Raw genomic sequence first — 115095 nt, 5'->3', positions numbered from 1 at the left:
AGCCCGTCGAGCCGATGCGTCCCCTGTGGAGCCGGGAGCCGCGCGACCGACGGGTAACGCTCCCAGACCTCGTCGATCGGTGAGCCGGCCGTGATGCCCTCCGGTGTTCGCATCGGATCACCGACCCACAACAGCACCAGTCTGTCCTCGACGAAGACCGGGCTGACCGTGTCGTGGCCGGTGAGCACCGGGCCGCAGGCGTCCTGGTCGGTGCGCAGGACGCCTCGGCGGGTCAGTTCGGCCTCGGTGTCGCCGAACTCGATGTTCCGCAGGCCGTTCAGGTCGATGACCTCGACGGTGCCGGCGGGCCGGTTCGGCGGCATCCGGCCGGGTGGCGTCGTACCGCTGCCCGCGATCGAGGCAGCAGTCAGCAGCATGGCAATAAACGCGAATTGTCGCAATTTCATGGAGTCCCCCAGTCCCCAACGGACCGGGGCCGCTCAGGTTGCTGCCCGTCGCCGGATTACTGGTTTTCCCACTGTTCGACTAGCTCGTCCCAATAGTCGGCGCTGAGTCGCCGCCGACCGTGCGTCAGCCACCCGTCGGTGTTGCGCTCCAGATGCAGGCCCACCTCGGCGAACGGATCGATCCACGTGCCGCGTTCGACGCCGAGCTGGACCAGTGCCGCGTTTATCGGCCACTCCTCCCGCGGCCCGTCGAGGACGTCGTCGAAGCGCGGACCCCAGGACAGGGCGCCGCCCAGCCACACCACCGCCGACTGGTGGCCGACGCCACCGCCGAACTCGGCCTCCACGTACGCCACCGGCCCCGACCGCGACCAGCGTGCCAGCGGCTCGACCAGCGCGGGCGACAGCACCAGGTCGAACGGACGGGCGGCGCTCCGGTCGTCCGTCGCGTAGTCCGGCAGCGAGCCGGTCAGCTCGACCACCAACTGTGGGGTGATCGGCAGCAGGGCGAAGTCCTGCCGCAGCTCGCCGAGGACCGCGTGATCCAGCCCGGCGGTCTGCTCGCGGAGCAGTTCGGCGTCCGCGACCACCGCGCTGAGCTGGTAACCCATCGAACCCTCCGCCGTCCACAGCCTGTGGATAGAACATGTGTACGACGGCTCCGGTGTCCGCCGGTCCCTGGCACGCTACCGGTGCCGCCGCCGGTGTCGCCGTCGCCGTTACGGCTGATGCGGTCTCGGGGCCACGTCGCGCAGGGCCGCGGCGAGCAGATGTGGGTGCGAGAGCATCGGGTGATGGCCGGTGGGCAGTTCGACCACGCGGGTGGCGCGAGCGGCCTGAGCACGTTGCAGCGCGGGTGGGGTGGCGCGGTCCTCGGCGCACACGATCGCCGTCGACGGTCGGTGACGCCACCCGGCGTGCTGGACCGGGGCGGTGAGCACCGCGGCCGCCTGGCGGGTCAGCCGGGCGACGGCGCCCTCGACCGCCTGCTCGTCACAGTCCTGGAGGAACAGCTCGCGCACCGAATCACGCCGTACACCGAACGTGCCGTCCGGCGAGAAGTCCAGGTAGGGGGCCGGCTCACCCGGGCCGAGATCGGCCAGGGACTGGCCGACGTCCGGCAGGAACGAGCTGACGTACACCAGGTGGCGCACGTCTCCGACGGCCTCGCTGCGGCCGACGGTCTCGGCGGGCTCGCCGGTCTTGGGGGCGCCGGCGGCCTCGGTCGCGACCACGCCGCCGTAGGAGTGCCCGACAAGCACCGCCGGCCCGACCTCGCGCAGCACCCGGCGGGTCTCCGCGACGTCCGCCGCGAAGTCGGCAGCCGCTCCCGGCACCTCGCCGCAGCTCGGTAGCCGGACCGCGACGCTGTCCATGCCGTCGGCACGCAGCGCGGCAGCGACCCGCGACCACCACCACTCCCCGTCGCGGACGCAGGCGCCGTGCACGAAGACAACAGTCATCACCGTCTCCCGTCCGGCGAACCTTCAGTGGGTCGCCCCGCCATCGACGTTAGGCGGTGATGAGCCGTCAGGCGCGGCGGGGGAGGTGGGTGAGGAAGGCTCGCCAGGTTGTCGGCGCGAAGGTGAGGGCCGGCCCGCTCGGGTCCTTGGAATCCCGTACGCCGATCACGCCGGGCAGGTTGTCGGCGACCTCGACACACGCGCCGCCGTTGCCGCTGCTGCGGCTGCTCTTGCGCCACCGGGCGCCGTTCAACTCCATGTCTCCGCCACTTCCGTCATCAAATCGACCGACTGCCGATGCGACAGCGCCTCGCCGCGCACGTTCTCCCATGCGGCCATCATGGCCGCGATGTCGTCCGGGTCGCTAGCCACTTGTCCCTGGAGCTGGTTGTCGAGGTAACCGGCGACCCGGTGGTCGTGACTGTGTGCGATCACGAACGGCCCGTTGAGCCCGGCGTACGCCCCGACCGCGCTGGGCACGACGTGCACCCGGATGTGCGGCTCCGCGCACGCCGCGACGACTGCCAGCAGTTGCTCGCGCATGGTCGCCCGGCCGCCCACCGGTCGGTGCAGGATCGCCTCGTCGATGACGGCCGTGAACTGCGGCGGGTCGTCCCGCTTGAGCACGCCCTGGCGGTTGAGCCGCACGCTGAGGTGCCGCTCGATCTCACCGCGGGGGATCAGGCCCGCGCCGCCGAGCACCGCGCGGGCGTACGCCTCGGTCTGGAGCAACCCCGGCAGGACCGTGGACTCGAACCAGCGCAGCGACACCGCCTCGCGCTCGATTTCCTGCCACGGACGAAACCAGATGGGGTCACGACGTCTTGAAGTGTCCGGCCAGATGTCCGACACGTCCTTGTGGAGGGCTTCCGCTGCCGCGAACCGGTGCCGAGGATGCGGAATGCGCCCCTCGGTCAACCAACGCGCCACGGTCTTCGGGTCGACACCGACGGTCTCGGCGAGGGACTCGGTGGTGTGCCCGGTGTCGTTGAGCGCCACCCGCAGCGCGTCGTTCATGGCTCCTCCACCGGATGTCTCGAATATCTGGAGACCATATAGCTACGGGGTGTACTTGTCCGGTTACGCGCCACAGGGTGGTCCACAGAAGACGGCGAGGCCGGTGGAGGCGCGAGAGCCCGGCGGCCGACGTCAGTCAGAGGGCCGCCCCGGCGGGGAGGGCGGGGCGGCCCCCTTCCACAGCGAAGGAGGCCCGAATTGCGCCGCCGCCACCGGAACCACCTGCCCACCCGTCCCACCTGGCGCTGCGCGGCGTGCGGCATCGCCTGGCCCTGCTCGGCGGCGAAGTTGCGGCTGCTCGGGGAGTACCGGCACGACCGGCTGGCGTTGACCGTCTACCTGGCGACGCTCCAGGCCGAAGCCGGTGAACACCTCCGGGACGTCGACCCGGCCCGGCTCACCGAACGCTTCCTCTCCTGGGCCCGCGCCCGAGGGTGAGGGCCTGGCCGGGGGCGTTCGCTGCGACGAGCGCGCGGGCGTCGCTCGCCCTCTCGTCAGGGGCGCCAGATGACGAGGCCCACGTCCTGTCGGCGCTCGGCGAAGCGGCCGTCCCGCGCCGCCGCCGTCAACAGTTCACGCAGGTCGGCCTCGAAGGCGGCGAGCCGGTCGGCGAACAGGTGCGGTGCCGAACTGGACAGCGAGAACACCGCCGAGACGATCTCGTCCACCGAGCGTTCCACGACCATGCCCTGCTCGACGGTGACCCGGGTGGGGCCTGTGAAGCCCGCCGCCAGCATGATCTCCCCCTCGCCGCTGGGAGTGCCCGAGGGCAGCGATCCCTGACCGGCCCGGCGGACCGGCCCCAGGTAGCGCGCGACCAGTTCGTTGATGCGCGGCCACGGCGGATGAGGGTATGGCAGCGGGTCGTCCCCGGTCACGCCCTGATGCGTGGTGGCGCTGACGTGGACCCAGGCCCCGTCCGGCGCGAGCATGTCGCGGACCCGCCGGGCCACGAGTGGCCGATCCATCCAGTGGAACGACTGCGCGAACGTGGCCACCCGGAACGTACCCAGATCTGCCGGCAGCGCCTCGGCGCGCAGGCACCGCCACTCGACGGTGGTCCCGGCCGCCTCGGCTCGGCGCTGCGCCTCGGCGAGCATGCCCCGGTCCGGGTCGACGCCCACCGCCGCTTCGAACAGCGGCGCGAGCAGCAGCGTCAACGAGCCGGGGCCACAACCGACGTCCAGGAGGCGACCGGTGCCGTCGAGGTCGAGCGCCGTACGGATCGCGTCGGCCAGCTCAGGTGGATAGGGCAGCCGGCCCACGCTGTAGTGACGCGCGCTGCCCGCGAACAACGTCTCGTCCCACTCCCACGCCATGCCGTCGATGAGACCACAGGGGTGGACAGGGGCCGACCGATATTCGGTCGAGGTCTTCCGCAGACGACTCAGGGCCGGTCCCCGTGGGGGCCGGCCCTGTCGTTCTGCCTGCTCAAGCGAGCGGAGGATACGAGATTCGAACTCGTGAGGGTGTAAACCCAACACGCTTTCCAAGCGTGCGCCCTAGGCCTCTAGGCGAATCCTCCGCGAGCCAGGATACAGGCCCCCGCCGGCCGGGCCACCCCACCACCCCCTGAAGATCGACGGGCGGTCGGGTAGGGTTGGCGTCACCTCCCGTGCGGCGGTATCTCGTGAACCTCCCCAGGGCCGGAAGGCAGCAAGGATAAGCGAGCTCTGCCGGGTGCACGGGAGGCCTTTTCGTCTGTAGGCCGGTTGATCCACTCGACATCCTTGATGTTGGGCCATCCCAGGCACGCGGACACCCCGATTTCCAGGAAGCCGAGTCGATCAAGCGCGGCAACCCGGGGTAACCCAAGCTGCCCGGCGGGGTGGGTGGTCACCCGCGCCCGACCGGCGCAGAATGGCTCGGTCGAGAGGAGGCGGGACGAGTGACGCTGGCGCTCTACCGCAAGTACCGGCCGCGTACCTTCGCCGAGGTCATCGGGCAGGAGCACGTCACCGAGCCGCTGTCGCAGGCGCTGCGCAGCGGGCGGCTCAACCACGCCTACCTCTTCTCCGGCCCTCGGGGCTGCGGTAAGACGACAAGCGCCCGGATCATGGCCCGCTCGCTCAACTGTGAGCAGGGCCCCACCCCCGAGCCGTGCGGCAAGTGTGACTCCTGCCGCTCGCTGGCCACCGACGGTGCCGGCTCGATCGACGTGATCGAGATCGACGCGGCCAGCCACGGCGGTGTCGACGATGCCCGCGAGCTGCGCGAGCGCGCCTTCTTCGCGCCGGCCAGCAGCCGCTTCAAGATCTACATCATCGACGAGGCGCACATGGTCTCGACCCAGGGCTTCAACGCCCTGCTCAAGCTCGTCGAGGAGCCCCCGGAGTACGTCAAGTTCATCTTCGCCACCACCGAGCCGGAGAAGGTCCTCGGCACGATCCGGTCGCGGACCCACCACTACCCGTTCCGACTGTTTCCGCCGAAGGTGGTGCGCCCCTATCTGGAGCAGCTCTGCGAGGCGGAGGGAGTCACCGTCGAACCAGCGGTCTTTCCGCTTGTGGTACGCGCCGGTGGCGGCAGCATGCGGGACAGCCTCTCCGTACTCGACCAGCTCATCGCCGGCGCCGGCCCGGAGGGGGTCGGCTACGCCCGGGCCGTCGCGCTGCTCGGGGTCACCGACTCGGCGCTGATCGACGAGATGTGCGACGCGCTGGCCGCCGGTGACGGCGCGGCCGCGTACGCCACCGTGGACCGGGTCGCCGAGGCCGGGCACGACATGCGCCGGTTCGCCTCCGACCTGCTGGAGCGGTTCCGCGACCTGATCGTCCTGCAGCAGGTGCCGGACGCCGCCGCGAAGGGCCTGATCGACGGCCCCGCCGACCAGCTCGAGCGGATGGCGGCCCAGGCCTCGCAGCTCGGCTCGGCCACGCTGTCCCGCTGCGCCGACATCGTGCACAACGGGCTGGTCGAGATGCGCGGCACCACCGCACCCCGGTTGCTGCTGGAGCTGATCTGCGCCCGGATGCTGCTGCCCGGCGCGGACGACTCCACAGGCGGCCTGCTCCAACGCCTCGAACGGATGGAACGCCGGCTCACCCTGAGCGGCACCGACGCGCCGTCGGCCGCCGCCGGCTCCGCGGCAGCGACCCACCAAGGGGTACGCCCACAGCACGCCCCTCCGGTCCCGGCTGCCGCCACCCCGGCACCCGCCAACGCCCCGACCTCCGCACCGCCGTGGGATGTCGACCCGTCCGCGTCCCCGACACCGGGCACGCGGATCGCAGCCGCTGCGGGTTCGGGTGCTGCCGTCCCGGGTGCTGCCGGACCGGGCGTTGTGGGCTCGGGTGCTGCGGGTTCGGGCGTCGTGGGCTCGGACGTTCGCGCACCCGCCGCACCGACGTCGTACGCACCCTCGGGGGCCGACTCACCGATTCCGGCATCGCCCGGAGCTTCGGCCGTCGCGGCGTCGACCTCCGCTGACCCGGCCGCGCCCGTCTCGCCCGCCGGAGCGGGCACCGGCTCCCCGGCCCCGCGTCGCGTGGTGCCGCCGTCGGCCGTACTGCCCGACCCGGCGACACCCGTGCCACCGCGCCCCGGCGCGCCGGCCGCCGCACTGGACGCGGTCGCGGTCCGCCGTGCCTGGCCCGACGTGGTCGGCAAGGTCAACCGGACCAACAAGCGGATCGCCGCCCTCATGCGTGACGCGGTGGTGCGGGAACTCGACGGCGACATGCTGGTGCTGACGGTCAAGTCCACCGTGCTGGCAAAGATGATGGCCGATCACGCGGCGGTGCTCACCGACGCGCTCTACGAGGAGTTGGGCGGGCGCTGGCAGATCCGCTGCGAGGTGGCCGGCGAGCGGGGTGGCGTGTCGCTGTCCGGCCCGCCGCGCTCCCAGCCAGCCGCGCCACCCCGCCCGGCCGCCCCGCCGAACGCACCCGCTGCCGCTCCGACGAGCGCTCCGCCCGCGGCGAACGGGCACGCCGCCGCCCCGAGTGCTGGCCCGGCGAACGGGCACGCCGCCACCCCGAGTGCCGGCCCGGCGAACGGGCACGCCGCCACCCCGAGCGCCGGCCCGAACGCCGCGTCGACCGCGCATGCCGCTGCCCCGAGCGCTGGCCCAGCGAGCGCCGCGCCGAGTGCCGGTTCGGCGAGTGGCGCGTCGAACGGGCACGCCGCCGCGCCGAGCGCCGGTCCGGCGAGTAGTGCATCGAACGCGCACGCCGCGCCCGCGACGAACACGTACGTCTCGACCAACGCGACCACTGCCGCCGGCCCGAACGCACCGTTCACCGCCGGGAATTCCACGGGTACTGCCGGCCCGGGTTCGCGGGGCGGTGTCGGTGCGGGCGGGTCCACCGGTCACGGTGGGGGTAGCCAGCCCGCCGAGGCGGCCGCCGATGACGAGGACTGGCCGGAGGCGGCCCGTCCCGGCGGCAACGCCCCGGCCCCGGCCACGGATGACGAGGACTGGCCGGAGGCCGCCCGACCTGGCGGCGCAGCCACGGCCGACGGTGTCCCGGACGATTCCGGCTCGGCACCGACGTCGGTCAGCACGAACGGTGCCGGCGGCCCTGCCGGCCCGGGTGCGGCGAACGGCTCCAACGGCGGCAATCCAGGTGGCACAGGTTCGACGACAGGTAGGCCGGGCGCGGGGGCGGCCAACCCGACGGCGGTGGTCCGGCAGCCGGCGGCAGCCGGTGGCGCCCCGGTGAGCAGCGCCATCGCCGCGGCCCGCGCGGCGGCGGCGGGGCGCGGTCCGCGTACCGCATCGGCGGCCCGACCCGTCGCGGACGCCGAATGGGCCGGCGAGCCTCCCTACGACCCGGACTTCGACGGCCCGCAGCGCGGTAGGCGGCCGGGGGGCGCGGCGCCGGCGACGGCACCGACCTACGAGGGGTTCGATCCGGGTGACGAACCGTTGGACGAGGTCATCGACGAGAAGACCGCCCGGGAGTCGAGCGAGGAGCAGGCGGTACGGCTGCTCCGGGAAACCTTCGGCGCCGAGAAGATCGACGAGGTCGACGCCCGCTAGATCCGCGTTCCCTTGATCGTTGGCAGCTGAGCGACTCGACACGCCGAGTGCCGCCCCGCTGAGCTGCCAACGATCGCCGTGCCCGTGCCGCTCAGCCACGTCAGGTCGCCGCGGCCGATTGGTTGGGTGTCGGCCGGTCGGCGGGGGTTTCGGCGAGCAGGGCGCCCAGGCAGCAGGCCCACACCGGAAAGGGCAGCACCGCTACGCGTTCCATGCCGCCGACGCCGATCCCGAAGCCCTCCTGGGCGAAGAACAGTACGGTTCCCGCCAGCGCGGTCAGCCCGGCGGCGAGCGTGAGCGCTCTCCAGCGGCCGAGCACCGTGGTGTTCGGCGCGAAGCCGGCGAGGAGCAGCCCGACGTTGCCCAATCCCATGATCAGGAATGCGCCGAGGACGTGCAGGTTCTCGTCGACGTCGGCCGGGTAGCGGGCCGCCAGGGCATACCCGCCGGCCGCCAGCAGCAGCAGCGTCTGCGCGGAGCGCACCAGCCCGCCGCGACCGAGTGACCGCCAGGTCAGCAGGAGCCCGGCGGCGAGCAGGACGGCGGTGGTCAGCATCGCGGCGTTCATCAACGGGTGCCAGGGCGAGCAGACGTATCGGGGTCTGGTGGTGTCCCAGATGCCGCAGTGGACGTTGCCGAGGTCGCTGATGTTGTGGGTGGCCCAGCTGTAGGCCGGCTGGCGCCAGCGCAGGCCGGTGACCAGGCTGGCGACGAGGAAGATCGGTGCGGCGACCACCCAGCACAGTGCGCCGGCCCGGCCCGTGCGGTTGAGGTTCATGCCGTCGAGCAGACCAGTGCGGCAGCACCCGGCGCACTACCCGCAGATGGCCGGTTCGGGGTAGTGGTAGCCGTACCGTCACGGGGGCAGTGGTCGTCAGCTCGTCGGACACCGTGCCCGTCGCCGAGTCGCTGGTACGCGAGCAGTACGACCGGCTGTGAGCCGCGTCATTCCCGGCCCGCGCACGGCGCCGGCAAGGCTCGGCGGGGCGGACGCACCGGGCGGGAAGGGGTCGGTCCCAGCGGTTAGGCTGGTCGGCGGCCGAGCAGACGAGTGCGAGAAGGAGCCATCCGTGCGCCCAGGTGGACAGCCGAACATGCAGCAGATGCTGAAGCAGGCGCAGAAGATGCAGCAGCAGATCGCCGCCGCCCAGGCCGAGCTGGCCGAGGCCGAGCTGACCGGCACCGCCGGCGGAGGGCTGGTCACCGCGACCGTCTCCGGCTCCGGCGAGCTGAAGACCATCAAGATCGACCCGAAGGCCGTCGACCCGGACGACGTGGAGACGCTGGAGGACCTGGTGGTCGCGGCCGTGCACAACGCCGCCGAGGCCGCGCGCGAGTTGACCGAGCGCAAGATGGGTCCGGTCGCCGGCGGCATGGGCGGCCTCGGCCTGCCCGGTTTCTGAGCCGGCAGATGTACGAGGGCGCCATCCAGGACCTGATCGACGAGTTGGGACGACTGCCGGGCGTGGGCCCGAAGAGCGCCCAGCGGATCGCGTTCCACGTCCTGTCGGCCGATCCGGCCGACGTCACCCGGCTGGCCGGCGCGCTGCGCAAGGTCAAGGAGCTGGTGCGCTTCTGCACGACCTGTTACAACGTGGCCGAGTCCGAGCAGTGCCGGATCTGCCGCGACCAGCGCCGCACCGACGAGGTGCTGTGCGTGGTGGAGGAGCCCAAGGACGTGGTGGCCATCGAGCGGACCGGTGAGTTCCGCGGTCGCTACCACGTGCTCGGCGGCGCGATCAATCCGCTGGAGGGGATCGGCCCCGACAACCTGCGCATCAGGGAGCTGATGACCCGGTTGAGCGGCGGCGCGGTCCGGGAGTTGATCCTGGCCACCGATCCGAACACCGAGGGCGAGGCGACCGCCACCTATCTGGCGCTGATGGTGAAGCCGATGGGGATCGCGGTGACCCGGCTGGCCAGTGGGCTGCCGGTCGGCGGCGATCTGGAGTACGCCGACGAGATCACGCTGGGCCGGGCCTTCGAGGGGCGTCGCGCCGTCTGAGCCCCGCAGCGTACGGCCGATGGCTGGCACCCGACCGGGGTGCCAGCCATCGCTGCGTCACTGCCCGGAAATGATCTGACACCAGGTCCCTCATTGGGGCGGTTCGACGTAACAGTTTGGCATCGTGGGTGCGGAATATACGGTCGCGGGGCCGTTTCACCTTCGAATCGTTTGTCAAGCAGCGATTGAGGCACGATCCGATACCAACAGTCCACTCAGCGGTTTCCGGGTGGACACAACGAGAGCTATGGTCACGGCCATCGGTGACCCCTGTCACCACGTTGTCCGTACCCCCAAGGACGAGGTGAAGCACACATGCGTGCACCCAGGCCGAAGGTCGCCATCGCGGCCGTCGCGGTCGCGGCCCTCGCGGTAGCAGGCTGCGCCGAGAGCAACCGCGACGACAAATCCGGCGGTAGCAAGAAGGACACCCTCGTCTTCGGCGTCGCCGGAGACCCGAAGGTGCTCGACCCGAGCTTCGCCAGCGACGGTGAGTCGCTGCGCGTGGCGCGCCAGGTCTTCGAGACCCTGGTCCGACCGGAGGAGGGTGGCACGAAGGTCACCCCCGGTCTGGCCGAATCCTGGACCCCGGACGCCGCCGGCACCACCTGGACGTTCAAGCTCCGCTCCGGCGTGAAGTTCCACGACGGCACCGACTTCAACGCCGAGGCGGTCTGCGCCAACTTCGACCGCTGGTACAACGCCAAGGGCCTCATGCAGAGCCCGGACGTCACCGCGTACTGGCAGGACGTCATGGGCGGCTTCGCGAAGAACGAGAACGCGGACCTGCCGCCGAGCCTCTTCAAGTCCTGCTCCGCAAAGGACGCGACCACTGTCGACCTGGCGTTCACCCGGGTCTCCAGCAAGATCCCGGCCGCGCTGATGCTCCCCTCGTTCTCCATCCACAGCCCCAAGGCGCTGCAGGAGTTCGACGCCAGCAACGTCGGCGGCACCGCGCAGGACATCAAGTACCCGGCGTACGCCACGGCGCACCCGACCGGCACCGGCCCGTTCAAGTTCAAGTCCTGGGACGTCGCGAACAAGACGCTGACCCTGGAGCGCAACGACGACTACGCCGGCAACAAGGCCAAGCTGAAGACCCTGATCTTCAAGACGATCTCCGACGAGAACGCCCGCAAGCAGGCGCTGCGCTCCGGTGACATCCAGGGCTACGACCTGGTCGGCCCGGCGGACGTCGAGCCGCTGAAGAGCGAGGGCTTCAACGTCCTCACCCGCCCGGCGTTCAACGTGCTCTACCTGGCGCTCAACCAGAAGGGCAACCCGAAGCTCGCCGACATCCGCGTCCGGCAGGCCATCGCGTACGCGCTGAACCGTCAGCAGCTCGTCGACTCGAAGATGCCTCCGGGTGCGAAGGTCGCCGACAACTTCATGCCGGACACGGTCGACGGCTGGAACGGTGACGTCACCAAGTACACCTACGACCCGGCGAAGGCGAAGGCTCTGCTGGCCGAGGCCGGCGCGTCGAACCTGACCCTGAAGTTCCACTACCCGACCGAGGTCACCCGGCCGTACATGCCGAACCCGAAGGACATCTTCGAGCTGCTGTCGGCGGACCTGAAGGCCGTTGGCATCACCGTCCAGGCGATCCCGCTGAAGTGGAGCCCGGACTACCTGAACGCCACCACGTCCGGCAGCAAGCACGACATCCACTTCCTGGGCTGGACCGGCGACTACGGCGACGCCTACAACTTCATCGGCACCTTCTTCGACCGGCCGAAGGACGAGTGGGGCTTCAACAACAAGGCCCTGTTCGAGCAGTTCAAGGACGCGGACACCACCGCGGACATCGCGGCCCGGACCGAGAAGTACAAGGCCCTGAACAAGTCCATCATGGACTTCCTGCCGGGTGTGCCGATCTCGCACTCCCCGCCGGCGATCGTGTTCGGCAAGGACGTGACCGGGGTCAAGGCGAGCCCGCTCACCGACGAGCGGTACGCCACCGCCGAGTTCAAGTAGGTCCTGCACCAACGCAAGGAACGCGGGCGGGCGCTGTCACACAGCGCCCGCCCGTAACCCTCCGCAACCCTTCGAGGCCGCCGTGTTCCGGTTCATCGTCAGACGCCTGCTGCAGCTGATACCCACGCTGTTCGGGCTCTCCCTCCTGCTCTTCATCTGGCTCCGGCGACTGCCCGGCGGCCCCGAGACCGCCATCCTCGGCGAGCGCGGCACGCCCGAGATGCGCGCCGCGATCCGGCACAACATGGGCCTCGACGAGCCCATCCTCGTGCAGTACGGCCGCTTCGTCCGACGGATGGTGCAGCTCGACCTGGGCACCTCGACCTCCACCAAGAGGCCGGTCACCACCGAGTTCATCGAGCGCTTCCCCGGCACCGTCGAACTGACCATCACCGCGATGGTGATCGCGATCGGTGTGGGTATTCCGCTGGGCTACCTGGCCGCCCGCCGTCGGGGCCGGTTCTTCGACCACGCCTCCGTGGGCGGCTCGCTCATCGGCATCTGCATCCCGGTCTTCTTCCTGGGCTACGTCCTCAAGGCGATCTTCTCGGAGAACCTGCACTGGTTCCCGTCCAGCGGCCGTCAGGACCCGACCCTCGGAGCGACCCGGATCACCAACTTCTTCGTCCTCGACGGGTTGATGACCCGCGAGTGGGACGCCGCCGCCGACGCGCTATGGCATCTGGTGCTGCCCAGCATCGCGTTGGCAAGCATCCCGCTGGCGATCATCGTCCGGATCACCCGGGCGAGCGTGCTGGAGGTGCTCAACGAGGACTTCGTGCGTACCGCCGAGGCCAAGGGCCTGACCGAGCAGACGGTCCGGCGCCGGCACGTGCTGCGTAACGCGATGCTGCCGGTGGCCACCTCGATCGGCCTGCTCGCCGGCGGCCTGCTCTCCGGCGCCGTGCTGACCGAGACCGTCTTCGCCTTCAGCGGCATCGGAGCGTTCGTCGCCGAGGCGATCGGCCAGCGCGACTATCCGGTGCTGATGGGCTTCATTCTGATCATCGCGGTGGTGTACGTGCTGGTGAACCTCCTGGTCGACCTCTCCTACAGCTTCATCGATCCGAGGGTGAGGGTGCGATGACGCTCAGCCCAGGCAAGAAGCGCGAGAAGATCGACCGGCTCTCCGAGTTGGCGGCCCGCGATGACGAGCGGGGGGTGAGTCTCTGGCAGGAGGCGTTTCGCCGGCTGCGCGGCAATCCGGCCGCGATCGTCGGCGCGGTCATCCTGGCCCTCTTCGTGCTGGTCGCGGTGATCGGCCCGTTCCTCGTGCCGTACGCGCCGACCGACACGATCGGCATCCGGGAAGGGCTGATCAAGCCCGGTGTCATCCCCGGAGTCGACGGCGACCACTGGTTCGGGTACGACCACCAGGGCCGCGACGAGTTCAGCAGAATGATCGTGGGCGCCCGGCAGACCCTGCTCGTCGGTGTGGTCTCCACGCTCATCGGTCTCGCCATCGGTGCCCTGATCGGTGGCGTCTCCGGTGCCGCGGCCGGCCTCGGCGGGCGGTGGGGCCGGTGGATCGACACCACCCTGATGCGGTTCGTCGACATGCTGCTGGCGATGCCGAGCCTGCTGCTGGCGGTGAGCATCGCCGCCCTGCTCGGGGCCAGCCTGACCACTGTGATGATCGCGGTCGGCGTGGTTTCGGTGCCGGTCTTCGCCCGGCTGCTGCGCGGCTCGATGATCTCCCAGGCCAACAGCGACTACGTGCTGGCGGCCACCTCGCTCGGTGTGAAGAAGTCGAAGATCGCGTTGACCCACGTCGTACCCAACTCGCTCGCCCCGGTGATCGTGCAGGCCACCCTGACCCTGGCTACCGCGATCATCGAGGCCGCGGCGCTCTCCTTCCTCGGCCTGGGCAACCCGGACACGGCCGTACCGGAATGGGGTGTGATGCTCGCCGACGCGCAGCAGTACCTGGGTATCCGGCCGTCGTTGGCGATCTACCCGGCAATCGCGATCATCATCACCGCGCTCGGGTTCACCCTGCTCGGTGAGGCGATGCGTGAGGCCCTCGACCCGAAGCTGCGGAAGTAGGCCCGGTCATGGCACTGCTCGAAGTTGACGATCTGTCCGTCACGTTCGCCCGGCGTGGCCAGCGTGCCGTGCACGCGGTCGACGGTGTGTCCTTCTCGGTCGACGCCGGTGAGGTGGTCGGCCTGGTCGGCGAGTCCGGCTGCGGCAAGAGCGTCACGTCACTGGCGATCATGGGCCTGCTGCCGAAGCAGCCCGGGTTGCGGGTTGGTGGGAAGGCCGTCTTCGACGGCACCGACCTGCTCCAACTCGACGATCGGTCGCGGCGCGACATCCGCGGCCGGGACATCGCCATGATCTTCCAGGACCCGCTGTCCTCGCTGAACCCCGTGATCCCGATCGGGTTGCAGGTGACCGAGGTGCTCGCCCGGCACCGGGGGATGAAGGGCGAGGCCGCCACCAAGGAGGCGGCCGAGCTGCTCGACCGGGTCGGCATCCCCGACCCGAGGCGCCGGCTGAAGGAGTACCCGCACCAGCTCTCCGGCGGGATGCGGCAGCGCGCGCTCATCGCCATGGCGGTGGCCTGCCAGCCTCGGCTGCTGATCGCCGACGAGCCCACCACCGCTCTGGACGTCACCATCCAGGCCCAGATCCTGGAACTGCTCAAGGCTCTGGTCCGTGACTCGGGCACCGCGTTGCTGATGATCACCCACGACCTCGGGGTGGTGGCCGGCATGTGCGACACCGTCAACGTGCTCTACGGCGGCCGGGTGGTCGAGACCGCCCGACGTCGGCCGCTGTTCCGCGCGCCGCGCCACCCGTACACCGTGGGTCTGCTCGGCTCGGTGCCGCGCCTGGACGCCGGGCGGGGCGAGAAGCTCAACCCGATTCCCGGCTCGGTCCGCGACCTGCTGCCGTGGCCGGACGGCTGCGCCTTCGCGCCGCGCTGCGCTCGGCGGACGGACGAGTGCGTCGGTGAACCGCCGCAGCTGGTGCTCGCCCACGACGGTCGTAGCTACCGGTGCGTCAATCCGGAGCCGGTGCCCGGCACCGTGCCCGCCCCGCGCGAGGAGGAGCCAGCGTGAGCGAGCGTAGCGAGCGAACCATCAGGCACAGCAGCGTGGCGTCTCACGCCGGCGCGGAGCGAAGCGGAGTGTTGGCGTGAGCGACAACGACGCGCTCGTCGAGGTTCGCGATCTGAAGGTGCACTTCCCGATCAAGCGGGGAGTGCTGTTCGACCGGGTGGTCGGCCATGTGCAGGCCGTCGACGGTGTCGACCTGACCATCGCGCGTGGCAAGACGTACGGCCTGGTGGGCGAGTCCGGCTGTGGCAAGTCCACGCTCGGGCGGGCGCTGCTCCAGCTCACCCCGCCGACGTCCGGGGAGGTCAGCTTCGACGGCGTCGAGCTGACCACGCTGGCGCCGGGCAAGCTGCGCGCGATGCGCCGCCGGATGCAGATGATCTTCCAGGATCCGATGTCCAGTCTCGACCCGCGGCAGAACGTCGAGTCGATCCTCACCGAGGGGATGCAGACCCACGGGATCGGCGCCGACCGCACCGACCGGCGGCGGATCATCGGCGAGACGCTTGACGCGGTGGGGCTGCCGCGCTGGGCGCTGTCCCGCTATCCGCACGAGTTCTCCGGCGGACAGCGGCAGCGCATCGGCATTGCCCGCGCGCTCGTGCTCGGGCCCGAGCTGATCGTCGCGGACGAACCGGTCTCCGCGCTGGACGTCTCGATCCAGGCCCAGGTGGTCAACCTGCTCGACGAGCTGCAGGACAGCCTGGGGCTGACCTACCTGGTGATCGCGCACGATCTCGCGGTGGTACGGCACATCTCGGACACGGTCGGTGTCATGTACCTGGGCGCGCTTGTCGAGGAGGCGCCGAGCGACCGGCTCTACACGGAGCCGCTGCACCCGTACACGAGGGCGCTGATGTCGGCGGTGCCGGTGCCGGACCCGGACGTGGAGGACCGGCGGGAGCGGATCCTGCTCGCCGGCGACCTACCCTCGCCCGCCAACCCGCCGTCCGGCTGCCGCTTCCACACCCGCTGCCCGTGGGCGCAGCCCACCCGCTGCTCCGACGAACGACCGGTGCTGCGGGAGATCGGCGCCAGCCGGGTGGCCTGCCACTTCGCCGAGCAGATCGCCAGCGGTGAGCTGCGCCCGCACCAGGTCAGCGCGCAGATCACCCGGCCCGCCGACGAGGGCGACGCGCCGGGCGTGGTGTCGGCGCCCAGCGAGCCCGGCTCGTACGTCTGAGGCGCACCTGGTCCGCGTGAGCGTGGCCGGCCCGCTCGATCCGATCATCGACCGGGACCGGCCGCGCACCGCCTCCACGGGCGCTCGGTCAGCCCTCGGGGCGGTGCAGCAGGGCCACCGCCACGGCGTGCACCGCGTCCAGCCCGGCCGGGTCGCCGAGCGGGACCGAGCCGCCGGTCACCGCGTACCACTCGTCCGCGTCCTTGTACTGCACCCGCAGCGTGATCTTGCCGTCGGCGTACTCGGTGCGCAGGGTCAGCTCACCGGTGACCACCCCGACCTCGTCGGTCATCACCCCACCCGGGCCGGGCACGATGTCGGCGGTGCGGCTCTGCGCGCCACCGGCGCCGTCGGAGTCCGCGACCATGCCGGCCCCCGGCACCGCGGCCGAGGGTTCGGCGCTGCCATCGGCGGTCATGCCGGCCGCGGCCGGGCCTGTGTCACCTTTCGGCTCGGCGCCTGTCGCAGCTCCCTCACTCATCAACAGCCCTCCAGCATGTCGGTCAGGGCGGCCTTCTCGGCACTGGTCACCGTCAGCCGCCAGTGGTGCTTGACCGTCACCCAGTCTCTGGCGTACTGGCACCAGTACGACCGGTTCGCCGGCTTCCACTGGGACGGGTCCTGGTCACCCTTTGCCCGATTGGAGGACGCGGAAACCGCGAGGAGCTGGGGCCGGGTCGTGTCGTTGGCGAAGTCGCCGCGCTTCGCGTCGTCCCACTCGTCGGCGCCCGAGCGCCACGCGTTGGCCAGCGGCACCGTGTGGTCGATGTCCACGTCGGAGGGGTCGGTGGCGTTGCGGCCGTCGTACGCGCTCTCCCACCGACCGCCGACGACGTTGCAGCCGGACAGCTTCACGTCCTTGCCGTCGCGTTGCAGGATGCTGTCCCGCACGTCGCAGTTCTTCCCGGTGTTCCGCCAGTGCGGGAAGTGGTCCCGGCTGTAGCCCTTCATCGAGCCGGCAGTGGCGACGGTCAGCTGGCCCAACTGCTGAGCGGCGTTGCCGCCGTCGCCCGGGGGTGGCGGCTTGCCCGCCTCGTCCGGAGGGACGCAACCGGCTACGCCGAGCGCCAGCGCCGCGACGAGCGCGGTCACCGCCGCGCGCGGTCCTGATCTGGTACGCACAGACGACACCTCTCCAGCTTGCGGGCTTCTGGCGATTGCGCACAGTACCCGGGGACGGTTTCGGCGTTTCGTGGCGTCTCCCACATCGTGCAAGGCAGATTGGTGAGATGACCACAGCCGTACCGTCGCCCGCTCTTAGAATGGGCACCGCCGCCGGCCGGGGGACGCTGCTCGCCGCGGTGCTCGCCTCCGGCATGGTCTTCCTCGACAGCACCGTCGTCAACGTGGCGCTGCCGAAACTCGGCCAGGACCTCGGGGCCGACGTGGCCGATCTCCAGTGGACCGTGAACGGTTACCTGCTGATGTTGGCGGCGTTCGTTCTGCTCGGCGGGGCGCTCGGGGACCGCTTCGGCCGACGACGGCTCTTCCTGATCGGGGTGGTGTGGTTCACCCTGGCGTCGGTGCTGTGCGGGCTGTCCCAGGGCACCGGCTGGTTGATCGGAGCCCGGTTCCTCCAGGGCGCGGGTGGGGCGCTGCTCACGCCCGGCTCCCTGTCGGTGCTCCAGGCCAGCTTCCACCCGGACGACCGGGGGAAGGCGATCGGCGCCTGGGCCGGGCTGTCCGGCGTGTCCACCGCGCTGGGCCCGTTCCTCGGCGGCTGGCTGATCGACGCGCTGTCCTGGCGGTGGATCTTCTTCCTGAACGTGCCGATAGCCGTGCTGGTGGTGCTGGCCACCGCCCGCTGGGTGCCGGAGAGCCGGGACGAGAACGCCTCCCGGACGCAGGGGCCGGGCCGGACGCGACGCCGCTTCGACGTGGCCGGGGCGCTGCTCGGCGCGCTCGCGCTCGCCGGTGTCACGTACGCCCTGATCGACGCGCCCACGCGGGGCTTCGCCTCGGCGTCGGTGCTGGTCGCCGCGCTGGTCGGGGTGCTGGCCGCGGTGGCCTTCGTGCTGCTGGAACGGCGGCGTGGCGACACGGCGATGCTGCCCACCGAGCTGTTCGGCAGTCGGCTCTTCTCCGTCCTGAACATCTTCACCGTCGTGGTCTACGCGGCGCTCAACGGGTTCACCTTCTTCTTCGCCGTCTACCTGCAGAACGTGGTCGAGTGGTCGGCCTTCCGCACCGGGATCGCGCTGCTGCCGATGACGCTGCTGCTGCTCGTCGGGTCGGCCCGGGCAGGTGCCCTGTCGGCACGGATCGGCCCCCGGCTGCCGCTGGCCGTCGGGCCGGTGGTGGCTGCCGTCGGTCTGCTGCTGCTGCGCGGCGTCGATCCGGGCGCGTCGTACTGGACCGACGTGCTGCCCGGGGTGCTGCTCTTCGGCCTCGGGCTGACGCTTGTGGTGGCGCCGCTGACCGCGTCGGTGCTCGCCGCGGTCGAGGACCGGTTCTCCGGGGTGGCCAGCGGCTTCAACAACGCCGCGTCCCGGGCCGGCGGTCTGCTCGCGGTGGCCGCGCTGCCGCTGCTTGTCGGCCTCTCCGGCGGCGGGTACGAGCAGAAGACCGAGCTGACCGACGCGTTCCGGGGCGCGCTGGCCTGGTGCGCGGGGCTGTTGCTGGCCGGCGCGGTGCTGGCCCTCGTGCTGGTGCACCGGCCGCCTCGGGCGACGTCGCGGTCGTAGCCCGGCGGTGTCGCCGAGGCCTCCCGGCCGGGCTGCGGGCGAGCGCACAGGCGACCCGCCCCGCTAGATTCAACCCTGACCGAACGCAGCGCATGCGAGGGGTCACGCGACGGCAGCCCGAAATCGGGATCGCCAATGCAGGCGGGGGAGCAATGCTCGGAGGAATTGGGCCGCGCCTGTCCGGGCGGCAGTTGAGCAGGCGCGGGGGAGTCACCCTGCTGATCCTGGCCACCGCGGTGCCCATGTTCCTGGTATCGCTGAACAACCTGGTGGTCACGAACGCCCTGCCGGTCCTGGCTCGCGAGTTGGAGAGCGGGCCGGACCGGCTGCAATGGATCATTCACGCCTACTCGTTGTCCTTCGCCGGACTGCTGCTCACCGGTGCCGCGCTCGGCGACCGCTTCGGACGCCGGCGGCTCTTCACCGTCGGAATCGCAATCTTCACCGTCGGATCGGCGGTGTGCGCGGTGTCCGCAACACTCGGCATGCTGGTCGCCGGACGGGTCGTGCAGGGCACCGGCGCGGCGGTGGTGTTCCCCCTCTCGCTCACCCTGCTGGCAAACGGGGTGGCCGACAACAGGAGGGCGATGGCCATCGGCCTGTGGAGCGCGGTCAACGGTCTCGGCGTGGCACTGGGACCGCTGATCGGTGGCGCGGTCACGGAATCTTTCGGCTGGCCGGGCATCTTCTGGATCCTGGTGCCGGTCGGTCTCGTCCTCATCCCGATCGCCCGCCTGCTCCTGCCGGAGAGCGCCGGCCCGGACCGCGACATCGACCTGCTCGGTGTACTACTCGCCTCGGCGGCGGTGATGGCACTGGTGTGGGGCATCGTGCAGGCCGGTCAGGAGGGCTGGGGCAGCACCACTGCGGTGAGCGGGTTCGCGGCGGCCACGGTGCTGGTGTCGCTCTTTGTCGGCTGGGAGCGGCGGGCGGCCGAACCGTTGCTGCCGCTCTACTTCTACCGCACCCGGGCTTTCGTGCTGAGCAATCTGGTCGCTCTGCTGATGTTCTTCGGCGTCTTCGGCGCCCTGTACTGGCTGATGCAATATCTCCAGGTCGTCCTGGGCTACTCACCGCTCGACGCCGGGATCCGGACCCTGCCCTGGACCGCCATGCCGATGCGGTGCTGGCCGGCCTGGTCACCGGCCGGGTGGGCGCCGGCCGGCTGATGGCGGCGGGGCTCGTGCTCGAGGCGGTGGCGCTGGGCTGGAGTGCCTCCATCATGGACGCCTCCGTGCCGTACGGCCGAATCGTTCCGGCTCTGCTGCTCGGCGGGATCGGCATGGGACTGATCTTCGCGCCGATGACGGAGGCGGTGCTGGCCTCGGTGCAGCGCGACGACCGGGGCAGGGCGTCCGGCGCCAACGCGACAGTCCGTGAGCTGGGTTTCGCGCTGGGGGTGGCTGTCCTGACCAGCGTGGTGACCCGGACCGCCGGCCCGCTGACGGGTGGCACGGGGTTCGTCGACGCGGTGCGCCCCGCCATCTGGCTCGGCGCGGCCGTGGTGGCCGTCGGAGCGTTCGCCGCCCTGGCGTTGCCCCGCCACGCCCCGTCGGCCACTGCCCACCACGGTCGGAGCGGGAGCCAAGCCCTGACCGACGCCGGCCCGCCCGACGCGCCCGCCGACGCTGGGTCGGGCACCCGCACCGGCAGCCAGCCGACCCGGTAGGAGGCGGCCCGCAGTGCGGACCGCCTCCGTCCGGTCAGCGCCGGGCGCGGTTGACGGCGCTGGTGACCGCCTTGATCGAGGCCGTGACGATGTTGGCGTCGGTGCCGACACCCCAGACCGTCCGACCGTCCACCTCGCACTCCACATAGGCGGCGGCCTGCGCGTCCCCACCGGAGGACAGCGCGTGCTCGTGGTAGTCGAGCACCCGGACGGCCACACCTACCGACTGGAGCGCGTTGACGTACGCGTCGATCGGGCCGTTGCCGACCGCGGACAGAGCGCGCTGCTCGCCGCCCACGCCTACCTGCGCCTCGATCTCGACCTTGCCGTCGGTGGTGCCGATCGTGTAGCCGCCGAACCGGACCGCCGGGTTCGGCTGGTGGTCGAGCAGGTAGTGCGTCGCGAAGATCTCCCACATGGCGCGCGGGTCGACCTCGCCGCCGTCGTGGTCGGTGACCTGCTGCACGACACCGGAGAACTCGATCTGGAGCCGGCGGGGCAGGTCCAGCTGGTGCTCGCTCTTCATGATGTACGCGACGCCGCCCTTGCCGGACTGCGAGTTGACCCGGATGACGGCCTCGTAGGTGCGGCCCAGGTCCTTCGGGTCGATCGGCAGGTACGGAACTGCCCAGGTGCGCTCGTCCATCGGCACACCGGCGGCCTGCGCGTCGGCGGCGAGGGCGTCGAAGCCCTTCTTGATGGCGTCCTGATGGGAGCCGGAGAAGGCGGTGTAGACCAGGTCGCCCGCGTACGGGTGGCGCTCGTGCACCGGCAGTTGGTTGCAGTATTCGACCGCGCGCCGGATCTCGTCGATGTTCGAGAAGTCGATCATCGGGTCGATGCCCTGGGAGAAGATGTTGAGGCCCAGCGTCACCAGGTCGACGTTGCCGGTGCGCTCGCCGTTGCCGAACAGGCAGCCCTCGATCCGGTCCGCGCCGGCCAGCAGGCCCAGCTCGGCGGCGGCCACCCCGGTGCCCCGGTCGTTGTGCGGGTGCAGGCTCAGCACCACGCTGTCCCGGCGCGGCAGGTGCCTGTGCATCCACTCGATCGAGTCGGCGTACACGTTGGGGGTGGCCATCTCGACGGTGGCCGGCAGGTTGATGATCAGCGGCCGGTCGGGCGTCGGGTCGATCACGTCGATCACCCGGGAGCAGACCTCCAGCGCGTACTCCAGCTCGGTGCCCGTGTACGACTCCGGCGAGTACTCGTAGAAGATCTCCGTGTCCGGGGTGTGGATCTCGGCGTACTTCTGGCAGAGCCGCGCGCCGGTGGTGGCGATGTCGGCGATGCCGTCGCGGTCCAGGCCGAAGACCACCCGCCGCTGCAGCGTGGAGGTCGAGTTGTAGAAGTGCACGATGGCCCGCTTCGCGCCGCGCAGCGACTCGAACGTCCGGTCGATCAGGTGCTCCCGGCACTGGGTGAGCACCTGGATGGTCACGTCGTCCGGGATCATGTCCTGCTCGATGAGCTGCCGGACGAAGTCGAAGTCGGTCTGGCTGGCCGACGGGAAGCCGACCTCGATCTCCTTGTAACCCATCTGCACGAGCAGCTGGAACATCCGGCGCTTGCGTTCGGGCGACATCGGGTCGATCAGGGCCTGGTTGCCGTCGCGCAGGTCGACGGCGCACCAGCGCGGCGCGGCGTCGACCGTGCGGGTGGGCCAGGTACGGTCCGGCAGGTCGACCCGGAACTGCTCCCGGTACGGCTGGTAGCGGTGGTACGGCATCTGGCTGGGGCGCTGCCGGGCGATCGGATCGGTCTCGGCGTCGGTGACAGGTTGAGCCATGTCGGAGTGCTCCCTGGAACATGTGGCGTCAGCAGATCGGAAGGTGTCGGCGCGCTGCCGGGCGACGATGCGCGGCGGCGCCGAGATAAGAGCTCAGATGTGCTGGACGGCGCGATGCGACTCCGCGACGAGGTGCCGGCCGGTCAGGCCTCGTCGCGGCGGCTAAGGAGGAGAAGCGCCCGCCACATGACCAGGTCACCCTACGTGATGTAGGGGAGGGTGGAAAGGCTGGTCCGGACTATGGGACCGGTGTCATGTCCGACTCCGGGGCCTCGGCGCCCAGCCTCGGCGTCCGTTGCGCCCAGGCCACCGCGGGCACGATCGCCACCGCGATCAGCACGAAGATCGCTGCCGTCGGTAACCAACCCCACCCGCCGGTGGACACCCCGAGCGCGGTCAGTCCGGCCGGGGCGATCAGGTACTGGAGCTGCACGCCGAGCCCGAGCGCCCCCACGTACGCGCCGCGCTCACCGGCCGGCGGCAGGGTGGCGGTGAGCCCCCAGGTGCCCGCCGACTCGATCAACTCGGCCAGGATCAGCAGTAACGCGGCGGCCACCAGCACCACGACTGTGAGCGCTCCCCGGGTCATCCCGGAGATCGGCAGGACCAGGCAGGCCAGGGCGACCAGCAGCCCACCCCGGCGGGAGGCCCGCGCCGCGCCCGCCGCGGTGTCGGCGCCCCGGCTGACCCGCACCTGGAGCAGCACGATCAGGATCGTGTTGAGCAGCACCAGAGCGGCGATCACCGTCTTGGGGGCGTCGGTGTGGGTGAGGATCCACAGCGGCATGACCGTCAGGTAGAGCACCCCGTGCGCGGTGAGCAGCCCGGACAGCAGGGACACCACCATGAACGGGCGGTCCCGGAGCACGGCGAGCCGATTCATCGGCTCCGCCCGTCGGGTCACCTGCGGCAGTCGGGGCAGTCGCCGCACGAAGATCGATGTCACGAGGAAGACGGTCGCGATGAACCAGACCATTCCCCGGTACGCCGTGATCGTGTCCACCGCCAGCACCACGCCGCTGATCACCGCGCCGAGCCCGAAGCCGACGTTCAGCGACGAGCGCTGGTACGCCATCGCGGTGACCCGTTCGGCCGGTGGGAGCGCGTTGATCGAGTAGACCTGCCGGGCCACTCCGACGGCGGCGTCGACGCCGGCCAGCGCCACGACCACGGCGAGGAAGCCGGCGAAGCCGCCCACGAAGGGGTACGTCGCGAACAGTGCCGCGTTCAGCACCGACCCCACCACCCAGACGCGCTGCGGTCCGTACCTGTCGGTGAGCCCGCCCAGCGGCACCGTGCCCAGCAGCGACACCCCCGCCGCGATCGACAGCCCCAGCCCGACCTGGGCGGCGCTGAGCCCCAGCGCCCGGGTGAAGAAGACGGCGCTGCCGGCGTGGAACAGGCCGCTGCCGACGGCGGCGACCATGGCCTGCACCGCCAGGGCGCGGGTCAGCCCGGCCGGCGGTACGACGTCTCGAACTGCGGTACGAATGGTGTCTCTGGTCCCCATGGCGGGGAGTGAACCGTGCCCCCACGGGGTCGGTCGAGCCTTTTAGGCTGGACCGAATCCTGCGTGCGGGGGTGCGTGTGTCCGAATTGCGGTTCAGCCTGGCCGACGTGGCGGGAGTGCGGCTCGCCGTGTCACCTGTCAACGAGACGGTCATGAGCATGTGGGCGCTGGCCAAACCGCTCCGCTACGCGGTGCACCTGCCCTGGATCGACCGGGCCCGGGTGACGTTGCGTCGCCCCGAGGTGGCCGACCGGGTCCGACCTCTGGTGGGGTTGGTCGTGCCGGGTCGCTGGCTGCCCGACTTCCTCACTCCGGCTGCCCGACCGAACGTGGAGCTGGCCGAGCAGCTCGACCAGATCGCCGCGACGCCGCCGGCCGTGGTGGTCCAGGACCTGCTGTCGACCACCTGGCAACGCCCGCTGAGCCCGTTCGGGCAGGCGCTGCTCGCCGACCCGGTTGGGTTGCTGCCGCAGGTCGTCGACGCGGTGCGGGTCTGGCACGACGAGGCGATCGCCCCGGACTGGCCGCGGATGCGGGCGCTGCTCGACGCCGACGTGGCGTACCGGGCCGCCCAGCTCGCCGAGAGCGGCGCCGGTCGGTTCTTCGAGCAGCTCCACCCGAGCCTGCGGTGGCACGGCGACCGGGTGATCAGCGACGACACGTTCGAGCGGGACTTCGACCTCCGCGGCCGTGGGCTGGCGCTGAACCCGACGGTGTTCACCGAGCGGCATGTGCTGTGGAACCTGCTGGAGGATTCGCTGCCGGCCGGCGCGTATCCGGTCCGTGCCCTCGGGACGCTCTGGGAGGCGACCGCGCCACCGCCCGGCGACCCACTGGCACGGGTGGTCGGCGCGGGGCGGGCCGCGCTGCTGCACCTGCTCGACACGGCGACCACCACCACCGACCTGGCCCGACTCACTGGCATGTCCGCCGGAGGCGTCTCCCAGCACCTGACCGCCCTGCACGCCGCCGGTCTGGTGGGCCGTTCCCGACAGGGTCGGCATGTGCTCTACCGCAACACCGACGCCGCCATGGTCCTGCTCCGGGCCAGCCGGGGAGGGTGACCCGATCAGGCGAGCAGCAGGTCGGCGACCGGCCGGCGGTGCCGCAGGCCGGTTTCCCGGGCGCGCAGCTCGGCCGGGAGGGCGAAGGGGTCTCCGAGCCGACCGACGGCGGCCACCACCAGCGGTCGGACGCCGCCGGGCAGGTCGAGTTCGGTGGCGAGGCCGGCCCGGTCGAAGCGGACGAGCTGGCGGACGTGCAGGCCGAGCGCTGTGGCCTGCAGGGTCAGGTGGGCCATCGCCTGACCGAGGTCGTACGCGGCCCGCTCGGCGTCGCCACCTGTGTGCGCGCCGACCACGAGAGTGGCGGCGTGCCGGGCCCAGCCCTGGTCGTCGGCGGGAAGGCTGATCAGTATCCGTTTCCAGTTCTGGTCGTCGCGGTGGCCGAACGCGAACCGCCAGGGCTGCCCGTTGTCCGCCGACGGCGCCCACCGCGCGGCCTCCAGCAGCGAGGCCGCCTCGTCCGAGGTCAGGGTGGCGCTCGGGTCGAAGGCCCGGGGGCTCCAGCGGAAGGCGAGCAGCGGAGTCAGATCAGCCATGCGGAAATCGTCCCGTATGGGCGATTAGCGACCTGATGCGGCCGTGGAAGATGTGGGCAAACGCACCCGTAACGGGATGAAGATCAGGGCGTTCCCGCGCTCGGACTGAGGGACGGGTCGGGCGTCGGAGGGGCCGCGGTGTCGAGGGGTTCCGCGTCCGCCACCACCGGTCCGGCCAGCTGCACGGTGGCAGGCGCCGGGCCGGGCGGGGCCGCCAGCCGCAACGTGCCGGCCTCGGTCCGGACGCCGGTCGGAGTGCCGTCGGTGTCGTAGCAGTAGATGCCGACGTCCACCGGCGCGTTCAGCGAGGCGGAGGTGGAGTCGACCGAGTAGCACGTCCCGCTCAGGCCCTTGGGCGTGGCGGCCAGGGCCACCGCGAGCGGCGCGCGCCTGTCGGTCAACACGTCCAGCCAGTCGGTGAGCGGATGCTGGATCCGGGGATCCAGCCGGCGCGGGAGCGCGTCGTCGCGCTCGCCGAGGCGTACGCAGCGCGCCGGCTCCGGGTGGCCGGTCGAGGGCAGGGCGCACTGGAACAGCCCGTCGCCGGTGGCGGCCAGCGAGACGTCGGCGGTGCCACCCAGCGCCCCGCCCGGCACGTCGACCCGCCAGCTGCCGTCGTTCGCGCTGGTGAACACGATGTCGCGGTCCGGTTGGCCGGGCCGGCTGAACACGTATCGCGCCACCAGGTGGCGATCCTGCGCGGCGGCGGCCAGGGCGGCCAGCTCGTCCCGGGTGGCGTCCACCTCGACCGGCCCCGGATCGGCCGGCGGCGGAGGCGGAGGCCGCTCGGTGGTGCAGGAGACGAGGACTGCCGGCAGGGCGAGCACGAGCGGCCCGAGCACGCGGCCGGCCGAGCGGGAGAGGACGGGCACCGGCCCATTCTGGTGGGTACGGGCCAGCCGCGGGCAGCGGCACACAGCCGTCCGCCCCGGCGTGTCGTGCGCGGACTTTCGGCGTACCGCCGACCTCGCGGACCTGGCCACGCGCGTTGCCGGGACGGCCGCGCGGGCCGGATGGTGGGATCACCCGACCCGCCGCCGTGACCCGCCGGATACCCTCATGGGGTCTGACACGCGCCGCCGGCCCCGGTTCCGGCGGCGTCGGCACGCTCAGGGTCGCTGGGAGGGAGTGCACAGTCGTGGCACTCGTGGTGCAGAAGTACGGCGGGTCCTCCGTCGCCAACGCCGAGCGGATCAAGCGGGTGGCCGAGCGCATCGTCGCCGCCCGCAAGGCCGGCGACGACGTGGTGGTGGTGGTCTCCGCGATGGGGGACACCACCGACGAGCTGCTCGACCTGGCCAACCAGGTCAGTCCGCTGCCGCCGGGCCGCGAGCTGGACATGCTGCTCACCGCCGGGGAGCGGATCTCCATGGCCCTGCTGGCCATGGCCATCCACAACCTGGGGTACGAGGCCCGCTCGTTCACCGGCTCGCAGGCCGGTGTGATCACCACCTCCGTGCACGGCCGGGCGCGGATCATCGACGTCACGCCGGGGCGGCTCAAGGGCGCGCTCGACGAGGGCTCGGTGGTCATCGTGGCCGGCTTCCAGGGCGTCTCGCAGGACACCAAGGACGTCACCACGCTGGGTCGCGGCGGTTCGGACACCACTGCCGTGGCGCTCGCCGCCGCGCTGCACGCCGACGTCTGCGAGATCTACACCGACGTGGACGGCGTCTTCACCGCCGATCCGCGGATCGTCCCCAACGCTCGGCACATCCGGGACATCACCTACGAGGAGATGCTGGAGCTTGCCGCGTGCGGCGCGAAGGTGCTGCACCTGCGTAGCGTGGAATACGCCCGACGGGCGGGGTTGCCGATCCACGTCCGTTCGTCATACTCGACCAACACCGGCACGATGGTCACCGGATCGATGGAGGACCTTTCCGTGGAGCAGGCACTGATCACCGGGGTCGCGCACGACCGCAGCGAGGCCAAGATCACCATCGTCGGGGTGCCCGACGAGCCGGGTGCCGCCGCGGCGATCTTCGACACCGTCGCCGGCGCCGAGATCAACATCGACATGATCGTGCAGAACGTCTCCACCGAGGGCACCGGCCGCACGGACATCTCGTTCACCCTGCCCAAGGCCGACGGCCCGACCGCGATGGCCGCGCTCAGCAAGATCCAGGAACCGGTCAAGTTCAAGGGCCTGCTGTACGACGACCACGTCGGCAAGGTCTCCCTCATCGGCGCGGGCATGCGCTCGCACCCCGGTGTGGCAGCCGGCTTCTTCGCGGCGCTCGGCGCTGCCGGGGTCAACATCGAGATGATCTCCACCTCCGAGATCCGCGTCTCCGTGGTCTGCCGGGACACCGACCTCGACGCCGCGGTCCGCGCCATCCACGACGCGTTCGAGCTGGGCGGCGACACCGAAGCCGTGGTCTACGCCGGGACGGGTAGGTAGCGCCGATGACGGCGCTGCCCACCCTCGCCGTGGTCGGAGCGACAGGTGCCGTCGGCACCGTGATGTGTGAGCTGCTCAGCGGGCGTCGCAACGTCTGGGGTGAGATCCGGCTCCTCGCCTCCGAGCGGTCGGTGGGACGGCGGGTGCGCTGCCGGGGCGAGGACATGGTCGTCCAGGCGCTGACCCCGGAGGCGTTCGACGGGGTCCACGTGGCGATGTTCGACGTGCCCGACGAGGTCTCCGCCGAGTGGGCGCCCATCGCCGTCACCCGTGGCGCGATCGCGGTGGACAACTCAGGCGCGTTCCGGATGGACCGGGACGTCCCGCTGGTCGTCCCGGAGATCAATCCCGAGCAGGTCCGCAACCGGCCCCGGGGCATCATCGCGAACGCCAACTGCACCACCCTCGCGATGATCGTCGCGGTCGCGCCCCTGCACCGCGAGTACGGCCTGCGGGAGCTGGTGCTCGCCTCCTACCAGGCGGCCTCCGGCGCCGGTCAGGCCGGCGTGGACATGCTGCACGACCAGCTCACCAAGGTCGCCGGGGATCGCGTGCTCGGCTCGCGTACCGGCGACGTCCGGCAGGCGGTCGGCGACGACCTCGGCCCGTTCCCGGCACCGCTGGCGCTCAACGTGGTGCCCTGGGCGGGCTCGCCGGCCGACGGCGGCTGGTCATCGGAGGAGATGAAGATCCGCAACGAGTCGCGGAAGATCCTCGGCCTGCCCGACCTCAAGGTCAGCGCCACCTGCGTACGTGTGCCCGTGGTGACCGGCCACTCGGTGGCCGTGCACGCGGTCTTCGCCACCGAGGTCGACGCCGAGGGCGCCCGCGAGGCGCTGCGCAACGCCCCCGGCGTGATCCTGGTCGACGACCCCGCCGCCGGTGAGTTCCCGATGCCGATCGACGCGGTCGGCACCGACCCGTCGTGGGTCGGCCGGATCCGTCGCGCCCTGGACGACCCGCGCGCCCTCGACTTCTTCGTCACCGGCGACAACCTCCGCAAGGGCGCAGCCCTCAACACGGCCCAGATCGCCGAACTCCTCGCCAAGGAACTCCGCACCGCCTGACCGCTCCCGAGTCACGCCGGTGGGGGTCAGGCGGCGGCTAGGTGGACTCCGTCTCGGCCCTGGCGTTTCACCTTGTAAAGGGCCTGGTCGGCTCTTCGTAGAGTGCGGTCGGGGGACTCGCCGGGGCGGGGTAGCGCGACGCCCACACTTATCGTGCGGCCCGTCCGTCGGGCCGCCTCGGCCAGTCGCTCGGCGATCCGGACCGCCTCCTCCGGACGGCTCACCTCGATCACCGCGACGAACTCGTCGCCACCGATCCGGTACAGCTCGTCGCCGTGGCGCAACGCACCCTCCAACGCCCGGGCCAGCCCGACCAGCACCTGGTCACCGGCCTGATGGCCGTACGTGTCGTTCACCGTCTTGAAGCCGTCCACGTCGATCGCCAGCAGAGCCGTACGCCCCGGCGTGGCCGCCGCGATCCGCTGCCCGAACGGACCGGTGTGCCGCAGGCCCGTCAGCGGGTCCGAGCTCGCCTGCTCCCGCAGCCGGGCGAGCGTCCGCAGCCGGTCCAGGCTGGTCCACGCCTGCCCGGCGAGCAGCTCCATGAGGCTGACAGTGGTCGGGTCCGGCAGCAGCGCCCGATCGTCGGCGACGAGCAGCGCCCCACCGGCGTCCGGCGGCCCGATCGGAACGGCGATCAGGGTGCGTACCCCGGCCCGGGTCAGCGGCCGGTAGTCCTCGGTCGGCGGGTGCCCCGCCTCGCCCAGCGTGTAGCCGGCGCCGTACCGGTGTGCCCGGTCGACGATCCGGCCGAGCGCCTCCGGCCCCGCCTCGGCCAACTCCGCCCGGATGCGCGCCTCCAACTCGCAGTCGGCCGGCGACGGCGGCCCGACCTGGGCGCTCTGCGGGCCGCCGATCAGCAGAACGGCTGTGGAGAGGGTGGACACCTCCCGGGCGGCACAGGTCGCCGCACCGATCACGGCCTCCTCGGTCGACGCGGCGGAGAGCGCGGCGGCGTGCCGAAGCAGCTTCTCGCTGCGGCTCTCCGACGGAGGGCCACCCAGCGCGGTGATCCGCGCGCCGAGCCGGGCCGCCAGCCGTTGCGCGGTCGCCCGCCACGGCTCCAGGTCGACCGGCCCACTCCACTGCAGGTCCAGTACGCCGATCACCCGGCCAGCCGGGTCGCGCACGGGCACGCACAGCTCGGCCGTCACGTCCGGGCGTACCGGGAGGTAGTCGGGGTCGACGGTGACGTCCGGGATCACCGCCGCCACGCCTGTCGCGTACACCCGGCCGACGATTCCGGTGCGCGCCGGGACTGTCGCGAAGACCTGCCACGCGCCGGTCGCCGCCACACAGCGCAGCCGGTCGTGGGCCTCGAGCAGCACCGAGATGGTGGCCGGGGTGTGGCGGGACAGCGCGGTGACCGTCCACCGGCAGGCCTCCGGCGCGCTCGACGCCATCGACAGGCGGACGGTGACGTCACGGCTGACTCGCTGATGATCCACTCGCACGTCGTTCCAGGTAGGGGAGGGGTCGGCGCGATCAAGCGTACCCACGCCGACGAGGGCCGCCCGAGCTTCGTACACATGTGCTATCCACAGGCTGTGGACGCAGGCTGTGGAAAGAGGCGGCGGACGATAGCGTGGAGTTCCCGCGCCCAGGAGGCGAGCCCTGATGCTCATCGCCCAGCTCAGTGACCCGCACGTGACCACCGGTCTGCTCGCCGCCGAGCCCGCCGCCGGCCTGCACCGGGCGCTCGGCCGGGTGCTGGCCCTCCGCCCGCGCCCCGACTGCGTGGTCATCACCGGCGACCTGGTCGACCACGGCCGGCCCGACGAGTACGCGGCGCTGCGCGACCTGATCGGCCGGTTCCCGCTTCCGGTGTACCTGGCCGCCGGCAACCACGACGACCGGGAGTCCCTGCTCGACGCGTTCGGCGGCACGCCCTGGCTCGGCGGCGGATTCTCCGCCTACTACCACGTCGACCACGAGGCGGCGACAGTCGTCGTGCTCGACTCGCTCACCCCCGGCAGCGGCGGCGGCAACCTGGGCGACGAGCAGCTCGGCTGGCTCGACGGCGTCCTCTCCGGTCGACCCGACGTGCCCGCCGCGATCTTCCTGCACCACCCGCCGGTAGCGGTCGGCATCCCGGTGGCGGACACCATCCGGCTCGCCGACGGGCCCGCGCTGGCCGAGGTGATCGGCCGGCACCGGCACGTCGTGCGGGTCGCCGCCGGGCACCTGCACCGCACGGTCGCCACGGGGTACGCGGGCACGGTGCTCACCGTGGCACCCAGCACCTGGAAACAGAGCACCCTCACGATGGCCGCCGACGACCTGATCGGTTGGGTCGCCGAGCCGACCGCCTTCCTGCTGCACGGCATCGAGCCCGGCGGCTGCGTGACCCACGTCGTGCAGGTCAGCCACTCGGCCGGCCAGACCTGTGGCTTCTGACCGCACCTCATGATCGACACGGTCTGGTACGTCGCGTACGGCTCGAACATGCACGCCGCCCGGCTGGCGTGGTACATCGGCGGCGGCTGCCCGCCCGGCGGCCGGCGGACGTACCCGGGTTGCCGCGACCCCCGCCCACCGAGCCGGTCGGCATCGGTGTGGCTGCCGGGCGGGATCTACTTCGCCGGCGAGTCCGGCGCCTGGACCGGTGGGATGGCGTTCTACGACCCGCAGTTGCCGGGCGAGGCTGCCGCGCGGGCCTACCTGGTCAGCATCGAGCAGTTCACCGACATCGCCGCCCAGGAGATGTACCGCCCGACCGACGACACCGCCGACCTCGTCCCGGCTACCGGCGCGGCAATCGACGCGGCGGTGGCCCACGGGCGGGCGACGCTCGGCCCGGGGCGCTACGAGACCCTGATCTGCCCCGGCCGGCGTGCCGGCGTCCCGCTGCTCACCTTCACCGCCCCCGAGTCGGCGTCGGCCGTGCGATGCCGCCCACCGGCGCCGGCCTACCTGGGCATGATCGCCCGAGGGCTGCGTGAGTCACACGGCTGGCCGGCCGAGCGGATCGCCGACTACCTGGCGCAGCGCCCCGGAGTCGCGGGAGGCTGGCCGCCCGACGCGGTCACGACCCTGGTCGCCGACGCGCTCGCCGCAGCCGCGCCGGTCACCGCCGACGTGCTCAGCTCAGCCGAGCAGGAACTCGCGTAGCGCGGGGGCGAGCGTGGCGGGCGGCACGTCGTGGTGGCCGCCGTCGAGACTGATGGATCGGCCACCGGGAATCGCCTCGGCGGTGGCCGAGCTCGCGTCCCGCAGCCACCGTGGACTGCCGGTGCTGTCCACAGTGAGCGTCGGGGTGGTGATCGTCCCCAGCCGGTCGGCAGGGAATGAACCTCCGGCGCTCACCAGCGCGTCGTACGGCAGAGTGTGCGCGATCGCGGCCAGTGAAGCCCACATCGGCTGCGCCCGCATCCCGGCGACCGCCTCGGCCGGCAGACCCACCGAGTCCACGAGGAACGTCTCCACCGCGCCGTCCCGGTCACCGGCCGCGATCAGCTCGCCGAGTCGCGCCGAGATGTCCTCCCGGATGCCCACGTGCGGGCCCACCTGGAAGGGCGGCTCGAACAGGATCAGCCCGGTCAGCGGCAGGCCCTGCGCGGCCGCGAGGGCGGCCAGGATCGCGCCGGACGAGATCCCGTAGAGGGCGGCGCTGCCACCTACCGCGTCGACCACGGCCGCCAGATCCTCGATCTCCCGATCGACCGCGTACGGCGCCGTGTCGCCGCTGTGGCCCCGCCCCCGGCGGTCGTAGCCGACGGCGGTGAAATCCGGTGCCAGCGCATCGCCCAACGCCCGGGTCGTGCCGCGGTCGTTGAACGCGCCGCCCACCAGGATGATCGCCGGCCCGGCCCCGGACCGCTCGTACGCGATCGGCGTGCCGTCCGCCGATCGCACCTGCTCCACAGTCGGAGCTGTTCCGCTCACGATGCCGCCTCCATCCTCGCCGCCGGCCGTCTCGTCCTTTCTAGACCATAGGCCGGACGATCTCCGGCAGGTCGACATCGACCAGCCGCTCTGCCGGGGGTTTCCGGGCAGGCGGCATATCCGCAGCTCTGGCGGGGTCGCCCGCCCCGTCCGCTCGGATTCGCCGCCCGGCTCGACCGACAGGCGTCCGGATGAGAGGCTGTCGAGGCGGGCGGCGATTCCCCACCGCCGCCATTCGCGACCGACCCTTCCGACGGCGTCGGTCGGCGGCCCGGTCGACCCACAGGCCGGGCACCGCACGCGCCGATTCTCACGAGGAGTTCCATGTCCATACCCGGGATGCGTCGGGCCGCTGTCGGCCTGACCGCGCTCGCGGTGGCAGCGCTCGGCGCGGTCGCCACCACCCCCGAGCAGGCCGACGCGCGACCGAAGCCTGTCGACGTCACCCTGCTGGCGCTCAACGACTTTCACGGCAACCTCGAACCGCCGAGCGGGAGCAGCGGCACCATCGCCGGGCAGACCGCGGGCGGTGTCGAATACCTCGCGACCCACCTGGCCGAGCTGCGCGCCGCCGCCAAGAAGAAGAACACCATCACTGTCGCCGCCGGTGACCTGATCGGCGCGTCTCCGCTGCTCTCCGCGGCGTTCCACGACGAGCCGACAATCGAGGCGCTGAGCATGGCCGGGCTGGACTACGCCAGCGTCGGCAACCACGAGTTCGACGAGGGCGCCGCCGAGCTGCTGCGGATCCAGAACGGTGGCTGCCACCCGGTGGACGGCTGCGCCGACGGCACCCCGTACGGGGGCGCCGGCTTCCAGTACCTGTCCGCGAACGCCTTCAAGACCGCGACCGGCAGGCCGCTGATGGCGCCGTACGCGATCCACAAGGTGCAGGGCGTCAAGGTCGGTTTCATCGGGATGACCCTGGAGGGGACCCCGCAGATCGTCAGCCAGCAGGGCGTCGCGGGCCTCACCTTCACCGACGAGGCGGAGACCGCCAACCGGTACGCCCGCGAGCTGCGCCGCAAGGGCGTGCAGACGATTGTCGTGCTGCTGCACGAGGGCGGCGCCCAGGCGGCGACCGGCGGCATCAACGACTGCGTCGGCATGACCGGGCCCATCGTGGACATCGCCAACCGGATGGACCCGTCGATCGACGTGGTGGTCAGCGGCCACACCCACCAGGCGTACAACTGCAACATCAACGGCAAGCTGGTCACCAGCGCCAGCTCGTTCGGCCGCCTCGTCACCGACATCGACCTGAAGATCGACCGTCGGACCGGCGACGTGATCTCCGCTGCCGCCAACAACGTCGTCGTCACCAGGGACGTGGCGAAGGACCCGAAGCAGACCGCGCTCATCGACCGCTACAAGACGGTGCTCGGCCCGGTCGCCGACCGGCAGGTCGGCGTGACAAGCCAGGCGCTCACCAAGACCCAGGAAACCCTCTTCGGTACGACGCTGGGCGAGTCCCCGCTGGGCAACGTGATCGCTGACGCGCAGCTCGCCGCCACCGACGCCGAGCAGGGCGCTGTCGCCGCCTTCATGAACCCGGGCGGGGTCCGGGCCGACCTGGACGCCGGCCCGGTCACCTACGAGGAGGCGTTCACGGTGCAGCCGTTCGCCAACAACCTGGTGACGTTGGACCTCACCGGCGCGCAGCTCTACTGCGTCCTGGAGCAGCAGTTCGTCACCGGCCGGACGCTGTATCCGTCCTCCACGGTGGGCTACGTCGTCGACCCGGCCGGCACCACCGGCACCGCGGCCGACCCGTGCGCCGGCACGCGCGTTGTGCGGGGCAGCCTCACCATCGGTGGCACCGTCGTCGACACCGCCGCCACCTACCGGGTGACTGTGAACAACTTCCTCTCCGGGGGCGGCGACGGCTTCAGCGCCCTCACCGCAGGAACCAACCAGGTCACCGGCCAGATCGACCTGGACGCGTTCGTGGCGTACCTGACCGCGCAGTCGCCGATCTCCGCCCCGGCGCTCGACCGCATCCGTACCACCGCCGAGGTCCCCGCCGCCTGACGGCGTACCCCGCGACGATCGGGCCCCGGAGCACCCGCTCCGGGGCCCGACCCGTCCCCGGCGCACTGCCCGTCCCCGGCGCCGTTCCCCGCGTTGGGGTGGGCGGTGAGGTCGGTGAGGAATGTCCGCCCCGGCATCCTGGTGTCGCTTTCCCCGCGGTTGGATACGGCGCCGGCCAGGACGGTGCGTGGTCGAGTCAGGCGGGGGTGGGCGTCTGGGCGGGGTGATCGTCGGACGACCGTCCTGGTCGACGGTGAGCAGCCGGCGCAGGGACAGCGCGATGAGCGAGGCCACCAGGCAGCCACCGACCACCACCGCGACCCAGACCATGCCGTTGGCCGCGCCGAGGAGCGGGCCGGCGGTCACCGGGCCGATGACACCGCTGATTCCGAAGATCATCGAACTCATGGCGTTGTACCGGCCACGCAGCTCATCGGTGGCCAGAGCGTTGGTCAGCGCCGGCATCACCGGCGACAGCAGCGTCTCGCCGAGGCCGAAGATCGCCGAGCAGGCCACCACGCACAGGGCGGCCACCAGGGCGTTTTCGGTGCTGATCACGCCGGCGACGCCGAGGACGAGCCAGGCGACGGCGAACACCGCCCCGACCACGGCGAGCGCGCCGGTGCGGCTGCGCCCCTCGATGCGGCGGATCACCAGCAGTTGGGCGAGCACGATCATCACCGTGTTGGCCGCGAGCGCCCAGGCCACCACCTGAGGGTTCACCTCGGCCACGCGCACGGCGTACGCGGCGAAGCCAACCTCGACCTGGGCGTACCCACAGGTGGTGAGGACCAGGCCGAAGATCACGAGCCGGCGGAACGGACGGTCCCGGAGCACGGTCAGGTAGCCGCCGCTCGACGGGCCGTCGCCGGCAGAGCGGTGGCCGAGTCGGTTGCCGACGCCCGGCAGGGTCAACAGGATCAGGGCCGGCATCAGGTAGCTGACCGCATCCAGCAGGTAGATCGTCTGGAAGGTGCCGGGTCGTGCCGTGTCGACGATCGCGCCAGAGGCCATGCCGCCGATGCCGATGCCGAGGTTGAGCAGCGCGAAGTTCAGCCCGAAGATCCGTTGCCGCTCACCGTCGTCGGTCAGCGAGGCGAGGATGGTGTTCTGCCCGGACCAGATCGCAGAGCTGCCGACGGCCACCACAGTCATCACGAGCAGCGCCGAGTTGGTCGAGTGGACAAGCGCCAGCGAGCCGGTGCCCACCGCCTCGATCAACAGGCACGGCAACACCACCCGGCGTGCGCCAAACCGGTCGATAAGCGTCCCACCCAGCGGCGACAGCGCCAGGGTGACGACGCCGTACCAGCCGATCACCAGACCGGCGCGTGTGTCGGTGAGCCCTCGCACGTCGGTCAGGTAGATGAACAGGAACGGCAGGGTCAGGCCCCGCCCGATCGCCGACAGCAGGGTGCCGAGGAGGATCCAACGGGCTTCCCGACGACGGGGCAGGGCTCGACGCAGCATGTCCAGCATTCTGTTCGGTGGGTGTGACCAGACGCGAACCAGTTAGCGGCCCCGGTGAGCGAGGCCACGGCAGTCAGCACCGCTGCCGGCGCCGGGGCGTGCGGCGGCTGTCGGTGTGCTCTGCCATGCTGGCCCGGTGAGCGTGACCTGGCGGCACCTGCCCGCATCGGCCCGTGAGATCGCCAACGCGGCCGGCGAGGCCGTCGCCGCCGCCCAGGGGCGCGACCCCACGGCGTACGAGGCGGCGGTCGACCGGCTCACCGGCGCCGACCGCTCCGGCCTGGTGCTCGGCGTCGTGGTTCGGTTGCTGCTCGAGGAGACCCATCCGGACGGGCTGGACGGTGACGACGTCCGCCAGGTGTTGGAACGCTGCGTACGCTCGGCCGCCGCCTGGCGACCGGAGGTCGACCCGCACGTGATGCTGGTGCTTCTCGCCGGGGCGCTCGGCGTGTACGACCCGGGCGACGACGACAACCCTCCCGGGCCGGCGGCGGTTGCGCGACATGCGCCGCTGCTCGTCGCCGACCTGGTGTCGTCCGCCGGCCGGTCGCTCGACGGCTACCTGGCCGCCGCGTTCGTCGAGATCGAGCGCACCGAGCGGCAGGACTGAGTCCAGCACCGGCCCATCGAGGGCACGTTCGCCCGCCCGCTCTGATCCATAGCTTCGGCGAGGCGGTCCGGGCTCGTGCGTTGCAATGTCGGCACCGGCCTCTCCTCGTCTAGGGCTGGACGTCGTTGGAAAGGTTGATCCGGATCCCCGTGTTGCGGTATCCGTTGCGACGGAAAGCGGCCGCCATCGGCGCGTTGCCCATGTCGGTTGTGGCGGTGATGCGCGACTCCCCGTTGGTCGCGTGAAGACGGGTGATCTCGGCGAGCACCTCGTCCACGTAGCCGCGCCCGCGGAACTCCGGCACCACCCCGAGATAGCCGACGTTCACGTTGTACGGGGTCGCGGAGGGAATCGCCATGCCCGCCACCTCGCCCTCGCGCGTGTAGGCGATCCGCCACCACTCCCGCTTGCCCGGCGCCCCGAGATAGAAGTCCATCTCCTCGCGCACGGTCGCGTCCACGCCCTTGGCGGCCAGGTTCGCACGGGTCTGGGCATCCAGGCTGCCGTCGGCGATTCTCCTGAACACCGCGAGAAACTCCTCGTCGGAGGCCTCGGTGAACCGCAGCCTGCCGGTTGCGGGGGGCACCCCGTCGGCGGGCGCCCACTCGAACTGCAGCCGCTCCACCTCGCGGGTGAGGCCCGCCGCATGCGCCGCCGCCCGCCGCCACTCCACGGCCGCGAAGGTGGCCGGATCGTCACGCCAGCCACCGGTGACGTTGATCATGTACTCCACCGGCTCCGGGAACCCGGCCAACGCGGCCCTGATCAGCTCGGCGGCGACGGCGGCACGGTCGCCCACGGCCGGATCCACGTCGAGGCAGTCGAGCGCGACCGGATGCGGGCTGCCCTTCGGCCCCCACCACAATGCCCGTCCCACGACCTGGCCGTCATGCTCGGCGATCCATGTCCATTCCGGCCGGTACATGTCCTCGGCCAGTTCGGCCAGGTAACGGTCGGCCGGGATCCACCCAACGGGCTCGGTCACGATCCACCGGGTCAGGTGGTCGAGGTCCGCAGGGGCGGTAGCGCGGTAGGAGATCACGTGCAGAGGCTAGCGAAGCTCAGCACCATGATTCGCGCGGGCCGAGGGGCTCGTCTCGCTCGGCTACAGCAAGGCTCCAGTGCCTGCGGCTCAAGTCCCTGGGGACCAACGAGGTGGCGCGGGTCATGCCACGCTGAACCGGTACACGCACGCCTTCGAGGTCGGCGCGCAGAAGATCCGGGACTCGTTCGCTGACTTTCGAGGCTGACGAGGACGAGGAGCGCCGATTAGGTGGCGGCGGTCTGAGGTGATGGGGAAGAGCGCCAGGGGAATGACAGAAGGCCAGGTGAGAGACGATCTCACCTGGCCTTCTGGCCTCTGGTCGGGGTGGCCGGATTCGAACCGACGACCTCTTCGTCCCGAACGAAGCGCGCTACCAAGCTGCGCCACACCCCGAGGCGTGCCGACAAATAGTAGCCCACCCGCCCCGATGGTCAAACTCGGTACCCCGCCGCTTGGCGCGGCCGCGCCGCGCGCGGACCCGCGCCGCGCGCGGACCCGCGCCGCGCCCGGACCCGCGCCGCGCCCGGACCCGCGCCGCGCCCGGACCCGCCCCGCGCGCTGCGCCCAAGATCCGCACAACTTCCGCGATGTTGCTGCCTCACGGTGCCGCGAGGCAGCAACATCCCCGATGTTGCGCGGATCTTGGGCCGGGCGCCGGGCGCCGGGCGCGGGGCGCGGGGCGCCGGGCGCGGGGCCGGGCGCGGGGCCGGGCGCGGGGCCGGCACCGGCGCGACGAGCAGGGGTCAGCGGGGGATGAGGGTCAGGATGCTGGCCTCCGGGGGGCAGGCGAAGCGGATCGGGGCGGTCGGGTGGGTGCCGAGGCCGGCGGAGACGTGCAGCCAGGAGTCCGACCCCGGCCACCGGTGCAGTCCGCGCGCCATCGAGCGGGGCAGGCCGCAGTTGGTCACCAGCGCCCCGTACCCGGGGACGCAGACCTGCCCGCCGTGGGTGTGCCCGGCCAGCAGGAGGCCGAAGCCGTCGGCGGCCATCTGGTCGAGCACCCGTGGCTCGGGGGAGTGCGTCAGCGCGATGGACAGGTCGGCCGAGGACGAGACCCCGCCGGCCACCGCCGGGTAGTCGTCCCGGTCGATGTGGGGGTCGTCCACGCCGACCAGGTCGAGTTGCCGGCCGCCCGCCTTGAGGGTGGTCCGGGCGTTGTTGAGGTCCGCCCAGCCGGCGCCTGTGAACACCTGGCGCAGCTCCTCGTAGGGCAGGTCGACGCCCTCGGTGTACTCCCGGTCGGGCAGGAAGTAGGTGAACGGGTTCTTCAACACCGGCCCGGTGTAGTCGTTGGAGCCGAACACGAACGCGCCGGGGTAGTCCAGCAGCGGTTGCAGCGCCCGCAGCACGCCCGGCACCGCGCCCGGGTGCGCCATGTTGTCGCCGGTCACCACGACCAGGTCCGGGTCGAGGGCGGCCAGCGACGCCACCCAGCGCTGCTTGCGCGCCTGGTCGGGCATCATGTGCAGGTCCGACAGGTGCAGCACGCGCAGCGGCTCCGCGTCGGCCGGCAGCATCGGCACGTCGTACCGCCGGAGGGTGAACATGTTGCGCTCGACGAGCGACGCGTACGCGAGCGTGGTCGCGCCGACCGCGGCGGTTCCGGCGGCGAGGCGGAATAGTGTGCGCTTTCGCATGGCGTTCAGGGTAGTTTGACCGTCCATGAGCACGCTGAAGGACCGCCTCACCACCGACATGCGTTCCGCCCTCAAGGCGCGCGACGAGTTGACCACCTCCACGCTGCGGATGGCCCTGGCTGCCGTCGGCACCGCCGAGGTGGCCGGCAAGGCCAAGCGCGAGCTCACCGACGACGAGGTGCTCGCGGTGTTGACCAAGGAGGCCAAGAAGCGCCGGGAGGCGGCCACCGCCTTCGCCGACGCGGGCCGCGCCGAGCAGGCCGCGAAGGAGACCGCCGAGGGTGAGGTGCTGGACCGTTACCTGCCCAGGCAGCTCTCCGACGCCGAGCTGACCGAGCTGGTCGCGGGGGCGCTCGCCGCGGGCGGCTTCACCGGCAAGGCCCAGATGGGCCCGGCCATGAAGGCGGCCCAGGCCGCGGTGGCCGGCCAGGCCGAGGGTGGTCGGGTGGCCGCCGAGGTACGCCGACAGCTCGGCCTCTGACACGCCGGCCCCGCCGCAGCGGTTCACCTGCGGACAAGTCAGCAGCGCCGTTCCGGCCCGACGAAACGGGCGGGCACCCGCAGTGGGTGCCCGCCCGTTTCGTGTGTCCTGCGTGTCGGCTCAGCCGTTGGGCCGGCCGGGCGGTTTCGGCTTGTTGGTGCCCGGCGGAGCGCCGCCGCCGGTGCTGATCTGGATGGTGACGATACCGCCCTTGATCGTGCGCCCGTCCGGGCTGGTGCCGGCGGCGGTGCCCGCCGGGCAGGTGGACGGCACCTTCGTCTCGGAGACGATCGGCTCGAAGCCGGCACCCTTGATCCGGGACTTCGCGGTGTCCACCGGCTGGCACTTCACGTCGGGGATGCTGCGCTGGTCACCCTCGGAGATCTTCTGGCCCGGCGGCTCGAACTTGATCCGCGGCTTGCCCTTCATGGCGTCCCGCAGCGTCTCGTACACCGGCGGGTTGATGCCGTCCTTCTGCTCGTGCTTCATCTTGACGTTTGTCTGCGGCCAGTCCGGGTCGGCCATGATGCCGGCCACCGCGTACTGCTTGGTCATCGCGACCAGGGCGGCGGTCTTCTCCGAGTCGGTGGTGCCGGACTTGCCGGCCACCGGCGCGTCGACGATGCCCTTCACCACACCGGCGGTACGGCTGCTGCCGCACTTGCTGGTCGTGGAGTTGTCGCCGACCGGGCAGCGGGCGGCGTCCACGGCGGCGCGGGCCACGTCGGTGCTGAACCGCTTCTCGCAGCGCGGGTTGGCGATGTCCAGCTTCTTGCCGTCCGGGTCGCGGATCTCCTGCACCGGGATCGGTTCGCAGTACTTGCCGTCGGCCGCGAGCGTCGCGTATGCGTTTGCCAGGTCCAGCGGAGTGGTGGAGGAGACGCCCAGGGTGAAGGCGCCCCACTGGTGGGCGGCGTCCTTGGTGGCGGCGAACTTGGCGTCGTTGCTGGCCCGGAACTGGATGCCGGCCCGCTTGGCGACGTCGACCACGTTCTCGGCGCCGACCTGCTGCTGCAGCGGCACGAAGTAGGTGTTGATCGACTGGGCGAAGGCGGTCCACATGTTCTGCACACCGCCGGCCTTCTGGCCGGAGTTGGTCGGGCAGTAGAAGTGGGTGCCGGGGCAGGCGGCCTCGCTGCTGCTGTCGATGATGTATTCCGACTTGAACTGCTGCGGCGCGTTGAACGAGTAGCTGAGCGGGATGCCCTTCTCCAGCGCGGCGACGATGGTGAAGATCTTGAAGGTCGAGCCGGCCTGGTAGCCGGCGATGCCGTCGCCGCCGCTGAGCAGCGGGTTGACAGTCGCCGGGTAGTTGCCCTTGATGCCCCGCCGGCTCTTCGCCGGGTCGCTGGAGATCTTGTTCTTCGGGTTCTTCGGGTCGTCCAGCTTGAACTGCCTGTTGACCGCGAGTGCCCGCACCCGGCCGGTCCCCGGCTCCACCACGGCGACCATGGCGGCTTCCTTGCTGGTCTCCTTCTTGGCCTTGCGGACCGCCTTGTCCGCGCCCTTCTGTGCCTGGATGTCGATGGAGGTCACGACGGTGTAGCCGCCGCTCTTCAGCCGGCGCTCCCGGTCGTACCTGGTCGAGCCGAACGTCTCCTGATCCATCCACCAGCGGTAGAAGTAGTCGCAGAAGAAGCCCCAGCTGTTGATGTTGGTGGAGACGCAGCCGTTCGGGGTGCGCTTGTCCTGCACCTTCAGCTTGACGGCCTTGGCGGCGTCGGCCTCCTGCTGGGTGATGGCCTTGGTGTCGACCATGTTCTGGATGACGTAGTTACGCCGGTCCAGCGCGAGCGGATAGCCGCTCTTGGTGGTCGGGTCGTTCGTCGTCGGGGCCTTCACCATGCCGGCCAGCAGCGCGGCTTCCTCGATCTTCAGCTTGCTCGGCGGCTTGCCGAAGTAGACCTGGCTGGCGGCGTAGATGCCGTACGCGCCGTTGCCGAACGAGGCGAGGTTGAGGTAGCGGGTCAGGATCTCGTCCTTGGAGAACTCCTTGTCGACCTGCAGGGCCAGCCGCATCTCGCGGAGCTTGCGGGCGCTGGTGTCCTCGGTCGCCGCTACCACGTCGGCCGGGTGCGTGGCCGAGTAGGCGATGGCCAGCCGCACGTACTGCATGGTCAGCGTCGAGGCGCCCTGCCGGCCGGAGCCCTCGCTCTGGTTGTTGACGAACGCACGGGCGACACCGTTGATGTCGACGCCGTTGTGTTTGTAGAAGTCGTGATCCTCGGCCGCGATGATGGCCTTGATCATGTACGGCGAGATGTCCGGGAGCTTCACGTCGCGGCGGTTCTCGTCGTACATCGTCGCCAGTGGCGTCTTGCCGTCCGACGCCAGCAGGTAGCTGATCTGTGGCGCGCGTGCCACCGTCAGCTCCGTCGGCAGGTTGCCAAATGTCTCTGCGCCGGCCTTCGCGGCCAAGCCGGACATCGCCACCGCGGGGAAGGCCGCCGCAGCTACCACTACGCCAGCCAACAGGCCACATATGAGCAGCGATGCGGCGTTGGTCAGCACATTGTGGTCACGTTTCCGCATCCAGGTCACCTCGGCATGGTACGCGAGTAGGGAACGAGGGGCGCCTGGGAGTTCTTTCCCCATTTCCTGCGCGCGCTGCCCTCGTTGTGCTAAACGCATGACCCCCGGTATGAGGTTGCGTGTGACCTGGCGTGAGTCTTCACCGTTCGGCGGAGGCCCCGCAGCGTTTTCGCCGACCTCGGCGGGGTAACCGGCGGTCGAGAGCCCGGGAAGCCGGGAGTGTCCGGAATGATGGATTTCGCCGACAACGTTGCGTAATCAGTCGACTACAGAGCATGATGATGGCGGCGACAGCGCCACATGTCGTCCGCACCGCCTTGGGGAAGGCGGGCCGGGCGATCGGGGGGAAATTGCCGGCTGCCGTGCAACGAGGTCGGTAGGTACTGCAAGGGGGGACGAGTACACATGGGCATGATCACTGACTGGCCGTCGCTGGCGGCGTGTCAGAACGGGGACCCGGACGCGTTGTTCGTACAGGGCGCCGAACAGAACGTGGCGAAGCGGATCTGCCGGAGCTGCCCAGTTCGGTACGAGTGCCTGGCCGACGCGCTGGACAACCGGATCGAGTTCGGTGTGTGGGGCGGTATGACCGAACGCGAACGCCGGGCGTTGCTGCGTCGTCACCCCCAGGTGACGAGCTGGCGCAAGATGTTCGAGGCAGCGATGAAGAAGAACAGCAAGGACAAGGCTGGCAAGGACAAGATCCTCGTCAGCGCGGCAACCTGACGCCGGTCACGACCGGCTGATCGCCGCGCCGATCGTCCGCAGCCCGTCGACGTCGTGCACGTCGGCGGGCTGCGCCGTCACCGACACCGCAGGCACCGCCGGGAACGCCTCGGTGAACCGCGCGGCGACCTCCTGCTCGCGTACCGCCTGACGGGCCAGAGCGGCGTGCGCCCGCAGCAGGTCGGCGGTGGCCTCGTGCCCACCCAGCTCGGCCAGCCGCTCCGCGGCGGCCCCACTCTGCTCGGCGTCCAGCTGCGGGACCACGGGTCGGTGCACCCGGTTGAGCACCAGGCCGGCCAGCGGCATCTTCTCCTCCCGCAGCCGGCTCGCGAAGTAGGCGGCCTCCCGGACCGCATCCGGCTCCGGCGCCGCGACCAGCACGAAGGCCGTCTCCCGCGCCTGCAGGATGCGGTACGTCTGCTCGGCCCGCTGCCGGAAACCCCCGAACATCGAGTCGAGCGCGGCCACGAAGCCGGACAGGTCGGTGAGCAACTGTGCGCCGAGCACCTTCTGCACGACCTTCGAGAACATCCCGAACGAGGCCGTGACCAGGTTGAACATGCTCCGCCCGCCGCTGCGTGCCGGCGCCAGCAGCAGGCGCAGCATCCGGCCGTCGAGGAAGCGGGACAGCCGGGCCGGCGCGTCCAGGAAATCCAGCGCGGAGCGGGACGGCGGAGTGTCCACCACGATCAGGTCCCACTCGCCCCGGGCGTGCAGCTGGCCCAGTTTCTCCATCGCCATGTATTCCTGCGTGCCGGCGAAGGTCGAACTCATCGCCTGGTAGAACGGGTTCGCGAAGATCTCCGCGGCCTTCGTCGGGTCGGTGTGCTGGAGCACCACGTCGTCGAAGGTGCGCTTCATGTCCAGCATCATGGCGTGCAGCTCACCGCCGCTGGCCTCGACGTCGATCCCCTTGACCTGCCGGGGTGTGTTGTCCAGCTCGGTCAGGCCCAGTGACTGGGCCAGCCGGCGGGCCGGGTCGATGGTGAGCACCACCGTGCGCCGGCCGTGCTGCTCGGCGGCCCGCAGCGCCAGGGCCGCGGCAGTGGTCGTCTTACCCACCCCGCCGGCACCGCAGCACACGACGATCCGCACGCCAGGGTCGGCGAGGATCTGGTCGACGTCCAGCTGCGGCGCCGCGTCTTCGGAAGGCACCAATCGAGCGTATCGGGCCGCGTCGGTCCATGCGCCCGTGCTGAGCTCAGGTGTGAGTCAATCGGCGCTGACGAGGGCCCGGGCAAGTGTCGAGAGGCCCGTCCGGTCCACCCCGTCGGGCAGCAACGGCAGCTCGATCATCGGCAGCCCCAACTCCACCAGGTCGGCGCGGAGCGAATCCTCCAGTTCGCGCCGGATGAGCTGGTCCCGCGCCTCGTCGTGCAATCCGGCCACGATGTCCCGATCGGCCGGCAGCCCGGCGGCGACCAGGCCGCGCTCGAGTTCCGCGGCGGTGACCGCCGGACCGGCCGGCAGCGCGGGTCGGGCGCCGTTGACGATCACCTTTCCGATGCCGAAGCCGAGTGAGGTCAGATCGGCGATGGCGTCCACCGTCTCCTGCACCGGCATCTCCTCCAGCAGCGTGACCACGTGGACCGCGGTCATCGGGGAGCGCAGCAGCGCGGAGACACCCTCGCTCTGGGTCTTGATCGGGCCGACCTTGGCGAGCCGCGCCGTCTCGGCAGTGACGTTGAGGAAGCGGCCGATCCGACCGGTGGGCGGCGCATCCAGGACCACCGCGTCGTACGCGCGACGCTGCCCCGAGGTGCGGGTGGTGGCCTCCTTCACCTTGCCGGTGAGCAGCACGTCACGCAGACCCGGGGCGATGGTCGTGGCGAAGTCGATGGCACCGAGCTTGCGCAGGGCCCGGCCCGCCGCACCCAGCTTGTAGAACATGTCCAGGTACTCGAGCAACGCCTCCTCGGCGTCCACCGCGAGCGCGCGCACCGTACCGCCGTCCGGCGCGTCGGCGAGGTGCCTCTCCTCGTACGGCAGGGGGTCGATGCCGAAGAGTTGGGCGATGCCCTGCCGACCCTCGACCTCCACCAGCAGGGTGCGCCGACCACCGGCAGCCAACGCCAGGGCCAGCGCCGCCGCCACACTCGTCTTGCCGGTGCCGCCCTTCCCCGTCACGACGTGGAGACGGGCCGACCATCCGGTACCGGCCGGGTCGGACGGCCGCTCAGCTGCACGCACCCGTCGAGCCTATCCAGGCTCGCCGGTCACGCGACCTCGCAGACCCACCAACCCGTCTTCTGCACCACGGTGAAGCGCAGGTCCTGGTCGGCGACCTTCTCGTCGGCCGTGGTCATGGTGATGTGGGTGGAGACGGTGGCCCGGTCGCCGGTCTGGTTGTCGACCTTCGGGGTGGTCCACTTGAATCGGGGGTTCTGGTACTCGGAGGCGTACTTCTTCACCTCGGCCACCTTCGCCGCGATCTTCTTGTCGTCCCGCGAGGCGGCGCAGACGTGCTTGCCGGCCTTGGTCGCGTCCTGATCCTTGTAGACGGCGGTGAGGAACTCGTCGACGGCGACGGCCGGCTCCTTCGCGCCCTCGCCGGACTCGGCGTTGCGCAGGGTCAGGAACGCCACGACGCCGCCGCCCACGCAGAGCACCATGATCACGACCAGCGCGATGGCCGCGATCAACAGACCGCGCTTCTTCTTCGGCTCGACGGTGCCCTGGTACGGCGGGTAGCCGGGCGGCGGTGGCGGGATCGCGCCCGGAGGTGCCGGCGAGCCGGGCGGGCCTTCGGTCTGCGGGACACCAGAGGGCGGGGCGGGCTGGGTCGGTACGCCCGGCTGCGCGGGGAACGCCCCCGGCGCGGGCTGCCCGGGGAGGCCGGACTGCCCCGACTGGATGGGCTGGCCGGCAGGAGAGGGTGGGCCGGCAGGGGCGGGCTGGCTGGGCGCCCCGGGAAGGGCGGGCTGGGCGGACGGGCCGGGCGGTGTGGCGCTGGCCGGCTGACCGGGTGTGGCCGACGCTCCGGGTTGCTCCTGGCCGGTCGCCGCGTCGGACTCCCCCGAGGGGGCCGTCGGATTGGGCTGGACGGGGATCGACTGGCCGGAGGGCGTCGGGGGCTGGCCGGCGACCGTCGGGCCGGGCTGTCCGGGGATGGCCGACGTCTCGGGCTGACCGGCGGACTCCGGGTGTGCCGACGGAAGGGCGCGCGGGCCGGCCTGGTCGCCGCTGGGCGGTTGGGTCATCTCGTCCCCCGGGGGTGCGGCGCCCGGCCGCCACCCCTGGCGCCGAGCGAGATCGAGCGGGCGGCCGGGCGCTGTGCGACCGTCCGACCGGAAGGGTAGCGGCCAACCGTCGCGCCGGTGTCGCCCCTACCGCGCGCCGCACGGCATCGAGCGCATCACCCGGACGATGACAACCCTCGCAGTCGGGATTCCTACCGGCCATCTGTCATATATGTGACTCTCGGTGACTGATCGTGCGCGTCCTGTTGTCGGAGTCGCCGTTCTGGACCTACCTTCGTCCGGGCGGGGGGCCGGAACGGATGGATGGTCCGGACCGGAAGCGTGATCCGAGAGGTACGACCGGAGGCAGTTCATGCGCGACGCGGACAACATCCCTCGCACCCAGTTCCCGACAAACGACCGGCAGCGCCGGCCCGGGTCCGTGGGAGAGGTGGCCGGCGGGCCGTTCGGCAGCCTGCCCATCAACGAGCGGTCGTACCGCCGGGTTCCGGAGCCCCCGGAGGTGATCCGGTTGTCGAACCGGCCCGTCGAGCGGCCGCGGGACGACGACGAGGCCGGGTTCGTGATCCACCTGCCGATCCGGGTGCCCGACCTGGCCTCGGCGACCGCGCTGGCCGGTCGGGTCGCGGAGTCACTGGGCTTCCTGCCGGAGCTGGACGCCGGCGAGACCACGGTGTCCAACGCCGATGACCAGAACAACCGCCACCGGGTCTTCTGCGACCTGCTGCTGCCCGACCGGTCGCGCTGCCCCCAGGGGTACGAGCACGAGGGGCCCTGTGGGGAGCTGCCGGCCACGCCGGAGCAGCGTCCCGCGCCTCGTCCGGCCAGCGGACCGTAGGCTGTGCCCCGACGAAGTCCGCACCACGAGGGAGCCCTCCAGCGATGCAGAAGTGGGAATACTCCACGGTCCCTCTGCTGGTCCACGCGACCAAGCAGATCCTCGACAACTGGGGTGAGGACGGGTGGGAGCTCGTCGCCGTGGTCCCCGGTCCCAACCCGGACCAGCTGGTGGCGTACCTGAAGCGGCCCAAGGCGTGAGCGCGGGGAGTGCGGCGCAGCCGAGCCGCGCAGTCGCGAACCAGGGGGTGACGCGATGAGCAACGGTCCCCACGCGAAGCTCGCCGAGCTGGGTCTCGAACTGCCCGACGTGGTGCCGCCGGTGGCCAGCTACGTGCCGGCCGTGCAGTCCGGGCAGCACGTGTACGTCTCCGGCCAGCTGCCGATCGCCGAGGGCAAGCTGCTGGCGACCGGCAAGGTCGGTGCCGGCATCTCCGCCGAGCAGGCGAAGGACCTGGCCCAGCGGTGTGCGCTCAACGCGCTGGCGGCTGTCGACTCGCTTGTCGGCCTGGAGAACGTGATCAAGGTGGTCAAGTTGACCGGTTTCGTGGCGTCGGCCCCCGGTTTCGTCGGCCAGCCCGCCGTGATCAACGGCGCTTCCGACCTGTTCGGGACCGTTTTCGGTGAGGCTGGCCGCCACGCTCGCAGCGCCGTCGGGGTGGCCGAGCTGCCGCTGGACGCCCCGGTGGAGATCGAACTGATCGTCGAGGTCGCCTGACCGCACCGCCACCGTCCCGCGGTCGTGCGCCGCCGGCCCGGAGGAAAGCCCTGAACGGGGATGAATCAGGGGCCGGACGTGCATGATCGCGGGCCGTGGCGGGCGGGGTCGTACGATCGCAGCCATGAGCGGGCACGTGACGGGGGCGACTGCGGCGCTTGCCGACAGTCTGCCGGGCTGGGTGACACTGCTGCGCGCGCCGAACCCCGGCCCGATGACCCTCGACGGCACCAACACCTGGCTGCTGCGCGCGGCACCGGGTGAACCGGCAGTTGTCGTCGACCCCGGACCGGCCGACGAGGGGCACCTGGCGGCGATCGCCGCACACGGCCCGATCGGGCTGATCCTGATCACGCACGGCCACGCCGATCACACCGAGGGTGCCGCCCGGCTCAGCGAGATGCTCGGCGGGACGCACGTCCTCGCCGTCGACCCGGCGCACGCCATCGGGGGCACGCCCCTGACCGATGGGCACCTGGGCGGCTTCGGCCTGGACATCCGACTGCTGGACACCCCGGGGCACACCGCCGACTCGGTCTGCTTCCTGGTGGAGCACGACGACGAGCGGGTGGTGCTCACCGGTGACACCATCCTCGGCCGTGGCACCACTGTGGTGGCCCACCCCGACGGGCACCTCGGCGACTACCTGAGCAGCCTGGAGCTGCTGTCCGCGTACACCGGGATTGCGGCGCTGCCCGGGCACGGCCCGGCGCTTGCCGACTGCGCCGCGGCCGCCACCTTCTACCTCGCGCACCGCCGGGCCCGGCTCGACCAGGTGCGGGCGGCGGTGGACGCCGGGGCGCGGACGCCCGCGGACGTGGTCGCGGCGGTCTACGCGGACGTGGACCGGTCGCTCTGGTGGGCGGCGGAATGGTCGGTCCGTGCCCAGTTGGAGTATCTGGGCGTCGACACCGGGGAATCTGCGCCGGGGGTCAGTGGGTTGGAGCACATGTGACCTGCCCGGTGTGCGGAACAGTCGCTGTCCCCGGCGCACGGTTCTGCCACAACTGCGGTGCCGCGCTGCCGGCAGCCGCCACGTTGCCGGCGGCCGAGCGCCGGGTCGTCACAGTGCTCTTCGGTGACCTCTCCGAATTCACCTCCTGGTCGGAGGACCTCGACCCGGAACGGGTCGGCGCGGTCACCGACCGGGTGCTCGCGGCCCTGGCCGGCGCGGTGAAGACCTTCGGCGGGCACGTCGACAAGCTGACCGGTGACGGCATCATGGCGGTCTTCGGGGCGCCGGTGGCGCACGAGGACGACGCCGAACGGGCCGTCCGGGCCGCCCTGTCCATGCAGCGGGCCGTCCGCCGGGTGCTCGACGACGAGCGGGGCGGCGGCGCGCCGCTCGGTCTGCGGGTCGGGTTGAACACCGGCGACGTCATCGCGGGCATCCAGGCCGCGATCGAATACACGGTCATCGGCGACACGGTGAACACCGCCGCCCGACTGGCCGACGCCGCCGCGGTCGGCGCGGTCTACGCCGGCGGGCGGACCGCCGCGGCGACCCGACACGTCGCCTCCTGGCGGGCGCTGCGCCCGCTGCGACTCAAGGGCAAGCGTGAGCCGGTCGAGGCGTACGAGCTGCTGGGTCTGCTGGACGCGCCGGGCACCCGGTCGGGTCTCGGCGACGAGGCGCCCTACGTAGGCCGGGAAACCGAGATCGGCCGGGTCGCCGGCCGACTCGCCGAGGTGATCGACCAGGGTGACCCGCGGGTGCTGCTGATGACCGCCGAGGCGGGCATCGGCAAGTCCCGGTTCGCCGCCGAGGTCGAGCGCCTCGCCGCCGGGTACGACGTGGGCGCCGGCCGGTACGCGGCGCACACCGGCGCGCGGGTGCTCTCGGTGCGCTGCGCCGCCTTCGGTGAGCGGCGCCGGCTCGCGCCGCTGGCCGACCTGGTCCGTGCCGCGGTCGGTCTGCCCAGTGACGCGGCCACCGCGCTGACCCGGCCGGCCGTCGAGGAGCGGCTGCGCCGCCTCGGTCAGCGGCTCGCCCGATCCGGCGGCGACACGCCCCCGATCGTCACCGACCAACTGCTCGCCCTGCTCGGCTACGCCGAACTGCCGGTGCACGGCGGCACCGACAACGGCGAGTGGGGCTCGGCCGCCTCGCCCGCCGACGCCGAGGCGGTGCCGAACGCCGTTGCCGACCTGCTCAGCGGCCTCGCCTCGGAGGCGCCGCTGGTGATCGTTGTGGACGACCTGCACGACGCCACCCCCGAGACCATCAGCGCTCTCGGGCTGACCCTGTCCCGACTGACCGGCCCGGTGCTGGTCCTGCTGCTCGGCCGCCCCGAGCTCGTCCGTACCGCCGGCGCGCTGACCCGCGTCGCCGACGCCGAGGTGCACTCCCTGCCGCCGCTGCGGGGCGCCGACGCCGCCCGGCTGCTCACCAGCTACCTCGGCGGCGGGAAGCTGCCGCCGGCCGACGCGGACCGGCTGCTCGCCACCGCTCAGGGCAACCCGTTCTACCTCGCCGAGCTGGTCACCCTGCTGATCGAGCGCGGAGCGCTGACCGCCGAGCGGCAGGCGTCCGTCGACCGTGACCAGAGCGCGTCGGCCGGCTGGCGCCTCGTGCCCGGTTCCCTGGGCAGCCGGCTGCTCTCCCGGGACCTCGCGGCCGTCCTCGCCGCCCGGATCGACGCGCTGCCACCGGACGCCCGTTCCGTCCTGCGGGACGCGGCGGTGGTCGGTGACACCGTACCGACAGGCGCGCTGGAAGCGCTGCGGGAGCAGCGGGCCGGCCGCGACGGGAGGCCCTCGGCGGTTGTCGCCGTGGAGTTCGACAGGGCCGTCGAGGAGCTGCTGCAACGCCGCATGCTGCACCGCAGCCGTGCCGGTTACGCGTTCGCCACCCCGCTCATGCGGGAAGCCGCGTACGCCGGGGTGAGCAAGGCGGAGCTGGCCGAGCGGCACGCCGCGCTGGCCCGCTGGGCGGCACCCGTCGACGGTGCCACGACCGGCGGGGTGGGCGGGTTCACCGAGGAGGCCCGCGACGACTTCGTCGCCATGCACGTCCAGCGGGCGGCCACGCTCGCCGACGCGGTGAAACTGCGACCTGACGCGCCGGCTCGCGCCGTGGTCCCGCTCGGGATCGCCGCGCTCGGCCGGGCCGCCCGCCGGTCGCTGTCCGCCGGGGAGCCCACGCTCGCCATCGAGTACGCCGAACGCGCCAGCGAACTGGCCCGCGACGGGATACCGGCGATCGACCGGGTGGTACACGCCCGTGCGCTGCTGCAGATCGGTCGGGTCGTCGACGCGCTCGCCTTCGCCGAGAAGATCGCCGCGAACGCCGGGGACGACACCACCCGGGCCAGCGCCCTGCTGCTCGCCGGGCAGGCCCAGCAGACCCTCGGTGACCAGGGTCGGGCGGAGGCCGCCTGGCAGGAGGCGCTGCAGGTGGCCAAGGCCGGTGGCCTGCCCACGCTGCGCGCGTCCGCCATGCGCAGGCTCGGCATGGGCGACTTCGTGGCCGGTCGGCTCAGCCAGGCGAGCAGCCGGTTGGCCGCCGCGTACCAGGTCAGCCTCGCCGCGCAGGATCGGCGTGGGCAGGCCTGGTCGCTGCAGAACCTGGCCTGGGTGACCACCACCCGGGGCGATTTCGCCGGCACGGATGCGGTACTCGGCCGGGCCGCCCGGCTCTTCGCCGAATTGAAGGATCCGTACGGGCGGGCCTGGCTGCGGGGCACCACCGCCTTCGCCCGGCTGCTCGCCGGCCGGCTGCGCGAGGCGTGCCGGATGGCGCAGGTCTTCCTGCCCTTCGGCGAGCGGGTCGGCGAAGCGTGGGCGGTGGGCACGCTGCGCGCGGTCGCGGCGTTCGCCACCGCCGAGCTGGGCGAGCTGGCCGAGGCGGACCGGGAGGCCCGCCGGGCGTACCGCGAGTTCGCCGCCGCGTCCGACGACTGGGGGCGCGGGTTCGCGCTTGTCGTCCGGGCCGTCGTGGCGCGTGGGCTGGGCGAGCCGGAGCACGCGGCCGATCTGCTCACCGACGCCCTGGTGTACGCCGAGCAGACCTCGCACCCGCTGCTCACCGGAATGGCCGGCACGCTGCGCGGCTTCGTGGCGCTGGACATGGGCGACCACGAGACCGCCGAGCGGGCCGCCCGAGCGGTGCTGACGACTGTCGAACCGCACAACCCGCAGGCGCCTGCGCAGGTAGCGCCCCGGGTGCTGCTGGCCACCGCCCGGCTGGCCGCCGGTGACCCGGCGACAGCGGTCGGGCTGCTGGCCCCGGTGGCGACGGCCGCCGCCACCGCGCCCTCCCTGCTCTTCTCCCGCCGCCAGACCATGGCCCGGTACGCGTCGGCGCTGCTCGCTCACGGGCAGCGGGAGCAGGCGCTGGACTGGGCGCGACGGGCGGTGACCGCGCCCGCCGAGGACGTGCGCAGTCAGGTGATCGCGGCGAGCGTGCTGGCCGAGGCGCTGGCGGCCTGCGGCCATACGGTCGAGGCCCGCTCCTGCGCCGACGAGGCGGTCCGCCTCGCGTACGCCACCGAACAACGCAGCGAACGAGCAGCAGCCAAGGCTCTCCAATCTCGCCTGACCACCCCCTGAACCCCGCCCCCCTCCCCGACCCCCTGGGCCCCCCGGCCCTCTGGGTCTGTTGATCATGAAGTTATTGCGCCGACACGCCGGTGTCGGTGGCAATAACTTCATGATCAACGCGGTGGGGCTAGGGGTGGGGGTGGGCGGTTTTGGCGGTTCTGGGGATGTGGTGGTCGGGGTGAGGGGCTAGCGTGTCACCACCGCGCGGTGGTCCACAGTGGTGACCGTCGCCGTGCCTGGGGAGGCCATCATGAAGCTGCCGCGTTCCGTCGCGGGCTGGACCGTCGCGGTCTTCGGCGTACTGGCGCTGGTGATGGGCGCGGTCGGCTTGCTCTGGCCGGAGGCGCAGCTCCGCCTGCTCGGGTTCGAGGTGCCGGCCACGCGTGGCGCCGGTGACTACACCGGCACGTTCCTGCTGGCGTCGTCGATGGCGTCGTTCAACATGGGCGTCTACTACCTGCTCGCCACGGTCACCGAGTGGCGGGTGTTCTACCGGTTCACGGTGGTCTTCCGGCTGGTCACCTTCACCGTGTTCAGCATCGCCGTGCTGGCCGACATCGCTCCCGACCGGTTCTTCGGGGTGGCCGCCTGGGAAGGGCTGGGCGCACTCGCCACCGCGATCGGCCTGCGCGCGGACACCCGCCGGGGCGCACCGGCCGACGCGGTGCGCTGAGCCGCCGGCCGGGTTGGGTATTTTCGAGCGGTGACCGACACCCCGACCGGCGGCTTGCCGGTGCCGATCGTGCCCGGTCTGACCGATTTGCGGGTATTTGCCCGTGGCGGTTACGCCACCGTCTACCAAGCGACCCAGATCTCGGTCGGTCGAGAGGTGGCCGTCAAGGTCGAGAACCGCACGCTGGACAGCGAGCGCGACCAGGCCCGGTTCCTGCGCGAGGCGCGGGCTGCCGGGCGGATGTCGTCGCACCCGCACGTGGTGGACCTCTTCGACGTCGGTGTCACAGTCGACCAGCACCCCTATCTGATCATGGAGCTCTGTGACGGGTCGTACGCCGAGCGGATGCGCAGCTCGCCGCTCGGCCCGGTGGAGGCCCGCGACCTCGGCATCAAGATCGCGGACGCGTTGGCGCACTCGCACGGGGCCGGAGTGCTGCACCGGGACGTGAAGCCCGCGAACATCCTCTACTCGCACTTCAACTCGGCGGTGCTTGCCGACTTCGGGCTGGCCGTGCTGGCCGAGGCGCGGGACGCCTCGGTCACCCTGGAGGTGCTCACCCCGGCGTACGCGCCGCCAGAGATGTTCAGCCACAGCCCGCCGTCGCCGGCCGTCGACGTGTACGCGCTCTGCGCCACCCTCTACGCGGTGATGCACGGCCGGCCGCCCCGCTGGCAGTCCGAGCGCAACCCCAGCCTGGTGACCGTGCTGGAGATGTTCAACCAGCCGATTCCCGGCCTGCCGGGCGTACCGGACGAGCTGATCGACGTGCTGCGCCTCGGCATGACAAACGACCCGGCCGAGCGGCCCTCCGCCCTCGAACTGCACGACCTGCTCGCCAACCTGCCGTTCGGCTCGCCGTCCGCCCCGGTGAGCGGTGTGCCGACGAGCGGCGCCCCGACGAGCGGCGCCCCGAGCCGGTCCGGCCTGTACGGGACCGGCCAGCCGGGCCCTCGTCCCCCGGTCGAGGACACCCGCCCCAGCGTTCCCGGCGGCCGGCGCTGGCGGCGGCGCTGGTTCCTCGGCGGTGCCGGAGTGCTGGCGCTCGCCGCGTCGGCCACCACCGGCGCCTGGCTGGCGAGCAGTGGCCCACCTCCAGACCCGTCCCCCTCCGTCAGCCAGGTCGCGGCGACCGGGCCGCTACCCGGCTGTACGACAGACGCCGGCACGCCGACCGAACTGCCGAGCGGTGCCCGTTGCCTGCCCGAGCTGGAGTGCTTCGGTCCGGTACGCATCCGCGGCGCCCGCGCCGAGGCGACCCGGGTTCCCTGCGACGGCCGGCACACCTGGGAGACGTACGCCGAGGGCATCCTGCCCGTGCCGCTCGTCGGCGCGAACTACGACGATGTGGTCGCCGCCGAGTCGGTGCGGCAGGTGTGCAGCACCATGACGTTCCGACTGACCACGGAGATCACCGAGCCGGTCGGCTGGCACCTGGAGGTGTTGCCACCGGTGGACGGCAACGTCGACCGGGTCTACCGGTGCCTGGCGGGGCGGGGCGTCGACGCGCTCACCGCGCCCACTCTCACCGGTCGCTGAGCCCGCCGCGCGACCGGCCCCGGTCACGCACCCCACGCAACGCGTCCCGGCTGTCCAGGGCGTCGAGCGTGTCCGCGTCGATCCCGTACGGCATCAGGTCCGGCGGGGCGGTGGCGTGCGGTTGGTCCACCGGCTCCGGTTCGGCACGCTGGCGGGCGGCGGACAGGGCGACCGCGGCGACCATGGCCAGCAGCACGCAGAGCAGGGCGAGAACCACACCGAGAAGGTCCTGCCGGCGCAGAACGACAAGCAGGGCCAGCAGCGCGACGGCTCCCGGCGCGGCGACCGCCGCCACCATCCGTGCATCGATCCTGGACAGTCGACTCACCCTTCCAGCATGTCGTGGCCGGGTCCGCTGTCAACCGGAGAGGCGATCCGCCGCGCCGATCGGCGTTGATCGAACGGGCCAGCCCACCTGACCGGCGGGCGCGCACACGCAGTGGACCGTACTCGCTACTCTCGGTGTTCCGCAGACTGCTCCTCAGCGAGGTCGCCATGAACGTACGCAGTTCCCAGTCCCGGCTCCGCGCGGTCGCGACGACGCTGGCGGTCGCGCTGACCCTCACCCTGGCCGCCGCTGCCGGCTGTGACAGTCGCAAGGAACCGGACCGGCAGTCGGTGCAGGAGAAGATGCGCGAGTCGCACATCTACGGGCAGTCGAAGCTGCGCATCGGCGTCGCCACCGACGAGCCGTTGATGGGTGACCTCCGCAACGGCCAGCACGTCGGCTTCGACGTCGAGATCGGCCGGTACATCGCCGCTTCCCTCGGCTACGAGGGCGAGCAGCAGTTGGAGTTCGTGTCGGCGTCCACCGAGGACCGGATCCCGTACCTACAGGGCGGCACTGTGGACCTGGTGGTGTCCAGCTTCTCGATGACCGAGGAGCGCAAGAAGCTGGTCAGCTTCGCCGGGCCGTACTTCGTCACCACGCAGGAGGTGATGGTGCCGGTCCGGCTGAAGGACAAGATCCGCACCCTGGAAGACCTGCGCGACCCGAAGTACAAGGTCTGCACCAGCGGCGGCTCCACCACTGAGGGTGAGCTGGAGAAGCGCCAGGTCAAGGCGCTGGTGGTGAAGAACGTCTGGGACTGCGTGGCCGGCATCCGGGCCGGCCGGTACGACGCTGTCAGCTCGGACGAGACGATTCTCGCGGGCTTCCTGGCCACGTACCCCAAGGAGTTCGAGATCGTCGACCTGCCCTTCGGCACGAGCGAGCTGTTGGGGATCGGCGTGCCGATCGGCGATCCGGCGCTGCGCGACCTGGTCGCCTACTTCCTGCAGAAGAGCTACCAGCAGGGCCGCGACGGGCAGGCCAGCCCGTGGCTGACGGCGTACAACCGGACCCTGGGCCCGTGGCTGCGCGTCGAGAAGAACCAGCCCCAGCCGCTGGAGGTGCCGAAGCTTGTCGACTTCGACGACAAGGCGCCCCGGCGGTGAGCACGGTGCCAACCGGCACCGGTGACGCGAGCGCCCACGGCGTGGTCCCGCCGCCCCGGGCGTCCGTGCCGACCGACCATGTCGAGGTGGACGCCGCCGGATGGCCCACCGGGGTGCCGCGGGCCGAACCCGCCGGGCCGGTCGCCGATGTCGAGCAGGTGCCGGTGCGATGGGACCCGGCCGAGCGGCGGGCACGGGCCAGCCAGTCGTTCTGGACGGCGGTCGTGGGCGTGCCGGCGATCTTCTCGGTGCTGCGACTCGGCGTGGAGGCCGGCGGGGAACTCCAGACCACGCTGCTGCTGGTCGCCAACGTCGGGCCGGTCAACCTGCTCGCCGGGTTCCTGACCACCGCGGCCCGGCTGCTCTCCACCGGGCTGGTCGCCGTCTTCGCGCTCGGCGCGGTGCTTGCCGTGAGCGTGGACAGGTTGCCGCCAGGCACTCTTCGTCGCCCGCTGTTCGCCCGTTGGGCTGACCTCACCCCGGCCTGGGTTGTGGTGGCGAGCTTCCTGCTGGCCCTGCTCACCTGGCCGCTGCTCTATCTGCCGCTGCTGTTGCCGGCGTTCGCGGCGGCGTTCCAGCTCCGTCCGGACCGGCTGCACGAGTGGGTCGTACCCCGTCTGTTGGTGATCGCCGCGCTGCTCGCCGCGTACGGCTGGTTCCTGCTGCCCACCCTGCGCGACGCTGCCGGGCAGGGCGAGCTCCTGGTCCTGGCGCTCCTCGTCGTGCCGCCGGTGTTGGCGCTCTTCATCGCCGGGCCGCTGCCCGACGTGGTGATCCGCCCGCTGGCGTCGCTGACCGAGGTGGCGGTGCTGGCCATGCTGGTCTGGGCCGCGGTGCCGGTGATCAGCACACCGGTGCTGCCGCTGACCGTCACGACTGTGGGCGCCGAGACCGGCCCGACCGAGGACGTACGCGGGCACGTGGTGACCACCGACGACGTCAACATGGTGATCCTGCAGGAACGGGGTGGAGTCCGGTACGTGCCCGTCGACCTCGTCCGCGCGCAGGTGCTCTGCCCGACCGAGGAGGAGCTGCCCCGGCACCGGCTGCGGATCCACGACTTCCACATCGAGGACTCGCTGCTGGAGGGCATGGGCCGCCGCGTACGCCCGGTGCACCGCATCGACGCCGCCTGCCGCGCCCCCGGCTGAGCTCGCGAGGGCTGGCCGGGCCCGCAGCGGGCGTAGGAGGCAACGGACCGCGGGTGATCGACACCGGGTTCCATGAAGTCGGGGCATCGATGGGCCTTGGACACCCCGGAATCAAGAAACCGGTGTCGATCACCGGCCGGGCGGACCGGGCCGGCCCGCTCAGTAGGACTTGTCCTGGCCGAGGACGTGCTGGGCGACGAAGTTGAGGATCATCTCCCGGCTGACCGGGGCGATCCGGCCGGCCCGGACCGCACCGAGCAGGGTGGCCACCCCGTACTCGGTGGTCATGCCCGCCCCGCCGAGGGCCTGCACGGCGGTGTCCACGGCGAGCGCGGCGGCCTCGCCGGCCGCGTACTTGGCCATGTTGCCGGCCACCCCGGCCTCCAGGTCACGGCCGGCGTCGTACAGGGTGGCCGCCTTCTGGATCATGAGGCGGGCCAGCTCCACCTGCACCGCCGCGTGGGCCAGGGGATGCGACACACCCTGGTGCGAGCCGATGCTGCGGCCACCCCAGACCTTGCGGGTGGCGGTGTACTCGCTGGCCCGTTCGATGGCGTACCGGCCGGTGCCCGCGCCCATCGCTGCCACCGTGATCCGCTCCGGGTTGAGCCCGGCGAAGAGCGCCGGCAGACCGGCGTCCAGGGACTCACCGAGCAGCGCGTCGGCGGGCACCCGCACGTCGTCGAGGTAGAGCAGGAACTGGTTCTCCGGGGAGACGATCTCCATGTCCAGCTTGGACCGGGTCAGGCCCGCCGCGTCGGTAGGCACCAGGAACAGCGCCGGCTTGAGTTTCTGCGGAGCCGCATCCGCTGAACCGGCTGGACCGTCGTCCACGGCGACACGCGCCACCACCAGCACGTGTCCGGCCTCGTCGACCCCTGAGATGTAGCACTTGCGGCCGTTCAGCAGCCAGTCGTCGCCGTCGCGGCGAGCCACCGTGCCGAGCCGGTGGAAGTTGGAACCGGCCTCCGGCTCGGTGATCGCGAAGACGATCTTCGCCGAGCCGTCCGCGAGACCGGGCAGGTGTCGTTTTCGCTGCTCCTCGGTGCCGTGCCGGGCGAGCACGGTAGCCGCGATGGCGGGGGAGACCACAAGCAGCAGCAGCGGGCAGCCCGCCGCCGCCAGCTCCTCGCAGACGATGGCCAGTTCGGTGATGCCGCCGCCCCCGCCGCCGTACTCGGTGGGGATGTTGACCCCCAGGTAGCCGAGCCGGCCGGCCTCCGCCCACAGCTCGGTGGTGTGCTCACCGGCCTTCGCCTTCTCGACGAAGTAGCCGTGGCCGTACCGACGGCCGAGCGCCCGCACGGCGTCGCGCAGCTGGTCCTGTTCGGGGGTGAGGTCGAAGGTCATCGCGGGTCCTCTTCTTCGATAACGGCCAGCACCGCGCCCGTCCGCACCTGACCACCGGTCGGCACCGGCAGCTCGGTGACCACACCGTCGGTCGGGGCCAGCACCTGATGTTCCAGCTTCATCGCTTCCAGCGTGAGCAGTGGATCGCCGGCCGTGACCCGCTGGCCGACCTGGACGTGCACCCGGGTCACCGCACCGGGCAGCGGCGCGAGCAGCGACCCGGCCGCCACCGCCGCGGTGGGCAGCGGGAGACGCGGCAGCTCGACGAGGCTCGCCGCCCCGTCCGGGCCGTCCACAAAGACCTCCGACCCCACCCGGTGTACGCGAAACGCCTGCCGCACCCCGTCGACGTCGAGCACCACCCGGTCCGGGTTCGCCTCGACCAGCGCCACGGTGGGCGCTGTCGGCCGCTCGGGAGCGCCCTCGGCCGTCGGCGTGCTGGACCAGTCGGCGAGCCGGCCGGTCCGGTCCAGGCGGTAGCGGATCTCGATCTCGTCGCCGTCCGGCCCGACGAAGCGGGTGATCTGGGGAACGGCGGGCACGTTGCGCCAACCGGAGGGGAGCCCGGAGAGCACCGGTGCGGTAGCCCGGCGGTGCGCGGCGCCCGCCAGCGCGGCGGCGAGGGCGGTGGGTGGGACCTGGTCGGCGGGGAGGAGTGGGGTGAATACCTCCGGGTGCCGGTCCAGGAAACCGGTGTCGATCTCCGCCGCCGCGAACTCCGGGCTGCGCAGCACCCGGACCAGCAGATCGCGGTTGGTGGCGACCCCGTGTAACTCGGCCCGAGCCAGGGCACCCGCCAGGGCCCGAGCCGCCTCGGCCCGAGTCGGTGCCACGGCGATCAGCTTGGCGAGCAGTGAGTCGTAGTGCACGCCCACCACCGATCCCGCGACCACGCCGGAGTCGAGTCGCAGGCCCGCCCGCTGGAGCCAACCGAACTCGCGGTCCACCCCCGGCACGCTGAAGCGGTGCAGGGTGCCCGTGGCGGGCCGCCAACCCTGTGCGGGCTCCTCGGCGCACAGCCGTACCTCGATCGCGTAGCCGCGTATGGCCGGGTAGAGGTGATGTGCGGGCAGCGGTGCGCCCTCGGCCACCAGTAGCTGCATCCGGACCAGGTCCAGCCCGGCCGGAGTGACCAGCTCGGTGACGGGATGCTCCACCTGGAGTCGGGTGTTCATCTCGAGGAAGAAGAACTCGCCGGTCGGCGCCAGCAGGAACTCGACAGTGCCGGCCCCCACGTAGTCGACCGCCTGCCCGGCGGCCATGGCCGTCTCGAGCAGCCGGCCATGCAGCCCCGGCGGGAGATCACCCGGAGCCTCCTCGATGATCTTTTGGTGCCGGCGCTGGATCGAGCACTCCCGGACGCCGAGCACCTGCACGGTGCCGTGGGTGTCGCCGAAGATCTGCACCTCGACGTGCCGGCCGCGCTCGACGTACCGCTCGATGAAGACCGTGCCGTCGCCGAACGCGGCAGCCGCCTCGCGGCGCGCGGAGGCGACGGCCTCGGAAAGCCCGGCGGCGTCCCGGACGACCCGCATGCCTCGGCCGCCGCCACCGGCGGACGCCTTCACCAGCACCGGGAAGTCGGTGACCTCGTCGGTGTCGGTCCAGCTCGGCAGCATCGGCACGCCCGCCTCGGCGAGCAGTGCCTTCGCCGCCAGCTTGTCGCCCATCGCGGCGATCACCTTCGCCGGCGGCCCTACCCAGGTGAGGCCGGCGTCGGTCACCGCCGCCGCGAACTCGGCGTTCTCGGCGAGGAAGCCGTAACCCGGGTGGACGGCGTCCGCACCGCTGCGCCGGGCCGCGTCCAGGATCAGCTCGATTCGCAGGTACGTCTCGGCCGGCGTGTCACCCGGCAGCCGGACCGCCTGGTCGGCCTCGGCCACGAACGGCGCGTCGGCGTCCGCGTCGGAGTGCACGGCGACGGTCTGCACGCCCATCGCGCGGCAGGTGGCGAAGACCCGGCGGGCGATCTCCCCACGGTTGGCCACGAGCAGCCTGTTGATCATGGGTGGCCCTCTCTCTACATCCGGAAGACGCCGAAGCCTTCGGCGCCCTTCACCGGTCCGTTGTGGATCGCCGAGAGGCAGAGCCCGAGGACGGTACGGGTGTCCCGGGGGTCGATCACCCCGTCGTCGTAGAGCCGGCCGGAGAGGAAGAGCGCGCCGGACTGCGATTCGATCTGCTGCTCGACCATCATCCGCATCGCCGCGTCGGAGTCCTCGTCGTAATCGCGACCCCGGGCCGCGGCGGCCTGCCGGGCCACGATCGACAGGACCCCCGCCAGCTGCGCCGGGCCCATCACCGCCGACTTGGCGTTCGGCCAGGTGAACAGGAACCTCGGCTCGTACGCCCGGCCGCACATGCCGTAGTTGCCGGCCCCGTACGAGGCGCCCAGGTTGACCGTCAGGTGCGGCACCGTCGAGTTGGACACCGCGTTGATCATCAGGGCGCCGTGCTTGATGATGCCGCGCTGCTCGTACTCGGTCCCGACCATGTAGCCGGTGGTGTTCTGCAAGAAGATCAACGGGGTGTCCGACGCGTTCGCGAGCTGGATGAACTGGGCCGCCTTCTGCGCCTCAGCGCTGAACAGCACCCCCCGCGCGTTGGCCAGCACGCCCACCGGGTATCCGTGCAGCTCACCCCAGCCGGTGACCAGCGCGTCCCCGTACGCCGGCTTGAACTCGTCGAAGTCGCTTCCGTCCAGGATCCGGGCCAGCACCTCCCGGGGGTCGAACGGCACCTTCAGATCGGAGCTGACGATGCCCAGCAGCTCCTCCGGGTCGTACTTCGGCGGCTGCGGCACCGCCGTGCGCGGCGACGGACCCTGCTTGCGCCAGTTCAACCGGCGGACGCACTGCCGGGCCAGCCGGATGCCGTCCCGCTCGTCGACGGCCAGGTAGTCGGCGAGCCCCGACGTGCCGGCGTGCATCGCCGCGCCGCCCAGCGACTCGTCGTCGGTGACCTCGCCTGTCGCCATCTTCACCAGCGGCGGCCCGGCCAGGTAGACCTGCGACCGGTCCCGGATCATGATCACGTGATCGGACATCCCCGGCACGTACGCGCCGCCGGCCGTGGCGTTGCCGAAGACCACGCTGACCGTGGGGATGCCCGCCGCCGAGAGCCGGGTCAGGTCACGGAACACCCGACCACCCGGGATGAAGATCTCCGCCTGGGTCGGCAGGTCCGCCCCGGCCGACTCGACCAGGTTGACCATGGGCAGCCGGTTGGCCAGGGCGATCTCGCCGGCCCGCCGGGTCTTGGCGAGGGACCACGGGTTGACCGCGCCGCCGCGTACCGTCGGGTCATTGGCGACGATCAGACACTCCACGCCCTCGACCACCCCGATGCCGGTGACCACGCTGGCCCCGACCGGGAAGTCCGAGCCGTACGCCGCTACCGGTGACAGCTCCAGGAACGGGCTGTCCGCGTCCACCAGCAGCTCGATCCGCTCCCGGGGGAGCAGCTTGCCGCGCTTGTGGTGCCGGGACACGTACTTCTCGCCGCCGCCCGCGCGCGCCTGGTCCAGCGCGGCGTCCAACTCGGTCAACCGTTCGAGCAGCGCCGCCCGGTTCGCCGCGTACCCGGGCGCGGCTGGGTCGACCGCGCTGTCCAGGATGCTCACCGTGCCTCCTTCGTTCGCGACTGCGGGGCTCGCAAAAGCGGCTCACTCCTCGCGCTCACAGGCCCATGCCCTTCGCGATGATCTCGTTCATGATCTCGGTGGTGCCGCCGCCGATGCCGAGGATCCGCGCATCGCGGTAGTGCCGCTCCACCTCGGCGTCCCGCAGATAGCCGAAGCCGCCATGCAGTTGCAACGCCTGGTCGACGACCTGGTCGCAGGCGGCCACCGCCACGTTCTTGGCCATCGCCACCTCGGTCACCACCGGCTCGCCCGCGGTCACCCGGGTGGCCACCTCGTGCACGTACGACCGGGCCGCCTCGGCGCGGGTGTGCATCTCGGCCAGCCGGTGCCGGACCACCTGCCGGCTGGCCAGCGGACGCCCGAAGGTCTCCCGGTCCCGGCACCAGCGCACCGCCAGCTCGACGCAGCGCTGCGCGGTCGCGTACGCCTGGGTCGCCAGCGACAGGCGCTCGGCGGCGAAGTGCTGCATGATCGCCAGGAAGCCTGTGTTCTCCGCGCCGATCCGGTTGGCGACAGGCACCCGTACGTCCGCGAAGGACAGCTCGGCAGTGTCCGAGCAGTGCCACCCCAGCTTCTCCAACCGGCGTCCCACCGTGAACCCGGGCGACCCCTTGTCGATGACCAGCAGCGTCAGCTCACCACTGCCGGGGAAGTCGGTACACACCGCGGTGGTCACGAAGTCGGCCCGGTGGCCGCTGGTGATGTACGTCTTCGACCCGTTCACCACGTAGTGGTCGCCGTCGCGGCGGGCGGTGGTGCGGATGCCGGCCACGTCGGAGCCGCCGTCCGGCTCGGTGATCGCCAGCGCGCCGATCATCGTGCCGGCGAGGGTGGGCCGGACGTACCGCTCGACGAGGCCGTCATCGGCGGGCGACCGGGTGCTGCCGAGCCGGCCGCCCAGCGATCCGCCGGTGCGGGCGCCGGCCGCGGCGACCATGTGCGGCAACGCGATGCCGTGCGTGAACAGGGCCGCGACCAGGCCGGACGAGCCGCCGGAGCGGATCACCTCCTCGGTCACGATGATCGAGTCGAGCAGGTCACCGCCGCTACCGCCGACCGACTCGGGAAAACCGATGCCGAGCAGGCCGAGCTTCGCGGCGGTCGCGTGCAGGGCCCGGGGGACCTCGCCGGCGCGTTCCCAGTCGTCCAGGTGCGGCAGCACCTCCCGGGTCACGAAGGACCGGGTCAACTCGCGCAGCTGCCGTCGCTCCGGAGTGTCCACGATGCTCACGCGAGCACCTCCGGTGCCGACCGCGCGCTCCTCGCGCTCACGGCGTCACCTCGGCTGGCAGGTCGACGATCCGGGCGCGCAGCAGCTCACCGAGCGCCTTGGCCTGCGGATCGAACCGGGTGGACGCGGCCACCCCGGCCCCGAGCAGGCCCTCGATCACGAAGTTGACCGCGCGCAGGTTCGGCAGCTCGTAGCGCCGCACCGACAGCGACGCCGTCTCCGGCAACAGCTCGGCCAGCCGCTCGACTGTCAACCAGGCGCGCAGCCACGCGTACCCGGCCTCCGACCGCGCCCAGACACCGAGGTTGGCGTCGCCGCCCTTGTCACCCGAGCGCGCGCCGACCAGTTCGCCGAGCGGACCGCGCCGGGTCGGGCCCTCGACCGCAGCGTCGCCGCCGGGGGCCGTCTCGTCGGCGGGGAGCGGGGCGGTGCGGATCGGCGGGGCGATCGGCACCCGCTCACCGCCGGGCAGCACCGCGACGTGCGCCACCGCGTCCTGCGGCACCGCGTCGGCGGTGAAGACGCCGTACGGTGTCGCGTCGCCCGGGAGGGTGGTCAGCGTGCAGCCCGGGTACGAGGCCAGCGCCAGCTCCACCGCAGCGGCCGAGAACGCCCGCCCGGCCCGCACCCGGTCGCTGTCGCGCAGGTGTACGTGCAGCAGAGCGCTGGCCGCCTCGGTGTCGGCGGCGTCCGGATGGTCGGTGCGCGCCAGGGTGAACTCGAGTCCGTCCTTGCCCACCGCCTCCTCGATCTGCCCGCGCACCAGCGCCGCCTTCGCCTCGATGTCCAGCCCGCACAAAACGAACGTCATCGAGTTCCGGAAGCCCCCGAGATTGTTGACGCCCACCTTCAGCGTCGACGGTGGCGGTGTCCCCCGGACGCCGGAGATCCGGACCCGGTCCGGCCCGTCGGGACGCAGCGTCACCGTGTCCAGCCGAGTCACCACGTCCGGCCCCGGATACGCCGGCCCGCCGATCTCGTAGAGCAGCTGGGCGGTGACGGTCTCCACGGTGACCGCGCCACCGGTACCCGGATGCTTGGTGAGCACGGACGAGCCGTCGGAGTGCACCTCGGCGACCGGGAATCCCGGGCGGTGCCCACCGTCGGGGAGTTCGGTGAAGAAGCTGAAGTTGCCGCCGGTGACCTGCGCGCCGCACTCCAGGAGGTGCCCGGCGACGCTCGCCCCCGCGAGCTCGTCGAGGTCGTCGCGCCCCCACCCGTACCGGGCGATGGCCGGACCGACCACCAGCGACGCGTCGGTGACCCGGCCGGTCACCACCACGTCCGCACCGGCGTCGAGGCAGGCGGCGATCCCGAACGCGCCCAGGTAGGCGTTCGCGGTGAGCGCGTCGGGTCGCTGGAGCGCGTCGCCTTCGACGTACCCCACCCGGGCCGACAGGCCCAGACGGCCGGCGAGCGCCTCGATGGCGGCGGCCAGGCCGGCCGGGTTCAACCCGCCGGCGTTGGTCACGATCCGCACCCCCCGTTCGAGGGCCGTACCCAGACACGTCTCAAGTTGGCGCAGGAACGTCTTCGCGTAGCCGAGATCGGGGTCGCGCAGCCGGTCCCGTCCGAGGATCAGCATGGTCAGCTCGGCCAGGTAGTCACCGGTCAGCACGTCCAGCTCGCCGCCGTCGAGCATCTCCCGCCAGGCGGTGAACCGGTCGCCGTAGAAGCCGGAGGCGTTGCCGATGCGGATCACGCCGGAACTCCGCCCCGGCCGGCAGGTTCGCGCCCGCTGCCCGGCGGGCCGGCGAACGCCTGCGCCACGTCGAGCCACTCGTCGGCGACGGGACCGGTGGCCAGCAGGGCGAGGTCCGCGCGATGCCGGCGGCGGGTGACGAGCAGACAGAAGTCCAGGAGGGGACCGGTCAGGCGATCGGCGGCGTCCGCCGGACCCCAGCTCCACGTCTCCCCGCCGGGTCCGGTCAGCTCGACCCGGACCGGCGCCGTCGGCACCGGCCGGCCGTGGACGGCGAAACCGTGCCCGAGAGTACGCACACCGAGGTGCGCCACGTGCCGGAGGCGATCGGTGGCAGGGCGGACGACACCGAGCGCGTCGGCCACGTCCTCACCGTGCGCCCAGGTTTCCATGATCCGGGCGGTCGCCATCGAGGTGGCCGACATCCGGGTGCCGTACCAGGGCAGCTTCTCCCCGGCCGGGACCGCGACGAGCGCGTCGCTGAGCGCCGCCCGTCCGGCCCGCCAGCGAGCGAGCAGGTCGACGGGCGGGGCGAGGAACGCCTCGGCGCCGGCGTCGACCATCCGGGTCGGGTCCGGTGCGGCCGTCACCGTCGCGTAGAACGCCTCGGCGTCGGTGGCGGCCAGCAGCGCCACGTGATCGGTCCAGGCGAGGTGGGCGATCTGGTGCCCGATGCTCCAGCCCGCCGCCGGTGTCGGGCGGGCCCAGTCGGCCGCCGGCAGCGGCGCCACCAACGCGTCCAGGCCGGCGGACTCGTCGGCCAGATCCCTGAGCAGGTCACTGAGGTCGACCATGGTGCCTCCGATCGGTGCTGGGCCGGTGTGGCCGGGGTCAGGGCGTGAGGAGTGTGGCGAGCTGGCGTTTCCAGGTGCCGAGCAGGGCCGCACGGCGGGCCGAGTCGTCGCTGAGCAGATTGGCCACCCCGAGCCCGCGCAGCAGGTCGAGGGTGGCCTGCACGGCCTCGCGCACGCCGGGACGACGCTCGTCGACACCGAGCAGGGCAACGGTGAGTCGGTGCATCTCCCGGCCGACCGTCGCCTCCAGCGGCACCAGGGCGTCACGAAGCTCCCGGTCGGTGCGGGCGGCCACCCACAGTTCGAGCGCGGCAACGAACAGCGGCCCGGTGAACGCCACCCCGAGCAGGTCGATCACCCGATCCAGCCGCTGCGGGCCGGCCGGCAATGCCTCGGCTTCGGTGCGCAGCTCGTTGGCCCGGCGCTCGGCCAGATGGGCCACGGCGGCCGTCACCAGCGCGGCCTTGGTGGGGTAGTGGTGCAACTGCGCGCCTCGCGAGACACCGGCTCGTGCCGCCACGACTGTGGTCGTGGTGCCGGACCAGCCGTGCTCGATCAGGCAGTCGACTGTCGCCTCCAGCAGACGGGCCTGGGTGGCGCGACTGCGCTCCTGCTGGGGAACACGGGTCGATGCGGCGGACGTCGATGCGGCGGACACGGCAACAGCCTGCGGCCTCCGAAACAAACAGTCAAGACTGACTTTTTATGTCTGGTCCACGATCGTGCCCAGGTCGGGCTGACTCGACTGCCATCCCCGGCCCCTGTAGAGCTGCCCCACGGGTGGGGCGGCGGCGATGCCGTCTGCGCTTTCCTCCTCCACGACCCCTGTAGAAGCTGCCTCCAGGACCGGGGCGGCAGCGGCGGCGCCTCTTCTGCCCCAGATCTGTGGCAGCTCTACAGGCAGCAGGGAGAGGTCCTCCGGCCGCAGCTGGTTGGCCCGGCGCCGGCTCTCGGCAGCCAGCCGAGGCCGTGCCCAACGGCGAGTCCGTGCCCAACGGCGAGTCCGTGCCCGAACGGTGAGGCCGTGCGCAGTGTCGAGGCCGTGCGCTGCGTTGAGGCGCTGAAGGTCAGCGGCCGTCGCGGGGGCCGAAGACGGCGAGGGCGTCGGCGTCGCTGTGCTGGGAGCGCAGGTACTCGTCGGCCCAGGCGGCGGCGTCGGGGTAGGTCGACTCCGCGGTCACCCGGGCGCAGGCCGCGTCCACGTCGAATGCGGTGCGGCGCAGCTGTACGCCCGGCCCGAGCAGCGCCCACCACGCGCCCGCGCCCCCGTACGGCATGCCGATGCTGCCCGGGTTGACCACCAGGCGCCGGTCGACCAGCCGGGTGAAGGGCATGTGGGTGTGGCCGCAGACCACGGTCGCGACCTCGGCCGGCAGTCCCGCGAACACCTCCGCCCAGCGTGCCATCCGGGAGTCGACGAGCACCACCTCCTCGTCGTCGCGGGGCGTCGCGTGGCAGAACAGCGTCGGGCCGAGGCCGTCGATCTCCAACGTCACGGTCGCCGGCAGCGCGGCGAGTCGGGCCACCTGATCGTCGCGGAGTTGCCCGGCCGCCCAGTTCGACACCTCGATCGACGCCGGCTTGCCGGCCCGCGCCTCAACCAGCTCACGTTCGCAGTTGCCGCCCACCCAGCGAACGCGCTCACCCAGCTGGGCGAGCAGATCCAGCACCTCGACCGGCTGCGGGCCCGTCGCGATGTCACCGGTCAGCACGATCAGATCGGCGGCGGCGACGTCCGGCTCGGCCAGAACGGCCTCCAGCGCGGGGAGTACGCCATGGATGTCGGAGAGCACGGCAACGCGGTTCGGCATTGCCCCACCCTCACCCCAGCGGCGTCCACACACCAGCGATTCTGCGCCGGGCAGACGGAAACGCCGGGCAGACGGAAACGCCGGGCAGACGGAAACGCCGGGCAGACGGAAACGTCCCCGCCTGCCGTCGGTGACGGCAGGCGGGGACGGGACGTACCACTCAGACGCGGGCGCGGCGGGCGAGGCGCTCCGGGTCCAGGATGATGATGCTCTTGCCGTCCAGCCGCAGCCAGCCGCGCGACGCGAAGTCGGCCAGCGCCTTGTTGACCGTCTCCCGGGAGGCGCCGACGAGCTGGGCGATCTCCTCCTGCGTGAGGTCGTGGGTCACACGCAGCACGCCGCCGTCGCGCGTGCCGAACCGGCCGGCCATCTGGAGCAGGTTCTTCGCGACCCGGCCCGGCACGTCCGTGAAGATCAGGTCGGCGAGCGAGTCGTTGGTCCGGCGCAGCCGCCGAGCGAGCACCCGGAGCAGCTGTTCGGCGATCTCCGGGCGGTTGTTGAGCCACGGCCGCAGGGCCTGCTTGCGCAGCCGCACCAGCCGGGTGTCGGTCACCGCGGTGGCGGTCGCCGTACGCGGACCCGGGTCGAAGAGCGACAGCTCACCGACCATGTCCGACGGCCCCATCACCGCGATCAGGTTCTGCCGGCCGTCCGCTGCCCGACGGCCGACCTTGATCTTCCCGGACAGCAGGATATAGAGGCTGTCGCCGGGCTCGCCCTCATTGAAGACGATCTCGCCCTTGCGGACCTCGATCGTCTCCATCTCCTTGGCGAGCGCCTCGGCAGCTTCCGGGTCGACACCCTGGAAGATCCCGCTGCGGGCCAGTACCTCATCCATCGCGCACCTCCGGTTGCGCGTGCCGTCCGTCGGCCGGGGCCGCCGTCCGCTGATCCCCTCGCGCGCCGCCAAGTCTAGGCGCACGTGAGCACGAATCAGAGGTCGCCCCTGGAATCTTGATCGGTGGGCGTAACCTGCCCGACGTGCTGAGCGACCCGACTCTGACCAGCCGCGCCGAGAATGGGCGGCGCATCCCGCTGCTCGTCTGGCGGGCCGACGGGCCCCTGCGGGCGGTCAGCAGCGGCCCGCTCGGCGGTGGCGTCGGCGTCCGGCACTGGGTGCTGAATGCGACAGTGTCGATGTCGTACGACCGGGACGACCCCGCCGCCCACCTGACCGCGCTCGCCGCGAGCCTGGCCCTCGACGGGCCCGGGGTGGGCCTGCTGACCGGCGTCGACGTGACCGAGGTGGTCGCCCGGACCGACACCGGGGTGCGGGCCTGGGCGACGGTCGGGCTCGGCACCCCGGTGCCCGCCGCCGCCCCGGAAACGGCGGCGCTCACCCAGCGGGTGGGCACGGTCAACATCGTGGTGTACGTGCCGGCCCGACTCTCCGACTCGGCGCTTGTCAACGCCGTCGCCACCGCCACCGAGGCGAAGACCCAGGCGATCGCCGAGCTGGGGTTGCCGGGCACCGGCACCCCCACCGACGCGGTCACCGTGCTCTGCCCGGTGGACGGGCCGGAGGCCGCGTACGGCGGGCCGCGCTCCACCTGGGGTGCCCCGCTGGCCCGCGCCGTCCACGCCGCGGTGCGCGCGGGCGGCGATCGGCCGGTAGTGCCCTGGTCAGAGCGGCTGGCCGGCTGAACTTCAAGCCGATCGGCTGTCGTCGGGGCGTTTACGGCCCGGTAGGGTCGCGGACGATGTACGCTTCCGCCCCCCTCGCGCCCCGCCCGTTCCGCCGCGTCGCCCTCAGCCTCGCGGCGCTGCTGGCCGCCCTGCTCGTCGCCGGCTGTGCCGACAGCGGGGAGGACCCCGTGTGGCAGCCCGGCGCCGGTGGCGGTGGCACCGGAGCGCCGGTGACCACGTCCGGCCCGAAGGCCAGTGGCGGTGCCTCGGCCTCCGGCGGGGGCGGTGCCATCTCGCTCTCCGCCACCGGCGACATCATCATGGGCAACGCGCCGAGCCGGCTGCCCGCCGCCGGCGGCAAGGGCTTCTTCGACTCGGTCACGCAGGCGCTCAAGGCCGACCTGGTCATGGGCAACCTGGAGGAGCCCCTGACGGTGGACACCGGCACCGGCAAGTGCGGGGCCAACTCCACCCGCTGCTTCCAGTTCCGGGCCCCACCGGAGTACGCCGCGCACCTGCGCGACGCCGGCTTCAAGGTGCTCAACCAGGCCAACAACCACGGCTACGACTACGGGCCGAAGGGCTACACGAACACGCAGAAGGCGCTGGAGAAGTACGACCTGGAGCACACCGGCGCCCCGGACGAGATCACCGTGGTCGACGTCAAGGGTGTCAAGGTCGCCGTGGTGGGTTTCTCGTCGTACGTCTGGTCCAACAGCCTGGTCGACATCGCCGAGGCGAAGACCGTGGTCGCCAAGGCCGCCACCATGGCCGACCTGGTCGTGGTCCAGGTGCACATGGGCGGCGAGGGAGCGGACAAGACCCGGGTGAAGCCCGGCACCGAGATGTTCCTGGGTGAGAACCGGGGCGACCCGGTGAAGTTCTCGCACGCCATGATCGACGCCGGGGCCGACCTGATCGTCGGGCACGGCCCGCACGTGCTGCGGGGGATGGAGTTCTACCGGGGCCGGCTGATCGCGTACAGCCTGGGCAACTTCGCCGGCGGCGGCAACTCGCTGAGCAACACCGGGCGGCTGGGCTGGGGCGGCGTGCTGAAGGTTTCGCTGAAACCCGACGGGAGTTGGGCCGGCGGCGCGTTCACCTCGACGTACATGAACTCCGCCGGCAAGCCGACGATGGACCCGGACGACCGCGGCCTGGGCCTGGTCACCGAACTGAGCCGCGCCGACTTCGCGAAGAGCGGCGCCCGGCTCGACGGGCAGGGAAAGATCACCGCGCCGACGGCTGGTTGACCCGCGGAGGAACGTCCGAGCCGCGACGTAGGCTGACCGTCGTGACCAGTAGCCCTCCCGGTGCCAGCGAGACCGACCTCGGGCGCACACGCCGTGCCCGCAGGATCGGCCGGGTGCTGGCCGAGACGCACCCCGACGCGCACTGTGAACTGGACCACTCCAACGCCCTGGAGCTGGCCGTCGCCACCATCCTCTCGGCGCAGTGCACCGACAAGAAGGTCAACGAGGTCACCCCGAAGCTGTTCGCCCGCTATCCGACCGCCGCCGCGTACGCCGGGGCCGACCGGGGCGAGATGGAGGAGCTGATCCGGCCCACCGGCTTCTACCGCAACAAGACCGACTCGCTGCTCAAGCTCGGGCAGGCTCTCCTCGAACGGTACGACGGTAGGGTTCCCGGCCGGCTCGTCGACCTGGTGACGCTCCCCGGGATCGGCCGCAAGACCGCCAACGTCATCCTCGGCAACGCCTTCGACGTCCCCGGCATCACCGTCGACACGCACTTCCAACGGCTGGTCCACCGCTGGCAGCTGACCACCGAGACCGACCCGGTCAAGATCGAGCACGCGGTCGGCGCGCTGTACCCGAAGCGCGACTGGACCATGCTGTCGCACCGGATCATCTTCCACGGTCGGCGGGTCTGCCACGCCCGCAAGCCCGCCTGCGGGGCGTGCACGCTCGCGAAGCTCTGCCCCTCGTACGGCACCGGCCCGACCGAGCCGGCCGCCGCCGCCAAGCTGCTCAAGGGCCCTCGGGCACGTGACCTGGCGGTGGCCGCAGGCGTCGACCCGGACCTGGTGCCCGCCCAGGCGATCGCCGCGGAGGTGCCGTGAACCGGCGTCTCGCCCGCGTGATCCTGCCGCTGCTGCTGGCCCTCACCGGCTGCACCAGCGGCACGTCCGACGACGACCCGGCCCCCCGTCCGGCCGGCGCCGAACGACCATCGCCGTTCCGGGACTGCGCCACGTTGAGCGCAGCGCCCACGACGGCGTCGCCCGGCTCCGAAGCGGCGATTCCCACGTCGACCGCCCCCGGCACGCCCGGCCCCGCCGCCGGCGGGCAGGCGCTGCCGGAGCTGACGCTGTCCTGCTTCACCGGCGGCGCCCCCGTCGCACTGCGGGACGTGGCCGGGCCGGCGGTGATCAACGTGTGGGCCTCCTGGTGCACGCCGTGCCGCAAGGAGTTGCCCGCCTTCCAACGGCTGAGCGACCGGACCGCCGGCCAACTACAGGTGGTCGGGGTCAACACCCAGGACAGCCGCAGCGGCGCCCAGTCCATCGGCGAGGACTTCGGCGTACGGTTCCCGATCCTCGTGGACCAGGGCGACGCGCTGCAACGTGAACTGAAGCGCAAGGCCTTCCCGCTGACCCTCTTCGTCGACGCGCAGGGCCGCATCCGGCACATCGACGCCACCGGGGCTCTCGACGACGCGACGCTCGCCAAGCTGGTCCGCCAGCACCTCGGCCTGGCGGTGCCGGCGTGACCCGTCGACCCCCCGAGTGGATCGAGCCGCTGCTGACCCGGCTGGGCACCGCCCGCGCCGAGGACTTCACCCGCCTCACCACTCCCGCCGAGGGCGGCCGGGAGAGCGCTGTGCTGGTGCTGCTCGGCGAGCAGCCCGACGTGGGTCCGGACGTCCTGGTCCTGCAACGGGCCGCCACCCTGCGCAACCACGCCGGCCAGCCGGCCTTCCCCGGTGGCGCTGCCGACCCCGAGGACGCCGACGTCCGCGCCACCGCGCTCCGCGAGGCGAACGAGGAGGTCGGCCTCGACCCGGCCAGCGTGACAGTGCTGGCGGAGCTGCCGAAGCTGTGGATTCCGGTAAGCGACTTCGTGGTCACCCCGGTGCTGGCCTGGTGGCACGATCCGCACCCGGTGCACCCCCGGGAGCCCGCCGAGGTGGCGCACGTGGCGCGACTGCCGGTCCGCGAGCTGGTCGACCCGGCCAACCGACTGCGGGTCCGTCACCCCAGCGGTTGGGTGGGGCCGGCGTTCTCGGCACGCGGCATGCTCGTCTGGGGCTTCACCGCCGGGGTGCTGGCGACCCTGCTGGAGATGGGTGGCTGGGCACGCCCGTGGTCGCCCGGCCGACTGGTCGAGCTGCCGCCCACGGGAGCCGCTCCCGCGCCGTCGGCAGGCACCGAAGAGGTCGACGAGACAGTCGTACGCTGACCGCGCGGTCACCTTCCGCAAGCGATGGTCATCGGCTGGGCACGCTGCCCGTACGCTGGACCCCGTGTCCGTCGTGGATCTCGTCCTGCTGCTGCTCATGCTCGTGTTCGCGATCAGCGGATACCGCCAGGGTTTCGTCATCGGCATCACGTCGCTGTCCGGCTTCTTCCTGGGACTGCTGCTCGGCCTGCAACTCGGGCCACTGTTCGCCCGGCAGTTCGTGGACGCCGGCACCCGGGTGCTGATCTCACTCGTGGCGATCTTCGGGTTGGCCGTCATCGGGCAGGCGCTGGCTGGTTGGCTCGGCTCGCACCTGCGCAAGACGATCACCAGCGACGTGGGTCGGCGGATCGACGACATCGGCGGGGCGTTCGTCTCGCTGTTCGCGGTGCTTCTGCTGGCCTGGCTGGTCGCCGTACCGCTCGGGTCGTCGTCGGTGCCCTGGCTCGCCGCCGCGGTACGCAACAGTGCGCTGATCACCGTGGTGAACGGGGTGCTGCCGGAGGAGGCGCACCGGCTCTCCACCGCTCTGGAGGACACCGTCGACACCGACGGCTTCCCGGACGTCTTCGGGGGTCTCGCACCCACCCGGGCCCGGCAGGTCGAGCCGCCCGACCCGGCTCTGGCCGGCTCGCGGGTGGTCGCCAACGGTAAGCGGTCGGTGGTCAAGGTGCTCGGGTCCGCGCCCAGCTGCTCGCGCCGCATCGAGGGCTCCGGCTTCGTGTACGCCGACGACCGGGTCATGACCAACGCGCACGTGGTCGCGGGCACCCGCTCGGTGTCGGTGGAGCTGGACGGCGAGCGGTACGACGGTGAGGTGGTGGTCTACGACCCCAAGCGCGACCTGGCGGTGCTGCTCGTCCCTGGGCTGCCCGGCCCGTCGCTGCGGTTCGCCGCCGGCAACGCGGGCAGCGGCTCGGACGCCATCGTGCTCGGCTTCCCACTGGATGGCCCGTACAACGCGCAGTCGGCGCGGGTCCGCGACGTGGACCGGATCAATGGCCCGGACATCTATGCCTCGTCGAAGGTGACCCGGGAGATCTACACGATCCGGGCACTGGTGCGCAGCGGCAACTCGGGCGGGCCGCTGCTCTCCGCCAACGGCCTGGTGCTCGGCGTGATCTTCGCGGCGGCGGCGGACGACCCCAACACCGGGTTCGCGGTGACGGCCGCCGAGGCCCGCCCGGTGGCGCTGGCCGGCGCCGAACGCAACCGGGCCGTCGCCACCGGCGAGTGCACCTGAGCGTCGCGTCGGATCAGGTCCGAGCCGGCGCGACGACCGGCAGCTTCGCCCGACCCCAACGCAGCCCTCGGTCCAGGACCGCCCGCGCCATGATCGCGACGCAGGTGCCACCGTTGAGGAAGGACGCCGCCACGTCGCTCGGGTGGTGCATCCCCCGGTACATGCGGGTCAGCGCCACACCCAACGGCACCATCAGCAGCAGCGTCCACCAGGTGACCTTCGCACCGGTGCTGCGCGCCCGCAGAGCCATCAGCACGGCGATACCCACGTAGAGCGCCACCGCCGCCGAGGTGTGCCCGGACGGGAAACTCGACGTGGGCGGTGACGTGTCCATGTGCTCCACCGCCGGCCGCTGCCTGTCGATCACCATCGTGGTCAGCAGGAAGACCAGCGCCTGGGCGGTCACCGCCGCGCACAGGAACAGGGGCTCCCGCCAGCGCTTCAGCCAGAGCCGCAGCGCCAGCGCCACGAGCACGGTGACCACGACGATCATCTGGGTGCTGGCCAACGTGCTGAACACCAGCGAGACGTTGTTCCAGCCGCCGGTGCGGTCACCGGCGAACTCCCGGTTCACCGCGTCCTCGACGGTGAACGGCCAGGTTCGGGCGAGCACCCGGGTGACAAGCACTCCGAGCAGCACCATGACGCCGAACAGGAGGGACACCGGCAGGAGCACCCGCCGGACGATCTGGACCACGGTGTCGGGCATGAGCCCGCCAGTACCCGTTCGGCGTCGTCGGCACGCCTCAGGTCGCGTCCGGGTGCCGCTCGACCTCCGGCGCGACACCGTCGCGGGCCGGCCGGACCGGCCGGAGACCGGTGTGCGCCCGCCAACTGGTGAACGCGGCGGTGGTCGCCGCGACCACCGCCACGCCGAGCAGCCAACCGCCGAGCACATCGCTTGTGAAGTGCACCCCGAGCGCGACCCTGCTCAGCCCGGTCACCACGGTGACCAGCAGCGCGGCGACCCAGAGCGTGACCCGGGAGGCCCAGCGCCCGACGTACGGCAGGAACACCAGTAGCAGCACCCCGGCGGCCAGGGTGGCGTTCAGCGCGTGCCCGGAGGGGAAGGAGTAGCCGGCGGCCCGCGCCACCGGGTCGAGCAGTTCCGGCCGGTCCCGGCCGACGAGCAACTTGAGCAGTGGGCCCATCAACCCGCCGACCACCATGGTGGTGGTCACCCAGAGGGCCAGCCGGCGAGCCTGGCGGCGCAGCAGCCAGATCACCACGAGCAGAGCCACGACCCGCAGCGGCATCGGCGCGAAAACGGCGCTCCAGGCGTGCATGAGCGTGACCCAGGCCGGGTGGTCCACCGCGTGGTCGTGCAGCGCGTCCGTGATCGCCGTGTCCAGCTGGTGCAGCGGCGCCCACGCCCCGAGCACCAGCAACGCGAGCAGAGCGAACGGCACCAGCACCAGGAACGCCGCGGTCGCCGCCAGGGTCAGCCGCAGGCCCAACGAGTGGTCCGGGTCGAGGCGGCGACGCCGCCAGGACGAGTGCCGGGTGGTCTCGAGGGTACGTGCGGCGGGCGTGCTCATGCGGACGGTTCTACCCCACCCGCGGGGCAATCAGGCCTGCCGCCGGAGGTGTGCGCGGCGGCGCGGGTCGTGCCGGCTGCCGCTCGGTCAGCGAGTGCGCTGGCGGAACCGGCGCACCAGCAACGTCGCGCCGGTCACCAGGGCGGCGAAGAGCGCGACTCCGGTCCAGAGTTGCTCCGGCGCCGACTCGTCCGGTACGCCCGCCCCCCGGGCCGTCCACCCCGTCTGCTGTCGTGGAGCGGTGAAACCGAGCGGGTCCCCGCCGGCGCCGCTGACCGGGTCGCTGTCGCCCGAACCCGGGGCCGGACCGAAGCCGACCACCCCCGGCGAGGTCAGATCGTCAAGCGGATTGACGGTGACCGGGGGAACGTCCGCGGTCAGTGCCGCCACCGGGTCGACCACCCCGTACCCGAAGCGGTCGTCCCGGCCGGTGGGGCCGATGTCACGGGCGGTGGCCAGCAACCGGTTGACCACCTCGCCGGCGGGCATGTCCGGGTAGCGGGACCGAACCAGAGCGGCGGTGGCGGCCACCAACGGTGCCGCGAAGCTGGTGCCCTGCACCCGCCAGTACCCGTCGGCCGGGCGGGCGCCGACCAGGCCGGTGGCGGGGGCGGTGAGCACTGTCGCCCGGCCGGTGATCGACCCGGACCACAGGTTGTCGCTGCTGCGCTCCAGCCCGGCGACCGCGATCACGCCCGGCTCGCGGGCCGGGTACCAGACCTTGGAGTCGGGCGACGTGGCCAGGTTGCCGGTGCAGGCGATGACCACCACGTCGCGGGCGAACGCGTAGTCCAGAGCCGCGGCCAGGGCCGGGCTGTCACCGCTGCCACCCAACGACAGGTTGATCACCCGGGCGCCGTTGTCGACAGCCCAGCGGACGCCCTTCGCGACGATCAGGGCGTCGTCGTACTTGTTGCGCTCATCCAGCACGCGGACCGGAAGGATCCGGGAATCCGGCGCCAGGCCGACCACGCCCCGCTTGTCGTCGTTGCGCCCGGCGATCAGGCCGGCGACCGTGGTGCCGTGACCGACCGGATCCGGGCCGGCGCCGCCGGCGGGCCCGACCAGGTCGAGGCCGGGCAGCACCTGGCCGGTCAGGTCGGGGTGGTTGGCGTCCACACCGGAGTCGATCACCGCGACCGTCACGCCCCGGCCGGTCGAGCTGCGCCAGGCGGTGTCGGCCCGCAACTCGTCGAGCTGCCACTGCTCGTCACGGACCTGGTCGGTGCGGGCGACGCTGTCGCCGGGGGCCAACGCGGTCGGCGCGCCGGCGAGTTGGCCGCCGCTGCTGGGCGCGGCGACGGGTGCGGCGGTCGGAACCGCGACGGCGAGCATCGCCGCCACACCGAGCAGCGCCCGGCCGGCCCGTCGGGCCACTGCCGGTCCGCTGTGCCGAACCCCTGTCACATCCTCAGCCATTCATCCCGACGGAACCATGACGATCGGAGATTACCGGTTTCCCCACCCGTCACGGGAGGAACTACGGAGACAGGTCACGGTGGCGGCAGATGTGCGAGCTGAACGAGGCGTACGCCCTCCCGTCGGGTGACCAGTCGACCACGGCCCACCGGCAGCGGACCGGGTCGCACCGGACCGACGAGCGCGCCCTCCTCGGGGCTGCCCGCCATCACCAGCCCGGAGGTGGAGAGCTCCCGCAGCCGCTGCACGATCGGCTCGTACTGGGATCGTCCCGCGCCCCCGGAACGGCGGGCCAGCACCAGGTGCAGCCCGACGTCGCGGGCGTGCGGCAGATGCTCCTCCAGCGCCCGCAATGGGTTCGCCGGGCCCGCCGCCACCAGGTCGTAGTCGTCGACAAGCACGAACAGCTCCGGCCCCGACCACCAGGAGCGGTCCCGCAACTGCTGCGGCGTGACCTCTGGCCCCGGGGCCCGCCGCTCCAGGTATCCGGCGGCCGACTCGACCAGGTCGGCGGTGTGCGCGGCGGCGGTGCCGTACCCGATGAGGTGCGGCGTCTCGATGGCGCCGAGCAGGCTGCGCCGGTAGTCCACCAGGATCACCCGGGCCTCCTCCGGCGTGAACCGGGTGGTGATCGAGGTGGCCAGCGCCCGTAGGAACGTCGACTTGCCGCACTCCGCGTCCCCGAAGACCACGAAGTGCGGCTCGCTTGCGAAGTCGAGCAACACCGGCCGCAGGTCCGCCTCGGCGATCCCGATCGGCAGCCGCAGCCCGGTCGTCGCCGCGAGATCCAGATCGGCGTACGGCAGCACCGGGGGGAGGAGTCGGACGCGGGGCGCCACCGGACCGGCCCAGCTGTCGGCGATCCGTTTGACGAGGTCGGCGGTGCCCGCGTTCGGGGTGGCGAGCTGCGGAAGCGCGGTGAGGAAGTGCAGGCTCTCCGCCGTAACCCCCCGGCCGGGGCGCTCCGGCACGTTCGCCGCCGCCCGCCGGGCCACCAGGGAGTCGGACGGGTCACCGAGCCGCAGCTCCAGCCGCGAGCCGAACAGGTCTCGGATCGCCGGGCGGAAATCCAGCCAGCGCAGCGCCGTGGCGACCACGTGCAGCCCGTACGACAGGCCCCGGGTGGCCAGGTCGGTGATCAGCGGTTCCAGGTCGTCGTACTCGCCGCGGACGGTGCTCCAGCCGTCGATCACCAGGAAGACGTCACCGAACGGGTCGGCGCCCGGCTGGCTGGTCGTTCCCGCCGCCGCACGGCGCTGCCGGTACGCGGCCATCGACTCCACGCCCAGCTCGGCGAAGCGGCGCTCCCGATCGGCCAGCACCGTCGTCATCTCGCCGACCGTGCGCCGCACAGCCGTCGGATCGGCTCGGCCGGCCACCCCGCCCACGTGCGGCAGATCGCGCACCGCCGCGAGGCCACCGCCGCCGAAGTCGAGACAGTAGACCTGCGCCTCGGCCGGGGTGTGGGTGAGCGCCAGCGCGCAGATCAGCGTGCGCAGCGCGGTGGACTTGCCGCTCTGCGGCGCACCGACCACCGCGACGTGCCCGGCCGCGCCGTCCAGGGTCAGCCAGAGCAGGTCCCGGCGCTGCTCCAAGGGCCGGTCCACCACGGCCACCGGCACACCCAGCGCGCCGTGCAGCTCGGGGTTGCCCACGGTGAGCCCGCGCGCCGGGTCCACCTCGACCGGGCCGAACAGCTCGTCCAGGGCAGGCGGCTCACCGAGCGGCGGAAGCCACACCTGGTGGGCGGGCGGGCCCTGCCCGACGAGCCGGTCGACCAGCAGGTCGAGCAGGGTCTCCCGGTTGCTCTCGTCCTCGGCGACCATGGGCAGCGCCGGGGTGGCCGGCTCGGGCAGCGGCACAGCATGGGTGGTGAACGTGAGCAGGCGAGCGCCACCGCGGGTCGCGGCCCCGGCCGTCGCGGCCCGGCGGCGCACCGCGCCGGAGACGTACGCGGCCTTGAACCGGGCCAGCGGATCGGTGCCGGCGCGCAGGTAGCCGTGGCCCGGCGAGCGGGGCAGCTCGTGCGCGTCGGGCACACCGAGCACCGTCCGCGACTCCAGCGCGGAGAAGGTGCGCAACCCGATCCGGTACGACAGGTGGGTGTCGAGCCCGCGTAGTCGGCCCTCCTCCAGGCGCTGGCTGGCGAGCAGCAGGTGCACGCCGAGTGACCGGCCCAGCCTGCCGATCTGCACGAACAGGTCGATGAAGTCGGGCTTGGCGGAGAGCAGTTCGGAGAACTCGTCGCAGATCAGCAGCAGCGACGGCAGTGGGGCGAGTGGGCTGCCGGCCGCGCGGGCCCGCTCGTAGTCGCGCACGCTGGCGAAGTTGCCGGCGCGGCGCAGCAGCTCCTGCCGGCGGACCAGTTCCCCGTTGATGGCGTCCACCATGCGGTCGACGAGGGGCAGCGCGTCGGCCAGGTTGGTGATCACGGCCGCGGTGTGCGGCAGGCGGTCGAACGGCGCGAAGGTGGCACCGCCCTTGAAGTCGACGAGGACGAAGTTGAGCTGCTCGGAGCTGTGCGTCGCCGCCAACCCCAGCACCAGCGTGCGGAGCAGCTCGGACTTGCCGGAGCCGGTGGCCCCGATGAGCAGGCCGTGCGGGCCCATCCCGTCCTGGGCGGACTCCTTGAGGTCCAGCTCGATGGCCCCGCCGTCGACACCCACACCGATCGGCACCCGCAGCCGGTCCCGGGCCGAGCGTGGCGCCCAGCCCTGCTCGGCGGTGAAGCTCTCCGGGTCGCCGAGGCCGAGCAGCTCCGGCAGGCCCAGCTCGACCTGGAGTGGGGCGTCCGGGCCACGGGCCGCGCCGGCCAGCCGCAGCGGCGCCAACCGCCGGGCGACCGCCTCGGCGTCGGCGAGGTCGAGGCGGTCGGCGGTGCCCACCTCCGCGTGCCCCTCCGCCGACCACGAGTGCAGCGGCCGGCCGCGCAGCTCCAACAGCAGCGCGTACCGGTCGAGCACGCGGGGCGGCGGGGTGTCCAGGTCCAGCACGGTGACCGCGTCGATGCCGCCGTCACCGGTCAGGTCGGAGGCGCCGGTCAAATCACCGCCGTCGAGGACCACCACCACGTGCGGACCGTCGGTGGCCGGCCCCGCCGGACTGAACCGGGACCGGCTGGCCAGCACGTCACCGAGCAGTCGTTCCAGCTCCGCGGCCGACGAGGTCACCAGCCGCACCGGCCCGAGCGCGTCCGTGCGGGAGGGGTGGTGCGCGTGGGGGAGCCACTTCACCCACTCCCACTCGGCGCGGCGTTCCGGGCCGGCGCAGACCGCGATCAGCAACTCGTCGGGGGCGTGGAACACGGCCAGCTGGGTCAGCACGGCTCGGGCCAGGGCCTGGGCGGCCGGGTCGCCGGTGGGCGGCCCACCGGTGGTCGGACCGCCGCCGGCAGCGGCCCGCACGTGCACGCGGGCGAAACTGCGGAGCGACAGGGCCACCGGCAGCTCCGGCACCACGGAGTACGCGTCGAGGAAGCGGCGCAGTGCGCCGGCGGTCATCGGCTCCAGCTCCTCCAACGGCCGGGTGACCGGGCCGACGAGCGGGGTGGCCAGGGTCTGCGGCCCGACGGCGACGCGTACCACAGCGAAGTCCGGGTCCCCGGGACGGCGTTCCCAGACCCGGCGGCTGTCCACCGTCGACCACAACCGACCCGGGTCGGGGTGTCGGTAGTAGAGCCCGGCCCGCTGCTGGCCGGCCGTCTGCCGGACCCGGCGGCGCAGTGTGGCCAGGTGGCGCAGGTACTCCCGGCGGGCCGCCATCATCTCCGACTTCTTCGGGGTGCCCGAGGCGCTGCCCCACGAGGTGACGAGCATGGCCAGCGACGAGAGCCCGAACATCCCGCCCACCACGTACGAGTACGCGCCGCCGCCCCGTCCGAACATCATCGCCATAGCCACCGTGCCGCCGAGCATGGGCAGCACCATCAGTGCCTGTTGCCACCGGCCACCGGCCACCGCGGGGATCTCCGGCGGCGCCTCGACGGGCAGCTCGCCGACGGGGATCTCCGGCGCTGGCCGGCGCGGCGGGCGCTTGATGACGACTGTGGACACTCGGCCTCCTGACAGCGCTGGGTAACCCGAGCCTGGCTCATCGTAGGTAAAGTCCTGTCGTCCGCGCAGCCTCCGATCCCCCTCGATATGGAGATCACTCGATGACAACCGGGCTGGCCCGCGTCACCATCAGCGCGCCGCAACGGCGGGTCGACGTCGCACTGCCGGAGCAGGTGCCCCTGGCCGAGTTGCTGCCCGACGTGCTGCGCCACGCCGGCGAGGGCCTGGCCGACGACGGCGAGCGGCACGGCGGCTGGGTGCTGCGTCGTACCGACGGGGCGCTGTTGGCGACGGCGCAGGCGCTGCTGCCGCAGGGGGTCCGCGACGGTGAGGTGCTGCACCTGGTGCCGGCCCACGCCCACTGGCCCGAGCTGGAGTACGACGACGTGGTAGAGGCGATCGCCGACGGCGCCCGCCGACGCGGTGGGGCCTGGTCCTCCGCCGCCACCCGGGCCACCGGTCTGGCCGGTGCCGCCGTGCCGCTCGCCGTCGGGCTGCTCGCCCTGCTCGCCGGCGGTCCGACGCTACGCAGCGGCTGGTTCGCGGCGGCGGTGGTGGCGCTGCTGCTCACCGTGGCCGGCGCGGTCGCCTCCCGCGCCAACGGCGACGGCGCCGCCGGGGCGACGCTCGGCGGCTACGCCCTGCCGTACGCCTTCGTGGCCGGTGCCCTGGCGGTCGGCTCCGGTGATCCGGTCGGGCCGTTCGGGCCGGTGCGCTGGGTCGGCGCGCCCGAACTGCTGACCGGCTCGGTGGCGTTGCTGCTGGTGGCGCTGCTCGGGCTGCTCGGGGTGGCCAGCCGACTGCGGGTTTTCGTGGCCGGCGTCACGGTTGGTCTGCTCGGTGCCGGCGCGGCGCTCGGCGCGCTGCTGTTGACCCCGGCGGGCACGGCGGCGGTGCTGCTCAGCGGGCTGGTCTTCGCTCTCGGGGTGATCCCGCTACTGGCCATCCGGTTGGGCAAGCTGCCGCTGCCACCGATCACCCTCCCGGCCACCGCGTCCGGCCCCGAGCCGGAGCGTCCCCGGGACCTGCCGGACCGGGGTCGGGTGCACGCGGCCGTCACCCGCACCGAGGAGGTGCTGACCGGGATGCTGCTCGGGCACGCCGTGCTGGCGGTGGGCGCGGCGGTCGTCCTCGGGCTGGCCGGTGGGACAGCCGGCGTAGTGCTGGTGGCGGTGGTGTCGGCCGTGCTGCTGCTGCGGTCGCGACTTTTCGTGGCTCTGCGGCACCGGGTGCCGACGGTGCTCGCCGGGCTGGTGGGCTACGCGGTGCTGGGCGCGGTGCTCATCGACCGGGCCGACGACACCGGTCGGCTGGCGCTGGTCCTCGGCGGGGCGGCGCTGGGCCTGGTGACCGTGGCCGCCGGCACCGGGTACGCCAGGCGAGCGGTGTCGCCGTACCTCGGTAGGGTCGCCGACCTCACCGACACGGCCCTGGTGGTCGCCGTGGTGCCGGTCGCCTGCGCGGTGCTCGACCTGTACGACAGGGCCCGGGGGCTGCTCGGTTGAGCGGCTCCCGGGCCCGGCCGGTAAACGTTCGTCAGTGGGTGGACTCGCCGCGCGCCTCGGCGTCGCGCGCCCGCTGGTAGGAGGCCCGGATCTCGGCCTCGGCCTCGGTGCGGCCGACCCAGGTCGCGCCCTCGACCGACTTGCCGGGCTCCAGGTCCTTGTACACCTCGAAGAAGTGCTGGATCTCCAGGCGGTCGAACTCGCCCAGGTGGTGGATGTCGCGCAGGTGCTCCTGGCGGGGGTCCTCGTAGGGCACGCAGAGGACCTTGTCGTCGCCGCCCTTCTCGTCCGTCATCCGGAACATGCCGATGGTCCGGCAGCGGATGAGGCAACCCGGGAAGGTCGGCTCCGGAACCAGCACCAGCGCGTCCAGCGGGTCGCCGTCCTCGCCCAGCGTCTCCTCGATGAACCCGTAGTCGGCCGGGTACTGGGTGGACGTGAACAGGGTGCGGTCCAGCCGGATCCGGCCGGTCTTGTGGTCCACCTCGTACTTGTTCCGGTGACCCTTGGGGATCTCAACCGTCACGTCGAAATCCATCTGCACGCTCCCTCGTCTGCCCACGCTGGCTAACGGAACCACTGGCGGCCCTCCGGACAGGTGAATGCCCACCCGCCGACTCCGGCCGCCGCATAGTCTTCGGACCGAAGTAGTGTCACCCAAGCCGATTTTCGCTGGGGGAGGAGGGGGTCGTGGGGAGGGAAGATTCACACTACCGCCCGGACGGGGGCACCGCGCGTGGTACCGGACGATCCGGTTCCGGCGGCGCCACCGGGCGGGTCCCGGTGCCCGACGCCCACCTTCCCCGGGCGCCCGACAGTGCCACCCCGACCGGCCACGCCCCGGTCGGAGCCGCCCCGGGCAGCCCGGCCCGGGGTGGGGTGCCGTCCGGTGACGGCCCGACTGTCCGCTTTCCGACCGGCGTACCCCCGCTCGGCCCGCCTGTCTCCGCGCTGCCGTCGTCGGCCGACGACGAACCGCCCTCCGCGCCGCCGACCCCGCCCCGCCGCCGGGGGCGGCTGGTGGCCGTGCTGGCCGTGGTGGTGCTGCTGGTGTTGACCGGTGTCGGTGTCGTGGTGATCCGACCGGGCCCGGTCGCCGCCTGGTTCGGCGACGATGCCGCGTCCACGCCGACCGCGGGCGCCCCCGCCGCGGAACCCGACCCGGCGGACGTGTTGAACGGGCCCGATCCGAACGCCCCGCTGCCCGCGCCCGACGGGGTGCGAGCCGCGCTGGACCCGCTTGTCGGTGTGCCCGCCCTGGGCGACCGGGTGAACGTCTCGGTGGCCGACGTGAGCACCGGTCAGACCCTGTTCGCCAAGGGGGCGGACGACGGGACGGTGCCCGCCTCGGTGACCAAGCTGGCGACCGCGGTGACCGTGCTGGCCGCCCGTGGCCCCGGGTACCGGATCCCCACCCGGGCGGTGGCCGGCACCAATCCCGGCGAGGTGGTGATCGTCGGTGGCGGCGACCCCACGCTCGCGGTGGACAAGAAGGGCTACTACCCCGGCGCGGCACGCCTGGACGACCTGGCCGCGCAGGTGCGTACCGCGCTCGGCGGCACCGCCCCGACCAGCGTCACCGTCGACGGAACGATCTACTCCGGCCCCGTGTACGGCCCCGGCTGGGACGATGACATCCCGACCGGCGGGTACGGCGGCGCGGTGACCGCTCTGATGACCGACGGCGCGCGCAAGGACCCGAAGGCCGAGGCCGGCGGCGCCGAGCGGGTCGCCGATCCGGACCTCGCCGCAGGCCGGTCCTTCGCCCGGCTGCTCGGCGTACCGGCCAGCGCCGTCAAGCGGGGCACGGCACCCGCGCTCGCGACCGCCGCCGGTGGCACGCCGCCTCCCGGTACGGAGCTGGGCGCCGTGCAGTCACCGCCGATGATCCGGCTGGTCGACATCATGATCAGCGAGAGTGACAACCTGCTGGCCGAGGCGCTGGCCCGCCAGGTGGCGCTGGCCCGCAACCAGAAGGCCTCGTTCGACGGCGCCGCCGCCGCGATGGACGCCGAGGTGGCAGAGCTGGGCCTGCCCGCCGACGAGATCACCCTCTCCGACGGCAGCGGGCTGTCGCGTCTCAACCGGATCAGCCCGTCCCTGCTCACCGACCTGATCCGGCTGGCCGCGAGCCCGGACCACCCGGAGCTGGCCGGCGTCTTCGGAGGCCTGCCGGTGGGCGGCTGGTCGGGCACGCTGGGCGAGCGTTACCGAAGTGCCCCGGGCACCGCCGCGGGGGCGGGCGCGGTCCGGGCCAAGACCGGCACCCTGACCGGGGTGCACGCCATCGCGGGCCTGGTCACCACGGCCGACGGCCGGCTGCTCACGTTCGCGGTGCTCACCGACAAGGTGCCCGGTGGGACGGACACGGCCCAACCGGCGCTGGACCGCATCGCCGCCGCGCTGGCCGGCTGCGGGTGCCGCTGACGGCCGTCGAGGCGGAGGCCCCGGCGCGCGACCGACGTCGATCGCCGACGCGAGCCCGGGCCGGGGTGTCGCGACGCGGGTACGGTGGGTCCATGGCGCAGTTCGTGGACTGGGATCTGGCCGCCGCCACCGCGGGGGCGTTGAGCAAGTCGGGCCCCCGGGTGTCGTACTCCGAGGCCACCGACGTGGTCGGTGACCTGCGTCGGCTCACCGACGAGGCGGCCGGGCACGTGGCCGACTACACGGGGCTGCGGGCGCAGGTGGCGCACCCGCCGGTGCGGGTCGTCGACCGCCGGGACTGGGCGGCCACCAACATCGCCGGCCTGCGTGAGGTGATCACCCCGCTGGTGAGTCGGCTGTCCGGCGACAAGCAGCCAGGAGCGCTCACCGAGGCGATCGGGTCCCGGCTGACCGGCGTGCAGGCCGGCACCGTGCTGGCCTACCTCTCCGGCCGGGTGCTCGGCCAGTACGAGGTCTTCTCCGCCGACCCGGGCCAACTGCTGCTGGTGGCGCCGAACATCGTCGAGGTGGAGCGCAAGCTCGGCGCCGATCCCCGGGACTTCCGGCTGTGGGTCTGCCTCCACGAGGTCACCCACCTGACCCAGTTCACCGCCGTGCCGTGGATGCGGGCCTACTTCCTGGGCGAGGTGCAGGCGTTCGTGGACGCCTCGTCCAGCGGGAGCGAGCATCTCGTCGAGCGGCTGCGGCGCGGGGTGGCCACGCTGTCCGAGGCGGTCCGTGACCCGGAGAGCCGCACCAGCGTGCTGGACATCGTGCAGACCCCGGCGCAGCGTGCGGTGCTCGACCGGCTCACCGCGCTGATGACCCTGTTGGAGGGGCACGCCGAGTTCGTGATGGACGGTGTCGGCCCGCAGGTGATCCCGAGCGTCGAGCGGATCCGGGCGTCGTTCAACAGGCGCCGTGAGGCGGGCAATCCGTTGGAGAAGGCGATCCGCCGGCTGCTCGGGGTGGACGTCAAGATGCGCCAGTACGCCGAGGGCCGCAAGTTCGTGCACGGTGTGGTCGAACGGGTCGGCATGGACGGCTTCAACTCGATCTTCAAGTCGCCGCTCACTCTGCCCCGGCTCAGCGAGTTGGGCGACCCGGACGCCTGGGTGGCCCGGGTGCACGGCCCGGCCGGCACCGTACCGGCCGCCGGCTGACAACCCGCCGGTGGCCGCGCTCGCCCCGCCGGTGGCCGCGATCCGGGTGGCGGTCCGCCGCGCGCTGGCCGGCCTGCCGTCCGGCGGCCCGGTGCTTGTCGCCTGCTCCGGTGGGGCCGACTCGCTGGCCCTGGCGGCGGCGACCGTGTTCGTGGCGCCCCGGCTGGGTCGGCCCACCGGCCTGGTGACAGTCGACCACGGCCTGCAGTCCGGCTCGGCGCGGCGCGCGGAGGCGGTGGCCGCGTGGGCCCGGGAGGCCGGTTTCGCGCCGGTGTTGGCGGTGCCGGTGCGGGTGGCCGGGCGGCCGGGCGGCCCGGAGGCGGCGGCCCGGGAGGCCCGCTACGAGGCGTTGACCGAGGCGGCTCGGCAGCACCAAGCGGTCGCGGTGCTCACCGGGCACACCCGCGACGACCAGGCCGAGACCGTACTGCTCGCACTCGCCCGAGGCGCCGGCCCACGCGGGCTGGCCGGGATGCCCGACCGGCGGGACCTGGGCGGGGTGCCACTGCTGCGCCCGCTGCTGGAGATCGGTCGGGAGCAGACCCGCGCCGCCTGTGCCGCGCTCGGGCTCGACCCGTGGCAGGACCCGCACAACACCGACCCGTCGTACGCCCGCTCCCGGGTGCGGGCTGACCTGCTGCCGGCGCTGGTACGGGCGCTCGGGCCGGGCGTGGTGGACAACCTCGCGCGGACCGCCCGACTGGTGGCTGTGGACAACGCCGCGCTCGATGAGTTGGCGGGTACGGCGCTGGCGGCGGCCCGGTGCCCCGACGGAGGGCTCTCCGTGTCCGTGCTGGCCGACCTTCCGCCCGCCGTGCGCGGTCGGGTGCTGCACTCCTGGGCGCGTGAGCTGGGGGCGCTGCCGGGCGCGCTGTCGCACCGGCACGTCGTCGCCCTGGACGCGCTGGTGACCGGCTGGCACGGTCAGGGCCCGACCGACCTGCCGGGTGGTCGCCGAGTGCTCCGCCGCGACGACCGATTGGCGCCTGCCGATTCCCAATCGACTGGTTGAACCCGCAACTGATGCCTCGCGTCAGGGGGTGTGCGCCCGGTCCCGGAAGGTGGTCCGGTAGCTGTGCGGGGTGGCGCCGACGCGGCGGCTGAAGTGGTGGCGCAGCGCGGCCGCGTCGCCGAAGCCGGCCTGGTCGGCGACGGCCTCCACGCTCAACGGGGTCTCCTCGAGCAGCCGCCGGGCGAGCAGCACCCGCTGGTTGGTGAGCCAGTCGTGCGGCGTGGTGCCGGTCTCGGCGCGGAACCGGCGGGCGAACGTGCGCGGGGCCATGCCGGCGCGGGCGGCCAGCTCCTCCACCGTGATCGTCCGGTCCAGGTGCCCCATCAGCCACTCGAGCACCGGCTCGAGGGTCGGCGCCTCGGGGGCCCGGGGGATGGGCGCCTCGACGTACTGCGACTGGCCGCCGTCGCGGTGCGGTGGCACCACCATCCGCCGCGCCAGGCGGGTCGCGGTGGCCGAGCCGTGCACCTGGCGGATCAAATGCAGGCAGGCGTCGATGCCGGCCGCCGTGCCGGCGCTGGTGAGCAGTCGGCCGTCCTGGACGTACAGGGAGTTGCAGCGCACCCGGGCACGGGGGTGCCGGTGTTGCAGCTCGTCGACGTAGCGCCAGTGGGTGGTGCACTCCCGGTCGTCCAGCAGGCCCGCCGCGCCGAGCAGGAAGGCGCCGGAGCAGACGCTGAACAGGTACGCACCTCGCGCGTCGGCGCGGCGCAGCGCGGCGAGCACCGGGTCGGGAACGACAGTGCCCTGACTGTGCGCGGGGACGGCCACCAGGTCGGCCTCCTCCAGCGGGCCGAGGTCGGCGTTCGGGGTGAGGTGGAAGCCGGAGGACGTGCGTACGGGGGCACCGTCGGGGCTGCACACGTCGAAGCGGTACGCGGGGAAGCCGTCTGCCGTCCGGTCGGTGCCGAACACCTCGGCCAGCACGCCGAGCTCGAAGGGAGCGACCTGGTCGAGGGCGAGGACCGCGACGGATCGGAGCATGTGACGAGGGTAACCCGAGGGATGGCAGTAAATCGATGCCCAGTGGCATTCCTGCCACTGTCCGGGCGGCGGGAGCCGGCGCAGACTGGTTTCAGTCCGGTGCGCACCGGCGGCGAAACCGACAGCAACCATGCGAAAGTGAGCGCCGCCATGGAGTTCCTGCTCTTCCTCCTGTTCCTCGTCCTGCTCGCCGCCGCCTCGGCGGCAGGCCTCACCGTGGACAGCCGTGATTCGGCCGACTGGAAGCCCAGCGAGGACGGCCGCCGCTGGCGGTCTCGTACCAGCTGATGCGTTTGGCCTCTTTTAGACCGAAAATCTCCGGCGGGACCGTACCGAAAGGTGCGGCCCCGCCGACGAAGGCCATCCGACGTACGGCAGGCTAGGAGTCATGGCTGACGGCTCCTGGTACGACGCCGACATCGACCACGTGATCATTTCCGAGGCGCAGATCCGCGAGAAGACAGCGGAGCTGGCCAAGCAGGTCTCCGCCGACTACGCGCACGTGGGCGACGGACTGCTGCTGGTCTGCGTGCTCAAGGGCGCGGTGATGTTCATGGCGGACTTCGCCCGGGCGTTGGGTCGTAACGGCCCCCCGGCCGAACTCGACTTCATGGCCATCTCCTCCTACGGCCAGGGGACCACCTCCTCCGGGGTGGTCCGCATCCTCAAGGACCTCGACCGGGACATCGCCGGCCGGCACGTCGTGGTCGTCGAGGACATCGTCGACTCCGGCCTGACGCTCTCCTGGCTGCTGCGCTACCTGGAGTCGCGTTCGGCGGCGAGCGTCGAGGTGGTCGCGCTCTTCCGCAAGCCGGACGCCGTGAAGGTACCGGTCGGAGTGAAGTACGTCGGCTTCGACATCCCCACCGAGTTCGTGGTCGGGTACGGCCTCGACTTCGGTGAGCGGTACCGGGAGCTGCCCTACGTCGGGGTGCTCAAGCCCGAGGTCTACGCCCGCTCCTGACGCCGGGCCCCGCCCGTGGGTGCGGTGACGCCGACTCGAATCGGCGTTCATCAAGCCGACGTTCAGCGGGCTCTCAGTTCTTCCGGTTACCGTGGAGCCCGGTGGCGCGGAGGCAACTTCGCGCCCGGCCCCTCGACCGCGTGACCGGGCGTGCGGGTGGCCGGGCCGGATTCCCCGCCACGCCGGTTCTTGCCCGAACCCGCCGTACGTCTCGCGCGGGGCCGGCGAGGCCGTCCACGGAGCCCGTCGTCGATGGCGATGGAGAGCCGGGGGCGGGGCTCGCAGGCTCGCTCGTCGCGTACACGGGCTTTTGATTGGTACACGACTGCGGGGCTCGCAAGCTCACTCCTCGCGTACACGGTGTACCGTCGAATGACCGCGGCGCGGCAGTTTTCGCGCCTCGGGGTCGAGGCCGGCCCGCACGGCGGCTCCGACGCCGCCCAGGGCGGCGACACCATCAGACGGTCAGGACGTCGATCAGGAGGATGCGGGCGCTCCGGCGCTCGACAACAGTATGGAACGTACGCGTTTCTTCCGCCGACCGGTGGTCTGGATCATCCTGGTCATCCTCGGCGCCGTTGTGCTCAGTCAGCTGTTCACCGCTGGTCCCAGCTACCACCGCGTGGACACTTCCGTTGCGCTCGACCAGCTCCACACCGCCCAGATCAACAAGGTCGTCTTCCAGGACAAGGAGCAGACGCTCCAGCTGGACCTGAAGAACAAGACCAAGTTCGGTGACACCAACACCAACCGGATCGAGGCCCAGTTCCCGTACCAGGCTGGGGACGAGATCTGGAACCAGGTGCTGGACGCCAAGGCGGCCAACCGGGTCACCGGCCCGGCCGACGCCAAGGTCTCGTCGGACAGCATCTGGGTGAGCCTGCTGGTCAACCTGCTGCCGATCGCGCTGCTCGTGCTCCTGCTGCTGTTCTTCATGTCGCAGATGCAGGGCGGCGGCTCCCGGGTGCTCAACTTCGGCAAGTCCAAGGCGAAGATGATCACCAAGGACACTCCGAAGACGACCTTCGCGGACGTCGCGGGTGCCGAGGAGGCCGTCGAAGAGCTGTACGAGATCAAGGACTTCCTGCAGAACCCCGCGAAGTACCAGGCACTGGGCGCCAAGATCCCGAAGGGCGTGCTGCTGTTCGGCCCGCCCGGCACCGGCAAGACGCTGCTGGCCCGCGCGGTCGCCGGCGAGGCCGGGGTGCCCTTCTACTCGATCTCCGGTTCCGACTTCGTGGAGATGTTCGTCGGTGTCGGCGCCAGCCGGGTCCGTGACCTGTTCGAGCAGGCCAAGACGAATGCTCCGGCGATCGTCTTCGTCGACGAGATCGACGCCGTCGGCCGGCACCGCGGCGCCGGCATGGGTGGCGGCCACGACGAGCGCGAGCAGACGCTCAACCAGCTGCTCGTCGAGATGGACGGCTTCGACACCAAGGGCGGGGTCATCCTGATCGCGGCCACCAACCGGCCGGACATCCTCGACCCGGCGCTGCTGCGCCCGGGCCGGTTCGACAGGCAGATCCCGGTGGACGCCCCCGACATGGAGGGCCGCAAGGCAATCCTGCGGGTGCACGCCAAGGGCAAGCCGTTCACCCCCGACGTCGACCTCGACGCGGTCGCGCGACGCACTCCGGGCTTCAGCGGTGCCGACCTGGCCAACGTGATCAACGAGTCGGCCCTGCTCACCGCCCGTAAGGAGCAGCGGGCGATCAGCAACGACTCGCTCGAGGAGTCGATCGACCGGGTGGTCGCGGGTCCGCAGCGACGGACCCGGGTGATGAGCGACAACGAAAAGAAGATCACCGCGTACCACGAGGGGGGTCACGCGCTGGTCGCCTGGGCGTTGCCGCACGCCGCGCCGGTGCACAAGGTGACGATCCTGTCCCGTGGCCGCTCGCTGGGCCACACCCTGGTGCTGCCGACCGAAGACAAGTACACCCAGACCCGCGCCGAAATGATCGACACCCTGGCGTACGCGCTGGGCGGCCGGGCCGCCGAGGAACTGGTCTTCCACGAGCCGACCACCGGCGCCGGCAACGACATCGAGAAGGCCACCCAGCTGGCCCGCGCGATGATCACCCAGTACGGCATGAGCTCGAAGCTCGGCGCGATCAAGTACGGCACCAGCGGGGACGAGCCGTTCCTCGGCCGCAACATGGGCCACGAGCGGGACTACTCGGACTCGGTGGCCGCCGAGATCGACGGCGAGATGCGGGCACTTGTCGAGCTGGCGCACGACGAGGCCTGGGAGATCCTGGTGGAGTACCGGGATGTCCTGGACAGCATCGTGCTCGAGCTGATGGAGAAGGAGACTCTCTCCACTGCCGACATGGCGCGGATCTGCGCGCGGGTGGTCAAGCGTCCGCCGCTGGCTCCGTACAACGGCTTCGGCAAGCGCCAGCCGTCCACCGAGCCGCCCGTGCTCACCCCCGCGGAGAAGGACAAGCTCAAGGCGCAGGCCCAGGCCGACGGCGCGCAGGCGTCGGTCGGCGGCGGGACGCCGTCCAACAACTCGGACGGCACGCACTGAGCAACGACCCGACGGCCAGCTCCCCGCACCGGGAGCTGGCCGTCTCCGCGACCGAACCCGACGGCGACGACGAGCTGGACTACGTGGCCGCGCGGCTGATCAGCGGCAAGCTGACCGGCCGTCCGGTCGAGGACGCGGTAGACCTCGGCCGGATCGAGAAGGCCGTCCGGGAGATCCTGATCGCCGTCGGCGAGGATCCGGACCGCGACGGACTCCAGCAGACCCCGGCCCGGGTCGCCCGCGCGTACGCCGAGCTCTTCGCCGGCCTGCGCGTCGACCCGGCCCAGGTGCTCAGCACCACCTTCGAGGCCAACCACGAAGAGCTGGTGATCGTCCGCGACATCGACGTGATGAGTCTCTGCGAGCACCACCTGCTGCCGTTCCGCGGCAGCGCGCACATCGGCTACATCCCCGGCCCGGATGGGCGGATCACCGGCCTGTCCAAGCTGGCCCGCCTCGTGGAGGTCTTCGCCCGGCGACCCCAGGTGCAGGAGCGGCTCACCTCACAGGTCGCCGACCTGCTGATGAGCAAGCTCGCCCCGCGCGGCGTCGTCGTCGTGCTCGAATGCGAGCACATGTGCATGGCGATGCGCGGCATCCAGAAGTCCGGTGCCAAGACCATCACCTCGGCGGTGCGCGGCATCCTCCAGTCGGACTCCAAGTCGCGGTCCGAGGCGATGGCGTTGATCATCCCCCGCTGACCTCCCGAACGCCACGACGGCCGGTCGGCCCATCTGGGGCGGCCGGCCGCCGCGGTCTCCGGGGCCGTCGCGTCCGCGATGCGGTCTTCGGACCGTTGCCCGGCCCGGACCGCTCGTCGGCGCGTCAGCCCGCCAGCAGGGCCAGCAGCAGGACGGCCGTGACCAGCACCGCCGGCACCAGGCAGACCAGCGCGCCGAAGCGCGTCGTGCGGTCCACCCGCTCGTCGGGGCTGCCGCGGAACGCTCGCCCGACACCCACCCAGCCGACGCCGAAGGCGACCGCAGGCATCGGCAACCCGGCTATCAGGGCCGTCACGCTGGCCGGGCCCGTACCGGTCGCCGCGTACACCACCACCTGGATCAGCGGCACCAGCAGCGCCAGCGGCCCGTACACCAGGAGGTTGCGCGCCCGCGCGGGCCAGGACGCCGCCCGGAGGCCGCGACGAGCAGCCAACGCGGCGTCCGCCGCCTCGGCCCGACCCCGCGCGGCCCGCAGCGCCGCCAGCACGGCGGCCGGGCCGCCGGTCATCGACCGGGCCGCCTCGGTCAGCTCCGGCGGCGACGGCGCCAGCGAGATCGCGGGTACGCCACGCTCCCGCAGCCGCTCCTGCTGACTCGCCAGCCCGGCACGGACGACAGTCAGTTCCTCCCGGGCGGCCTCCGCCGAGCGGGCCTGCTCGCCGGCGGCCGCAGCCGCCCCGCGACGGATCGCGTCCAGCTGGCGCGCCGCCGCCAGGTAGTCGGCCCAGCCGACGACGGGCTCCGCGGCGGGCACCGTGCTCTCGCTGTCCGAGCCGGCGGTCCGCTGCCGCCCCGGCCCCGTCACCGTCGCGTTCGACCCCACCTCGACACCTCCCGCCCGCACCGTCCGCTCACCCCATCCCGTCGGCGAACGGCACCAGGACGGTGCCCCGCTCGTCCGGACCGTCCCACAGCGCCGCCCGGTCCGGGTGCGCCCGCCACTCCACCGCTCGGCCGAAGACAGCTGTGAGTTGCGCGGCCGGTACGTCCAGCACCACGACGGCGGCGAGCTTGTCGACCTCGCCGTCCGGCTCGAGCAGCGCGGCGAACGGTGGCACCGCCCGCCACCAGCCCAGGAGGTGCCGGCCCGTCGGTGGCCCGTCCCGCAGCAGCGCGCGCAACCGGTCCGCCGGCAGCTCCCGTGGCCCCGGCCGATCCAACCCGAAGACCACCAGGTACGTCGGCAGCTCCCCGTCGGTGTCCGCGAGAAGCGTCGGCACGTCCACCAGGCGGGCCGGATGGCGGGCGGCCAGCTCGGCCGTCAACGCCTCCGCCAGCGGGCGTGCCCCCTGGTCCGGCGCGGCCACCAGGAACCGGGCGGTTCCCGGCGCATGGTGGGCCGCGGTGCTCCGGGCCGCCGTCGCCAAGAGGCCACCCGCCATCGGCCCCGAGCCCAGCACCGCGAGATTGCGCCCGGCCGCCGGCCCCAGCGGAACGGCAACCGTCGTACGGGCCACGTCCACCGCCCGGCCGAGCAGAGCGGCCGGCCCGTGTGCCTGGCCCGCGAGAGCCGCCCGGTGACGCGGGTCGTTGTTCAGCAGCGGGCGAGCGTACCCGGCGAACACCACCGGCGGCGTCGACCCGGCCGGCCGGGCCGCCCACAGCTCGTGCCGCAGCTGCTCGACGACCTCCGGATGGTCCAGCGGATCCGGGTGCCGGATCAACCGCTCGTGGCCACGGATCGCGCCCCGGGGACCACCGAGCCCTCCTGCGGTGTTCACCACCGCGCTGCCCACCGGTAGACCCGCGGCCGAGTCGTTTGTCGGCTCCAGCACCGGGCTGCCGCCCGGCAACGCCACCCGCACCGGGAACTGCCCGAGCACCGAATCCCGGTGCCCCGCATCCGCGCGGGCACTCAACCCCAGCTCACCCGCGCCGGCCAGCACCAGGTGCACGCCGTACGCCCGGCCGGCGCGCGCCAGCCCGTCCACCTGCACGGTCAACTCGGCGGCCAGCCGATCCCGCTCGGCGAAGAGCAGCGGCGCATTGTCCACCACACAGACGATGCGAGGCATAGAGCGGTGCTGGCGCAGCTCCGCGAAGCGCTGCCCACCGGCCCGCTCGGCAGCCTCCGCGCGGCGCTGCACCTCGGCCGTCAACTCGTCGAGCAGGTCCCGGACGTACTCCCGGTCGGCAGCCATGGCCGCGGCCCGCACCTGCGGGATCCAGGAGCGGTCCCGCTCGGTCTGCAGGAACTCCACGAACGACTCACCGTCGCCCAGATCCGCCAGGTAGAGCGCCAGGTCGTCCGGGCCGTAGCGGGCGGCCAGCCCGAGCAGCGCGGTGGTCAGGAACGCCGCTCGACCCGCCCCGGACCGGCCGCTGACCAGCCAGTGCGGGGTCAACTCGGTGAAGCCCAGCGGCACCGGACGGCCCCCGGCGTCACCCACCATCGTGGTCAGACTGTCCGTGGAGTCCGCCTCCCAGAGCCGCTCACCCGTCGCCGGCAGCAGATCCGCCAACGCCAACCGGGAGCCCGCCTCCACCTGGGCGGCGAGCCGACGACAGACCGCGTCGACGAGATCCGCAGGCGGGTCCGCCTCCACGAAGACCGGTGAGTTCAACCCGCCCGGTGGCTCTGCCCCGGGGTTCGCGAACGACGCCCCCGGCGGGTCGCCGAGCAGCGCGTACGCGTTGCGCAGCACCAACGACGTGGCCTGCGGCAACGGCGGCCGGGACGCGTACGGGCCCGGCGGCGGCCAGCCGGCCACCACCAGGTGCAAGCCGGCCGACGGCCCCTGCTCGGCCAGCGCCTCGATCCGCGCCAGCTCGGTCGGGCCTGTCGACTCCGGCAGTGCGGCGACCATCAGCAAAAGGGTGCGATCGTGGCGACGACGCCCGCTCGCACCCGGGGTCACCCACTGCTCCGCCTCCGTCAACACCGCCCGCAGGCCCTCGACGTCCACCGCCGGTGGCGGCAACAGCCCGGCATCGGCCAGCGCGCCGAACGGCGTAAGCACGGCACCTGTGGCATCCACCGCCCGCACCAGCAGCGAACCCGCAGGCGTCCCGCCCAGCAGTCGCAGCAGCACCGCCCGCAGCAGCCCCGCCACCCGGGGCTCCCGCGCGTCGGCATCGACACTCAGGTGCCCGGTCCCGATCAACGGTACGAGCGCGGGAAAACGAGCGTCATCCAACGGCGTCGCCGTACCCACCCGCACAAAGGGCGGCGGGCCATCACCCGCCGGAGAATCCACGGTGAGCGAGTCCAGACTGTCACCCGACCAGCCCGGAGCCAGCCGCGCGGCAACCACCCGCAGTCGGTCGGCCAACTCGTACTGGCGGCGCTGATCCGCAGGGGCCGGTCGCGTCTCGTCGAGGATGCCGGCGGCGGCTGTCACGACCGCTGCCGCCCGCCTGTGCAGCGCCGCAGCGCGGTTCGTGCGTGCCTTCGGACCGGCCACCGTGTCCACCCCCTCACCCGAGGTCGGCAACCCCTCCCCGAGCAGTGACGGTATCCCAGCCAGGGCCGCTCCTCCGGGAGGTACCGCGGCGCTGCGCCGGTGTTGTCGCGGATCTCACCGGTGGGGAGGGATCCGTCACGATCCGCTGGATCTGAGGCATTGGCTCCGGGCCCTCCAGCCGTTAACTTCAGGAGGTGGAATCAGTGCAGCCCCCCGCCGGTTCCCAGGTCTCCCGCGTACCGGCCCAACGGACCCCGTCCGAGCAGCTGCCGCCGGCCCCACCGGCGCCGGCGCCACAACCGCGCCGCCGCCGACTGCGAACCGTGCTCACCGTGGTCGCTGGGGTGCTCGCCCTGCTCGCCATGGGTGCCGTCATCACCGGTTATGTGCTGTACCGCCGCGCCACGACGCCCGACCGCAGCGCGCCAGACGTGGTGGTGGCTGGTTTCATTCAATCGTTCCTAGCGGAACGCAACGATGCGAGAGCAGGCCAGTTCCTTTGTAAGAACGATGCAGATGTCGGCGATCTGCAGCGCCTTCGAGAAGATTTGTTAGCGCGTGAACAGCGCTTCAGCGTGAAGATCTCAACAAGCTGGGAGATTCTCAAGGTTCAGCGGCAGGGCGATCTCGCCAGCATCGAGGTCGACCTCGTCCTCTCGGCTTTTGTGGACGGGATATCGCAGGGCGATCGCCAGCGCTGGCGATTTGAAATGCAGAAACAAGACAGCTGGCGGGTTTGCAAAGCCGAGCGATCCTGAACCAACTACTCAATCCACAGCAGATGGACGGGGACCTCCAGAGTCGTGGGTGACTGACCGCGCCACGCCCAGCGATACCACTCCACCTCGGGTGTGATGCGAACGCAGATGTCCCCCTCGGCCCCCGAATAGGTCTCGGTGACAGCCCGCAGGTTGCGGTGCTCCTGGGTACCCTCGACATGCACCACCCGTCGCCCGGTCACCGCGTCCGCCTCGAAGACGGGAGTAGGGGATGGGTGCGTGGGGCCGTCTAGCGAGACTAGTCGGATGCCGTGGGTCCGGGTTACGTCCTGCCCTAGCCGGCTGCCGACTTTCTCCACCCAGACCCGTTCGACCGGCACCAGTGGCGCAAACACCTCGACCTGCTCGGCCTCGGCGCGATACCACTCGTGTTCGGGGATCACCGGCACGTAGGTGCGCGCGCCCTGTACTACCCGGTCGTCGGCGCGTAGGTCACCGCGCCAGCCCAGCCCAGGCAGCCCCACCAGCACCCGCTGCCCGCGTAACTCCACCCGTTCGGTGGCGGGAACTATGGCGAGCGGGTGGGGTGGCTGGGGTGCCCAATCGGGCTGGTCGGCGAACGGGTCCGGCAAGGGTCCAGTCATGCCTGTGGTGACCTCATGCCGGACGGCGCAGCGGGGCGCCCCGGTCACGCATGAACGGAACCGGGTTCACCGCGCCGGAGGCGCTGCGGTCACTGCGCAAGTGCACCTCGAAGTGCAGATGCGGGCCCGACGAGTTGCCGCTACTGCCCACCTGACCGATCACGTCGCCAGCCGTCACCATCTGTCCCTTGTGAACGCGCGGCTTGACCACCATGTGGCAGTACCGCGTGATGTAGCCACCGGCGTGCAGAAGGTCGACGAACCAACCGCAGCCACCCTTACCGGGAAAGCCGTCCACGTTGCAGCTCTCCCGACCGCGATTGTCCGGGTCGCACTTGGCCACGAGCACTCGACCGGTTGCTGCTGCCCGGATCTCGGTGCCCTTGACCGCGCCAATGTCGACTCCATCGTGGCCGGGTCGACCTGCGGTGCGGAACCCGGAGCCGACATTACCGGAGATCGGCGCGGTCCAGCCTGAGGCGGCGATCTGTCCGCGCTCGGCCGCGTCGCATACCGCCTTACCGTTGATCTCGACCGTGCGGGCGGCGCCGCCAGACAACGCGTTCACGATGCGGCTGGCCAGTTCCTCGTGCTTGGCGTAGGCGTCCGGATAGGCGCTGATCTGGACCCGCTGGGCGACTGCGGTCAACGGTCGGCGCTGCCAGCCCTGCACGCCGGCGAGTTTCTCGTAGAACTTGCGAGCCGCGTACGCGGGGTTCAATCGCTCGGCGACCGTGCCCCACCCCGGTCGCTGCTGGAACAAGCCCAGCGAGTCGTGGTCGGCACCGACACCCTCGTGTGGCAGTGCCAGCGACGCGGGCACCCCGCTGTTCGCCAGGTTGCGCAGTGCAGACTCCTGCATCGCGGTGGCCAGGGCGATTACCCAGCCGCGAGAGGGCACCCCCATGTCCTGACCGACCTTGATGATGACTGCGGCATTGCGCATCTGCGCGTCGCCGTACTCGCTGAACCGCGGCAGTTCGCCCGTGACGTTAACCGGACGGACCGGCCCGCATGCCAAGGCCGCCAAGTCGTCCCCGTCCTTTGCTTCATCGCCGCCGAGCCCGGTGAGGAAGAAGGCCGCCGTCCCCCCGGTGCAGCACAGAAGGAGCAGCAAACCGGTGAGCGCTGCGGCGATCACGCCGACTCGTAGGGGCGGTCGACGGACGGAGGCACCAGCAACGTCGTTCACGGCCTCTCCCAGTCCACCACATCGACCAGCCATGCCCCATCGGAGGCAATCAGCTCCAGCCGGAGTTGCCCGGCATCGAGGGGGAGCAGCATCTCGACGAACGATTCCGTCCGGTCCCCCATACTCGGCGGTCCCGCGACCTTCTCAGCTGGCACCGTTGCGGGCTCGGCTCCGTCCAGCTTCTCGATCAGCGTCGGGGTGGAGAGTGGCCGCATTCCGGTCTGCCACTCTTCGGCGGTCATTCCAGGACGGCCGAGCCAGGCGGTCGCGAAGCGTTCGGCGGTCTGCTCGGGCGTGCGGGCACCGGGCCGGGTCACCGGCGACGGTGGTGTCTCGGTGGAGAGCGCACCGTCGTCGCCGGCAGCCGGGTCCACGGTGGTGATCGGCCGGTTCGGCCGACTACTCAACCCATCTGTGGAGTCGGTTGGGCCGGAAACGAGCCGAGCCGCACCGATCACGCCGAAGATGAGCACCGCGATCACCAGCGCCACGCCCAGCCGGGACCGAAGTGCCCGGGTGAAGAGGAACTCCAGTGCCCGTCGCATCGCCATCACCGCGCCTCGGAGCGCACCCGCGGTCCGGTGCGGTCCGGCACGCGCTCGGTGGACCCCGGTCGGTAGACCACGAACGACGGGTTCTCGGCGGGCACGTCCGGCTCGGTCCAGGTCGCTGGCTGTCGTCGGCGAGGTTGGGGCGGCACCGCGCCACGGCGGCCGCCTGACTCCTGCGCCGGTGCCTCGTCCACGCGCTCCTGACCGTCCGGCCGCCCGGTGTTAGCGCGCCCACCACCGGCCGGGGCGGTCGACGTGGGGACCGGATCCTCTCGCCGCGCCTCAGGCCGCAGCCGGGTCTGCTCGGCATTCGGCGACCGACGGCGACCGCCGACGGGTTCTGCTGTGCCGCCGGGCTCCACCACGTCTAGGCGCGCAGCGACCCGCATATCCCGGAAGAACCTCCGGTGCCAGGAGCCGGCGGAGCTGACCGCCTCGCTGCTGTCCTTGCCGCCAAGTTGGGTGATCCGTCGGTACGGTCGCAGCAGCAGCCAGCCGACCACCCCGCAGAGCCACACCAGCACCACCTGGAGCCAGCCGGGCAGGGTGGGTGTACTCATGATCAAATCAACCGCGAACAGGTAGATGGCGGCTCCGGTGCCGAAGATGGCGATGTTGAAGACTGCGGCGACCACGGCGTTCGCCAGACGCCGTAGCCCGGCGCTCGCCGGTCGGAGAAGCCCGACGGTGCCCAGGATAGGTGCCGCGATCACCGCCCACCGGAAGATCAGGAAGCCCAGCAGGACCAGCACAGACGCCGTCAGGTCGAACATGGCGAAGAGCACAGCCGCGAGCACCGCAATGAATCCGGAACCGATTCGATCCATGTCCCGGCTGCCCGTCAAGAACTCGTACGCCTCCGGGTCCTCGGTCTTGATCTGCTCGGCAACCGTCATCCACTGCTGTTGCTTGGCCTTTAGGACGACACTCCGAGTTGCGGGATTGGAGCGCACGGATTCCGCCTCACTCCAATTGAGCGACTTGGCATCGTAGAGTGCGCGGCCGTATTTTTTGGCGGTCTCGCTGTCGGCCGAACCGAGCACACCCCTCAGCCAGTTCCGGTAGAGCATCGACTCAGTTGCCGTGTCGCTGGCCCGAACGGCTGGTGGCCGCTTGTCGATGCAAGCGTCCGGATTCGGGAGGACGCATTTGTCGCTTGGGATGTCTCTGGATGCCGGGCCTATCGCGTCGTGCACAACACCGAGTGAGGTGATCAGAGTGCCGTCAGCGATGTTCGCCGACTTGACCGGCCAGGCGGCCAGCGCCGTGACCGCCACCATAACCAGCAAAGCCCAGCCTGCCGTGGTCATCGCGTTGCTCATGTCCGACTGGCGGGAGCGCCAGAGGAGGTAGAGACCCACCACGCACAGCGTGATGATTCCGAAGACGCTGAACACCTTCTGGTAGACCGCCTTGGTGGCCTTCTCCACCAGCGGGTCGGCCCAACTCCACATCGTCCGAGGGTCCCAAGCCCGCTCCCGCAGAGCGTTTGAGGCACCCACCACCGCCGTGGCAATCATGAATTCACCGTTGGCGACTGTAGTGGTGAACTTGTAATCGGGATGGAGAACGGTGGAGGCGCATCCGCCATCTACGTCATAGGTGTTGTAGCTGTAACCGCCGTAACCGTAGTCGCTGTAGATGCCCTTTGGACCGGGCTGCTTCGACGATTCCGAGCGGGAGGCGAACCAGCCGGCCAGGCCCGAATCCGGGGCGGACGGCACGGGCGGCTTCCGACAATCGATTTCCGTCTCGCTTACCTGCTTCAGCTTCGCCACGCAGCCCTGGAAGTCGGCCTGCCATTCCGGGGTCGTGCAGAGGTCGGCGCGGGCCTGGGCGACGGGTGGGGCGGCCGCGGCCGCCTCCGCGCCCAGCAACGGCCAGCTGAGGGTGGCCCCGGCCAGCACGCCGAGCGCGAGCAGGAACGAGGTGATCCGTGCCCGCGGCCCAGCCATGTCACGCCTCCAGATCCGGCAGGGAGATGGTCGGCAGGACTCCGGCCGCCGCGGCGATCGCGGCAGGCGTCGTGTCGAGGTGGTCCAGTAGACCTTCGACGTACGAGACGTCGACGCGGACCTTCTGCACTCGGCCGTCGACGTCGCGCATCACGAACTCGCGGAAGCCGAGGCGGTTGGCCGAGTTGGTGTCGGCGGCGGAGAGCGAGGCCAGGGTGGCCTCGTACCCGTCGTTGACCGGCACCCGCAGCAGCCGCAGCGCTTCGGAGGCGATCTCGGCGTCCTCGGCGATCCGGCCGACGAAGACGGTGGAGACCAGGTTCTGCACGTCGAGGCCGAGGATGTCGCGGGGGTTCTGCGAGGCGACCAGCGCGGCGAGGTTCCACTTTCGGGAGTCCCGGGCGAGCCGGACGAGGAACGAGCGGCCCGACCGCCAGCCCTCCATGAAGTGCGCCTCGTCGAGGCCGACGAGCTTGCGCGACGACATGGACCCGCCGTAGCAGCGGCGAACGGCGAGCCGGTGCGCGGTGTGCAGCATCGGAAGGGCGAGCGCTTCCTCGGCCGACCAGTACTCTCGTTCGATCTTGAGGTCCGGCAGCCGGAGCCCGGCCATCGTGATCACGGTCAGCGCGGCGTCGGCACCGAGCAGACCCTCTGGCGGCCGACCGAAGAAGAGCATGGCCAGCGGCATCTCGGCGGTGTCCAGAAGGAGGTTCGCCAGTTCCTTACCGGCGTCGTCGTCGAGTCGGCCGAGGCAGCTCACCACGTCGTCCAGGGTGGACGTCTCCTCGGCGGGGACCTGCCGGACGGCGTGCCGGAACAGGGTGGCGGTGGATGCCTCCCGGGCCACCTGCGGCGGCACGAGCATCATGCAGATGTCCTGGACCAGCATGCGCCGCTCAGCGCGGGCGTTGGAGACCGCGATCTCGAACTCGCGGTCACCGGCGGCGCCGGTGGCGAACTCGCTGCGCAGCGGCGTGGGGATGAGTGAGTAGGGCGCCAGGGTGCCGTGCTCGGATCCGGTCAGGTTCAACACCCGGGAGTACGGCCGCAGCTCGGGCATGGCGCAGAGTCGGGCCAGCGGCCCGGAGGGGTCGAGCAGTGTCACCTGGACCCCTCGCCGGGCGGCGAGATAGCCCAGCGCGCCGAGCAGGGTCGACTTGCCACCACCCGGCTCGGCCACGAAGACCGCAAGCCCGGAGCGTTCGCGTACCTCCATGGGGAAGTGCAGGTCGAGGAAGACCGGGCGGCGGCAGGTGCCGGCGGTACGCCCGATCAGGTCGCCCCGCCGGTCACCGACGGTGGAGGCGGCCTGGGGGAGCGCGGCGGCGAGCAGCGGGACCGGCATCCGGCGGACGTAGCCGGTGTTGGCGATCGGCTCGCCGGGGATGAACTCGCGGGCCAGCCAGTCCTGGTTCTTCGGGTGTTGCAGGGAGATGCGCAGCTCCCGGGAGTAGAGCTGGATGAGCCGACGGGCCCGCTCCAGGCACTCCTCCCTGGTCCGGCCGCCGACCGCGATGCGGTGCCAGCCGTGGGCGCGGGCCGAGTCGACGGGAAGCCCGGTGGTCATCTCGTCGCCGATCACCAGCGCCCGCTTGGCGAGCCGTTCCAGCTCCGGGGGAGCGTCGATGCCGTGCTCGGCGTAGTCGAGCTGCTGGGACCGGATCATCCGCAGCCGGTGTTCGAGGTTGCGGAACGAGTCGCCCGAACCGAGGATGTCGACCCGGGTGGAGATCTCCATCGGCCAGGGCAGTCGTTCGTGGAAGTGCAGCCAGGGCTCGTGGCGTTCCGGGATCTCCAGCGGTTCCATCCGGCCGACGGCGAGCACGGCCACGTGCCGTTCCTCGCCGGTCATCCGGTTGACAAGCTTCACCGTCGAGCCGTACGGGGTGCGGTAGCGCTCGACCTGCTCCGTCAGGGCGAGCAGGTCGCCGCGTTCCCAGTGCCCGTCGGTCACCGGGGAGAGCCGGCCCGGGGGTGACATGCACAGCGCCACCGAGCGGTAGAGCAGCCACTCCAACTCCTGGGCGGTGACTCGTCGACCACGCATGCCGAACGCCCCGAGAACCTCGTCGAACTGCTCCACGGTGCGGCCCAGTTTGCGGCGCTCGCCGTCGGCGGTGCCCCGGCCGAAGGTGCGGAGCAGTCGTTCGGTCATGGAGTCGCCGAGGGAGCGGCGGGCGAAGGTGACGCCCAGGTAGGTCTGCCCCTCGGCGTGGTTGACGGCCATGAGGTGCCGCTGGGCGGCGACCAGATGGTCCGCCCAGCCGGTGGTGCCGGCGACGTCGGGCAGCGGCGCCGGGGTGTGCGTGTCGATGGTGCGCGCCCACTCGTCGGCGGGGAAGGGGCGGGTGGTCCGCCGCAGATGGAGCCGGAAACCGGCCAGGCCCGCGTACTGCTCGGAGATCGCCGACAGCAACGCCTCGCGCTCGGCGTCCGGGCGGAAGGCCCAACGAACCTCGGGCAGCCAGTACCAGGCGGTGACCGTGTGCGGGGTGAAGGTCAGGTGGCCGGCGATCTCGGTGATGGCCAGCTCGACCGACGGATCCCGGTCCCCGAATTTGATCTTCGGGGCGCGGACCCGGGTCGGCTTGATCGGCCGGTCCTGGCGGCTCGCGGCCCGCTGGCGGGGTGGTGCGACTTCTTTCCCGGCCTCCTTGGGTCGCTCCGACCTCAGACGGCGGGGTGCCTGCTCCAGGGCCGGCCGGTCGCTCGCAGCGGCGCTGGTGGGCCGTTCCACCGGCGCGGTCGACCGGTCTGCCGGGGCCGCCGGGGCGCTCGGTCGCTCCGCCGGTGCGGTCGTCTGACCGACGGGTGCGGCGCTGGATGGGCCGGTGTCGGTGTCCGCGCCCCGCAACCGGCCGTGGGTAGCCGTCGACGTGGACGCATCCGTGGCCGTCGGCTGGGGGTCCGCGGGGTGCCGCATCGGTCGTCGCTCACCCACCTGGTGCGGCACACGAGAGTCACCGGCCGGGTGGGCGACCGCCCGCCCATCGCCGGTGGGCCGGTCGTCGGGGGTCCACGGTGGCTCCAGCTCGGGAGTCGGTCGGGCCGGCGCCGGGACGACCGCGGGCGGCTGCGGCGGGATCGTCGACTGCTCCTGGGTCGCGGGACCTGCTGTCACAGCACGCTGACCACCGGGTCGCGCGCCACCGAACAGGTCCAGGAACGGTGAGTCGATGTCGGCGTTCTCGCCGGCCGAAACCGCGCTGGGCTCGGCGGCCGGCGCTCGGCGGGTGACCGGTCGAGGCGCCTGGAACACGCCTACCGCGCCGTGGCCGGGCGAGGTCACCAGCGCGGGGTCGAGCGCCACCTCGTCCTCGGCCTCGGGGTAATCGAATGACTGCGCACGGTGACTGGCCGGCGCCGCCGGGCGGCCGGCCGGGGGACCCGGCGTGGAAGAGCGACTCATGCCACCTCACCCGCGTCGTGCGACGGACCGCTCGGCGTACGCCCGGTCATGCCAGCTCCTCCCGGATCCTGATCCGGCTGCCGACCAGGCGCGGGTCGCGCTGCTCGATCGCCGGCTCCCGGGTGCGTCGCCAGTCGGTCAGCGCGGTGCGGATGACCACCCGCGCGGGCCGGTCGGGGTCGACGTGCCGGAAGATGAATGACGTGGTCACGATGGCGAGCGCGATCTCCCAGGCGGGGAACAACTCGACAGTCAACGTGAACAGCCAGTGGATGAACATGTAGAGGGGCACGAGCAGCATGAAGAGCCCGTACTGGGCGTAGGGCAGGTGGACCGGAAGGGTGTAGCCGGGCGGCCCGAGGTAGACCAGGCGTGCCCGGTAGATGTCGTCGTCGGTGCGCAGCCGCATCTGGTGAACGCGCCTATTCGAAGATCAGGTCGATCAGGTAATCGCCGACGAAGAAGAGTGTTGCCGCGCCGGCGATGAACGCCAGCCCGACGATGGCGATCGCGGAGCTGGTCAGGACCTTGGAAATCTCGCCGCGGCTGGCGCGACCGATGAAGATGACGCCCAGGACGGCGAGCAGGATCGGCGCGATCTTGCTGGCGAAGAAGGTGACGACGCCGCTGGTGTCGATCCCCTTCGGTGCGGGCTCGGCGAGCGGAGCTGACGCCAGGGTGGAGAGCGCGTGGGCGACGCCGGACGACGCCGTCTCCATGAGCTCGAAGGCGATCACTGGAACCTCCCCATATCGCGGCCGGCGGTGCCGCGGCGGTGCAGTAGGCAAGCCTGGCGGGAAATGTGCGCGCAGGGCGCAGCGTTCTCGACCCTGCGTTCGTTACTCACCACGGAGCGTGGCGAGCTTTGGGCGGTTTTTCCCCGCTTCGGCCCTCCCTCCAGGCTTCGCCATCTCGATGCTGGCCAATTCCAAAGCGTACGGGCCGCCCCGGATTGCGACAAGCCGCGAACGGGCTGCCCGTTGCTGCCCGGATGACCGATCGTACACCTGTTCTAACAAGCACGTCAGGGGTGGTCGACCCGGGCCGCCGGGTGCCGCCGCCGCGACCGGTACCGTCTAGAGGTGACCGATCTGGTACGGGCTCCGGGCCCGGTGGTGATGGGCGTCCTCAACATCACGCCGGACTCCTTCTCCGACGGCGGACGGTACGCCGACCTCGACGCGGCCGTCGGACACGGCGTCCGTCTGCGCGAGGCCGGAGCGCACCTGGTCGACATCGGCGGCGAGTCGACCCGTCCGGGTGCCGAGCGGATCGACGCGGTGACCGAGGCCGAGCGAGTGCTGCCCGTCATCCGCGAACTGACGGCCGCCGGCGTGCCGGTCAGCATCGACACCAGCCGGGCGCGCGTGGCCGAGGCCGCGGTGGGTGCCGGCGCGGCGGTGGTCAACGACGTCTCCGGCGGGTTGGCCGACCCCGACATGGCGCGAGTCGTCCGGGACGCCGGCTGCCCCTGGGTTCTGATGCACTGGCGTGGCCATTCGCGGCAGATGCGCGACCTGGCCAGCTACACAGACGTGGTGACCGACGTGCGGGGCGAGCTGGCCCAGCGGATCGACGAGGCGCTGGCCGCCGGGGTCGCCCAGGATCGCATCGTCATCGACCCCGGCCTCGGCTTCGCCAAGACCGCCGCCCACAACTGGGAGCTCAGCGCCCGCCTGCCGGAGCTGCTGGACCTCGGGTACCCGCTGCTCTTCGGCGCCAGCCGCAAGTCCTACCTCGGCCGACTGCTCGCCAGCGCCGACGGCGCACCGCGACCCACCGCCCAGCGCGAGGCCGCCACCGTGGCCACCAGCGTGCTGGCCGTCGCGGCGGGCGCCTGGGGCGTACGCGTGCACGACGTGCGGGCCACCGTGGACGCGCTCGCCGTCTGGGCCGCCACCGGCAGCCCGCGCCTGGTCCCGGCCCGCGCCGGCGACAGGCAGCCCGGATGAGCAGCGCACGCGTCACCATCGGGCGCCGGCGACAGGCAGCCCGGATGAGCAGCCCACGCACCACCACCGCGTGCCGGCGAGGAGAGGGGGAGCGATGACCGACCGGATCCAGCTGACCGGCCTGCGGGCCCGCGGCCGGCACGGGGTGTACGACTTCGAACGGGCACAGGGGCAGGACTTCGTGGTCGACGCCGTTCTGGAGTTGGACCTCGCGCCGGCGGCGGCCAGCGACGACGTCACCGCCACGGTCCACTACGGCGAGCTGGCCGAACGTCTGGTGGCGGTGGTGACCGGCGAGCCGGTCAATCTGATCGAGACCCTCGCCGACCGGCTGCTCGCCGTCTGCCTGGCCGACGAGCGGGTCGTCGCCGCCACTGTCACCGTGCACAAGCCCGAGGCGCCGGTGCCGCACACGTTCACCGACGTGGCCGTCACCATGACCCGGACGCGGACCCGATGACCCGGGCCGTGCTCTCGCTCGGCAGCAACCTCGGCGACCGCCTGGAGCACCTCCGGACGGCCGTCGCCACGTTCGGCGACTCCGTGCTGGTGATCTCCGGGGTGTACGAGACTCCACCGTGGGGTGACGCCGACCAGCCCGCGTACCTCAACGCGGTGCTGCTGGCCCAGGACGCCGCCGCCACGCCGCGCGACTGGCTGGAGCGGGCGTGGGCCGCGGAGCGCGCGGCAGGCCGGATTCGCGACCCGCAGCGACGGTTCGGGCCGCGCACCCTCGACGTGGATGTGATCGCGGTCTGGGGCGATGACGACGAGCCGGTGCTCAGCGACGAGGAGGAGCTGACCCTGCCGCATCCCCGGGCGCACCTGCGCGCGTTCGTGCTGCGACCGTGGATCGACATCCAGCCGTACGGGCGGCTGCCCGGCCACGGCTGGCTTACCGACCTGCTCACCGCCGGCCCGGCCGCCGACGACGCGCTGGAACTGCGTCCCCGGCCGGAACTGGCGTTAGAGTCGACGGCATGACCGAGTGGAGCCGGCCGGCATGACGCAGGCGAAGTCCCCACCACCGGGCGGGCCGGGCCCGGACCGGTCGCGGATGGGCCCCACCCGGATCTCGACCCTGGTCGTGGCCGCCCTGGGTGCGGCGGCGGTGGCCTGGCTGCTGATCAGCACCCTCTACTACAGCGGCATCCCACGGCTGCCGTGGCTGCCGGTGGTGACGCTGGCCGCGCTCGCGGTGCTGGAGGCGTACGCGGCCGTCAACACCCGCGGTCGCATCGAGCGCAAGCCCGGCCGCGATCCGGTGAACCCGCTGATGGTCGCCCGGTTCGTGGTGCTGGCCAAGGCCTCGGCTCTGGCCGGGGCCATCTTCGCCGGTTTCTACGCCGGGCTCAGCGGGTGGCTCTTCGTCGAGACCACCCGGGCCGCCATCGGGGACCGACCGGCCGCCGGGGCCGGGCTGCTGGCGTCGCTGGCGCTGGTCGGGGCCGCGCTGTGGCTGGAGCGTTCCTGCCGGGTCCCGGAGCGCCCGGACGACGAGCACGAGCCCGACCAGCGCCAGAGCCGCCCCGGCCAGCGCTGAGCAGGGGGTTACGCCTGGCTCCGGGCGCGGGTACGGTGCCTCCGATCGGAGAGCAACGGCCGCCCCCGATCCGTCCGTGCGCCGGACCGGGACGGCCGGCCACTGGGGAGGCGGCGCCATGGGGTACGGAGACACGGGCCGGGACCGGTCGGTCGAACCCTCGTCCGGGGTTCCTGCCGCCGTCCTGGAGAACGTCTTCGACGATCCAACCCACGGCGAGCCGGGTCGGGACCGCATCGGCGTGCACGCGTACTGGGAATTCCTGCTGTTGGTCGGTCTCGTCGCCCTGGGCTGGCTGCTCTGGCGGGCCGACCCGGACGCGCTGCGCGGCACCGGCCTGCGTGCGTTGCTGGTCGGCGCGGTCGGCCTCGGACTGCTCGCTCTCGCCGCCGGGCTGAGCCTGCGCGCCGCCGTGCCCAACCTGGCCGTCGGGCCGGTCGCGGTCGCCGCCGGGCTGCACTACGCGGAACAGGGCGACAGGGGTCTGGCGGCGTCCGTGGGGTCGGCCGTCGTGGTCGCCGCGGTGGGTGGTCTCGTGTTGGCGCTGGCCGTGGTGGCGCTGCACGTGCCCGCCTGGGCGGCGAGCCTGGCCGGAGCGGCCGGAGTCGTCGTGTACATCGAACGCCGGTCGACGTCGATCCTGGTGCAGGGGAACTACGACCCGAGGCCTACGGCCGGCTATCTCTTCGCCGGGTTCGCCGCCGTGGCGGTCCTCGGCGGTCTGTTCGGCACGATCAGGTCGATCCGCCGGCTGGTGGGTCGGTACCGACCGGTGGCCGACCCGGCCCGTCGCCGGGGTGCGCTGGCCGCCGTTGTCGCCGCCGTCGCGATGGTCAGCTCCACGGTGCTGGCCGCGCTCGCCGGTGTCCTGCTCGCTGCCAACGGCCCCGGGGCGGTCACACCGACCTCCGGGCTGGACTGGACCGTACTGGCCATCGGCGTGTCACTGCTCGGCGGCACCAGCGCGTACGGCCGCCGCGGCGGGGTGTTCGGCACGGTGCTGGCTGTCGGCCTGGTCACCGTCTTTCAGGAGTACGCGCCGGAGCGCGACCTGACGGTGAGCCCCTGGACTGTCGGTGGCGTGGCGCTCGGCGTCGGGTTGCTGGTGACCCGTCTGGTCGAGAGGTTCGGGCGGCCCCGGCCGGACAGCGTGGAGAAGCCCGAACCGATCGGTGACGGCACGATCAGCACGGGGTGGAACGTGCCCCAGCCGCAGCCGGCCGACAACTGGCCTCCGACGCTGCCGACACCGCCCGCTCCGGAACCGGCCGACCCGTGGCGTGACCCCCGCTGGGAGACCGGCCCACGGCGCTGGGACGCCGACGACAGGTGAGCCGTGTCCCGTCCGCCGAGCCGTGGCTGATCTCGACCGTTAGGCTCGCCGCATGACCGACACACCTGCCGCCACCCCCGGCGGAACCTCGTTCGAGGAACTCGACGCGCTGTCCACGGAGGAGCTGCGGGAGCGGGCGTTCGCCCGGGCCCGGGAGCGTCGCGACGTGGGGTTCTACTGGTCGGTGCTGCGGCACCTGCCGAACGCGGACGAGGCCACGGTGCTGGACGGCGCGCCGAACTCGATCGGCCCGACCATCGACGAGGCGAACGCCCTGTGGCGGGAGCTGACCGGGCACGGCTACGAGGAGTCGGCGCCGTTGCTGCGGGCCGCCTTCATCGACTACCTGCTGAAGCACTGAGCCGTTCGGGGCAGCCCAGGTCGACCCGGCCGACCGGCACGGGACCTGGGCGGATCACGGGGTTCTTCCGCGCCGGCCCGGTCAGCGGCTACGGGACGGCGGCCGGCACCGGCGCGCTTGCGGCACTGCTGCTGGTGGGCATCTGTGGCAGCCCGGCGTACACCGGGTGGGCCGCCGCGACGCTTACCGACCCGGACTCGGCCGGTGGCTTCTACCTGCGCCTGCTGGCCTGGCCGGCCTGGCGGCTGGACGCGGACGGGCAGGCCGGTGGCCTGTTCGCCGCCGACCTGCGCGCCGTCGCGCTGGTGATCCTCGCGGTGGCACTGCTCTATCTGCTGCCCGCCGCGCAGGTGGCCCGGGTGCCCGGCCCGGTCAGCCAGTTCTTCTCCGGCTGGGCGGCATACGTGCTGGCCGGCGGGCTCGCCGCCGTGCTGGCGGCGCTGCTCGGCCCGGACCCGTCCCTGCTGACGGCGCTGCGGGACGCCAGCAGTGGCGCCGGCTACGGCTTCCTCACCGGCTGGATCATCGGCACCGCGAGCCTCGGCGGGCGCGCCTGACCGGACGCCGTCAGCGGGAACTGCCGCCGCCGGCCGGGCCAGAAGCTCAGCGGACCGGGTCAGCCCGTCGAACGGCCCAGGTCGAGCAGGCGCTGGCGGCTGAGCGCGCCCACCGGGCGGCCGTCGTCGGTCACGACGAGCCGGTCCCGTCCCGACGTGAGCAGCACCGCCAGCGCGTCGTACGCCGTGCCGTCCAGCGCCACGGTGGGCAGATCCGCGGGCGCGTCACCGGGCACCGGCTCCAGGGACTCCCGGTCGAGCGGGGTGACCACCAGCCGGCGGATGCCCCGGTCCGCCCCGACGAACTCGCGGACGAACGGGGTCGCCGGGGCGCCGAGCAGAGCGGCCGGCGTGTCGTACTGCTCAAGATGCCCGCCCTGGGAGAGCACGGCGATCCGGTCACCGAGCCGGACGGCCTCGTCGAGGTCGTGGGTTACCAGCACGATCGTCTTGCGGACCTCGGCCTGGAGGCGGAGGAACTCCTCCTGCAGACGGGCCCGGACGATCGGGTCCACGGCCGAGAACGGCTCGTCCATCAGCAGTACCACCGGGTCGGCGGCGAGCGCGCGGGCCACGCCGACCCGCTGTCGCTGCCCACCCGACAGCTCGTGCGGGTAGCGGCGGCCGAACTGGGCCGGGTCCAGGCCGACCAGGTCGAGCAGCTCGTCGACGCGGGCCCGGGTGCGATCCCGGGACCAGCGGAGCAGGCTCGGGACGGTTGCCACGTTCGCCCGGACCGTCTGGTGTGGAAAGAGGCCGACGTTCTGGATCACGTAGCCGATCCGGCGGCGTAGTCGCACCGGGTCGACGTCTGTGACGTCCTCGTCGCCGAGCATGATCCGCCCGGCCGTCGGCTCGATCAGACGGTTGATCATGCGGAGCACTGTCGACTTGCCGCAGCCGGACGGACCGATCAGCACCACCAACTCGCCGGCCTTGACGTCCAGGCTCAGCTCCCGTACGGCCTCGGTGCCATTCGGGTAGCGCTTCTGGATGCCCTGCAGGGAGATCGACGCCGCGCGAGGGGATTCAGCCACGCCGGCAGCCTCCGGGGTAACGTCCACGTATGTCCTTCCGCCTGAGCTACCGGGCCGACCCGGGTAACCCCTGGTTCTCCTGGCAGTACGTGCGGGACAACTCTGACACGATCCTCGCCGCCGTGCGCGAACACGCCTCCCTCACGGGGCGCGCGGTGCTGATCGCGGTGGTGATCGCCCTGCCGTTGTCCGTGCTCGCGTACTGGGTCCGCCCGCTGGCCGGCCCGATCCTCGGCGTCACGGGTGTGATCTACACCATCCCGTCACTGGCGCTGTTCGCGTTCATCGCGCCGTACCTGGGCACCGGCGCCACCACAGTGCTGGTCGGGTTGGTCCTCTACGCGCTGCTGCTGATCGTCCGCAACGTGGTGGCCGGGCTCAACCAGGTGCCGCCGGAGGTCGGCGAGGCCGCCGAGGGCATGGGCTACGGCCGGTGGCGGCGGCTGTTCCGGATCGACCTGCCGCTGGCCATCCCCGGCATCCTGACCGGGCTGCGACTGGCCACCGTGTCGACTGTCGCGCTGGTCACCGTCGGGGTGCTGGTCGGGCACGGCGGCCTCGGCCAACTGATCTTCGCGGGCTTCCAGAACAACCTCTACAAGGCCGAGATCATGACCGGTACGGTGCTCTGCGTGGCGCTCGCGGTGCTGCTGGACCTGCTCCTGGTCCTCGTCGGCCGGCTGGTCACCCCCTGGTCCGCCCGGGGCGCCCGGTGAGCGCCGCGGCCAATCCCGTGCACCAGGCGGTGCTCTGGCTCAACGACCCACTCAACTGGAGCAACCCGGGCGGCATCCTGGACCGGCTCGGCGAGCACCTGACGATCTCCGCCCTGGCGGTGGCGCTGGGCTGCCTGGTGGCCTGGCCGGTCGGGTTGTGGCTCGGGCACGCCGGCCGGGGCGGTGGCCTGGTGGTGCTGGTGTCCAACGCCACCCTGGCCATCCCCACCCTGGCGCTGCTGACCATCCTGCCGCTGACGTTCCTCGGCTTCGGGCGTACGCCGGTGGTGGTGGCGCTCGCCGTCTTCGCCGTCCCACCGCTGCTGGCGAACGCCTACACAGGCGTACGTCAGGCCGACCCGGAGGCGCGCGACGCGGCCCGCGGGATGGGCCTGTCCGGTGGGCAGTTGCTGCGTCGGGTGGAGTTGCCGCTCGCGGTGCCGTATCTGGCGGCCGGCTTCCGGACCGCCGCCGTGCAGGTCATCGCCACGACCGCGCTGGCCTCGTTCGTCAACGGTGGTGGCCTCGGCGAGATCATCCGTACCGGGTTCGGTCTGAGCATCGCCGCCGGTGGCGGGCAGATCGTGGCCGGTGGTGTGCTGGTGGCCGGGCTGGCGCTGCTGGCCGAGCTGCTTCTCGGGATCGTCGAACGCCTCGTCACCCCCCGTCCCCTGCGACGCGGGCGACAGCGGGCGGACCGTGCCCGGCCCGCCGACGCCACCGGCCGCGCCTGACGCGCCGTCGACAGGTGGTCCGTCCGGGTGAGTGGCCGCCGAAGCGGCGACCAGCGACGGGCCGGTCGGTGACGATGCGGTGACGAAGCCCATCTCAGGTTGTCGGTCGCTCGCGGACCATGTTGGGTGGAAGTTGCGGGCGGCCGACAGTCAGGATCGCCCGTCGGACACGCGGCCGGCCCGGGACGGGCCGCGCCGGGACACGGAAGGCGGGCGGCATACATGCGCGCACGTACACGTCTGGCGATGGGCGCCGTCGGCGCCGTCGCCGGGGCAGCACTCCTCACCGGGTGCGGTGATGCCGGCTCGTCCGGCACCGACGCCCCCCAGACGAGCGCCTCCGGCGCCGGGTGTGCCCCGGTCGCCGGTCAGCAGCTCATCGCCCTGACGGACGACAAGAAGCTCCAGAACTCCGACAACGTCATCCCGGCGGTCAACAGCAAGGCGGCCAACCCGCAGTTGATCGCCGCACTGGACAAGGTCTCCGCGGCGCTCGACACCCCGAAGCTGGTCCAGCTCAACAAGGCCGTCGACGCCGACCGCAAGACCCCCAAGGTGGCCGCCGAGGAGTTCGCCAGCGCCAACAACGTCACCGCGGGCATCGCCAAGGGCCCGGGTGGCGAGATCGTGGTGGGCGCCGGCAACTTCAGCGAGAGCCAGACGCTTGGCGAGCTGTACCGGATCGCGCTCACCGCCGCCGGTTACCAGGTCAAGGTGCAGCAGATCGGCAACCGCGAGCTGTACGAGCCGGCGCTGGAGAAGGGCGAGATCCAGGTCGTCCCGGAGTACGCGTCGACAATGGCCGAGTTCCTCAACACCAAGGCCAACGGCAAGAACGCCCAGCCGGTGTCCTCGCCCGACATCAACACGACGGTGACCAAGCTCAAGGCAGAGGGCGACAAGGTGGGCATCACCTTCGGCAGCCCGGCCGCCGCGCAGGACCAGAACGCGTTCGCGGTCACCAAGGAGTTCGCCGACAAGTACGGCGTGCGGACCCTCTCCGAGTTCGCCGCGAAGTGCTCCGGCAGCGCGACGGTGCTGGGCGGCCCGCCGGAGTGCCAGCAGCGTCCGTTCTGCAAGCCGGGCCTGGAGAAGACGTACGGGCTCTCGGTGGGTTCGTTCTCCTCGCTGGACCAGGGTGGGCCGCTGACCAAGAACGGCCTTCGTGAGGGCAAGATCAGCGTGGGTCTGGTCTTCTCCTCGGACGGTGCCTTCGCCACCAGCTGAGCCGCCTTCGGGTGTGTCGTGGATGCCCCCTCCCCCTCGTGGGGAGGGGGCGTCCGCGCGTCCAGGGACCCGTTCCCTCTCGTAGGGATCGTCGGTAGGCTGCACACCCATGCCAGCCCCGGTCACCCCCGACGCCCGGCGTCAACCGCTGCTACTGACAGTGCTCTTCTGGGGTGGCGTGGCCCTGGCCCCGGTGGCGGCGCTGATCCTCCTGGTCGCTGACGGTAACGGTCCGCTTCGCTTCGCGGCGGTGCTCGCCATCGTGGCGGTGGTCCTCATCGGCCTCTCCATCGCGTTGCGCCCCGACGGTGACGACGCTCGGGCCGACGAGCTGGCCGACGAGATCGAGGAACTGCGCCAGGAGTTGCGCGCCGAGATCGTGGCCGCCGCGCAGCGCGGCAACCAGGCACTCGACCAGGCGCAGCGAGCCCAGGAGGGGATCACCGCGGTCCGTCGACGCCTCGACGCCACCGGCGCGGCCCTCGCCGGGGCCGCCCCGCCGGCCGAGCCGGCGGGTGCCGGCCGTGTGCGGGTGCCGGCCGCCGAGCCGGTGAACGAGACTCCGGCCTCCCGCAGCCGGGTCCCGGCCGCAGGCGACGCTCCGGCCGCCCGGGTCCGGATGCCGGGTCCGGACGAGGTTGCCGGGCGGGCTCGTGGCCTGGGTCCGGACGAGGTTGCCGGACGGGTTCGTGGCCTGGGTCCGGACGAGGTCGCCGGACGGGCTCGTGGCCTGGGTCCGGACGAGGTCGCCGGACGGGCTCGTGGCCTGGGTCCGGACGAGGTTGCCGGGCGGGTTCGGGGCCTGGGTCCGGACGAGGTCGCCGGACGGTGGGGCCGCGACGAGCGTGCCGACGACGAACCGGCGTACCGCCACCGCGCCGCCGCCGACGCGCCTCCCGAGCCAACCGCCGGCGGCATGTACGGCGCCGCTCCCCGGCCCCGTCAGCACGACCGTCCGCGAGACAACGACCGCCCGCGAGACAACGACCGCCCGCGTGAGAACGATCGCCAGGAGCCGGCGCACCGGCCGGTCGGCGTGGTCCGGCACACCGAGACCGTGCACGTCACCACCCGGCACACAGTCGTGGACGGGGGGCCGGCCGAGCCGGGCGGACACTACGGCGGTGGGTACGCCGGCCAGTGGACCCCGCCCGCCCAGGAATGGACCCGGGGTGGCGGCACGGAGGGACGTGCCCGAGCGGCGGACCGCTCGTGGGGCGACCCCGCAAACCCGCGGTCCCCGTACGTCGACGACCGGGGCCGCCCCGACGACGACCGGGCT

Annotated in this window: 103 protein-coding genes, 2 tRNA genes, 1 other RNA gene and 1 pseudogene (2 of these 107 cut by a window edge); 57 read left to right on the top strand and 50 right to left on the bottom strand. The window is 72.1% G+C overall.

The features are described 5' to 3' along the window. From AB0K10_RS23600 to AB0K10_RS23580, 5 genes are all read right to left on the bottom strand, one after another. Positions 1–371, bottom strand: partial view of a hypothetical protein gene (locus AB0K10_RS23600; protein ID WP_363686792.1) — the 5' portion only. Its footprint begins 124 nt before the window's first position; only the first 371 of its 495 coding nucleotides appear in the window; its start codon is at positions 369–371; its stop codon lies off the left edge, out of view. A gap of 92 nt (positions 372–463) precedes the next feature. Continuing rightward, positions 464–1018, bottom strand: a complete 555-nt coding sequence (locus AB0K10_RS23595) for a hypothetical protein (protein ID WP_363686733.1) — start codon at positions 1016–1018, stop codon at positions 464–466. 108 nt (positions 1019–1126) lie between these two features. Then, positions 1127–1870: an alpha/beta hydrolase gene (locus tag AB0K10_RS23590; RefSeq protein ID WP_363686731.1), complete on the bottom strand. Its 744-nt coding sequence runs from the start codon at positions 1868–1870 to the stop codon at positions 1127–1129. A gap of 67 nt (positions 1871–1937) precedes the next feature. Next, positions 1938–2129, bottom strand: a complete 192-nt coding sequence (locus AB0K10_RS23585; protein ID WP_363686729.1) for a DUF397 domain-containing protein — start codon at positions 2127–2129, stop codon at positions 1938–1940. Next, entirely contained in the window at positions 2120–2887 is a 768-nt protein-coding gene (locus tag AB0K10_RS23580) for a helix-turn-helix transcriptional regulator (RefSeq protein ID WP_358102759.1), read from the bottom strand. Before AB0K10_RS23580 ends, AB0K10_RS23585 begins: the two co-directional genes overlap by 10 nt. A 198-nt stretch (positions 2888–3085) precedes the next feature. On the opposite strand from AB0K10_RS23580, the gene AB0K10_RS23575 reads away from it, so the two are divergent. After that, positions 3086–3325 carry a flavin reductase gene (locus tag AB0K10_RS23575; protein WP_363686727.1) on the top strand — a complete coding sequence of 80 codons (240 nt, stop codon included), beginning with the start codon at positions 3086–3088 and terminating at the stop codon, positions 3323–3325. 56 nt (positions 3326–3381) lie between these two features. Here the strand turns inward: AB0K10_RS23575 and AB0K10_RS23570 are convergent, their stop codons facing one another. Beyond that, positions 3382–4206 carry a class I SAM-dependent methyltransferase gene (locus AB0K10_RS23570; protein ID WP_363686725.1) on the bottom strand — a complete coding sequence of 275 codons (825 nt, stop codon included), beginning with the start codon at positions 4204–4206 and terminating at the stop codon, positions 3382–3384. A 121-nt stretch (positions 4207–4327) separates the two neighbouring features. Further along, positions 4328–4412: transfer RNA gene (locus AB0K10_RS23565), tRNA-Ser, on the bottom strand. Positions 4413–4494: 82 nt separating this feature from the next. Here AB0K10_RS23565 and ffs point away from each other — a divergent pair. Both ffs and AB0K10_RS23555 read left to right on the top strand, forming a co-directional pair. Then, an RNA gene (gene ffs, locus AB0K10_RS23560) (signal recognition particle sRNA small type) lies at positions 4495–4584 on the top strand. 191 nt (positions 4585–4775) lie between these two features. Continuing rightward, on the top strand, positions 4776–7871 hold the full coding sequence (locus tag AB0K10_RS23555) for a DNA polymerase III subunit gamma and tau (RefSeq protein ID WP_363686723.1): 3096 nt from the start codon (positions 4776–4778) through the stop codon (positions 7869–7871). A gap of 100 nt (positions 7872–7971) precedes the next feature. Here the strand turns inward: AB0K10_RS23555 and AB0K10_RS23550 are convergent, their stop codons facing one another. Continuing rightward, positions 7972–8649 carry a DUF998 domain-containing protein gene (locus AB0K10_RS23550; protein ID WP_363686721.1) on the bottom strand — a complete coding sequence of 226 codons (678 nt, stop codon included), beginning with the start codon at positions 8647–8649 and terminating at the stop codon, positions 7972–7974. Between the two features lie 316 nt (positions 8650–8965). Between AB0K10_RS23550 and AB0K10_RS23545 the strand changes: the two genes are divergently transcribed. The 7 genes from AB0K10_RS23545 (at position 8966) to AB0K10_RS23515 (ending at position 16101) form a co-directional block, all read left to right on the top strand. Further along, positions 8966–9274, top strand: a complete 309-nt coding sequence (locus tag AB0K10_RS23545; RefSeq protein WP_266249772.1) for a YbaB/EbfC family nucleoid-associated protein — start codon at positions 8966–8968, stop codon at positions 9272–9274. An 8-nt stretch (positions 9275–9282) separates the two neighbouring features. After that, positions 9283–9876, top strand: coding sequence for a recombination mediator RecR (gene recR, locus AB0K10_RS23540; RefSeq protein WP_007466277.1), 594 nt, complete (start codon positions 9283–9285; stop codon positions 9874–9876). A 315-nt stretch (positions 9877–10191) separates the two neighbouring features. Then, complete coding sequence (locus tag AB0K10_RS23535; protein WP_363686719.1) at positions 10192–11853, top strand: ABC transporter substrate-binding protein; 1662 nt, start codon at positions 10192–10194, stop codon at positions 11851–11853. An 82-nt stretch (positions 11854–11935) separates the two neighbouring features. Next, positions 11936–12940 (top strand): ABC transporter permease, encoded by a 1005-nt coding sequence (locus AB0K10_RS23530; protein WP_363686717.1) that lies wholly within the window; start codon positions 11936–11938, stop codon positions 12938–12940. Further along, positions 12937–13899, top strand: coding sequence for an ABC transporter permease (locus tag AB0K10_RS23525; RefSeq protein ID WP_363686715.1), 963 nt, complete (start codon positions 12937–12939; stop codon positions 13897–13899). Before AB0K10_RS23530 ends, AB0K10_RS23525 begins: the two co-directional genes overlap by 4 nt. Positions 13900–13907: 8 nt before the next feature. Further along, on the top strand, positions 13908–14921 hold the full coding sequence (locus AB0K10_RS23520) for an ABC transporter ATP-binding protein (RefSeq protein ID WP_363686713.1): 1014 nt from the start codon (positions 13908–13910) through the stop codon (positions 14919–14921). 76 nt (positions 14922–14997) lie between these two features. Beyond that, a complete protein-coding gene (locus AB0K10_RS23515) occupies positions 14998–16101 on the top strand; it encodes an oligopeptide/dipeptide ABC transporter ATP-binding protein (protein WP_363686711.1) in 1104 nt (367 codons plus the stop codon). Positions 16102–16189: 88 nt separating this feature from the next. Here AB0K10_RS23515 and AB0K10_RS23510 read toward each other — a convergent pair whose 3' ends face one another. Both AB0K10_RS23510 and AB0K10_RS23505 read right to left on the bottom strand, forming a co-directional pair. Next, positions 16190–16582 carry a hypothetical protein gene (locus tag AB0K10_RS23510; protein ID WP_363686709.1) on the bottom strand — a complete coding sequence of 131 codons (393 nt, stop codon included), beginning with the start codon at positions 16580–16582 and terminating at the stop codon, positions 16190–16192. Further along, positions 16582–17223 carry an HNH endonuclease family protein gene (locus AB0K10_RS23505; RefSeq protein WP_363686707.1) on the bottom strand — a complete coding sequence of 214 codons (642 nt, stop codon included), beginning with the start codon at positions 17221–17223 and terminating at the stop codon, positions 16582–16584. The genes AB0K10_RS23510 and AB0K10_RS23505 overlap by 1 nt, the downstream gene beginning before the upstream one ends. Positions 17224–17330: 107 nt before the next feature. On the opposite strand from AB0K10_RS23505, the gene AB0K10_RS23500 reads away from it, so the two are divergent. The 3 genes from AB0K10_RS23500 (at position 17331) to AB0K10_RS23490 (ending at position 20454) form a co-directional block, all read left to right on the top strand. Further along, the gene (locus tag AB0K10_RS23500) at positions 17331–18785 is read left to right on the top strand and encodes an MFS transporter (protein ID WP_363686705.1); all 1455 of its coding nucleotides are present in this window, start codon (positions 17331–17333) and stop codon (positions 18783–18785) included. Positions 18786–18937: 152 nt separating this feature from the next. Then, entirely contained in the window at positions 18938–19954 is a 1017-nt protein-coding gene (locus tag AB0K10_RS23495) for an MFS transporter (RefSeq protein WP_363686703.1), read from the top strand. Further along, positions 19909–20454, top strand: coding sequence for an MFS transporter (locus AB0K10_RS23490; protein WP_363686701.1), 546 nt, complete (start codon positions 19909–19911; stop codon positions 20452–20454). Before AB0K10_RS23495 ends, AB0K10_RS23490 begins: the two co-directional genes overlap by 46 nt. A gap of 34 nt (positions 20455–20488) precedes the next feature. Here the strand turns inward: AB0K10_RS23490 and leuA are convergent, their stop codons facing one another. Continuing rightward, positions 20489–22240, bottom strand: a complete 1752-nt coding sequence (gene leuA, locus AB0K10_RS23485) for a 2-isopropylmalate synthase (protein ID WP_363686699.1) — start codon at positions 22238–22240, stop codon at positions 20489–20491. A gap of 238 nt (positions 22241–22478) precedes the next feature. After that, positions 22479–23750 (bottom strand): MFS transporter, encoded by a 1272-nt coding sequence (locus tag AB0K10_RS23480; RefSeq protein WP_363686697.1) that lies wholly within the window; start codon positions 23748–23750, stop codon positions 22479–22481. A 71-nt stretch (positions 23751–23821) separates the two neighbouring features. Here AB0K10_RS23480 and AB0K10_RS23475 point away from each other — a divergent pair, with 71 nt between their 5' ends. Then, positions 23822–24814, top strand: a complete 993-nt coding sequence (locus AB0K10_RS23475) for a DUF5937 family protein (protein WP_363686695.1) — start codon at positions 23822–23824, stop codon at positions 24812–24814. Between the two features lie 5 nt (positions 24815–24819). Here the strand turns inward: AB0K10_RS23475 and AB0K10_RS23470 are convergent, their stop codons facing one another. Together AB0K10_RS23470 and AB0K10_RS23465 are read right to left on the bottom strand one after the other, a co-directional pair. Then, positions 24820–25350, bottom strand: coding sequence for a nitroreductase family protein (locus tag AB0K10_RS23470; RefSeq protein ID WP_363686693.1), 531 nt, complete (start codon positions 25348–25350; stop codon positions 24820–24822). An 83-nt stretch (positions 25351–25433) separates the two neighbouring features. Beyond that, a complete protein-coding gene (locus tag AB0K10_RS23465; protein ID WP_363686691.1) occupies positions 25434–26222 on the bottom strand; it encodes a hypothetical protein in 789 nt (262 codons plus the stop codon). A gap of 266 nt (positions 26223–26488) precedes the next feature. Between AB0K10_RS23465 and AB0K10_RS23460 the strand changes: the two genes are divergently transcribed. Both AB0K10_RS23460 and AB0K10_RS23455 read left to right on the top strand, forming a co-directional pair. After that, complete coding sequence (locus tag AB0K10_RS23460; protein ID WP_007466238.1) at positions 26489–27754, top strand: aspartate kinase; 1266 nt, start codon at positions 26489–26491, stop codon at positions 27752–27754. Between the two features lie 5 nt (positions 27755–27759). Then, positions 27760–28821 (top strand): aspartate-semialdehyde dehydrogenase, encoded by a 1062-nt coding sequence (locus tag AB0K10_RS23455; RefSeq protein WP_363686689.1) that lies wholly within the window; start codon positions 27760–27762, stop codon positions 28819–28821. 26 nt (positions 28822–28847) lie between these two features. Here the strand turns inward: AB0K10_RS23455 and AB0K10_RS23450 are convergent, their stop codons facing one another. Beyond that, complete coding sequence (locus AB0K10_RS23450) at positions 28848–30269, bottom strand: sensor domain-containing diguanylate cyclase (RefSeq protein ID WP_363686687.1); 1422 nt, start codon at positions 30267–30269, stop codon at positions 28848–28850. Between the two features lie 169 nt (positions 30270–30438). Here AB0K10_RS23450 and AB0K10_RS23445 point away from each other — a divergent pair, with 169 nt between their 5' ends. Together AB0K10_RS23445 and AB0K10_RS23440 are read left to right on the top strand one after the other, a co-directional pair. Beyond that, positions 30439–31218, top strand: coding sequence for a phosphodiesterase (locus tag AB0K10_RS23445; RefSeq protein WP_363686685.1), 780 nt, complete (start codon positions 30439–30441; stop codon positions 31216–31218). Positions 31219–31227: 9 nt separating this feature from the next. Continuing rightward, positions 31228–31932, top strand: coding sequence for a histone deacetylase (locus AB0K10_RS23440; RefSeq protein ID WP_363686683.1), 705 nt, complete (start codon positions 31228–31230; stop codon positions 31930–31932). Here the strand turns inward: AB0K10_RS23440 and AB0K10_RS23435 are convergent. Continuing rightward, positions 31909–32706: an alpha/beta hydrolase gene (locus AB0K10_RS23435; RefSeq protein ID WP_363686800.1), complete on the bottom strand. Its 798-nt coding sequence runs from the start codon at positions 32704–32706 to the stop codon at positions 31909–31911. The genes AB0K10_RS23440 and AB0K10_RS23435 overlap by 24 nt on opposite strands. Positions 32707–33030: 324 nt before the next feature. On the opposite strand from AB0K10_RS23435, the gene AB0K10_RS23430 reads away from it, so the two are divergent. Then, complete coding sequence (locus tag AB0K10_RS23430; RefSeq protein WP_363686681.1) at positions 33031–34737, top strand: bifunctional metallophosphatase/5'-nucleotidase; 1707 nt, start codon at positions 33031–33033, stop codon at positions 34735–34737. 279 nt (positions 34738–35016) lie between these two features. Here AB0K10_RS23430 and AB0K10_RS23425 read toward each other — a convergent pair. Further along, positions 35017–36207 (bottom strand): annotated as a pseudogene (locus AB0K10_RS23425) (MFS transporter); the annotation flags it as partial. Between the two features lie 136 nt (positions 36208–36343). Between AB0K10_RS23425 and AB0K10_RS23420 the strand changes: the two are divergent. Continuing rightward, positions 36344–36817 (top strand): hypothetical protein, encoded by a 474-nt coding sequence (locus AB0K10_RS23420; RefSeq protein WP_363686679.1) that lies wholly within the window; start codon positions 36344–36346, stop codon positions 36815–36817. 109 nt (positions 36818–36926) lie between these two features. Here AB0K10_RS23420 and AB0K10_RS23415 read toward each other — a convergent pair whose 3' ends face one another. The 3 genes from AB0K10_RS23415 to AB0K10_RS23405 form a co-directional block, all read right to left on the bottom strand. Next, positions 36927–37859 (bottom strand): GNAT family N-acetyltransferase, encoded by a 933-nt coding sequence (locus AB0K10_RS23415; RefSeq protein ID WP_363686677.1) that lies wholly within the window; start codon positions 37857–37859, stop codon positions 36927–36929. Positions 37860–38178: 319 nt separating this feature from the next. Then, positions 38179–38255: transfer RNA gene (locus AB0K10_RS23410), tRNA-Pro, on the bottom strand. 350 nt (positions 38256–38605) lie between these two features. Continuing rightward, the gene (locus tag AB0K10_RS23405) at positions 38606–39499 is read right to left on the bottom strand and encodes a metallophosphoesterase (protein ID WP_363686675.1); all 894 of its coding nucleotides are present in this window, start codon (positions 39497–39499) and stop codon (positions 38606–38608) included. 25 nt (positions 39500–39524) lie between these two features. Between AB0K10_RS23405 and AB0K10_RS23400 the strand changes: the two genes are divergently transcribed. Then, the gene (locus AB0K10_RS23400; protein WP_363686673.1) at positions 39525–39980 is read left to right on the top strand and encodes a GatB/YqeY domain-containing protein; all 456 of its coding nucleotides are present in this window, start codon (positions 39525–39527) and stop codon (positions 39978–39980) included. A 120-nt stretch (positions 39981–40100) separates the two neighbouring features. On the opposite strand, the gene AB0K10_RS23395 is transcribed toward AB0K10_RS23400, so the two are convergent. Next, complete coding sequence (locus tag AB0K10_RS23395; RefSeq protein ID WP_363686790.1) at positions 40101–42512, bottom strand: transglycosylase domain-containing protein; 2412 nt, start codon at positions 42510–42512, stop codon at positions 40101–40103. A 405-nt stretch (positions 42513–42917) separates the two neighbouring features. Here AB0K10_RS23395 and AB0K10_RS23390 point away from each other — a divergent pair, with 405 nt between their 5' ends. Further along, entirely contained in the window at positions 42918–43238 is a 321-nt protein-coding gene (locus AB0K10_RS23390; RefSeq protein WP_007466209.1) for a WhiB family transcriptional regulator, read from the top strand. Between the two features lie 6 nt (positions 43239–43244). Here the strand turns inward: AB0K10_RS23390 and AB0K10_RS23385 are convergent, their stop codons facing one another. Genes AB0K10_RS23385 through AB0K10_RS23375 form a run of 3 tightly spaced genes read right to left on the bottom strand, consistent with a single transcriptional unit; the run spans position 43245 to position 46093 of the window. Continuing rightward, positions 43245–44396 carry an ArsA-related P-loop ATPase gene (locus tag AB0K10_RS23385; RefSeq protein WP_363686670.1) on the bottom strand — a complete coding sequence of 384 codons (1152 nt, stop codon included), beginning with the start codon at positions 44394–44396 and terminating at the stop codon, positions 43245–43247. A gap of 54 nt (positions 44397–44450) precedes the next feature. Then, positions 44451–45428, bottom strand: a complete 978-nt coding sequence (locus AB0K10_RS23380) for an ArsA-related P-loop ATPase (RefSeq protein ID WP_363686668.1) — start codon at positions 45426–45428, stop codon at positions 44451–44453. Positions 45429–45454: 26 nt separating this feature from the next. Then, complete coding sequence (locus tag AB0K10_RS23375; protein WP_363686788.1) at positions 45455–46093, bottom strand: hypothetical protein; 639 nt, start codon at positions 46091–46093, stop codon at positions 45455–45457. Positions 46094–46790: 697 nt separating this feature from the next. Between AB0K10_RS23375 and AB0K10_RS23370 the strand changes: the two genes are divergently transcribed. From AB0K10_RS23370 to AB0K10_RS23340, 7 genes are all read left to right on the top strand, one after another. Further along, positions 46791–47276, top strand: coding sequence for a hypothetical protein (locus tag AB0K10_RS23370; RefSeq protein ID WP_363686666.1), 486 nt, complete (start codon positions 46791–46793; stop codon positions 47274–47276). A gap of 44 nt (positions 47277–47320) precedes the next feature. Further along, positions 47321–47476, top strand: a complete 156-nt coding sequence (locus AB0K10_RS23365) for a DUF4177 domain-containing protein (RefSeq protein ID WP_007466198.1) — start codon at positions 47321–47323, stop codon at positions 47474–47476. Between the two features lie 55 nt (positions 47477–47531). Further along, the gene (locus tag AB0K10_RS23360; RefSeq protein WP_363686665.1) at positions 47532–47993 is read left to right on the top strand and encodes a RidA family protein; all 462 of its coding nucleotides are present in this window, start codon (positions 47532–47534) and stop codon (positions 47991–47993) included. Positions 47994–48117: 124 nt separating this feature from the next. Beyond that, positions 48118–48948: an MBL fold metallo-hydrolase gene (locus tag AB0K10_RS23355; protein WP_363686663.1), complete on the top strand. Its 831-nt coding sequence runs from the start codon at positions 48118–48120 to the stop codon at positions 48946–48948. After that, positions 48945–52544 (top strand): adenylate/guanylate cyclase domain-containing protein, encoded by a 3600-nt coding sequence (locus AB0K10_RS23350; protein ID WP_363686661.1) that lies wholly within the window; start codon positions 48945–48947, stop codon positions 52542–52544. The genes AB0K10_RS23355 and AB0K10_RS23350 overlap by 4 nt, the downstream gene beginning before the upstream one ends. A gap of 241 nt (positions 52545–52785) precedes the next feature. After that, positions 52786–53208 carry a hypothetical protein gene (locus AB0K10_RS23345; protein ID WP_363686659.1) on the top strand — a complete coding sequence of 141 codons (423 nt, stop codon included), beginning with the start codon at positions 52786–52788 and terminating at the stop codon, positions 53206–53208. A 30-nt stretch (positions 53209–53238) separates the two neighbouring features. Next, on the top strand, positions 53239–54747 hold the full coding sequence (locus AB0K10_RS23340) for a serine/threonine-protein kinase (protein ID WP_363686657.1): 1509 nt from the start codon (positions 53239–53241) through the stop codon (positions 54745–54747). Here AB0K10_RS23340 and AB0K10_RS23335 read toward each other — a convergent pair. Further along, positions 54734–55075 (bottom strand): hypothetical protein, encoded by a 342-nt coding sequence (locus AB0K10_RS23335; RefSeq protein WP_363686655.1) that lies wholly within the window; start codon positions 55073–55075, stop codon positions 54734–54736. The genes AB0K10_RS23340 and AB0K10_RS23335 overlap by 14 nt on opposite strands. Positions 55076–55209: 134 nt before the next feature. Here AB0K10_RS23335 and AB0K10_RS23330 point away from each other — a divergent pair, with 134 nt between their 5' ends. Together AB0K10_RS23330 and AB0K10_RS23325 are read left to right on the top strand one after the other, a co-directional pair. Next, on the top strand, positions 55210–56184 hold the full coding sequence (locus AB0K10_RS23330; protein WP_363686653.1) for a transporter substrate-binding domain-containing protein: 975 nt from the start codon (positions 55210–55212) through the stop codon (positions 56182–56184). Continuing rightward, complete coding sequence (locus AB0K10_RS23325; protein WP_363686651.1) at positions 56181–57335, top strand: hypothetical protein; 1155 nt, start codon at positions 56181–56183, stop codon at positions 57333–57335. Before AB0K10_RS23330 ends, AB0K10_RS23325 begins: the two co-directional genes overlap by 4 nt. A 159-nt stretch (positions 57336–57494) precedes the next feature. Here the strand turns inward: AB0K10_RS23325 and AB0K10_RS23320 are convergent, their stop codons facing one another. From AB0K10_RS23320 to AB0K10_RS23280, 9 genes are all read right to left on the bottom strand, one after another. Beyond that, positions 57495–58685, bottom strand: a complete 1191-nt coding sequence (locus AB0K10_RS23320; RefSeq protein ID WP_363686649.1) for an acyl-CoA dehydrogenase — start codon at positions 58683–58685, stop codon at positions 57495–57497. Next, complete coding sequence (locus AB0K10_RS23315) at positions 58682–60691, bottom strand: biotin carboxylase N-terminal domain-containing protein (RefSeq protein WP_363686647.1); 2010 nt, start codon at positions 60689–60691, stop codon at positions 58682–58684. The genes AB0K10_RS23320 and AB0K10_RS23315 overlap by 4 nt, the downstream gene beginning before the upstream one ends. A 14-nt stretch (positions 60692–60705) precedes the next feature. Then, entirely contained in the window at positions 60706–62307 is a 1602-nt protein-coding gene (locus AB0K10_RS23310; RefSeq protein WP_363686645.1) for a carboxyl transferase domain-containing protein, read from the bottom strand. 55 nt (positions 62308–62362) lie between these two features. Continuing rightward, complete coding sequence (locus tag AB0K10_RS23305; RefSeq protein WP_363686643.1) at positions 62363–63559, bottom strand: acyl-CoA dehydrogenase family protein; 1197 nt, start codon at positions 63557–63559, stop codon at positions 62363–62365. A 37-nt stretch (positions 63560–63596) separates the two neighbouring features. Further along, positions 63597–65261, bottom strand: a complete 1665-nt coding sequence (locus AB0K10_RS23300) for an acyclic terpene utilization AtuA family protein (protein WP_363686641.1) — start codon at positions 65259–65261, stop codon at positions 63597–63599. Beyond that, the gene (locus AB0K10_RS23295; protein WP_363686639.1) at positions 65258–66055 is read right to left on the bottom strand and encodes a TIGR03084 family metal-binding protein; all 798 of its coding nucleotides are present in this window, start codon (positions 66053–66055) and stop codon (positions 65258–65260) included. The genes AB0K10_RS23300 and AB0K10_RS23295 overlap by 4 nt, the downstream gene beginning before the upstream one ends. A gap of 37 nt (positions 66056–66092) precedes the next feature. Next, positions 66093–66713, bottom strand: coding sequence for a helix-turn-helix domain-containing protein (locus AB0K10_RS23290; RefSeq protein WP_363686637.1), 621 nt, complete (start codon positions 66711–66713; stop codon positions 66093–66095). A 409-nt stretch (positions 66714–67122) separates the two neighbouring features. Next, on the bottom strand, positions 67123–67866 hold the full coding sequence (locus tag AB0K10_RS23285; protein WP_363686635.1) for a metallophosphoesterase family protein: 744 nt from the start codon (positions 67864–67866) through the stop codon (positions 67123–67125). Positions 67867–68026: 160 nt separating this feature from the next. Beyond that, positions 68027–68704: a Crp/Fnr family transcriptional regulator gene (locus AB0K10_RS23280; RefSeq protein WP_007466162.1), complete on the bottom strand. Its 678-nt coding sequence runs from the start codon at positions 68702–68704 to the stop codon at positions 68027–68029. Between the two features lie 143 nt (positions 68705–68847). On the opposite strand from AB0K10_RS23280, the gene AB0K10_RS23275 reads away from it, so the two are divergent. The 6 genes from AB0K10_RS23275 to AB0K10_RS23250 all read left to right on the top strand — a co-directional run bounded on the left by AB0K10_RS23275 (position 68848) and on the right by AB0K10_RS23250 (position 74157). Further along, positions 68848–69510, top strand: a complete 663-nt coding sequence (locus AB0K10_RS23275; RefSeq protein ID WP_363686633.1) for an adenosylcobinamide amidohydrolase — start codon at positions 68848–68850, stop codon at positions 69508–69510. Between the two features lie 56 nt (positions 69511–69566). Then, complete coding sequence (locus AB0K10_RS23270) at positions 69567–70745, top strand: CapA family protein (RefSeq protein ID WP_363686631.1); 1179 nt, start codon at positions 69567–69569, stop codon at positions 70743–70745. A 41-nt stretch (positions 70746–70786) separates the two neighbouring features. Continuing rightward, positions 70787–71575: an endonuclease III gene (gene nth / locus AB0K10_RS23265; protein WP_363686629.1), complete on the top strand. Its 789-nt coding sequence runs from the start codon at positions 70787–70789 to the stop codon at positions 71573–71575. Continuing rightward, on the top strand, positions 71572–72225 hold the full coding sequence (locus AB0K10_RS23260; RefSeq protein WP_363686628.1) for a TlpA disulfide reductase family protein: 654 nt from the start codon (positions 71572–71574) through the stop codon (positions 72223–72225). Before nth ends, AB0K10_RS23260 begins: the two co-directional genes overlap by 4 nt. Continuing rightward, complete coding sequence (locus AB0K10_RS23255; protein WP_363686626.1) at positions 72222–72914, top strand: CoA pyrophosphatase; 693 nt, start codon at positions 72222–72224, stop codon at positions 72912–72914. The genes AB0K10_RS23260 and AB0K10_RS23255 overlap by 4 nt, the downstream gene beginning before the upstream one ends. 64 nt (positions 72915–72978) lie before the next feature. After that, positions 72979–74157, top strand: coding sequence for a MarP family serine protease (locus AB0K10_RS23250; protein ID WP_363686624.1), 1179 nt, complete (start codon positions 72979–72981; stop codon positions 74155–74157). A 13-nt stretch (positions 74158–74170) separates the two neighbouring features. Here the strand turns inward: AB0K10_RS23250 and AB0K10_RS23245 are convergent, their stop codons facing one another. From AB0K10_RS23245 to eccCa, 4 genes are all read right to left on the bottom strand, one after another. After that, on the bottom strand, positions 74171–74866 hold the full coding sequence (locus AB0K10_RS23245) for a phosphatase PAP2 family protein (protein WP_363686622.1): 696 nt from the start codon (positions 74864–74866) through the stop codon (positions 74171–74173). A gap of 37 nt (positions 74867–74903) precedes the next feature. After that, positions 74904–75695 carry a phosphatase PAP2 family protein gene (locus tag AB0K10_RS23240; protein WP_363686620.1) on the bottom strand — a complete coding sequence of 264 codons (792 nt, stop codon included), beginning with the start codon at positions 75693–75695 and terminating at the stop codon, positions 74904–74906. Between the two features lie 87 nt (positions 75696–75782). Beyond that, a complete protein-coding gene (gene mycP / locus AB0K10_RS23235; protein ID WP_363686618.1) occupies positions 75783–77114 on the bottom strand; it encodes a type VII secretion-associated serine protease mycosin in 1332 nt (443 codons plus the stop codon). Positions 77115–77188: 74 nt separating this feature from the next. Next, positions 77189–81166 carry a type VII secretion protein EccCa gene (gene eccCa, locus AB0K10_RS23230; protein ID WP_363686616.1) on the bottom strand — a complete coding sequence of 1326 codons (3978 nt, stop codon included), beginning with the start codon at positions 81164–81166 and terminating at the stop codon, positions 77189–77191. Positions 81167–81267: 101 nt separating this feature from the next. Here eccCa and eccD point away from each other — a divergent pair, with 101 nt between their 5' ends. Further along, the gene (gene eccD, locus AB0K10_RS23225) at positions 81268–82671 is read left to right on the top strand and encodes a type VII secretion integral membrane protein EccD (RefSeq protein ID WP_363686614.1); all 1404 of its coding nucleotides are present in this window, start codon (positions 81268–81270) and stop codon (positions 82669–82671) included. 31 nt (positions 82672–82702) lie between these two features. On the opposite strand, the gene AB0K10_RS23220 is transcribed toward eccD, so the two are convergent. Beyond that, the gene (locus tag AB0K10_RS23220) at positions 82703–83209 is read right to left on the bottom strand and encodes an inorganic diphosphatase (RefSeq protein WP_039907066.1); all 507 of its coding nucleotides are present in this window, start codon (positions 83207–83209) and stop codon (positions 82703–82705) included. Between the two features lie 413 nt (positions 83210–83622). On the opposite strand from AB0K10_RS23220, the gene dacB reads away from it, so the two are divergent. From dacB to tilS, 3 genes are all read left to right on the top strand, one after another. Continuing rightward, positions 83623–85098 carry a D-alanyl-D-alanine carboxypeptidase/D-alanyl-D-alanine-endopeptidase gene (dacB, locus tag AB0K10_RS23215; RefSeq protein WP_363686786.1) on the top strand — a complete coding sequence of 492 codons (1476 nt, stop codon included), beginning with the start codon at positions 83623–83625 and terminating at the stop codon, positions 85096–85098. Between the two features lie 92 nt (positions 85099–85190). Further along, positions 85191–86261: a zinc-dependent metalloprotease gene (locus AB0K10_RS23210; RefSeq protein WP_363686612.1), complete on the top strand. Its 1071-nt coding sequence runs from the start codon at positions 85191–85193 to the stop codon at positions 86259–86261. Between the two features lie 10 nt (positions 86262–86271). After that, positions 86272–87273: a tRNA lysidine(34) synthetase TilS gene (gene tilS, locus AB0K10_RS23205; protein ID WP_363686610.1), complete on the top strand. Its 1002-nt coding sequence runs from the start codon at positions 86272–86274 to the stop codon at positions 87271–87273. Between the two features lie 21 nt (positions 87274–87294). Here the strand turns inward: tilS and AB0K10_RS23200 are convergent, their stop codons facing one another. Further along, a complete protein-coding gene (locus AB0K10_RS23200) occupies positions 87295–88257 on the bottom strand; it encodes a helix-turn-helix domain-containing protein (protein ID WP_363686608.1) in 963 nt (320 codons plus the stop codon). 138 nt (positions 88258–88395) lie between these two features. Between AB0K10_RS23200 and AB0K10_RS23195 the strand changes: the two genes are divergently transcribed. From AB0K10_RS23195 to folE, 4 genes are all read left to right on the top strand, one after another. After that, positions 88396–88545: a hypothetical protein gene (locus AB0K10_RS23195; RefSeq protein WP_363686798.1), complete on the top strand. Its 150-nt coding sequence runs from the start codon at positions 88396–88398 to the stop codon at positions 88543–88545. 100 nt (positions 88546–88645) lie between these two features. Continuing rightward, positions 88646–89221: a hypoxanthine phosphoribosyltransferase gene (hpt, locus tag AB0K10_RS23190; RefSeq protein WP_124775502.1), complete on the top strand. Its 576-nt coding sequence runs from the start codon at positions 88646–88648 to the stop codon at positions 89219–89221. Positions 89222–89735: 514 nt separating this feature from the next. After that, complete coding sequence (gene ftsH / locus AB0K10_RS23185) at positions 89736–91754, top strand: ATP-dependent zinc metalloprotease FtsH (RefSeq protein WP_363686606.1); 2019 nt, start codon at positions 89736–89738, stop codon at positions 91752–91754. A 35-nt stretch (positions 91755–91789) separates the two neighbouring features. After that, positions 91790–92455, top strand: a complete 666-nt coding sequence (folE, locus tag AB0K10_RS23180; protein WP_363686784.1) for a GTP cyclohydrolase I FolE — start codon at positions 91790–91792, stop codon at positions 92453–92455. Between the two features lie 124 nt (positions 92456–92579). Here folE and AB0K10_RS23175 read toward each other — a convergent pair whose 3' ends face one another. Both AB0K10_RS23175 and AB0K10_RS23170 read right to left on the bottom strand, forming a co-directional pair. Next, positions 92580–93230 carry a hypothetical protein gene (locus AB0K10_RS23175; RefSeq protein WP_363686782.1) on the bottom strand — a complete coding sequence of 217 codons (651 nt, stop codon included), beginning with the start codon at positions 93228–93230 and terminating at the stop codon, positions 92580–92582. 97 nt (positions 93231–93327) lie between these two features. Further along, positions 93328–95889: an FtsK/SpoIIIE domain-containing protein gene (locus tag AB0K10_RS23170; RefSeq protein ID WP_363686604.1), complete on the bottom strand. Its 2562-nt coding sequence runs from the start codon at positions 95887–95889 to the stop codon at positions 93328–93330. 194 nt (positions 95890–96083) lie between these two features. Between AB0K10_RS23170 and AB0K10_RS23165 the strand changes: the two genes are divergently transcribed. Beyond that, positions 96084–96638, top strand: coding sequence for a hypothetical protein (locus AB0K10_RS23165; protein ID WP_363686780.1), 555 nt, complete (start codon positions 96084–96086; stop codon positions 96636–96638). Between the two features lie 5 nt (positions 96639–96643). Here the strand turns inward: AB0K10_RS23165 and AB0K10_RS23160 are convergent, their stop codons facing one another. From AB0K10_RS23160 to AB0K10_RS23130, 7 genes are read right to left on the bottom strand one after another with little or no spacing between them, the layout of a single operon-like run. Then, positions 96644–97243, bottom strand: a complete 600-nt coding sequence (locus tag AB0K10_RS23160; protein WP_363686602.1) for a hypothetical protein — start codon at positions 97241–97243, stop codon at positions 96644–96646. A gap of 13 nt (positions 97244–97256) precedes the next feature. After that, positions 97257–98468 (bottom strand): M23 family metallopeptidase, encoded by a 1212-nt coding sequence (locus AB0K10_RS23155; protein WP_363686600.1) that lies wholly within the window; start codon positions 98466–98468, stop codon positions 97257–97259. Next, positions 98432–98989: a hypothetical protein gene (locus AB0K10_RS23150; RefSeq protein ID WP_363686598.1), complete on the bottom strand. Its 558-nt coding sequence runs from the start codon at positions 98987–98989 to the stop codon at positions 98432–98434. Before AB0K10_RS23150 ends, AB0K10_RS23155 begins: the two co-directional genes overlap by 37 nt. Further along, positions 98986–100941 carry an MFS transporter gene (locus tag AB0K10_RS23145; RefSeq protein ID WP_363686596.1) on the bottom strand — a complete coding sequence of 652 codons (1956 nt, stop codon included), beginning with the start codon at positions 100939–100941 and terminating at the stop codon, positions 98986–98988. The genes AB0K10_RS23150 and AB0K10_RS23145 overlap by 4 nt, the downstream gene beginning before the upstream one ends. A gap of 1 nt (position 100942) precedes the next feature. Continuing rightward, on the bottom strand, positions 100943–104353 hold the full coding sequence (locus AB0K10_RS23140; RefSeq protein ID WP_363686594.1) for an ATP-binding protein: 3411 nt from the start codon (positions 104351–104353) through the stop codon (positions 100943–100945). A 46-nt stretch (positions 104354–104399) separates the two neighbouring features. After that, the gene (locus tag AB0K10_RS23135) at positions 104400–104762 is read right to left on the bottom strand and encodes a hypothetical protein (RefSeq protein ID WP_007466101.1); all 363 of its coding nucleotides are present in this window, start codon (positions 104760–104762) and stop codon (positions 104400–104402) included. Positions 104763–104775: 13 nt separating this feature from the next. After that, entirely contained in the window at positions 104776–105090 is a 315-nt protein-coding gene (locus AB0K10_RS23130) for a hypothetical protein (protein WP_007466099.1), read from the bottom strand. Between the two features lie 345 nt (positions 105091–105435). On the opposite strand from AB0K10_RS23130, the gene folP reads away from it, so the two are divergent. The 7 genes from folP to AB0K10_RS23095 all read left to right on the top strand — a co-directional run bounded on the left by folP (position 105436) and on the right by AB0K10_RS23095 (position 110099). Next, entirely contained in the window at positions 105436–106305 is an 870-nt protein-coding gene (folP, locus tag AB0K10_RS23125) for a dihydropteroate synthase (protein ID WP_363686591.1), read from the top strand. Between the two features lie 94 nt (positions 106306–106399). Then, a complete protein-coding gene (gene folB / locus AB0K10_RS23120; RefSeq protein WP_266246925.1) occupies positions 106400–106765 on the top strand; it encodes a dihydroneopterin aldolase in 366 nt (121 codons plus the stop codon). Beyond that, complete coding sequence (gene folK / locus AB0K10_RS23115; protein WP_363686589.1) at positions 106762–107289, top strand: 2-amino-4-hydroxy-6-hydroxymethyldihydropteridine diphosphokinase; 528 nt, start codon at positions 106762–106764, stop codon at positions 107287–107289. The genes folB and folK overlap by 4 nt, the downstream gene beginning before the upstream one ends. Positions 107290–107308: 19 nt before the next feature. Next, a complete protein-coding gene (locus AB0K10_RS23110) occupies positions 107309–107848 on the top strand; it encodes a DUF3180 domain-containing protein (RefSeq protein ID WP_358102943.1) in 540 nt (179 codons plus the stop codon). A 118-nt stretch (positions 107849–107966) separates the two neighbouring features. Then, complete coding sequence (locus AB0K10_RS23105; RefSeq protein WP_363686587.1) at positions 107967–109181, top strand: ABC transporter permease; 1215 nt, start codon at positions 107967–107969, stop codon at positions 109179–109181. A 52-nt stretch (positions 109182–109233) separates the two neighbouring features. Continuing rightward, a complete protein-coding gene (locus AB0K10_RS23100; RefSeq protein WP_234587453.1) occupies positions 109234–109542 on the top strand; it encodes a hypothetical protein in 309 nt (102 codons plus the stop codon). A 134-nt stretch (positions 109543–109676) separates the two neighbouring features. Continuing rightward, positions 109677–110099 (top strand): hypothetical protein, encoded by a 423-nt coding sequence (locus AB0K10_RS23095; RefSeq protein WP_363686585.1) that lies wholly within the window; start codon positions 109677–109679, stop codon positions 110097–110099. A gap of 59 nt (positions 110100–110158) precedes the next feature. Here AB0K10_RS23095 and AB0K10_RS23090 read toward each other — a convergent pair whose 3' ends face one another. Further along, a complete protein-coding gene (locus AB0K10_RS23090) occupies positions 110159–111163 on the bottom strand; it encodes an ABC transporter ATP-binding protein (protein ID WP_363686583.1) in 1005 nt (334 codons plus the stop codon). A gap of 2 nt (positions 111164–111165) precedes the next feature. Here AB0K10_RS23090 and AB0K10_RS23085 point away from each other — a divergent pair, with 2 nt between their 5' ends. The 4 genes from AB0K10_RS23085 to AB0K10_RS23070 all read left to right on the top strand — a co-directional run. After that, on the top strand, positions 111166–111852 hold the full coding sequence (locus AB0K10_RS23085; protein ID WP_363686581.1) for an ABC transporter permease: 687 nt from the start codon (positions 111166–111168) through the stop codon (positions 111850–111852). Next, positions 111849–112586, top strand: coding sequence for an ABC transporter permease (locus AB0K10_RS23080; protein WP_363686579.1), 738 nt, complete (start codon positions 111849–111851; stop codon positions 112584–112586). Before AB0K10_RS23085 ends, AB0K10_RS23080 begins: the two co-directional genes overlap by 4 nt. Before the next feature lie 222 nt (positions 112587–112808). Beyond that, on the top strand, positions 112809–113813 hold the full coding sequence (locus AB0K10_RS23075; RefSeq protein ID WP_363686577.1) for a glycine betaine ABC transporter substrate-binding protein: 1005 nt from the start codon (positions 112809–112811) through the stop codon (positions 113811–113813). Between the two features lie 109 nt (positions 113814–113922). Next, on the top strand, positions 113923–115095 hold the 5' portion of the coding sequence (locus AB0K10_RS23070) for a hypothetical protein (RefSeq protein ID WP_363686575.1). 768 nt of this gene lie beyond the right edge of the window; only the first 1173 of its 1941 coding nucleotides appear in the window; its start codon is at positions 113923–113925; its stop codon lies beyond the right edge, outside the window.

Source organism: Micromonospora sp. NPDC049274 (assembly GCF_040678875.1).
Taxonomy (GTDB): domain Bacteria; phylum Actinomycetota; class Actinomycetes; order Mycobacteriales; family Micromonosporaceae; genus Micromonospora.
Note: the sequence above shows the minus strand (reverse complement) of the source record. Positions and strands in the feature narration are given on the sequence as shown.

Coding starts and splice junctions, on each gene's coding strand:
- AB0K10_RS23595 (WP_363686733.1), bottom strand. CDS start 1,018: ATGGGTTACCAGCTCAGCGCGGTGGTCGCGGACGCCGAACTGCTCCGC.
- AB0K10_RS23590 (WP_363686731.1), bottom strand. CDS start 1,870: ATGACTGTTGTCTTCGTGCACGGCGCCTGCGTCCGCGACGGGGAGTGG.
- AB0K10_RS23585 (WP_363686729.1), bottom strand. CDS start 2,129: ATGGAGTTGAACGGCGCCCGGTGGCGCAAGAGCAGCCGCAGCAGCGGC.
- AB0K10_RS23580 (WP_358102759.1), bottom strand. CDS start 2,887: ATGAACGACGCGCTGCGGGTGGCGCTCAACGACACCGGGCACACCACC.
- AB0K10_RS23570 (WP_363686725.1), bottom strand. CDS start 4,206: ATGGCGTGGGAGTGGGACGAGACGTTGTTCGCGGGCAGCGCGCGTCAC.
- AB0K10_RS23550 (WP_363686721.1), bottom strand. CDS start 8,649: ATGAACCTCAACCGCACGGGCCGGGCCGGCGCACTGTGCTGGGTGGTC.
- AB0K10_RS23545 (WP_266249772.1), top strand. CDS start 8,966: ATGCAGCAGATGCTGAAGCAGGCGCAGAAGATGCAGCAGCAGATCGCC.
- recR (WP_007466277.1), top strand. CDS start 9,283: ATGTACGAGGGCGCCATCCAGGACCTGATCGACGAGTTGGGACGACTG.
- AB0K10_RS23535 (WP_363686719.1), top strand. CDS start 10,192: ATGCGTGCACCCAGGCCGAAGGTCGCCATCGCGGCCGTCGCGGTCGCG.
- AB0K10_RS23525 (WP_363686715.1), top strand. CDS start 12,937: ATGACGCTCAGCCCAGGCAAGAAGCGCGAGAAGATCGACCGGCTCTCC.
- AB0K10_RS23520 (WP_363686713.1), top strand. CDS start 13,908: ATGGCACTGCTCGAAGTTGACGATCTGTCCGTCACGTTCGCCCGGCGT.
- AB0K10_RS23510 (WP_363686709.1), bottom strand. CDS start 16,582: ATGAGTGAGGGAGCTGCGACAGGCGCCGAGCCGAAAGGTGACACAGGC.
- AB0K10_RS23500 (WP_363686705.1), top strand. CDS start 17,331: ATGACCACAGCCGTACCGTCGCCCGCTCTTAGAATGGGCACCGCCGCC.
- AB0K10_RS23495 (WP_363686703.1), top strand. CDS start 18,938: ATGCTCGGAGGAATTGGGCCGCGCCTGTCCGGGCGGCAGTTGAGCAGG.
- leuA (WP_363686699.1), bottom strand. CDS start 22,240: ATGGCTCAACCTGTCACCGACGCCGAGACCGATCCGATCGCCCGGCAG.
- AB0K10_RS23480 (WP_363686697.1), bottom strand. CDS start 23,750: ATGGGGACCAGAGACACCATTCGTACCGCAGTTCGAGACGTCGTACCG.
- AB0K10_RS23470 (WP_363686693.1), bottom strand. CDS start 25,350: ATGGCTGATCTGACTCCGCTGCTCGCCTTCCGCTGGAGCCCCCGGGCC.
- AB0K10_RS23455 (WP_363686689.1), top strand. CDS start 27,760: ATGACGGCGCTGCCCACCCTCGCCGTGGTCGGAGCGACAGGTGCCGTC.
- AB0K10_RS23445 (WP_363686685.1), top strand. CDS start 30,439: ATGCTCATCGCCCAGCTCAGTGACCCGCACGTGACCACCGGTCTGCTC.
- AB0K10_RS23440 (WP_363686683.1), top strand. CDS start 31,228: ATGATCGACACGGTCTGGTACGTCGCGTACGGCTCGAACATGCACGCC.
- AB0K10_RS23430 (WP_363686681.1), top strand. CDS start 33,031: ATGTCCATACCCGGGATGCGTCGGGCCGCTGTCGGCCTGACCGCGCTC.
- AB0K10_RS23405 (WP_363686675.1), bottom strand. CDS start 39,499: ATGCGAAAGCGCACACTATTCCGCCTCGCCGCCGGAACCGCCGCGGTC.
- AB0K10_RS23400 (WP_363686673.1), top strand. CDS start 39,525: ATGAGCACGCTGAAGGACCGCCTCACCACCGACATGCGTTCCGCCCTC.
- AB0K10_RS23395 (WP_363686790.1), bottom strand. CDS start 42,512: ATGCGGAAACGTGACCACAATGTGCTGACCAACGCCGCATCGCTGCTC.
- AB0K10_RS23390 (WP_007466209.1), top strand. CDS start 42,918: ATGGGCATGATCACTGACTGGCCGTCGCTGGCGGCGTGTCAGAACGGG.
- AB0K10_RS23370 (WP_363686666.1), top strand. CDS start 46,791: ATGCGCGACGCGGACAACATCCCTCGCACCCAGTTCCCGACAAACGAC.
- AB0K10_RS23365 (WP_007466198.1), top strand. CDS start 47,321: ATGCAGAAGTGGGAATACTCCACGGTCCCTCTGCTGGTCCACGCGACC.
- AB0K10_RS23360 (WP_363686665.1), top strand. CDS start 47,532: ATGAGCAACGGTCCCCACGCGAAGCTCGCCGAGCTGGGTCTCGAACTG.
- AB0K10_RS23355 (WP_363686663.1), top strand. CDS start 48,118: ATGAGCGGGCACGTGACGGGGGCGACTGCGGCGCTTGCCGACAGTCTG.
- AB0K10_RS23345 (WP_363686659.1), top strand. CDS start 52,786: ATGAAGCTGCCGCGTTCCGTCGCGGGCTGGACCGTCGCGGTCTTCGGC.
- AB0K10_RS23320 (WP_363686649.1), bottom strand. CDS start 58,685: ATGACCTTCGACCTCACCCCCGAACAGGACCAGCTGCGCGACGCCGTG.
- AB0K10_RS23315 (WP_363686647.1), bottom strand. CDS start 60,691: ATGATCAACAGGCTGCTCGTGGCCAACCGTGGGGAGATCGCCCGCCGG.
- AB0K10_RS23295 (WP_363686639.1), bottom strand. CDS start 66,055: ATGGTCGACCTCAGTGACCTGCTCAGGGATCTGGCCGACGAGTCCGCC.
- AB0K10_RS23285 (WP_363686635.1), bottom strand. CDS start 67,866: ATGCCGAACCGCGTTGCCGTGCTCTCCGACATCCATGGCGTACTCCCC.
- AB0K10_RS23280 (WP_007466162.1), bottom strand. CDS start 68,704: ATGGATGAGGTACTGGCCCGCAGCGGGATCTTCCAGGGTGTCGACCCG.
- AB0K10_RS23270 (WP_363686631.1), top strand. CDS start 69,567: ATGTACGCTTCCGCCCCCCTCGCGCCCCGCCCGTTCCGCCGCGTCGCC.
- AB0K10_RS23245 (WP_363686622.1), bottom strand. CDS start 74,866: ATGCCCGACACCGTGGTCCAGATCGTCCGGCGGGTGCTCCTGCCGGTG.
- AB0K10_RS23240 (WP_363686620.1), bottom strand. CDS start 75,695: ATGAGCACGCCCGCCGCACGTACCCTCGAGACCACCCGGCACTCGTCC.
- mycP (WP_363686618.1), bottom strand. CDS start 77,114: ATGGCTGAGGATGTGACAGGGGTTCGGCACAGCGGACCGGCAGTGGCC.
- eccD (WP_363686614.1), top strand. CDS start 81,268: ATGACAACCGGGCTGGCCCGCGTCACCATCAGCGCGCCGCAACGGCGG.
- AB0K10_RS23220 (WP_039907066.1), bottom strand. CDS start 83,209: ATGGATTTCGACGTGACGGTTGAGATCCCCAAGGGTCACCGGAACAAG.
- AB0K10_RS23210 (WP_363686612.1), top strand. CDS start 85,191: ATGGCGCAGTTCGTGGACTGGGATCTGGCCGCCGCCACCGCGGGGGCG.
- AB0K10_RS23200 (WP_363686608.1), bottom strand. CDS start 88,257: ATGCTCCGATCCGTCGCGGTCCTCGCCCTCGACCAGGTCGCTCCCTTC.
- hpt (WP_124775502.1), top strand. CDS start 88,646: ATGGCTGACGGCTCCTGGTACGACGCCGACATCGACCACGTGATCATT.
- ftsH (WP_363686606.1), top strand. CDS start 89,736: ATGGAACGTACGCGTTTCTTCCGCCGACCGGTGGTCTGGATCATCCTG.
- AB0K10_RS23160 (WP_363686602.1), bottom strand. CDS start 97,243: ATGACTGGACCCTTGCCGGACCCGTTCGCCGACCAGCCCGATTGGGCA.
- AB0K10_RS23155 (WP_363686600.1), bottom strand. CDS start 98,468: ATGGCTGGTCGATGTGGTGGACTGGGAGAGGCCGTGAACGACGTTGCT.
- AB0K10_RS23145 (WP_363686596.1), bottom strand. CDS start 100,941: ATGGCTGGGCCGCGGGCACGGATCACCTCGTTCCTGCTCGCGCTCGGC.
- AB0K10_RS23140 (WP_363686594.1), bottom strand. CDS start 104,353: ATGAGTCGCTCTTCCACGCCGGGTCCCCCGGCCGGCCGCCCGGCGGCG.
- AB0K10_RS23135 (WP_007466101.1), bottom strand. CDS start 104,762: ATGCGGCTGCGCACCGACGACGACATCTACCGGGCACGCCTGGTCTAC.
- folB (WP_266246925.1), top strand. CDS start 106,400: ATGACCGACCGGATCCAGCTGACCGGCCTGCGGGCCCGCGGCCGGCAC.
- folK (WP_363686589.1), top strand. CDS start 106,762: ATGACCCGGGCCGTGCTCTCGCTCGGCAGCAACCTCGGCGACCGCCTG.
- AB0K10_RS23110 (WP_358102943.1), top strand. CDS start 107,309: ATGACGCAGGCGAAGTCCCCACCACCGGGCGGGCCGGGCCCGGACCGG.
- AB0K10_RS23105 (WP_363686587.1), top strand. CDS start 107,967: ATGGGGTACGGAGACACGGGCCGGGACCGGTCGGTCGAACCCTCGTCC.
- AB0K10_RS23100 (WP_234587453.1), top strand. CDS start 109,234: ATGACCGACACACCTGCCGCCACCCCCGGCGGAACCTCGTTCGAGGAA.
- AB0K10_RS23085 (WP_363686581.1), top strand. CDS start 111,166: ATGTCCTTCCGCCTGAGCTACCGGGCCGACCCGGGTAACCCCTGGTTC.
- AB0K10_RS23075 (WP_363686577.1), top strand. CDS start 112,809: ATGCGCGCACGTACACGTCTGGCGATGGGCGCCGTCGGCGCCGTCGCC.